The organism is Rhodococcus shunpengi, assembly GCF_048381395.1.
Lineage (GTDB): Bacteria > Actinomycetota > Actinomycetes > Mycobacteriales > Mycobacteriaceae > Rhodococcus.
The window spans coordinates 338-111753 of sequence record NZ_JBLWIU010000005.1; the positions used below are offsets into that span (position 1 = coordinate 338).

General features: G+C 68.4%; 113 protein-coding genes, 1 tRNA gene, 2 pseudogenes and 1 riboswitch (1 of these 117 cut by a window edge). Of the genes and pseudogenes, 71 read left to right on the forward strand and 45 right to left on the reverse strand.

What is annotated here, in order from left to right:
• Window positions 1-31: 31 nt before the first annotated feature.
• Both ACNJ7K_RS00145 and ACNJ7K_RS00150 read right to left on the reverse strand, forming a co-directional pair.
• Window positions 32-190 carry a hypothetical protein gene (locus ACNJ7K_RS00145; RefSeq protein WP_016691299.1) on the reverse strand — a complete coding sequence of 53 codons (159 nt, stop codon included), beginning with the start codon at window positions 188-190 and terminating at the stop codon, window positions 32-34.
• Window positions 191-212: 22 nt separating this feature from the next.
• Window positions 213-380, reverse strand: a complete 168-nt coding sequence (locus ACNJ7K_RS00150) for a hypothetical protein (protein ID WP_019289942.1) — start codon at window positions 378-380, stop codon at window positions 213-215.
• Window positions 381-1022: 642 nt separating this feature from the next.
• Here ACNJ7K_RS00150 and ACNJ7K_RS00155 point away from each other — a divergent pair.
• The 5 genes from ACNJ7K_RS00155 to ACNJ7K_RS00175 are packed head-to-tail and all read left to right on the forward strand — an operon-like array spanning window position 1023 to window position 5032.
• Window positions 1023-2087, forward strand: coding sequence for an ABC transporter substrate-binding protein (locus ACNJ7K_RS00155; RefSeq protein ID WP_085469251.1), 1065 nt, complete (start codon window positions 1023-1025; stop codon window positions 2085-2087).
• A complete protein-coding gene (locus tag ACNJ7K_RS00160; RefSeq protein ID WP_487040955.1) occupies window positions 2084-2350 on the forward strand; it encodes a hypothetical protein in 267 nt (88 codons plus the stop codon). Before ACNJ7K_RS00155 ends, ACNJ7K_RS00160 begins: the two co-directional genes overlap by 4 nt.
• A gap of 27 nt (window positions 2351-2377) precedes the next feature.
• Window positions 2378-2947, forward strand: coding sequence for an ABC transporter permease (locus ACNJ7K_RS00165; RefSeq protein ID WP_487040956.1), 570 nt, complete (start codon window positions 2378-2380; stop codon window positions 2945-2947).
• Entirely contained in the window at window positions 2923-3648 is a 726-nt protein-coding gene (locus ACNJ7K_RS00170) for an ABC transporter ATP-binding protein (protein ID WP_085469337.1), read from the forward strand. The genes ACNJ7K_RS00165 and ACNJ7K_RS00170 overlap by 25 nt, the downstream gene beginning before the upstream one ends.
• A 28-nt stretch (window positions 3649-3676) precedes the next feature.
• A complete protein-coding gene (locus ACNJ7K_RS00175; protein WP_487040957.1) occupies window positions 3677-5032 on the forward strand; it encodes an LLM class flavin-dependent oxidoreductase in 1356 nt (451 codons plus the stop codon).
• A gap of 71 nt (window positions 5033-5103) precedes the next feature.
• Here ACNJ7K_RS00175 and ACNJ7K_RS00180 read toward each other — a convergent pair whose 3' ends face one another.
• Window positions 5104-7383, reverse strand: coding sequence for a helicase-associated domain-containing protein (locus tag ACNJ7K_RS00180; RefSeq protein WP_487040958.1), 2280 nt, complete (start codon window positions 7381-7383; stop codon window positions 5104-5106).
• 59 nt (window positions 7384-7442) lie between these two features.
• On the opposite strand from ACNJ7K_RS00180, the gene ACNJ7K_RS00185 reads away from it, so the two are divergent.
• The gene (locus ACNJ7K_RS00185; protein ID WP_006551681.1) at window positions 7443-7631 is read left to right on the forward strand and encodes a hypothetical protein; all 189 of its coding nucleotides are present in this window, start codon (window positions 7443-7445) and stop codon (window positions 7629-7631) included.
• 158 nt (window positions 7632-7789) lie between these two features.
• Here ACNJ7K_RS00185 and ACNJ7K_RS00190 read toward each other — a convergent pair whose 3' ends face one another.
• The 3 genes from ACNJ7K_RS00190 to ACNJ7K_RS00200 all read right to left on the reverse strand — a co-directional run bounded on the left by ACNJ7K_RS00190 (window position 7790) and on the right by ACNJ7K_RS00200 (window position 9484).
• A complete protein-coding gene (locus tag ACNJ7K_RS00190; RefSeq protein ID WP_120281540.1) occupies window positions 7790-8380 on the reverse strand; it encodes a resuscitation-promoting factor Rpf1 domain-containing protein in 591 nt (196 codons plus the stop codon).
• Between the two features lie 10 nt (window positions 8381-8390).
• A riboswitch (cyclic di-AMP (ydaO/yuaA leader) is annotated at window positions 8391-8565 on the reverse strand.
• Window positions 8566-8852: 287 nt separating this feature from the next.
• Entirely contained in the window at window positions 8853-9245 is a 393-nt protein-coding gene (locus ACNJ7K_RS00195; protein WP_024103083.1) for a YccF domain-containing protein, read from the reverse strand.
• Window positions 9242-9484: a hypothetical protein gene (locus ACNJ7K_RS00200; RefSeq protein WP_051032935.1), complete on the reverse strand. Its 243-nt coding sequence runs from the start codon at window positions 9482-9484 to the stop codon at window positions 9242-9244. Before ACNJ7K_RS00200 ends, ACNJ7K_RS00195 begins: the two co-directional genes overlap by 4 nt.
• Window positions 9485-9677: 193 nt before the next feature.
• Between ACNJ7K_RS00200 and ACNJ7K_RS00205 the strand changes: the two genes are divergently transcribed.
• On the forward strand, window positions 9678-10085 hold the full coding sequence (locus tag ACNJ7K_RS00205) for a cold-shock protein (RefSeq protein ID WP_006551677.1): 408 nt from the start codon (window positions 9678-9680) through the stop codon (window positions 10083-10085).
• Window positions 10086-10164: 79 nt separating this feature from the next.
• On the opposite strand, the gene ACNJ7K_RS00210 is transcribed toward ACNJ7K_RS00205, so the two are convergent.
• The 3 genes from ACNJ7K_RS00210 to ACNJ7K_RS00220 all read right to left on the reverse strand — a co-directional run bounded on the left by ACNJ7K_RS00210 (window position 10165) and on the right by ACNJ7K_RS00220 (window position 13238).
• Window positions 10165-10653, reverse strand: coding sequence for a DUF2771 domain-containing protein (locus ACNJ7K_RS00210; protein WP_088897816.1), 489 nt, complete (start codon window positions 10651-10653; stop codon window positions 10165-10167).
• A 1-nt stretch (window position 10654) separates the two neighbouring features.
• Window positions 10655-12331: an MFS transporter gene (locus ACNJ7K_RS00215; RefSeq protein WP_487040959.1), complete on the reverse strand. Its 1677-nt coding sequence runs from the start codon at window positions 12329-12331 to the stop codon at window positions 10655-10657.
• Between the two features lie 91 nt (window positions 12332-12422).
• Window positions 12423-13238, reverse strand: coding sequence for a glutaminyl-peptide cyclotransferase (locus ACNJ7K_RS00220; RefSeq protein WP_120283968.1), 816 nt, complete (start codon window positions 13236-13238; stop codon window positions 12423-12425).
• Between the two features lie 84 nt (window positions 13239-13322).
• Here ACNJ7K_RS00220 and ACNJ7K_RS00225 point away from each other — a divergent pair, with 84 nt between their 5' ends.
• The 3 genes from ACNJ7K_RS00225 to ACNJ7K_RS00235 are packed head-to-tail and all read left to right on the forward strand — an operon-like array spanning window position 13323 to window position 17579.
• Window positions 13323-14231, forward strand: coding sequence for a DUF3027 domain-containing protein (locus ACNJ7K_RS00225; RefSeq protein WP_487040960.1), 909 nt, complete (start codon window positions 13323-13325; stop codon window positions 14229-14231).
• 1 nt (window position 14232) lies between these two features.
• The gene (locus ACNJ7K_RS00230; RefSeq protein ID WP_487040961.1) at window positions 14233-17043 is read left to right on the forward strand and encodes a sacsin N-terminal ATP-binding-like domain-containing protein; all 2811 of its coding nucleotides are present in this window, start codon (window positions 14233-14235) and stop codon (window positions 17041-17043) included.
• Complete coding sequence (locus ACNJ7K_RS00235) at window positions 17040-17579, forward strand: phosphatase PAP2 family protein (protein ID WP_258259677.1); 540 nt, start codon at window positions 17040-17042, stop codon at window positions 17577-17579. Before ACNJ7K_RS00230 ends, ACNJ7K_RS00235 begins: the two co-directional genes overlap by 4 nt.
• Window positions 17580-17618: 39 nt before the next feature.
• On the opposite strand, the gene ACNJ7K_RS00240 is transcribed toward ACNJ7K_RS00235, so the two are convergent.
• Window positions 17619-17870, reverse strand: coding sequence for a DUF2530 domain-containing protein (locus tag ACNJ7K_RS00240; protein WP_016691319.1), 252 nt, complete (start codon window positions 17868-17870; stop codon window positions 17619-17621).
• A gap of 80 nt (window positions 17871-17950) precedes the next feature.
• On the opposite strand from ACNJ7K_RS00240, the gene ACNJ7K_RS00245 reads away from it, so the two are divergent.
• From ACNJ7K_RS00245 to ACNJ7K_RS00280, 8 genes are all read left to right on the forward strand, one after another.
• Entirely contained in the window at window positions 17951-19420 is a 1470-nt protein-coding gene (locus tag ACNJ7K_RS00245) for an NCS2 family permease (RefSeq protein ID WP_159416596.1), read from the forward strand.
• A 44-nt stretch (window positions 19421-19464) separates the two neighbouring features.
• Window positions 19465-19896: an Rv0880 family HTH-type transcriptional regulator gene (locus ACNJ7K_RS00250; protein ID WP_026060965.1), complete on the forward strand. Its 432-nt coding sequence runs from the start codon at window positions 19465-19467 to the stop codon at window positions 19894-19896.
• Between the two features lie 125 nt (window positions 19897-20021).
• Window positions 20022-20828: a TrmH family RNA methyltransferase gene (locus tag ACNJ7K_RS00255; RefSeq protein ID WP_120281549.1), complete on the forward strand. Its 807-nt coding sequence runs from the start codon at window positions 20022-20024 to the stop codon at window positions 20826-20828.
• Window positions 20825-21097, forward strand: a complete 273-nt coding sequence (locus ACNJ7K_RS00260; protein ID WP_487040962.1) for a DUF2537 domain-containing protein — start codon at window positions 20825-20827, stop codon at window positions 21095-21097. The genes ACNJ7K_RS00255 and ACNJ7K_RS00260 overlap by 4 nt, the downstream gene beginning before the upstream one ends.
• Window positions 21098-21190: 93 nt before the next feature.
• Window positions 21191-21616 (forward strand): DUF7144 family membrane protein, encoded by a 426-nt coding sequence (locus tag ACNJ7K_RS00265; RefSeq protein WP_230788035.1) that lies wholly within the window; start codon window positions 21191-21193, stop codon window positions 21614-21616.
• A gap of 308 nt (window positions 21617-21924) precedes the next feature.
• The gene (locus ACNJ7K_RS00270; RefSeq protein ID WP_159416592.1) at window positions 21925-22341 is read left to right on the forward strand and encodes an SHOCT domain-containing protein; all 417 of its coding nucleotides are present in this window, start codon (window positions 21925-21927) and stop codon (window positions 22339-22341) included.
• Between the two features lie 212 nt (window positions 22342-22553).
• Window positions 22554-22979 (forward strand): DUF7144 family membrane protein, encoded by a 426-nt coding sequence (locus tag ACNJ7K_RS00275; RefSeq protein WP_268655213.1) that lies wholly within the window; start codon window positions 22554-22556, stop codon window positions 22977-22979.
• 7 nt (window positions 22980-22986) lie between these two features.
• Window positions 22987-24690 (forward strand): alpha/beta hydrolase, encoded by a 1704-nt coding sequence (locus tag ACNJ7K_RS00280; RefSeq protein ID WP_487040963.1) that lies wholly within the window; start codon window positions 22987-22989, stop codon window positions 24688-24690.
• Between the two features lie 33 nt (window positions 24691-24723).
• Here the strand turns inward: ACNJ7K_RS00280 and ACNJ7K_RS00285 are convergent, their stop codons facing one another.
• From ACNJ7K_RS00285 to ACNJ7K_RS00300, 4 genes are all read right to left on the reverse strand, one after another.
• Window positions 24724-25425, reverse strand: a complete 702-nt coding sequence (locus ACNJ7K_RS00285; protein ID WP_487040964.1) for a DUF6928 family protein — start codon at window positions 25423-25425, stop codon at window positions 24724-24726.
• 14 nt (window positions 25426-25439) lie between these two features.
• Window positions 25440-26309: a septation protein SepH gene (gene sepH, locus ACNJ7K_RS00290; RefSeq protein WP_183070646.1), complete on the reverse strand. Its 870-nt coding sequence runs from the start codon at window positions 26307-26309 to the stop codon at window positions 25440-25442.
• 220 nt (window positions 26310-26529) lie between these two features.
• Complete coding sequence (serC, locus tag ACNJ7K_RS00295; protein WP_060651998.1) at window positions 26530-27651, reverse strand: phosphoserine transaminase; 1122 nt, start codon at window positions 27649-27651, stop codon at window positions 26530-26532.
• A gap of 104 nt (window positions 27652-27755) precedes the next feature.
• Window positions 27756-28883 carry a citrate synthase 2 gene (locus tag ACNJ7K_RS00300; RefSeq protein WP_487040965.1) on the reverse strand — a complete coding sequence of 376 codons (1128 nt, stop codon included), beginning with the start codon at window positions 28881-28883 and terminating at the stop codon, window positions 27756-27758.
• Window positions 28884-29067: 184 nt separating this feature from the next.
• Between ACNJ7K_RS00300 and pdxH the strand changes: the two genes are divergently transcribed.
• Window positions 29068-29754, forward strand: coding sequence for a pyridoxamine 5'-phosphate oxidase (gene pdxH, locus ACNJ7K_RS00305; protein WP_487041006.1), 687 nt, complete (start codon window positions 29068-29070; stop codon window positions 29752-29754).
• Window positions 29751-31019 (forward strand): MFS transporter, encoded by a 1269-nt coding sequence (locus tag ACNJ7K_RS00310; protein ID WP_159416588.1) that lies wholly within the window; start codon window positions 29751-29753, stop codon window positions 31017-31019. Before pdxH ends, ACNJ7K_RS00310 begins: the two co-directional genes overlap by 4 nt.
• Here the strand turns inward: ACNJ7K_RS00310 and ACNJ7K_RS00315 are convergent.
• Both ACNJ7K_RS00315 and ACNJ7K_RS00320 read right to left on the reverse strand, forming a co-directional pair.
• Complete coding sequence (locus ACNJ7K_RS00315; protein ID WP_487040966.1) at window positions 31002-31949, reverse strand: serine hydrolase; 948 nt, start codon at window positions 31947-31949, stop codon at window positions 31002-31004. The two genes, ACNJ7K_RS00310 and ACNJ7K_RS00315, sit on opposite strands and share 18 nt — an antisense overlap.
• On the reverse strand, window positions 31946-32821 hold the full coding sequence (locus tag ACNJ7K_RS00320) for a LysR family transcriptional regulator (protein WP_487040967.1): 876 nt from the start codon (window positions 32819-32821) through the stop codon (window positions 31946-31948). Before ACNJ7K_RS00320 ends, ACNJ7K_RS00315 begins: the two co-directional genes overlap by 4 nt.
• Before the next feature lie 167 nt (window positions 32822-32988).
• Here ACNJ7K_RS00320 and bla point away from each other — a divergent pair, with 167 nt between their 5' ends.
• The 4 genes and pseudogenes from bla to ACNJ7K_RS00340 all read left to right on the forward strand — a co-directional run bounded on the left by bla (window position 32989) and on the right by ACNJ7K_RS00340 (window position 36308).
• Window positions 32989-33966 (forward strand): class A beta-lactamase, encoded by a 978-nt coding sequence (gene bla / locus ACNJ7K_RS00325; RefSeq protein ID WP_487040968.1) that lies wholly within the window; start codon window positions 32989-32991, stop codon window positions 33964-33966.
• Between the two features lie 270 nt (window positions 33967-34236).
• A complete protein-coding gene (locus ACNJ7K_RS00330) occupies window positions 34237-35535 on the forward strand; it encodes a citrate synthase (protein WP_016694482.1) in 1299 nt (432 codons plus the stop codon).
• Between the two features lie 50 nt (window positions 35536-35585).
• A pseudogene (locus ACNJ7K_RS00335) lies at window positions 35586-35936 on the forward strand (FKBP-type peptidyl-prolyl cis-trans isomerase); the annotation flags it as partial.
• Window positions 35937-35942: 6 nt separating this feature from the next.
• On the forward strand, window positions 35943-36308 hold the full coding sequence (locus ACNJ7K_RS00340) for an FKBP-type peptidyl-prolyl cis-trans isomerase (RefSeq protein WP_039958015.1): 366 nt from the start codon (window positions 35943-35945) through the stop codon (window positions 36306-36308).
• A 70-nt stretch (window positions 36309-36378) separates the two neighbouring features.
• On the opposite strand, the gene ACNJ7K_RS00345 is transcribed toward ACNJ7K_RS00340, so the two are convergent.
• The gene (locus ACNJ7K_RS00345) at window positions 36379-37059 is read right to left on the reverse strand and encodes a TetR/AcrR family transcriptional regulator (RefSeq protein ID WP_159416586.1); all 681 of its coding nucleotides are present in this window, start codon (window positions 37057-37059) and stop codon (window positions 36379-36381) included.
• 106 nt (window positions 37060-37165) lie between these two features.
• Between ACNJ7K_RS00345 and ACNJ7K_RS00350 the strand changes: the two genes are divergently transcribed.
• Complete coding sequence (locus ACNJ7K_RS00350) at window positions 37166-38965, forward strand: acyl-CoA dehydrogenase (protein WP_487040969.1); 1800 nt, start codon at window positions 37166-37168, stop codon at window positions 38963-38965.
• On the opposite strand, the gene ACNJ7K_RS00355 is transcribed toward ACNJ7K_RS00350, so the two are convergent.
• From ACNJ7K_RS00355 to ACNJ7K_RS00370, 4 genes are read right to left on the reverse strand one after another with little or no spacing between them, the layout of a single operon-like run.
• Window positions 38948-39460, reverse strand: a complete 513-nt coding sequence (locus tag ACNJ7K_RS00355) for a hypothetical protein (RefSeq protein WP_487040970.1) — start codon at window positions 39458-39460, stop codon at window positions 38948-38950. The two genes, ACNJ7K_RS00350 and ACNJ7K_RS00355, sit on opposite strands and share 18 nt — an antisense overlap.
• Window positions 39461-39504: 44 nt before the next feature.
• Window positions 39505-39996: a CinA family protein gene (locus ACNJ7K_RS00360; RefSeq protein WP_120281564.1), complete on the reverse strand. Its 492-nt coding sequence runs from the start codon at window positions 39994-39996 to the stop codon at window positions 39505-39507.
• Window positions 39986-40762 (reverse strand): pyrimidine reductase family protein, encoded by a 777-nt coding sequence (locus ACNJ7K_RS00365; RefSeq protein ID WP_487040971.1) that lies wholly within the window; start codon window positions 40760-40762, stop codon window positions 39986-39988. The genes ACNJ7K_RS00360 and ACNJ7K_RS00365 overlap by 11 nt, the downstream gene beginning before the upstream one ends.
• A gap of 37 nt (window positions 40763-40799) precedes the next feature.
• Window positions 40800-41309: a flavin reductase family protein gene (locus tag ACNJ7K_RS00370; protein ID WP_120281566.1), complete on the reverse strand. Its 510-nt coding sequence runs from the start codon at window positions 41307-41309 to the stop codon at window positions 40800-40802.
• Window positions 41310-41408: 99 nt separating this feature from the next.
• Between ACNJ7K_RS00370 and ACNJ7K_RS00375 the strand changes: the two genes are divergently transcribed.
• From ACNJ7K_RS00375 to ACNJ7K_RS00385, 3 genes are read left to right on the forward strand one after another with little or no spacing between them, the layout of a single operon-like run.
• Window positions 41409-42539: a YihY/virulence factor BrkB family protein gene (locus tag ACNJ7K_RS00375; protein WP_120281567.1), complete on the forward strand. Its 1131-nt coding sequence runs from the start codon at window positions 41409-41411 to the stop codon at window positions 42537-42539.
• Window positions 42536-42961, forward strand: coding sequence for a phage holin family protein (locus tag ACNJ7K_RS00380; RefSeq protein WP_060652009.1), 426 nt, complete (start codon window positions 42536-42538; stop codon window positions 42959-42961). Before ACNJ7K_RS00375 ends, ACNJ7K_RS00380 begins: the two co-directional genes overlap by 4 nt.
• Window positions 42958-43200 (forward strand): DUF3618 domain-containing protein, encoded by a 243-nt coding sequence (locus ACNJ7K_RS00385; protein ID WP_120281568.1) that lies wholly within the window; start codon window positions 42958-42960, stop codon window positions 43198-43200. The genes ACNJ7K_RS00380 and ACNJ7K_RS00385 overlap by 4 nt, the downstream gene beginning before the upstream one ends.
• A 69-nt stretch (window positions 43201-43269) precedes the next feature.
• On the opposite strand, the gene ACNJ7K_RS00390 is transcribed toward ACNJ7K_RS00385, so the two are convergent.
• Window positions 43270-45162 carry a propionyl-CoA synthetase gene (locus tag ACNJ7K_RS00390; protein WP_120281569.1) on the reverse strand — a complete coding sequence of 631 codons (1893 nt, stop codon included), beginning with the start codon at window positions 45160-45162 and terminating at the stop codon, window positions 43270-43272.
• A 131-nt stretch (window positions 45163-45293) separates the two neighbouring features.
• Between ACNJ7K_RS00390 and ACNJ7K_RS00395 the strand changes: the two genes are divergently transcribed.
• Complete coding sequence (locus tag ACNJ7K_RS00395; RefSeq protein ID WP_159416581.1) at window positions 45294-45968, forward strand: GOLPH3/VPS74 family protein; 675 nt, start codon at window positions 45294-45296, stop codon at window positions 45966-45968.
• A 16-nt stretch (window positions 45969-45984) separates the two neighbouring features.
• Here ACNJ7K_RS00395 and ACNJ7K_RS00400 read toward each other — a convergent pair whose 3' ends face one another.
• From ACNJ7K_RS00400 to ACNJ7K_RS00445, 10 genes are all read right to left on the reverse strand, one after another.
• Window positions 45985-47490: a carboxyl transferase domain-containing protein gene (locus ACNJ7K_RS00400; protein WP_159416580.1), complete on the reverse strand. Its 1506-nt coding sequence runs from the start codon at window positions 47488-47490 to the stop codon at window positions 45985-45987.
• A 118-nt stretch (window positions 47491-47608) separates the two neighbouring features.
• A complete protein-coding gene (locus ACNJ7K_RS00405; protein ID WP_159416579.1) occupies window positions 47609-48802 on the reverse strand; it encodes an ABC transporter permease in 1194 nt (397 codons plus the stop codon).
• Window positions 48799-49689 carry an ABC transporter ATP-binding protein gene (locus tag ACNJ7K_RS00410; RefSeq protein WP_159416578.1) on the reverse strand — a complete coding sequence of 297 codons (891 nt, stop codon included), beginning with the start codon at window positions 49687-49689 and terminating at the stop codon, window positions 48799-48801. The genes ACNJ7K_RS00405 and ACNJ7K_RS00410 overlap by 4 nt, the downstream gene beginning before the upstream one ends.
• Complete coding sequence (locus ACNJ7K_RS00415; protein WP_159416577.1) at window positions 49686-50222, reverse strand: hypothetical protein; 537 nt, start codon at window positions 50220-50222, stop codon at window positions 49686-49688. The genes ACNJ7K_RS00410 and ACNJ7K_RS00415 overlap by 4 nt, the downstream gene beginning before the upstream one ends.
• 1 nt (window position 50223) lies before the next feature.
• On the reverse strand, window positions 50224-50496 hold the full coding sequence (locus ACNJ7K_RS00420; protein ID WP_159416576.1) for a helix-turn-helix transcriptional regulator: 273 nt from the start codon (window positions 50494-50496) through the stop codon (window positions 50224-50226).
• A 69-nt stretch (window positions 50497-50565) separates the two neighbouring features.
• Window positions 50566-50943 (reverse strand): RNA-binding S4 domain-containing protein, encoded by a 378-nt coding sequence (locus ACNJ7K_RS00425; RefSeq protein ID WP_159416575.1) that lies wholly within the window; start codon window positions 50941-50943, stop codon window positions 50566-50568.
• A complete protein-coding gene (locus ACNJ7K_RS00430; RefSeq protein ID WP_120281574.1) occupies window positions 50944-52581 on the reverse strand; it encodes an ABC-F family ATP-binding cassette domain-containing protein in 1638 nt (545 codons plus the stop codon).
• 69 nt (window positions 52582-52650) lie between these two features.
• Complete coding sequence (locus ACNJ7K_RS00435) at window positions 52651-54015, reverse strand: MFS transporter (RefSeq protein ID WP_159416574.1); 1365 nt, start codon at window positions 54013-54015, stop codon at window positions 52651-52653.
• Between the two features lie 116 nt (window positions 54016-54131).
• Window positions 54132-55205 carry a S1C family serine protease gene (locus ACNJ7K_RS00440; protein ID WP_192378713.1) on the reverse strand — a complete coding sequence of 358 codons (1074 nt, stop codon included), beginning with the start codon at window positions 55203-55205 and terminating at the stop codon, window positions 54132-54134.
• Complete coding sequence (locus tag ACNJ7K_RS00445) at window positions 55202-56332, reverse strand: NAD(P)-binding domain-containing protein (protein WP_487041007.1); 1131 nt, start codon at window positions 56330-56332, stop codon at window positions 55202-55204. The genes ACNJ7K_RS00440 and ACNJ7K_RS00445 overlap by 4 nt, the downstream gene beginning before the upstream one ends.
• A gap of 131 nt (window positions 56333-56463) precedes the next feature.
• Here ACNJ7K_RS00445 and ACNJ7K_RS00450 point away from each other — a divergent pair, with 131 nt between their 5' ends.
• From ACNJ7K_RS00450 to ACNJ7K_RS00460, 3 genes are read left to right on the forward strand one after another with little or no spacing between them, the layout of a single operon-like run.
• Window positions 56464-57354: an SPFH domain-containing protein gene (locus ACNJ7K_RS00450; protein WP_159416572.1), complete on the forward strand. Its 891-nt coding sequence runs from the start codon at window positions 56464-56466 to the stop codon at window positions 57352-57354.
• 12 nt (window positions 57355-57366) lie between these two features.
• A complete protein-coding gene (locus tag ACNJ7K_RS00455) occupies window positions 57367-57576 on the forward strand; it encodes a type II toxin-antitoxin system antitoxin (protein ID WP_060652022.1) in 210 nt (69 codons plus the stop codon).
• A gap of 6 nt (window positions 57577-57582) precedes the next feature.
• On the forward strand, window positions 57583-58266 hold the full coding sequence (locus ACNJ7K_RS00460) for a DUF2332 family protein (protein ID WP_159416571.1): 684 nt from the start codon (window positions 57583-57585) through the stop codon (window positions 58264-58266).
• Between the two features lie 50 nt (window positions 58267-58316).
• Here ACNJ7K_RS00460 and ACNJ7K_RS00465 read toward each other — a convergent pair whose 3' ends face one another.
• Window positions 58317-58868, reverse strand: a complete 552-nt coding sequence (locus tag ACNJ7K_RS00465; RefSeq protein ID WP_159416570.1) for a TetR/AcrR family transcriptional regulator — start codon at window positions 58866-58868, stop codon at window positions 58317-58319.
• A gap of 118 nt (window positions 58869-58986) precedes the next feature.
• On the opposite strand from ACNJ7K_RS00465, the gene ACNJ7K_RS00470 reads away from it, so the two are divergent.
• The 5 genes from ACNJ7K_RS00470 (at window position 58987) to ACNJ7K_RS00490 (ending at window position 64188) form a co-directional block, all read left to right on the forward strand.
• Window positions 58987-59373 carry an SPW repeat protein gene (locus ACNJ7K_RS00470; RefSeq protein WP_225623728.1) on the forward strand — a complete coding sequence of 129 codons (387 nt, stop codon included), beginning with the start codon at window positions 58987-58989 and terminating at the stop codon, window positions 59371-59373.
• Window positions 59374-59449: 76 nt separating this feature from the next.
• Window positions 59450-60181 carry an enoyl-CoA hydratase gene (locus ACNJ7K_RS00475; protein ID WP_159416569.1) on the forward strand — a complete coding sequence of 244 codons (732 nt, stop codon included), beginning with the start codon at window positions 59450-59452 and terminating at the stop codon, window positions 60179-60181.
• A complete protein-coding gene (locus tag ACNJ7K_RS00480) occupies window positions 60178-61311 on the forward strand; it encodes an MBL fold metallo-hydrolase (protein WP_487040972.1) in 1134 nt (377 codons plus the stop codon). The genes ACNJ7K_RS00475 and ACNJ7K_RS00480 overlap by 4 nt, the downstream gene beginning before the upstream one ends.
• 52 nt (window positions 61312-61363) lie before the next feature.
• On the forward strand, window positions 61364-63841 hold the full coding sequence (locus ACNJ7K_RS00485; RefSeq protein WP_192378716.1) for an HAD-IC family P-type ATPase: 2478 nt from the start codon (window positions 61364-61366) through the stop codon (window positions 63839-63841).
• 62 nt (window positions 63842-63903) lie between these two features.
• A complete protein-coding gene (locus ACNJ7K_RS00490) occupies window positions 63904-64188 on the forward strand; it encodes an antitoxin (protein WP_120281585.1) in 285 nt (94 codons plus the stop codon).
• Between the two features lie 24 nt (window positions 64189-64212).
• On the opposite strand, the gene ACNJ7K_RS00495 is transcribed toward ACNJ7K_RS00490, so the two are convergent.
• On the reverse strand, window positions 64213-65169 hold the full coding sequence (locus ACNJ7K_RS00495) for a TIGR03885 family FMN-dependent LLM class oxidoreductase (protein WP_487040973.1): 957 nt from the start codon (window positions 65167-65169) through the stop codon (window positions 64213-64215).
• Between the two features lie 29 nt (window positions 65170-65198).
• Window positions 65199-66968, reverse strand: a complete 1770-nt coding sequence (locus tag ACNJ7K_RS00500; RefSeq protein WP_254072912.1) for a glycoside hydrolase family 15 protein — start codon at window positions 66966-66968, stop codon at window positions 65199-65201.
• Between the two features lie 151 nt (window positions 66969-67119).
• Between ACNJ7K_RS00500 and ACNJ7K_RS00505 the strand changes: the two genes are divergently transcribed.
• The 9 genes from ACNJ7K_RS00505 (at window position 67120) to ACNJ7K_RS00545 (ending at window position 77268) form a co-directional block, all read left to right on the forward strand.
• On the forward strand, window positions 67120-68766 hold the full coding sequence (locus ACNJ7K_RS00505) for a Na+/H+ antiporter (RefSeq protein ID WP_487040974.1): 1647 nt from the start codon (window positions 67120-67122) through the stop codon (window positions 68764-68766).
• A 53-nt stretch (window positions 68767-68819) separates the two neighbouring features.
• On the forward strand, window positions 68820-70334 hold the full coding sequence (locus ACNJ7K_RS00510; RefSeq protein ID WP_159416564.1) for a SulP family inorganic anion transporter: 1515 nt from the start codon (window positions 68820-68822) through the stop codon (window positions 70332-70334).
• A 75-nt stretch (window positions 70335-70409) separates the two neighbouring features.
• Complete coding sequence (locus ACNJ7K_RS00515) at window positions 70410-71624, forward strand: sensor histidine kinase (RefSeq protein ID WP_120281589.1); 1215 nt, start codon at window positions 70410-70412, stop codon at window positions 71622-71624.
• 31 nt (window positions 71625-71655) lie between these two features.
• On the forward strand, window positions 71656-72438 hold the full coding sequence (locus tag ACNJ7K_RS00520) for a LytR/AlgR family response regulator transcription factor (protein ID WP_120281590.1): 783 nt from the start codon (window positions 71656-71658) through the stop codon (window positions 72436-72438).
• Complete coding sequence (locus tag ACNJ7K_RS00525) at window positions 72435-72809, forward strand: hypothetical protein (protein WP_174246929.1); 375 nt, start codon at window positions 72435-72437, stop codon at window positions 72807-72809. The genes ACNJ7K_RS00520 and ACNJ7K_RS00525 overlap by 4 nt, the downstream gene beginning before the upstream one ends.
• Window positions 72810-72816: 7 nt before the next feature.
• A complete protein-coding gene (locus tag ACNJ7K_RS00530; protein WP_487040975.1) occupies window positions 72817-74613 on the forward strand; it encodes a sodium/solute symporter in 1797 nt (598 codons plus the stop codon).
• A 124-nt stretch (window positions 74614-74737) separates the two neighbouring features.
• Window positions 74738-75103, forward strand: a complete 366-nt coding sequence (locus tag ACNJ7K_RS00535) for a DUF485 domain-containing protein (protein WP_159416562.1) — start codon at window positions 74738-74740, stop codon at window positions 75101-75103.
• Complete coding sequence (locus tag ACNJ7K_RS00540; protein ID WP_159416561.1) at window positions 75100-76734, forward strand: solute symporter family protein; 1635 nt, start codon at window positions 75100-75102, stop codon at window positions 76732-76734. Before ACNJ7K_RS00535 ends, ACNJ7K_RS00540 begins: the two co-directional genes overlap by 4 nt.
• A 96-nt stretch (window positions 76735-76830) precedes the next feature.
• Window positions 76831-77268 (forward strand): type II toxin-antitoxin system Rv0910 family toxin, encoded by a 438-nt coding sequence (locus ACNJ7K_RS00545; protein WP_016695006.1) that lies wholly within the window; start codon window positions 76831-76833, stop codon window positions 77266-77268.
• Window positions 77269-77301: 33 nt separating this feature from the next.
• On the opposite strand, the gene ACNJ7K_RS00550 is transcribed toward ACNJ7K_RS00545, so the two are convergent.
• Window positions 77302-78702 carry an MFS transporter gene (locus ACNJ7K_RS00550; RefSeq protein ID WP_487040976.1) on the reverse strand — a complete coding sequence of 467 codons (1401 nt, stop codon included), beginning with the start codon at window positions 78700-78702 and terminating at the stop codon, window positions 77302-77304.
• Window positions 78703-78885: 183 nt separating this feature from the next.
• Entirely contained in the window at window positions 78886-79896 is a 1011-nt protein-coding gene (locus ACNJ7K_RS00555; protein ID WP_487040977.1) for an AraC family transcriptional regulator, read from the reverse strand.
• A gap of 166 nt (window positions 79897-80062) precedes the next feature.
• On the opposite strand from ACNJ7K_RS00555, the gene ACNJ7K_RS00560 reads away from it, so the two are divergent.
• From ACNJ7K_RS00560 to ACNJ7K_RS00595, 8 genes are all read left to right on the forward strand, one after another.
• Window positions 80063-81037 carry a quinone oxidoreductase family protein gene (locus ACNJ7K_RS00560; protein ID WP_487040978.1) on the forward strand — a complete coding sequence of 325 codons (975 nt, stop codon included), beginning with the start codon at window positions 80063-80065 and terminating at the stop codon, window positions 81035-81037.
• 94 nt (window positions 81038-81131) lie between these two features.
• Window positions 81132-81980: a TauD/TfdA dioxygenase family protein gene (locus ACNJ7K_RS00565; protein ID WP_487041008.1), complete on the forward strand. Its 849-nt coding sequence runs from the start codon at window positions 81132-81134 to the stop codon at window positions 81978-81980.
• Window positions 81981-82033: 53 nt separating this feature from the next.
• Window positions 82034-83086, forward strand: a complete 1053-nt coding sequence (locus tag ACNJ7K_RS00570) for a beta-keto acid cleavage family enzyme (protein WP_487040979.1) — start codon at window positions 82034-82036, stop codon at window positions 83084-83086.
• Window positions 83087-83139: 53 nt separating this feature from the next.
• A complete protein-coding gene (locus ACNJ7K_RS00575; protein ID WP_487040980.1) occupies window positions 83140-83751 on the forward strand; it encodes an RBBP9/YdeN family alpha/beta hydrolase in 612 nt (203 codons plus the stop codon).
• A 13-nt stretch (window positions 83752-83764) separates the two neighbouring features.
• Complete coding sequence (locus tag ACNJ7K_RS00580; protein WP_487040981.1) at window positions 83765-85363, forward strand: long-chain-fatty-acid--CoA ligase; 1599 nt, start codon at window positions 83765-83767, stop codon at window positions 85361-85363.
• Entirely contained in the window at window positions 85353-86417 is a 1065-nt protein-coding gene (locus tag ACNJ7K_RS00585; RefSeq protein WP_487040982.1) for a YeiH family protein, read from the forward strand. The genes ACNJ7K_RS00580 and ACNJ7K_RS00585 overlap by 11 nt, the downstream gene beginning before the upstream one ends.
• Before the next feature lie 190 nt (window positions 86418-86607).
• Window positions 86608-87930, forward strand: coding sequence for a diacylglycerol kinase family protein (locus ACNJ7K_RS00590; protein WP_160873819.1), 1323 nt, complete (start codon window positions 86608-86610; stop codon window positions 87928-87930).
• Between the two features lie 60 nt (window positions 87931-87990).
• A complete protein-coding gene (locus tag ACNJ7K_RS00595; RefSeq protein ID WP_120281602.1) occupies window positions 87991-88821 on the forward strand; it encodes a class II glutamine amidotransferase in 831 nt (276 codons plus the stop codon).
• A 51-nt stretch (window positions 88822-88872) separates the two neighbouring features.
• Here ACNJ7K_RS00595 and ACNJ7K_RS00600 read toward each other — a convergent pair whose 3' ends face one another.
• Window positions 88873-90264, reverse strand: coding sequence for a hypothetical protein (locus tag ACNJ7K_RS00600; protein WP_487040983.1), 1392 nt, complete (start codon window positions 90262-90264; stop codon window positions 88873-88875).
• Between the two features lie 196 nt (window positions 90265-90460).
• Here ACNJ7K_RS00600 and ACNJ7K_RS00605 point away from each other — a divergent pair, with 196 nt between their 5' ends.
• From ACNJ7K_RS00605 to ACNJ7K_RS00615, 3 genes are all read left to right on the forward strand, one after another.
• Window positions 90461-90910, forward strand: coding sequence for a DUF6325 family protein (locus ACNJ7K_RS00605; RefSeq protein WP_487040984.1), 450 nt, complete (start codon window positions 90461-90463; stop codon window positions 90908-90910).
• 32 nt (window positions 90911-90942) lie between these two features.
• Window positions 90943-91230, forward strand: a complete 288-nt coding sequence (locus tag ACNJ7K_RS00610) for an SHOCT domain-containing protein (protein WP_026061819.1) — start codon at window positions 90943-90945, stop codon at window positions 91228-91230.
• Window positions 91231-91304: 74 nt separating this feature from the next.
• Window positions 91305-91511, forward strand: a complete 207-nt coding sequence (locus ACNJ7K_RS00615) for a hypothetical protein (protein WP_487040985.1) — start codon at window positions 91305-91307, stop codon at window positions 91509-91511.
• Window positions 91512-91591: 80 nt separating this feature from the next.
• On the opposite strand, the gene ACNJ7K_RS00620 is transcribed toward ACNJ7K_RS00615, so the two are convergent.
• Entirely contained in the window at window positions 91592-93001 is a 1410-nt protein-coding gene (locus ACNJ7K_RS00620) for an MFS transporter (RefSeq protein ID WP_487040986.1), read from the reverse strand.
• 162 nt (window positions 93002-93163) lie between these two features.
• On the opposite strand from ACNJ7K_RS00620, the gene ACNJ7K_RS00625 reads away from it, so the two are divergent.
• The 3 genes and pseudogenes from ACNJ7K_RS00625 to ACNJ7K_RS00635 all read left to right on the forward strand — a co-directional run.
• Complete coding sequence (locus tag ACNJ7K_RS00625; RefSeq protein ID WP_487040987.1) at window positions 93164-94966, forward strand: glycoside hydrolase family 15 protein; 1803 nt, start codon at window positions 93164-93166, stop codon at window positions 94964-94966.
• 314 nt (window positions 94967-95280) lie between these two features.
• The gene (locus ACNJ7K_RS00630; protein ID WP_019289879.1) at window positions 95281-95481 is read left to right on the forward strand and encodes a cold-shock protein; all 201 of its coding nucleotides are present in this window, start codon (window positions 95281-95283) and stop codon (window positions 95479-95481) included.
• Window positions 95482-95905: 424 nt separating this feature from the next.
• Window positions 95906-96043: pseudogene (locus ACNJ7K_RS00635) on the forward strand (helix-turn-helix domain-containing protein); the annotation flags it as partial.
• A 427-nt stretch (window positions 96044-96470) separates the two neighbouring features.
• On the opposite strand, the gene ACNJ7K_RS00640 reads toward ACNJ7K_RS00635, so the two are convergent.
• Window positions 96471-96800, reverse strand: a complete 330-nt coding sequence (locus ACNJ7K_RS00640; RefSeq protein WP_033096756.1) for a hypothetical protein — start codon at window positions 96798-96800, stop codon at window positions 96471-96473.
• Between the two features lie 124 nt (window positions 96801-96924).
• Between ACNJ7K_RS00640 and ACNJ7K_RS00645 the strand changes: the two genes are divergently transcribed.
• The 8 genes from ACNJ7K_RS00645 to ACNJ7K_RS00680 all read left to right on the forward strand — a co-directional run bounded on the left by ACNJ7K_RS00645 (window position 96925) and on the right by ACNJ7K_RS00680 (window position 105284).
• Window positions 96925-99351 (forward strand): ATP-dependent DNA ligase, encoded by a 2427-nt coding sequence (locus tag ACNJ7K_RS00645; RefSeq protein ID WP_487040988.1) that lies wholly within the window; start codon window positions 96925-96927, stop codon window positions 99349-99351.
• 43 nt (window positions 99352-99394) lie between these two features.
• Window positions 99395-100072: a LuxR C-terminal-related transcriptional regulator gene (locus ACNJ7K_RS00650; RefSeq protein WP_487040989.1), complete on the forward strand. Its 678-nt coding sequence runs from the start codon at window positions 99395-99397 to the stop codon at window positions 100070-100072.
• Complete coding sequence (locus tag ACNJ7K_RS00655) at window positions 100056-101279, forward strand: sensor histidine kinase (protein WP_487040990.1); 1224 nt, start codon at window positions 100056-100058, stop codon at window positions 101277-101279. Before ACNJ7K_RS00650 ends, ACNJ7K_RS00655 begins: the two co-directional genes overlap by 17 nt.
• Window positions 101276-102298 carry a hypothetical protein gene (locus ACNJ7K_RS00660; protein WP_487040991.1) on the forward strand — a complete coding sequence of 341 codons (1023 nt, stop codon included), beginning with the start codon at window positions 101276-101278 and terminating at the stop codon, window positions 102296-102298. Before ACNJ7K_RS00655 ends, ACNJ7K_RS00660 begins: the two co-directional genes overlap by 4 nt.
• A 148-nt stretch (window positions 102299-102446) precedes the next feature.
• Window positions 102447-102719 carry a LuxR C-terminal-related transcriptional regulator gene (locus ACNJ7K_RS00665; protein WP_016692216.1) on the forward strand — a complete coding sequence of 91 codons (273 nt, stop codon included), beginning with the start codon at window positions 102447-102449 and terminating at the stop codon, window positions 102717-102719.
• The gene (locus ACNJ7K_RS00670) at window positions 102716-103930 is read left to right on the forward strand and encodes a sensor histidine kinase (protein ID WP_120281619.1); all 1215 of its coding nucleotides are present in this window, start codon (window positions 102716-102718) and stop codon (window positions 103928-103930) included. The genes ACNJ7K_RS00665 and ACNJ7K_RS00670 overlap by 4 nt, the downstream gene beginning before the upstream one ends.
• Window positions 103927-104943 carry a hypothetical protein gene (locus ACNJ7K_RS00675; RefSeq protein ID WP_306297741.1) on the forward strand — a complete coding sequence of 339 codons (1017 nt, stop codon included), beginning with the start codon at window positions 103927-103929 and terminating at the stop codon, window positions 104941-104943. The genes ACNJ7K_RS00670 and ACNJ7K_RS00675 overlap by 4 nt, the downstream gene beginning before the upstream one ends.
• A gap of 11 nt (window positions 104944-104954) precedes the next feature.
• Complete coding sequence (locus tag ACNJ7K_RS00680) at window positions 104955-105284, forward strand: YnfA family protein (RefSeq protein WP_006551592.1); 330 nt, start codon at window positions 104955-104957, stop codon at window positions 105282-105284.
• A 42-nt stretch (window positions 105285-105326) separates the two neighbouring features.
• On the opposite strand, the gene ACNJ7K_RS00685 is transcribed toward ACNJ7K_RS00680, so the two are convergent.
• The 3 genes from ACNJ7K_RS00685 to ACNJ7K_RS00695 all read right to left on the reverse strand — a co-directional run bounded on the left by ACNJ7K_RS00685 (window position 105327) and on the right by ACNJ7K_RS00695 (window position 107686).
• Window positions 105327-105779, reverse strand: coding sequence for a hypothetical protein (locus ACNJ7K_RS00685; RefSeq protein ID WP_159416534.1), 453 nt, complete (start codon window positions 105777-105779; stop codon window positions 105327-105329).
• Between the two features lie 94 nt (window positions 105780-105873).
• Complete coding sequence (locus ACNJ7K_RS00690) at window positions 105874-106647, reverse strand: amidohydrolase family protein (RefSeq protein WP_229567348.1); 774 nt, start codon at window positions 106645-106647, stop codon at window positions 105874-105876.
• 55 nt (window positions 106648-106702) lie between these two features.
• Window positions 106703-107686, reverse strand: a complete 984-nt coding sequence (locus tag ACNJ7K_RS00695) for a helix-turn-helix transcriptional regulator (RefSeq protein WP_487040992.1) — start codon at window positions 107684-107686, stop codon at window positions 106703-106705.
• A 99-nt stretch (window positions 107687-107785) separates the two neighbouring features.
• Here ACNJ7K_RS00695 and ACNJ7K_RS00700 point away from each other — a divergent pair, with 99 nt between their 5' ends.
• Complete coding sequence (locus ACNJ7K_RS00700) at window positions 107786-108157, forward strand: VOC family protein (protein WP_487040993.1); 372 nt, start codon at window positions 107786-107788, stop codon at window positions 108155-108157.
• A gap of 21 nt (window positions 108158-108178) precedes the next feature.
• Here the strand turns inward: ACNJ7K_RS00700 and ACNJ7K_RS00705 are convergent, their stop codons facing one another.
• Window positions 108179-108994, reverse strand: coding sequence for a DUF5602 domain-containing protein (locus tag ACNJ7K_RS00705; protein WP_487040994.1), 816 nt, complete (start codon window positions 108992-108994; stop codon window positions 108179-108181).
• Between the two features lie 171 nt (window positions 108995-109165).
• Window positions 109166-109238 (reverse strand) — tRNA-Arg (locus ACNJ7K_RS00710).
• Between the two features lie 235 nt (window positions 109239-109473).
• On the opposite strand from ACNJ7K_RS00710, the gene ACNJ7K_RS00715 reads away from it, so the two are divergent.
• Window positions 109474-110295 (forward strand): M23 family metallopeptidase, encoded by an 822-nt coding sequence (locus ACNJ7K_RS00715; protein ID WP_120281624.1) that lies wholly within the window; start codon window positions 109474-109476, stop codon window positions 110293-110295.
• Between the two features lie 111 nt (window positions 110296-110406).
• On the forward strand, window positions 110407-111416 hold the 5' portion of the coding sequence (locus ACNJ7K_RS00720; RefSeq protein ID WP_159416515.1) for a glutamate-cysteine ligase family protein. 499 nt of this gene lie beyond the right edge of the window; the window shows 1010 of its 1509 coding nt (coding positions 1-1010); its start codon is at window positions 110407-110409; the stop codon falls past the right edge of the window.

The window sequence follows — 111416 nt, forward strand, 5'->3', positions numbered from 1 at the left end:
GAACGCACGGCCGACCGGTTTCACGGCGTACTCACCGTGCGAGCGACTGCCGCACCTCCATCACGCACACCAGTGCCTCGGAGATACCGGACCGGTAGCCGGCGTCCTTCTCGGAGGCGGGAGGCCTCGAATCCAGTTCCGATTCGAGTCGTTCCTGGATCTTGTCCAGGGCATGCAGCGTCCGCTTCATTCCAGTACCGATTTCTCTTTTCTCAGGCCGGCTGTTTCATTGCGCCGGCACGCTCGTCGAGAACGAACACCCGTGCACGCGCCAAGGCGGCACGATATCCGTGCCGCTGTGCGTCGGTGCCCGTTTCCCGACCGGACAATCCACTTATCTTGTCGTACAGCGCTTCGAGCGCTGCGATTTCGAGATCCATGGCCTGCAACCGGATTCAGCTCCGCTTCCGCTTACGAATGAACTCGCCGGCTTCGGCGGCCTTCTGCCGCTTCTCCTGGCGACGTTCCTTCAGGGACTTCGCTGGCTTCTTCGGATTCTTGCCCTTGTCGGCCATTGTCACTCCATCTTCGATGAACAACCACTCGACAGGACCACACCATACGTCATTTCCCGGAAAAAGCCAGTCACTCGAATTATTCTGTGCACCATCCGAACACGGCGCCGAGATATTCTGTATTCCGGTGTCCGGAGTTGATTTCACCGTGCGTCGATCCCTGTCGCGGAGTTCCACGCGGCCGATACCGTCACCGGCGATGCTGTGCAGACGGAAGGATGTCCACAGCCCGGGCAGACGGGGGAGAGCGATGGGCCGGACCGTGATCGCAGGCCGCAGTGCCTCGCGTCGCGAACACCGTGCGTGTCGCGTCGTCCACCGATCGCGGTTCCGCGGTTGTCCGCACTGTCGCTGTTCTCCGTACCGCGACCGCTGATTTCGGGACTGCTGTTCCCGGGACTGCTGTTCTCGAGGCCGGGCCCGCACTCGGGTTCCCGTTCGTCTTCCGGTAGCGCGCGTCGGCGCATTCGCGCGACGTCGCGCCCATCACCTTCGCAAGGAGTTCTCATGACCGTGTCCTCACTCGTGCGCTCTCGAAGATCGCGCGCTCCGATCGTCGTTGCGGCCGCACTGAGCGTCGTGCTCACCGGGTGCGCCGGTGGTTCGACCGGGGGATTGTCCGCCGACGCCGAACTCCCCGAGGAGATTCCACCGGGGACGTCGTTGAGCATCGCGGTCAAGCCCACTCGTATCCAGCTCGAGGCGACCGGCCGTATCGACGAGTTGCCGTTCACGGTGTCGGACTGGCCCGATGTCTCGGCCGGTCCCGACGTCATCCAAGCGTTCCGCGGCGATGCCGTCGACCTCGCGGTCAATGCGGCGATTCCTCCCATCCAGGCCCACGCCACCGGGCTCGACGCCAGGATCGTCGCCGTACGCGAGAAGGATTCGCCGCAGTACTCGCTCGCGACGGCACCCGGTACCGACATCGATTCGCTGGCCGACCTGCGCGGCAGGAAAATCGCGTTGTCGCCGGGGCAGGCTCAGGGTGTCGTCGTGCTCCGGACGCTGAAGTCGGCCGGAATCGGCCTCGACGAGGTGGAATTCGTCGAACTGCCGAGCACACAGTTCCTCACGGCGCTCCAGGCGAAACAGGTCGACGTCGCACCGCTGGCGGAACCGACCCTCACGAAGTACCTGAACCAGTACGAAACCGAGGGTGCGCGAGGGGTGTTCACGCCCGAGGTCGACGCGCTGAGTGTTCTGTGGGCTCCGGTGTCCGTGCTCGAGGACCCCGCGAAGGTCGCAGCGATCAAGGAGTTCATCCCGCTGTGGGCGCAGGGCGACGTCTGGGCATGGGAGAACCGGGACGAGTGGATCCGGAAGTACTACGTCGAGAGCGAGGGGGTCTCGTACGAGGACGGCAGGCGGATCGTCGACACCGTCGGCCAGAAACCGGCATATCCCACCGACTGGGACTCCGCGATCGAATGGACGCAGGAGACCTCGGAACTGCTCGACGAGGCCGGATGGTTCGACGAGTTCGACGTCGAGCAGATCTTCGATCGCAGATTCGAAACGATTGCTGCGGAGTCGGTTCCGCAGAAGTACCGGAAGGGGTCGGATTCGTGACCAGCACACTGACACAACCGGTGGAGGTCGGCGCCTGCCCGCCGGACCCCGTCGATCCGCCACCGACGGAGGGGATCAGGCCGCTCCGGCGGCTCGGCCTCCGCAAGGCCGTCCCGTTCTCGCGCATGACCGGCGTGGTTCTGCTGCTCGCCGTGTGGGCGCTCGGGTCGGGTGCCGGATGGATCGACGACCGCAAGCTCTCCGCTCCCTGGACCGTGGTGACCAGCGCGGTCGAGCTCGTCGCGGAAGGAACTCTGCAATAACACATCCTGGCATCGCTGAGCCGTGCCGTGCTGGGCTTCGTGATCGGATGCGTCATCGGCACCGCGCTCGCACTCGCATCCGGTCTGACCCGCACCGGCGAAGCCCTGATCGACGGCCCTGTGCAGTTCAAGCGTGCGATCCCGACGCTGGGTCTCATCCCGCTGCTGATCCTGTGGCTCGGCATCGGCGAGACCTTCAAGATCACGGTGATCGCACTCGGGACGGTCGTGACCATCTACATCCAGACGCACAACGCCCTCACGGCGCTCGAACAGCGCTACGTCGAACTCGCCGAGGTCCTCGGTCTCACGCGCGCACAGTTCGTGTGGAAGGTGGTGCTGCGAGGAGCGCTGCCCGGATTCTTCCTCGGTCTGCGCCTGGCGGTGACCGGTGCGTGGCTCACCCTGATCGTGGTCGAGAGCATCAACGCTGTGAGCGGCCTGGGCAAGATGATGTTCAACGCCCAGAACTACGGTCAGCCGGACGTCATCCTCGTCGGATTGCTCGTCTACGGCGTCTTCGGTCTGGCATCCGACGCCGGTCTCCGGTTGCTCGAGCGTCGGGCGCTCACCTGGCGGAAGACGCTGGGCGGATGAGCGCCGTACGCATCCGCGGCCTGATCCGCGGCTTCGGCGACCGGAACGTGCTCGACGGACTCGACCTCGAGATCCCCGACGGGCAGTTCGTCGCCCTGCTCGGCAGGAGCGGATCCGGGAAGTCCACTCTGCTGCGCGCACTTGCCGGCCTCGACTACGACGTGGAGATCCGCGGCGGCGCACTCGCGGTACCGGAGAAGGTCTCCGTCGCCTTCCAGGACTCCCGTCTGCTGCCCTGGCTGCGCGTGCTCGACAACGTCACGCTCGGTCTCGACAGGCAGGGCAGGAGCCGGGGATCCGAGATGCTGGCCGAGGTCGGCCTGGCCGGGCGCGAGGACGCCTGGCCGCTCGAACTCTCGGGCGGGGAGCAACAGCGTGTCGCGCTGGCCCGAGCCCTGGTACGGGAGCCGCAGTTGCTGCTCGCCGACGAGCCGTTCGGTGCGCTCGACGCCCTGACCCGCATCAGGATGCACGGACTGCTCGACGACCTCGTCCGCGCGCACCGTCCCACCGTGCTGCTCGTGACCCACGACGTCGACGAGGCGATCGTGCTCGCCGACCGGATCGTCGTGCTGGACGAAGGACGCATCGCCGTCGACCGCCACGTGGATCTCGACAAACCCCGTTCCATCACGGATCCCGGCTTCCGGGACATCCGTGAAGACCTCCTCACCGCCCTCGGTGTCATCACACAACCGTGACGAAAGACCTTTCACGACAGGAGAAGACATGACCGATCGTCGATTGCACCTCAACGCCTTCCTCATGCCCATCGGCCACCACGAAGCGGCGTGGCGTCTGCCGGAGAGCGACCCGAACGCGAATCTCGACATTCAGCACTACATCTCGCTCGCCCGCACCGCCGAGCGTGGCAGGTTCGACTCGGTGTTCCTCGCCGACAGCCCCGTACTGTTCGCGAATCCCGAGCGGCGTCCGAGCGGCAAGCTCGAACCCACGATCATCCTCACCGCGATCGCGACGGCCACCGAGCGGATCGGTCTCATCGGGACCGCGTCGACGACCTACAACGAGCCCTACAACCTCGCGCGGCGATTCGCATCGCTGGACTTCGTCAGCGGGGGACGTGCCGGCTGGAACATCGTCACCACCGCCGGGGACGACGCCGCCCGCAATTTCGGTCTCGACGGCGTGCCGGCGCACAAGAGCCGCTATGCGCGGGCCGCCGAGTTCGTCGAGGTGTCGACCAAGCTGTGGGACAGCTGGGAGGACGACGCGATCGTCGCCGACAAGGAGGCGGCGATCCACGCCGACTCCGCGAAGGTCCACACCTTCGAACACGAGGGAGAGTTCTTCTCGGTGGCCGGGCCGCTCAACGTGCCGCGGTCGCCGCAGGGCTACCCGCTGCTCGTGCAGGCGGGCTCGTCGGAGAACGGCAAGGACTTCGCCGCGCTGTACGCCGAGGCGATCTTCACCGCCCAGCCCACCTTCGAGGAGGGCAAGGCGTTCTACGACGACGTCAAGGACCGCGTGGGCAAGGTCGGCCGCGACCCGCGGCAGGTGCTGATCCTCCCTGGCATCGTGCCCGTCATCGGCGATACGGAGAAGGAAGCGCGTGAACTCGACGCCGAACTGGCCCGGCTGATCTCGCCCGAGTACGCCCGCCGCCAGCTCGCCGAACGGTTCGGGCTGCGGCCGGAGCAGCTTCCGCTCGACGAGCCGCTGCCGGAGAACCTGCCGTCCGAGGACGAGATCGAGGGAGCCAAGAGCCGGTACACGCTCATCGTGCAGCTCGCGCGACGGGAGAACCTCACGGTGCGGCAGCTCATCGAACGCCTCGGCGGCGGTCGCGGCCACCGCACTTTCGCGGGCACGGCCGAGCAGGTGACCGACACGATCGAGCACTGGTTCCACGGCGGCGCGGCCGACGGTTTCAACATCATGCCCGCGGTGCTGCCGTCGGGGCTCGAGAAGTTCGTCGACGGTGTGGTGCCGATCCTGCAGGAGCGCGGTCTGTTCCGCACCGAGTACACCGAATCCACCCTGCGTGGGCACTATGGGCTCCCGCGGCCGGAGAACCAGTTCACCGTCGGCAGGGCGTTCGCGCGGTTCGCGACGCAGCGCTGAGCCTCTCCGCCCACGGGCCGGTGGTGGGCGGTTCCGCGCGATGCCTGATCGACCGCACCCGGGGTCCGTCGTCAGTCGACCAGCGCCACCGACGTGACACGGTGCAGGACGAAGCTGCGCACCGAGCCGGTCGCCGGGTCGAAGGCCTGCACCTGCCCGCCGCCCACCGACACCGGGTCGACGATGCGACGCGTCGCCACCCCCTGCGCGTCGACGTAGCCGAGGGTGACGCTGCGCTTGCCGTGCACAGCCAGTTGCAGCAGCGCGAGTGTCGCCGCACCGCCGGATCGGCTGCCGTCACCACATGCCGAGGCCGTCGGTGTCGCGGCCTCCGCACGGTCGCCGGCGCGCAGCGTGCGCACGAGGGTGTCGAGTTGTTCGTCGCTCGGCGCGGTGGGCCCGGCGTAGCGGGCCCGGGCGCGCGGCATCGCGACGCGGGCACCCCGGGGCCGTAGATCCACGATCGCTCCCGAGGCGTCCTCCCCGGCGGGAGCGAAACCAGCGGTGCGCAGCTCGGTGAGCACCTCGGCGAGAGGCGCCTGCGAGATCGCGACGGTGGGGGCGACCGCGCGCAGGGCGAGCGTCGCGGCGACCGGGGCGGACAGCACCTCGGTGAGCAGAGCCGGATCGTCGGCGCGGACGAAGGACGTCGCGACACCGGCCCGCAGGCGTCCGTGGCGACGCGCGACGTCGTCGATCAGGTAGGTGAGCGACTGCGGCACCGGGGTGCGCGAATGCGTCGCGAACAGGCCGTGCAGGTCGCTCGCGCCGAGCCCGGCGTCGAGCGCGCGCCGGATACTGCTGTCGCCGATCCGGTAGACGGTCGCGGCACCGGCCGATTCGACGTCGGCGACGAGCGCGATCCGCTCGCCGAGTTCGGGGACGAGCGGCCCGGGGGCGACGACCGTGAGGTCGGCCTGGACGAGCACGTAGTCGACGGGCTCGGGGAGCACCGCCGCCATCTCGGCCTCGGCGTCGCCGCCGTGCAGCAACGCCTTGCCCGGCGACGCGAGCATGCCGTGCGCGACGAGACCGAGTGTCGTCGCCTCGCGCACGGTCTCCACGACGCTCGTCGTGTCGAAGCGACCCGCCCAGCGTGGACGACGCCACGCCGCAGCGGCACGCAGGTCGGCGACGTCCGTGCCCGCTGCCGGCACGTCGGAGAGGACGTCGAGCAGCAGCCGTCGGTCGCGGGCGGCGGTGGGGGACTTCACCTCGTCGGACAGTGCGGCGACCGGCTTGTCGTTCTGGTCGCGCCGGCCGATCAGCCAGGGCCGGCGCGGCAGGTCGAGCCAGGCACCGGCGAGCACGGCCCAGCGGTAGGCGGGGGAGGACGCGAGCCACGCGTCGGTGGCGGTGGTCGGGGCCCAGTGATCGTCGTCCCCGGGTGTCGGCGGGTCGGGGAGGCCCCGCGCGATCAGACCGGCACCCGCGAGGACCTCGACGACGAGCGCCGTCTCGTCGTCGTCGAGTCCGACCGCCTTCCCGATGCGATGCAGTTCGCGGACACCGAGCCCACCAGCCTTGAGGACGGGGGCGGGTTGCGCACCGAGGATGTCGAGAACGTCTTCGCAGTGCCGCAGCAGTTCGAGGGCGGCGCCGGCGGCGGTCGCATTGACGTCGGCGGTCGAGCGGGTGGGTTTCGGTGCGCGCGGGGGAGCGAGCGCCGCCGGGTCGAAGGGGGCGTCGTCGCGCAGTGCCTGGCCCACCCGGTGAGGGAGTTCGACGGTCTCGTCGTCGATGCGGAAGAGCAGTCCGGCGGCGAGCAGTTTCTGCACGGGCCGGTCGGCGGGGGTGTCCGCTGCGGCGTCGCGGGTCCGACCGATCGGGGACGTACGCGACAGGGTGTCGAGGATGCTGCGCTGCTCGGGCGGAAGAGCCGCGAGGAGGTCGTCGAGTTCCTGCCGGGACGGTCCGGTGACGTCGCCGGTGCGTCCGACGCGCCACGGAACGGCGTCCACGGCGGCGGCGACGAGACGCAGTTCGTCTGTGGACCCCCACACGAGCAGCAGCGAGCGCAGGGTGGACAGGATCCGGTCGACGTTCCTCGCGCTGATACGGCCGGAGACCTCGTCGAGCACGGCGGCGCGGGAGACGGGGGTGTCCACCCCTCCGAGACGGGCCAGCACCTCGATGATCCCGAAGGCGGCGGTGTCGAGTTCGTCGGCCGCACGGAACACCGAGGCGCGTTGCTGCGCTCGGCTCGCGAGCACGTTCATGCTCGCCGGTGGCGGCACCACGAGATCGGGACGGGCGCGCAGCGTGGCGGCCAGATCCGTGTCGCGTCGACCTGCCAGCCAGCGGGCGAGGGAGTCCGAGGCGGTGTCGGGAGCGGGCGTGGTCGGGGACATCCCCTCCAGATTAGAGTCCTGCGGTAGCAGGCCCCGAACTCACCTGCCAAAATGAGCGCATGGCTACCTCTTCGAAAAAGCATTACGTCGACCACGGATGGCCCGAGCTGGCCGACGGTGAGCACGCTGTCACCGAACTGTCGTCCACGCGTTCCGGTCCGCTCTCCCCGTACGGTGAGGACACCGTGTTCCCGTTGCCGGTCGAGGACCTGCCCTACACGCATCCGAAGACGGTGATCAACCGCTGATCCGATCGCGGATCACCGAACAGGCTCTTCCGTACGACGCCCGGTCCCTTCGTGGGGCCGGGCGTCGTCGTGTGTGAGGGATGAACGAAGGTCGTCCGCATATGCGGAAGGGCCCCGCACCGTGAACGGTGCGGGGCCCTTCCGGGATGTTCGGGGTGTTACTGCGGGAGCACCGCGCGAACGGCGTCCAGGATGTTCGGGTCGAGCTCGACACCGGCCTCCTGGAGTGCGGTGACGCCCTGCTCGAAGCCGGCCAGGATGCCCTGGACCTCGGCGGGGACAGCGGGGGTCTCCGGAAGCTGCGGGACAACGTTCTGGATGGCCGGCGCGGGGGTCTCGGCGGGCGCGCTGGGCGCTGCGTCGACGGAGCGCTGCGTGGGCGCGCTCGACAGTCCGAGGCTCGACGAGCAGGAGGGCCATGCGCCCCAGCCCTGGCCGGCGAGAACACGCTCGGCGACGGCGATCTGCTGCTCGCGGCTGGCCTGGCTGGCCGAGGCGGCGTATTCCTGGCCGCCGTAGGCGTTCCAGGTGCTCGGCGAGAACTGCAGGCCACCGTGGTAGCCGTTGCCGGTGTTGATTCCCCAGTTGCCGCCGGACTCGCACTGTGCGAGGCGGTCCCAGTCGGAGTCGGGGGCGGCAGCGGCCGTGCCGCTGAACGCGACACCCGTGACGCCGAGGACTGCGCCCGTCAGCGCGAACTTCGCGACGGTACGACCGGTATTGGTGGGCTTGCGATGGCGTCCGCTCATGTCGGTTCCGTGTTCCTCTCCGTACGCACCTACGAGGTCAGCTGTCGGGTTCGGGCTGAAGAGGTCGCCCGGCCGTGTCGCTCCGTTGGGAGCGCCTTCGGCTTCACCCCGAGGACCGTCGCGGTTGCGTCGGCCCGGGCCTCCTGGACACCGTCCGGCTGTGGGCCGATCGGTTCCTGGGAGACCGGTGGGTCCCCCGTTTCCTGTCCCCTGTGGATCGTTCGTCGGGACTTCCGGAACCACGGGACAGGAATTTGGCGCGGCGGTTCCGGACCGGTCGAGCCAGGCGGTTCGACCGGACATGACGGTAACGGTTCCGAGGGCGAAGTGTCACCAATTGATAACGCGCCGATTCGCGTGGCGACAGACGTGCGCGGCGCGGACCAGGGGATGAAGTCCCAGGTAGTGGGGTCCGGGTACCCGGAATTCCGTTTCGAGTCCCGCTCGTTATCCGCTCGTTATGTGAGAAAGATCACATGTAACTCGGGCGGGCATCCACAGGAACGATCTCCTTCCCCAGGGGCATCAGGGAGATCGGGATCATCTTCAGGTTCGCGACGGCGAGCGGGATGCCGATGATCGTGACGGCCATGGCGAGCGCGGTGGCGATGTGGCCGAGGGCCAGCCAGATACCGGCCACCAGGATCCAGATGACGTTGCCGATCAGCGACATGGTGCCGGCCGTCGGCTTGTCGACCGTCGTCTTGCCGAACGGCCACAGCGCGTAGATACCGATCCGGAACGACGCGATGCCGAACGGGATGGTGATGATGAGGATGCAGCAGATCAGACCCGCCGCGAAGTAGCCGAGCGCGAGCCACAGCCCGCCGAAGATCAACCAGATGATGTTGAGCAGGATCCTCATGTCCGGTCTCCGTTCCGAGCGCGCCGGCCCGAGCGCAGCGCGAAGGCGATGGCGAGGGCGAAGCCCAACGGCCATGCGAGGGTCAACAGATACAGCACGAGCCCGGGCTTGCCGTCGGTGAGCGCCGGAATGAGGAAGATGGCGACGACCGCCACCACACCGACGACGAAGCAGGCGATCGCGGCCTTCAGGAGGCCGTTACGCGGGGCGGCAGACGAATCCGAAGATGAAGTACCCACGTGACCACGGTAGTCGCCGCAAGGACGGACGGTGACGTCCGGGAGCGGGAAGACGATTCGGGGGCGGACCCACCTCTGCGGGTACACTGACAGGTGTCCACGCGTCCCGCTCGACCGAGTCGGGGCGCGTTGTTTTGCATGTTGAACGGTTGCCCCACTGTGGGGCACAGCTGTCGAGGAGCAGGTGAGCGCGGTGCCGACCGGCAAGGTGAAGTGGTACGACGTCGAGAAGGGCTTCGGCTTCCTGTCCCAGGACGAGGGCGAGGACGTCTACGTCCGCGCCTCGGCGCTCCCGGAGGGAGTGGAAGCGCTCAAGCCCGGCCAGCGTGTCGAGTTCGGTATGGCGGTGGGCCGCCGGGGTCCGCAGGCGCTGAAGGTCGAGCTCCTCGAGCAGCCCACGCTGCGGCAGGGTCGCCGCGAGGCTCCCGCCCAGCAGAAGCGTCGCGCGCCGGACGAGCTGCACGGCATGGTCGAGGACATGATCAAGCTGCTCGAAGCAGCGGTCCAGCCCGATCTGCGGCGCGGGCGTTACCCCGACCGCAAGACCGGGCAGCGCATCTCCGAGGTCATGCGGGCGATCGCGCGCGAGCTCGACCACTAGATGTAATCCTGGGACGAACCACGACGGGCCGTCCTCGCCATGTGCGAGGAGGGCCCGTCGTCGTATGCGGGGCCGAAGCTCAGAACGTCTTGACGGCCCACACGGCGTGCGCGATCGGTTCACCGGCCTCGTCGACCACGGCCGACGGCAGCTGGATCTCCACTCCGAGCAGCTGCAGCTCCGGAGAGCTCTCCACGGTGAGGGTGCGGCGCGCACCGGCCTCGAACATCGCGCCGTCGATGTAGGTCTGCCCGGTCTGCGTGTCGCCGTAGACGGTGAGGATGCGCCACGGCGCGTCGGCGATCTCCGACGGAAGCGACAGCTGCAGCGGGTAACCGGCCGGCACGTCGAGCTGACCGATCGGGTTCTCCACACAGTCCTCGAGATAGAGATTGCAGTGCTGCGCGGGGTCGACCGTCACGGTCTCTCCCCGTGCGTACGCGGTGATCGTGGGGAGCGTGGGCTCGGCCGAATCGACCAGTTTCCACACCGTGGCGGCGACTCCCGCTACCACGACCACCAGGGCCACCAGCAGCAGCGCGAGAGTCTTCTTCGTCCGGGCCTGCAACTCAACTGTTCCAATCTTCGGTGGGGGATCCACCGGCGGGCCTTCGCCCGGCAGCCGTCTCGGTGGAGACGCGTTCGGGTCGACGGCCGCCGAATCCCGGCAACAATGTCCCCCCACGGTATGTCAGCACCGTCTGCGCGAATCCGAGAACCAGCGCTACGGAGACCACAGCGAACCCGAGCCACAGTTCGGTCGGCAACAGCACACCCATCGCTCCGCCGAACACCCAGCTGAGCTGGAGGACCGTCTCGGACCTGCCGAATCCGGACGCGATCGACTCCTCGGGAAGGTCCTGCTGGAGCGATGCATCGAGCGAGACCTTGGCCAGCGCGCTGGCGCACGCCGCCACGAGCGCCGCCAGCGCGGCGGCCAGGACGTTGCCGGTCGCGGCGACGACGGCGGCCACGACGACGACGGCGGCGGTGCACCGCACGACGATGAGAGCGGGCCGTCCGAGCGCGAGTCGCGCTCCGGTCGCATTGCCCGCGAAGTTGCCGACCGCGGCGGCGGCACCGACACCACCGAGCATCGCGGCCTGCATCAGCGGATCCTGTCCGGTGGTGTTCTTCGCGACGAATGCCATGAACAAGGTCAGGAAGCCGGTGAGGATGCGGATCGTGCCGTTGCCCCACAGCCCGGTCACCACCGCCCGTCCCAGCGGCTGCTTCCGTTTCCCGGACTTGGTGACGATCACCTCGGTCACCGTGTCGGCGTTCAGCACCTCGGTGCGCGCGTCGGAGCGGTGGTACGACAGCGTCGCCGGCACCTCGCCCTCGGTGACCTCGACCCAGGCGGGGATGCGCATGCTCAGATAGGCGCCGAATGCGGTGATCCCGGCGCACAGCCACAGCGCGCCCGACGAACCGAACGCCCATGCCGCGGCCGCCGCGATCGCGCCGGCACCGATCGTGCCGCCGACCAGGCCGAAGACCGTCAACCGGGAGTTCACCCGCACCAGATCGATCTCCGGTGGCAGGACTCTGGGTGTCACCGCGGATTTGAGTACCGCGAACGATTTGCTCAGCACCATCATGCCGAGCGCCGCCGGATACAACAGCCAGCTGTCGAAGTTGAACACCAGCACCACCGCGAGCACCGTGCGCAGCGCGAAGGACGTCGCCAGCGCGACGCGACGACCGTGCTGCAACCTGTCGAGCAACGGCCCGATGAGCGGGGCGATGATCGCGAACGGCGCGATCGTGATGAGCAGATACAGCGCGACCTTCGTCCTGTCCTCACCGGTGGCCGCCGAGAAGAACAGGGTGTTCGCGAGCGCGACGGCGATGGCCGCGTCGGAGGCGAAGTTCGCCATCGTCGCGTAGGTGAGCGCGGTCAGCCCCGACTTGTCGGCGCCGTCGGCCGTGGCCGCTCGACGGAAGGTCGCGATGCCCTTCGAGGTGAGTTCGCGGCTGCGCAGGGCCGCGACCCGCGTCACCGTCAGCTTCCGCGGCATGCGCGGAGCGCGCGGTGAGTCGGTCTCGGACGAGGACTCCGCCCGACCGCCGGCCGACGCGCCCGGCGGTCGGCGCGGATGGTCGACGGGATGCAGGGGCGGCAGGGGAGTGCGACGGCCCGAGACGCGGCGCGGAGGCGGATAGTTGCTGTACCCCGGATGCTGCGAACCCGGGACACGGCCGTCCGCTCCCTCGGGGGCGGGTCGCTCGTCCGGTTCGGTCACGTCTTCGATTCTTCCCCACGCGATAGAGGCTGTAACACAAGGGCGGCACGTGGCCCGAGTGACGCGTGTCGCGATCGGTATGCCACCCGGATCACTCCACGAAACGCACTTCGAACAGCGTCGGCCAGTACTTGCCCGTCACCAGGAACCGATCGGTCCCGGGGATGTGTGCGATGCCGTTGAGGACGTCCACATCGGCCCCCTCGGGCAGCCGATCGCGCAGCGGAGCCGCGTCGACCCGGGCCTCCACCCGGCCCGAGGCCGGGTCGATCAGCACGATCTCGTCCGTCTGCCACACGTTCGCCCAGACCCTGCCGTCCTCGGTGCACTCGAGTTCGTTGAGCTTCGACACGGCACGTCCGTCCCGGTGGACGGTGACGCGTCCGACTTCGTCGAAGGTGGCGGGGTCGCGGAAGATCAGCTCGGCCGAGCCGTCGCTCATCACCAGACGGTCGGGTTGCGCGCACAGCCCCCAGCCCTCGCCGTCGTAGTCGACCCGGCGCTTCTCGAGCAGGGTGTCGCGATCGCGGACGACGGCCGTGCCGTCCTTCCAGGTCAGTTGCCACAGCTCGTCGCCGACCACGGTGATGCCCTCACCGAAAAGATCGTCGAGGACGGGTTCGCGGGTGCGCTCGGTCTCGGCGAGGGTGACGGTCCCGCTGTCGAGGTCGACCTCCCGGGCCGACACCCACGAGCGCCCGGCCCGGCCGGTGCCTTCGAGCAGTTCGCCTTCGTCGATCTCGAGGCCCTGGGTGAACGCTTCCGGATCGTGGGGGTGCGTGGCGACGACCTCCACACCGAGTTCGGTGGCGGGTGGACCGGGTTCGGCGACGAGATCGTCGCCGCATCCGGCGGTGGTGACGCAGACGACCGTCGCGACCGCGGCCGAGAGGAGAAGACGGGGCACGCGCCCATCCTGCACCTCGCGCGTGAGCGGTGCCTGTACGACCTTCCGCGACCCGCAGGCGCCGGAGCAGACAGGTCAGGCAGAATGGAGGCCGTGAGTGTTGCCTCTGCTTCCACTTCCCGAGGAACGAACCCCGTGGTCGATCCGGCGGTGCGTTCCGTGCTCGCCGACGCCGTCGACCTCGCTCGGGCCGCACTCGACGAACTCGGGGACGGTGGAGTCGGCGCCTATCTGGGCGTGACGCGCGAGGACGAGTGCTCGGCCACCCATCGTTTCGCCTCGGAGCTGCCGGGCTACCGCGGTTGGCAGTGGGCCGTCGTCGTGGCCGCCGCCCCGGATTCGGATCGCGTGACGGTGAGCGAACTCGTGCTCCTGCCCGGTCCCGACGCGCTCGTCGCACCCGAGTGGGTGCCGTGGAGCGAGCGGATCCGTCCCGGCGATCTGGGTCCCGGCGACCTGCTGGCTCCCGCTCCCGACGATGTGCGGCTGGTTCCCGGCTACATGCAGTCCGGCGATCCCGAGGTCGACGAGACCGCCCTGGAGATCGGGCTGGGCCGCAAGCAGGTCATGAGCCTGGAGGGTCGCCTCGAGGCAGCGCAGCGCTGGTTCGACAGCGACTACGGCCCCGACTCGGAGATGGCGAAGGCCGCTCCGTCCTCGTGCCGCCTGTGCGGTTTCTATCTTCCGCTCGCCGGATCGCTGCGTGCGGCCTTCGGCGTCTGCGGCAACGAGTTCGCCGCCGACGGTCACGTCGTGCACGCCGAGTACGGATGCGGCGCGCATTCCGACACGAGCCTGCCCACCGGTGCCGGTTCGCCGATCTACGAGGCGTTCGACGATTCGGCAGTGGAGGTCGTCGAGCTCGGACCGGCCACCCCTGCGCCTGCGGAGTCGGCGCCCGCGGAGTCCGTGACCACCGAGCCCACGCCTGCAGAGTCCACGGACGAGCCTGCTGTCGAGTCGTCCCCGTCCGAGCCGGAACAGACCGACTGACGTGACCCGGCCGGACCCCGCGGATCCGTTCGGGACCGCGGCGTTACGCGAAGGGATCATCGCGGCCTGGTCGTCGTCGCCCACCCGTCTCCGGGAGGACGCGGCCACCGAGGCCGACCACGTCCGCGCGGGGTACCGCGACCGCGTGCTGACCGAGCTCGCCCAGAACGCCGCCGACGCCGCCGCGCGTGCCGGTGTACCGGGTGAGCTGCTGGTCTGGTTCGCCGACGGCCGTCTCCACGTCGCGAACGTCGGTGAGCCGCTCGACGAGGGCGGTGCCCACGCGCTGACCGCACTGCGCTCGTCGAACAAGACCGGCGCCGGATCCACCGTGGGGCGGTTCGGTGTCGGCTTCACGGCGGTGCTGTCGGTCTCCGACGACATCGAGGTGCGTTCGCGCACCGGTTCGCTCCACTTCTCGGCCGAGCGCACCCGCGCGGTGCTCGCCGAGCGGAACCTGCCCGAGCCGGAGTCCGGTGTCCCGGCGCTGCGCCTCGTGTGGCCGACGGAGACACCGCCGGCGACCGGCAGCGACACCGAGGTCGTGCTGACCCTGCGCCCCGGTGTGGACCCGGTCGCACTGCTCGACGCCTTTCGTTCCGAGGCCCACGACATCCTGCTCGAACTCCCCGGCCTCCACACCCTCGTCGTCACCGACGACGAATTCACCCGTCACCGGCGCGAACTCGACAACGGTCTGTGGGAGGTGCGGATCGGCGATCGCACCTGGTGGGAGTTCACCGGAGCATCGGCGCGATGGCTGGTGCCCGTCGTCGACGGGCGGGTCGACCCGATCCGCAGCGATGTCCTGCGTGCCCCCACCCGCTCCGACGAGGAGCTGTCGCTCCCTGCGATCGTCGTCGCCGACGTCGCCATGCAACCCGATCGGCGGCGCGTGCTTCCCGGCGCCCACGTCGAGAACGTCGCCCGCGGATACGCGCGGTTCGTCGCGGCTCTGCCCGCCGAGCAGCGACTCGACCTCGTGCCCCTGCCGAGTTTCGCGCGCAGCGAGGTCGACGGACGCATCCGCGAAGCGATCCTCGACGAGTTGGCCGCCGGCGCGTGGCTTCCCGCCGCCGACCGCAGCGCCGATCTGGTGCCCGACCGGGCCGTCGCACTTCCCGGGCTCACCGACGAGCTCGCCGACGTCCTCGGCGAGGTCGTCCCGGGGCTCGTGATCCCCGAGCTGTGCGGGCCGCGACATGCGTCCGCGCTGTCCGCCGCCGGCGTGCATCGGCTCGGTCTCGCGCGACTGGCCGAACTGCTCTCCGGGCACGAACGCGAGCCGAAGTGGTGGAACCGCTTGTACGAGGCGCTCACTCCGCTCGTCGTCGACGCGGTCGCGGCCGAGGAACTCGCATCCCTGCCGGTTCCGCTGTCGGACGGACGGACCGTCACCGGCCCGCGCACGGCCGTTCTCGCAACGCAACTGCAGGATCTCGGTCCGCTGTCGATGCCGTGGGTGCGTCTCGTCCATCCCGACGCCGCGCATCCGCTGCTCGCCCGGCTCGGAGCCGGCACCGTGACGGTCGAGGACCTGCTCGCCGACCCGGCGCTCGTCGCGGCCGTCGAGGACACCGATCCCGACGACCTCGACCCGGACGGCGACCTCCCGGCCGGTGAGCTCGCCGACGTCGTGCTGCGATTGGTGCCGCTCGTGTCGCCCGCGGCCGTGCCCCGTGAACTCGGGGCGCTGCTGCTGCCCGACACCCACGGCGATCTCGTCCCAGCCGACGAGCTCCTGCTTCCCGGTGCATCGCTCGCGGAAGTGCTGGTCGAGGACGCGCCCTTCGGCACCGTCGACCCGTCCATCGTCGACCGGTACGGGGCCGAAGCCCTGCGGGCGATCGGTGTGGGCTGGGGTTTCACGGTCCTGCGTGCGGAACTGCCGACCGGACCCGACCACGACCTGCCCGACGAGCACCTGTGGTGGGAGCGGCTCGACGACGATCCCGAGGTGCTCGTCGCCGTGCGCGACCTCGATCTCGTCGACGATCGCCGCTGGTCGCGGGCGTTGACCCTGCTGGCTGCCGAACCCGCGACGGCCGAAGCGATCACCGACCCCGCCGGATACACGGCGTGGTACCTGCGCACCCGCGCGTCGCTCGACGGCCGGCCTTTGGGGCACTACCGGTTCGCCGACGACACCCTCTTCGAAGGGCTGCTCGATCCCTGCACCCATCCCGACGCGTCGGTCTTCCGCAGCGCCCTCGCCGGAACGCGGATCGACGACATCGAACTGGCACAGACACTGCTCGACCGGCTCGCGGACGACAGCAGGTCGCCGGGACCGGCCGCGATCGTCGCCGCGCACGACGCGCTCGCCGCGGCCTTCTCGTCGGGTGGTCTCGACCCCGAGTCGGTGACCCTGCCCGACGGGGTGCGCAGCCTGTCGGGTGTCGTCGTCGACGCAGCCGACGCTCTCGTACCCGACCGTCCGTGGTTCGCGGCCGCGATCCCGCACGACCGCCTCGTCACGGGTGGCCGGAGAACCGCCCACGCGCTCGCGGACGTGCTCGACATCGCCGTGGCGTCCGCGGTGGTCGACGCCGAACCCGTCGAGCAGGGGAGGAGTTCGACGTGGGAGCGCGAACCGGCCGCGGTCCTGGCCGGAATCGTCGCCGGGGTGCCGCTTCCGCGCGGGGTGCTCGCGCTGCACGACCGACTCGTCGTCCGCTGCTCAGGAGCCCTGACCGGTGAGGTCGAGGTCCCGTGGTGGGTCGACGCGGCCGGCACCGTCCACAGCACACCGATCGGCCTGGCCGCGGCACTCACCGCGCTCACGGCTCCGGACGTGAGAACCGAACCGTGACGCTCGATGCCGCGGTGCTCGACTGGATGGTGTCGCTCCGCGAGCCCGGGCTGACCACCGCGGTGACCGCACTCACCCACACGGGCGGGGGAGTCGCGACGAGCCTGATCGCCGCGGTGACGACGCTGCTGCTGGTGCGGGCCGATCGTCTGTCCGACGCCGTCCTCGTCGCCGGAGCGGTCCTCACGGGCTGGCCGGTGATGGTGTTGCTCAAGAATCTGTTCGGCCGCGTCCGGCCACCGGAACCCGAACGGCTCCTGGCCCTGCACACCGAATCGTTCCCGTCCGGACATGCGATGACCAGCGCCGTTCTGGCCACGGTGCTCGTCGCGGTCGTCGTGCGCACGTGGCCGCGGGGCGATCGCCGCCGGACCGCCGCGACGATCGCGCTCGCCGCCTACACCGTCGTGATCGGGCTCTCCCGCGTCTACCTCGCGGCGCACTGGTTCACCGATGTCGTCGCGGGCTGGATCTTCGGGATCACATGGGCCCTGCTGTGGGTGTGGTTGATCACTCGGGTGCGGATCCGTCGCTGACATCGCTGCGGGCGTGTCGCGGACGGCCGTGGACGAGGGTCAGTCCAGCCCCACCTGGGCACCCCGGTCGCCCCGTCGAGCGGCACGACGCTGCAGCAGGAAGAGCGCAGTTCCCAGCAGCCCCACCACGATTCCCGCCACGCAGACCGGGAGCACATCGTCCCGGAGTTCGCCGCCCACCACCGCCACGACGACGGTCGCCACCACCCACAGACCGGTCCCCACGGCGAGCGCGGGGCGAGGGTCGGCGAGGCGTCGGATGCGGGCTGCGACGAGCTGGGCGGGTTCCACGGTTTGCAGATTAGTTCCTTCGCGCTGCAATAATCGGTTCCCGTTGCGACGCCCCGTACTCGACGAGCGGATTTGTGGACATGGCCGTAGGCACCGACTCCAAGCGAACGTCCTTTCTGGACACCTATTTCAAGATCACCGAACGCGGTTCCACCGTGTCCCGGGAGGTGCGTGGCGGCATCGTCACGTTCTTCGCGATGTCGTACATCGTGGTCCTCAACCCGCTGATCCTCGGTAGCTTCTCCGCCGACGACGCGAGCGCGAAGATCGACGTGATGGGCAACATCCTGCCCATCAACCAGGTCGCCGCCGTCACCGCACTGGTCGCCGGCTTCATGAGCATCGTCTTCGGTGTGGTCGCCAACTATCCGTTCGCCATCGCCGCCGGCCTCGGCATCAACAGCCTGCTCGCTGTGACCATCGCGCCGCAGGTCACCTGGCCCGAAGCGATGGGTCTGGTGGTCATCGACGGCATCATCATCGTCGTGCTGGCCCTGACCGGCTTCCGCACCGCGGTCTTCAACGCGATCCCGGCAGAACTCAAGGCCGCCATCGCCGCCGGTATCGGCGCTTTCATCGCCATGATCGGCCTCGTCGACGCCGGCTTCGTCCGTCGCATCCCCGACGCCGCCGGCACCACCGTGCCCGTCGGACTGGGCATCGACGGCTCCATCGCGTCGTGGCCGACCTTCGTCTTCGTCGTCGGTGTGCTGCTCATGGGTGTGCTCGTCGCACGCAAGGTGCGCGGCGGCCTGTTGATCGGCATCGTCGCCACGACGATCCTGTCGATGATCATCGAGGCCATCGCCGACGTCGGCCCGTCGCTGGGCACCAACCCCAAGGGCTGGAACCTCAGCACCCCCGAGGCCCCCGACTCCTTCTTCGGCATCCCGAACCTGAGCCTCGTCGGCAACGTCGACCTGTTCGGCGCGTTCACCCGCATCGGCGTGATCGCCGCGACCCTGCTCGTGTTCACGCTCGTCCTCGCGAACTTCTTCGACGCCATGGGCACCATGACCGGCCTCGGCAAGGAAGCCGGCCTGGCCGACAAGAACGGCACCCTCCCCGGCATCGGCAAGGCCCTCGTCGTCGAGGGCACCGGCGCCATCGTCGGTGGTGGCGCTTCCGCCTCGTCCAACACGGTGTTCGTCGAATCGGCCTCGGGTATCGCGGAAGGAGCCCGCACCGGCCTGGCCAACGTGGTCACCGGCGTGATGTTCCTGCTCGCGATGTTCCTGACCCCGCTGTACGAGGTGGTCCCCATCGAGGCGGCCTCCCCGGCACTCGTGGTGGTCGGTGCCCTGATGATCGGTCAGGTTCGCGACATCGACTTCTCGGTGTTCGCCGTGGCGCTGCCGGCCTTCCTGACCATCATGGTCATGCCGTTCACCTACTCGATCGCCAACGGCATCGGCGTCGGCTTCATCACCTGGGTGATCCTGCACGCCGCGAGCGGCAAGATCCGGACCATCCATCCGCTGATGTGGATCGTCGCAGTGCTGTTCGCCCTGTACTTCTCGGTCGATCCGCTCACGGAACTGCTCACCTAGACGGCCGGCGCGTGTTTCGGGCGATGTGACGTATTCTGCACGCCATGATCTCGGATACACGCGCACTCGCCGGTGACCTCTCACTCGCCGTTGTGCGTCTGACGCGTCATTTGCGGGGGAGACGCAGCGATTCCCGAGTTTCCCTGACCCAGATCTCGGCGATGGCCACCCTCGCGCAGGAGGGTGCGATGACCCCGGGGGCACTGGCAGCGCGTGAACGCGTCCAACCACCCTCGATGACCAGGGTCATCGCCTCTCTGCACGAACTCGGTCTCGTCGAGCGGACACCGCACCCGACGGACGGACGACAGATCATCGTGACGCTGTCCGAAGCCGGGAGCGAGCTGCTCGCCGACGAGGCGCAGGCACGCGAAGTGTGGCTGACCGAACGGCTCGACAAGCTCGATCCGGACTCGCTCGCCACGCTGCGCGACGCCGTCGGAATCCTCACGGCGCTCGTCGCGGAAGACGACTGACCGCACCGCGGTCGATGACGACTGACCGCGCTGCACTGCGGTCGATGACGACTGACCGCGCTGCACCGCGGTCGCGACGACCGACCCGGTGCGGGAGGGTGCGGGGCCGCTGGGAGAATGACCCGGTGGTTCACGTCATCGACATCGACGATCCTTCCGACCCCCGGGTGGACGACTTCCGCGATCTCAACTCCGCGGACCGTCGGCCCGACCTTCCCGGTGGCAAGGGCCTGGTGATCGCGGAGGGTGTGTTGGTGGTCCAGCGCATGCTCGACTCCCGGTTCGCTGCGACGAGCCTGCTCGGGGTGGGTCGGCGGCTGGACGAACTCGCCGACGACCTGCGCGACGTCGATGTGCCGTTCTACCGCACCGATGCGGCGACCATGGCGGAGGTCGTCGGCTTCCACCTCAACCGCGGGGTGCTCGCCGTCGCGCACCGGCCCGAACCGCTGTCGCTCGACGACGTCCTCGACAAGGCGACCACGGTCGCGGTGCTCGAAGGGGTCAACGACCACGAGAACATCGGCTCGATGTTCCGCAACGCCGCCGGGCTCGGTGTCGACGGTGTGCTCTTCGGGAAGGGATGCGCCGACCCTCTGTACCGGCGTGCGGTGCGCGTGTCGATGGGGCACGTCCTCCGTGTCCCCTTCGCGCACGTCGACCGGTGGCCGTACGACCTGGATCTGTTGCGCAGCAGAGGATTCCAGCTGATCTCGCTGACCCCGGACCCGCGGGCGATCCCGCTCGCCGAAGCAATGACGGGGGAGAAGGTCGCACTGTTGCTCGGCGCCGAGGGACCGGGCCTGACCGAGCATGCGATGCGGGCGACCGACGTCCGTGCCCGGATTCCCATGGCTCCCGGCACGGATTCGCTGAACGTGGCCACCGCTGCGGCGATGGCGTTCTACGAGCGGGTGCGGCTCCCGCGATGAGCCAGGCTCGCGGCCCCGCGCCCACCCCCTGGGCGACGGGGCTCACGCTGACGGCATTCTCCTTCGTCGCCACCGTCATCACCGTCGTCGCCTGCGGGCAGGTGCTCGGCCGGATCCATCCGGCCCTCGCCGTCGTCGTCAATGTCGTGACGGTCGCGGGAGTCGCGCCGACCGTGTGGTCGTGGCTTCGGGTGCAGGTACTGCGCTGGCTCGCCGCCGGTTTCGTGGCCGGTGTGCCGTTCGGCTGGCTTGCGCTGATCGTGTCCTGACCGTCCCTCCGGAGAGCTCCTTCATGGGAGCCATTCCGCAGAACGCCTCCGAAGCGCACACTCGGAAATGTCGGGTGGGCCGGAAGGAGCATCATGTCCCACGGTGCGCATGTCGAGCGGGAGCACATGTCGATCGGTCAAGGTCTGGCGGCCGGAATGTCGGTGGGAGCTGCGATCATCCTGACCTTGATCGGCGCGCTGCAGATCCTCCAGGGGATCGCTGCTGTCGCCGACGACGAGTTGCTCGTCGCCGGGCCGGAATACATGTTCGCGTTCGACCTCACGACCTGGGGGTGGATCCACATGGTCGTGGGTGTCGCGATGGCGGTGGTGGGAATCGCGTTGATCGCCGGTGCGACCTGGGCGCGGGTGGTGGCAATCGTCATCGCCGCACTGTCGATCGTGGTGAATTTCCTGTGGCTTCCGAACTATCCGGGTTGGGCGATCCTGATCATCGCGCTCGACGTGATGGTGATCTGGGCGATCTCGGCCTGGAATCCCCGAGCGACCTACTCCTGAATCCCCGCTGTGCGCCGGGGCCGAGTGATCAGCAGAAACAGGTGCCCTTCACCCGTGATGGGCGTATGGTTTATGCGTCCCTCCGGAGGGGAGGGACGGAGGTCGTCATGGCTGGTGAACAGGCCCGCCGGCGCCGGAATCGGACAGATGCCACGATCCGATCCGGTGTCGACGAGCGGATGGAGCCGTGACTGGTGGTGGTGCCGGAAACGGCACGCCGCAAGGGGAAACAGGATACGAGATCTTCAATTTCCGGGCGGCTTCACGGGCATCGTCCCGGCCGCCGAATCGGCCGAGGAGGTTCGGCTATGGATTCCTTCTGGGACTACGTGTGGTACACAGTCGTCGTATTCGCATTCGTGGCATACCTGATCGTCCTGTTCCAAATCATCGTCGATCTCTTCCGTGACCACTCGGTCTCCGGCTGGGTGAAGGCCGTGTGGGTCATCGGACTGGTGATCCTCCCGTACCTCACGGCACTGGTCTACCTGATCGCTCGTGGCCGCGGCATGGCGCTGCGGGCACAACAGGCCCAGGCCGAGGCGAAGCAAGCCACCGACGATTACATCCGAACCGTGGCGGTCGGGAAATCCCCGGCTCAGCAGATCGCCGACGCCAAGGCCCTGCTCGACTCCGGGGCGATCACGTCCGCGGAGTTCGAACACCTCAAGGCACAGGCACTCGGCACCGTCGCGCCCGGACGTGACGGCGTGCCCATCGCGTGAACGATCTTGCGGGGAGGGCATCCGAGGCCGGTGCCCTCCCGGGGTCGGCTCCTGCGTTCGACGCATCGCATCGCGTCGAGTAGCCGGCGATTGAAAGTGCAAGGGTGGCGGCGTAACCCGGTGGCACCCTTGTTCCTCCGAATCGGGTCGCGGCCGTTCCTCGCGAGGACCGGCGCACGACCGATGTCTCCTTCGTACACGAGAGGATCGTCATGTCTCATGACGTACGTCCCGACAGGGACGGGATGAGTGTGAAACAGGGCATCGCCGCAGGCACCTCGATCGGGGCCGCGATCATCCTGGCAACGGTCGGCGTCGTCCAGCTCCTCCAGGGCATCGCGGCGGTGGCCGAGGACGAAGTCTTCGTGCGGGGCGTGGAATACACGTTCAAGTTCGACTTCACCACGTGGGGATGGATCCACATCGTCCTCGGTGTCGTGATGCTGGTCGCCGGTCTCGCGTTGATGAGCGGCGCCACCTGGGCCCGTGTCACGGCGATCGTCCTCGCTGCGTTGTCGATCATCGCGAACTTCCTGTGGTTGCCGTACTACCCGTGGTGGTCGATCCTGATCATCGCGCTGGATGCGGTCGTGATCTGGGCGATCTCGACCTGGCAGCCGCGCGCCGACTACTACTGACGCGACCGTGCAGGACGACGGCCGCAGCGTCCGGGGCGATCCGGTCGCGAACGTCGCGACCGATGACCCCCGGTCGCGGACACGACGGAAGGCGCTGCACCTCACACTTCCCGGGTGTTGGGGTGCAGTGCTTTTCGCGTGCCTGTCGTTCACTCCGTCGCTGCTCCCACGCGGCGGGCTCCTACAGGGGATGATCTGCGGGATCACTGCCGCGATCGGATACGGTCTCGGTGTGCTCGTCGCGTTCGTGTGGCGTGCGTTCGCCGACCGTCCTCCTCGACCTCCGAAGGCGACGTCGTGGTGGATCTTCGGTGTCAGTGCGGTGGTCCTTCTCGCGGTCTTCTTCGGACTCGGTCAGTACTGGCAGCACGAGATCCGCACTCTGATGGGGGTTTCCGAGTACAACCTGGCACTCACGGTTCTCTCTCCGGTCGTCGCGATCGTGATGTTCGCCGTGCTGCTGGCGATCGGACGTGGAATTCGTGCCCTGTATCGCTGGGCGGCAAGGACTCTCGACCGGTGGATCGGGCAGCGGGCCGCGAACGTCGTGGGGTGGGTCCTCGTCGCGGGATTCGTGTACGCGCTCGTCTCCGGAGTGCTCCTCGCCGGCTTCATCGACGCGGCCAACGCGGCGTTCTCGGCGAGGGACGCGAGAACCGAGGAAGGTGTGCAGCAGCCGACGACCCTTCTCCGCTCGGGTGGGCCGGATTCGGTCGTTCCGTGGGATTCCCTCGGGTGGCAGGGGCGAATCTTCGTCGGACAGGGGCCGACCACCGAACAACTCGGGGAATTCACCGAAGGTCCTGTCCTCGAACCGATCCGGATCTACGCCGGGCTGGCGTCGTCCGAGGACACCGAGGGTCGCGCGGCACTGGCGGTCGAGGACCTGACGCGGGCGGGTGGGTTCGAGCGCAGCAACCTGGTCGTCGTGACGACGACGGGGAGTGGCTGGGTGGACCCGGCCCTGGTGGACTCCGTCGAGTACCTCACCGGCGGCGACGTCGCGACGGTCGCGATCCAGTACTCCTATCTGCCCTCGTGGATCTCGTATCTCGTCGACCAATCGAAGGCCCGGGAGGCCGGACGCGATCTGTTCGACGCGGTCTACGACGTCTGGTCGAAACTCTCTCCCGGTGCCCGCCCCCGACTGCTCGTGGCGGGGGAGAGCCTCGGTTCGTTCGGTGGTGAGACGGCGTTCAGCGGCGAGTACGATCTGCGCAACCGCACGTCGGGCACGGTCTTCGCCGGACCTCCGAACTTCAACGTCCTCTTCCGGGAGTTCAGCGATCGCCGGGAGGCCGGCAGCCCCGAGATCGAACCCGTCTTCCGGAACGGTCGCACGGTGCGGTTCACGAACGACCCGCAGGCGGAGATCCCGCCGGCGGACGGGCCGTGGGAGGGGAGCCGGGTGCTGTATCTGATGCATCCGTCGGACCCGATCGTCTGGTGGAGTCCACGCCTGATCACGAGCGAACCGGACTGGATCGGCGAAGCCCCCGGCCGCGACGTGCTCGAGGACATGGTGTGGATCCCGTTCGTGACCTTCTGGCAGGTCACGGCCGACCTGCCCTTCTCCACGGGCGTTCCGGCCGGCCACGGCCACAAGTACAGCACCGAGTACGTCGACGCCTGGGCCGTCGTCCTGCAATCCCCGGAGATCACACCCGACGATATCGACGAGCTGAAAGCAATTGTCGGAGAGAAGGAATGACTGCTCCGGTCGGAATCGGTGTCCGGTGCCGGGTCAGTGCGCCGCGAGTCGCCGCCACCAGGAGGTCTTCGGTGCGGGGACGGAGATCTGCGGGACGGGGGTGCGCAGCGTGAAACTCCACGTCTCGATGTCTCGCGGGTCGAGTTCGTCGTCGCGGCGCCCGACGTAACGGAACCCGAGCCAGGCCCCGTGGGCCTCCTCGACGAGCTTGCGGGGGTGGAAGGGCAGGGACTCCGGGGGAGGGGGCACGTTCGGCGGCCAGCGGAGCGGATGCTCACCCGCCCAGAACGGGCGCTCCCACACGAACGGGAGTCCCTGGTCCTCGAAGAACTCGACGGTGTTCGCCCCGAAGCTGCGGCGCAGCGTGCCGCACTCCCACACGGCGAACGATCCCCACGCGCCGGCCGGATCGGAGGCCAGCAGGCACGTGCGTTCGGCGGCGGGCGTGCGCAACCACATCGCGGGTAGCTCCGAGGGGTGGCGCAGCGCGAACCGGCGATTCGACACCACCGTCACGCCGGGATAGCTACCGATCCAGAATCGTTCGACGCTGTCGTCCTCGCCGGTATCCCCGGCTTCGGTCAGCGGTACCCGTCCGCCTGGATCGACCTGGAGATCCGGGAACAGTCGTGACAGAAGTGCTTGTGCCGCATCGCGATCCGGGGAGAACTCGTGGAGGACCGCTGCGGGATCGGGTGCGTCGACGTACCAGAGCGTCGACACCGTCGCCGACATCGTCGACGACTTCCTCAGACGCGCCCGTTACTGCGCACACCGAGCAGCACGTCGTCCCACGAGGGCAGCGCGGGCTTACCGCGCTTGTCCTTCGCGGGAGCCTGTGCCGCACGTGATGCGTCGGTGTCGTCGGGCACCGTGACGGCGACGGCGGTCTCCTCGTCGGCGACCGGCTCGGGCGCCGGTTCGTCGGCGGCGGGAGCCTCCAGCGCGATCGGGGCGTGCCGCTCGGCGTTCTCCGCCTCGGTGGAATCGTCGACGTCGCGCGCCGAGTAGACCGGGGTCAGGTAGCGCAGGGGACGACCGCAGTCGGGATCGACGAGATCGGCGGCGATGTCGTCGAGCGCGGTGATCGTGCCGCCGTGAGCATCGGGCTGGTAGCGCCAGTGGGCGCGGTTCGTGGAGCGACCGGCGTGCCATCGCAGCTGTGCGACCCAGAAGCCCTCGTCGTCGCGCCAGGCGTCCCACTCGGCCTCGTCGAGGCTGTGTCCGCGAGCGCGGAAGGCCTGCGTGACGATCTCGTGGAGGGTCTCGACGGCGGGGCCGTCGGGGCGGACGGGATGCCCCTTCTTGGCCATGTCGGCCGCCCGGGACCGCTCGAGCAGGACGGGATAGGCGAACCGTTCGACCTTGGCGACCGGGATCCCGGCCTCGTCGGCCACCTGCTCGACCGAGGCGCCGCCGCGGATGCGGGCCTGGATCTCGCGAGGACGGAGCTGGCTGGTCGTCTCGATCTGGATCTGGCCGAGACGGGCCAGATCACCGCGAGCGGCCGCGCGCAGGGTGTCGTCGACGGGAATGCGGAACTTGTCCCCCGTCGTGGGATCGGCGAGCACCACATGCTTAGCATCGGGCTCGAGACCGACCACTCGAAGCTCTCGCACCTTGACCTCCTCGCGCCGATCGCGATTGACCCGCCCGACTGTAACCGACCTGGATATTTTTCGTGGCCGGACACGCCGCGCCACGCCGAGCGACATCGCAAGAAATCCGACGCGGCGCGTTATCGTCCAGGGTTCGCCGAAATGTCTCGATGCGAGGTCGAGACTATGACGACAACGGGGCCGGATCCGACATCGGACCCGGCCCCGCTGTGCGGCGTGCTCAGAGCTGGGAGACGACCCAGTCGATGCTCTTGGTCAGCTGCGTGACGTCCTCGGGGTCGATGGCCGGGAACATGCCGATGCGCAGCTGGTTGCGGCCGAGCTTGCGGTACGGCTCGGTGTCGACGATGCCGTTGGCCCGCAGGATCTTCGCGACCTGCGCCGCATCGACGGAGTCGGCGAAGTCGACGGTGCCGACGACCTGCGAACGCAGCGACGGATCGGCGACGAACGGCGTCGCGTACTCGGAGGCCTCGGCCCACTCGTACAGGCGCGAGGACGAATCCTTCGTGCGCGCGACGGCCCAGTCGAGGCCGCCGTTGCCGTTGAGCCACTCGATCTGGTTGGCGAACATCAGCAGGGTGGCCAGCGCCGGGGTGTTGTAGGTCTGGTCCTTGCTGCTGTTGTCGACGGCGATCGGCAACGACAGGAACTCGGGGGTGAAGCGACCCGACTCCTTGATCTCGGCGACACGCTCGAGCGCGGCCGGGCTCATCAGCGCGATCCACAGGCCGCCGTCGGCGGCGAAGCTCTTCTGCGGGGCGAAGTAGTACACGTCGACATCGGAAATGTTCACCGGCAGGCCACCGGCACCCGAGGTCGCGTCGATCGCGATCAGGGCGTTGTCGGAACCGGCAGGACGCTGCACGGGGACCGCGACACCCGTCGACGTCTCGTTGTGCGCCCAGCCGATGAGGTCGGCCGACGCATCGGCGACGATCTCCGGAGCCGAGCCCGGCTCCGAACCCACGACGATCGGGTCGCCGATGAACGGGTTCTTCTTCGCGACCGTCGCGAACTTCGACGAGAACTCGCCGTAGGTGAAGTGCTGCGAACGCTCCCGGATCAGACCGAAGGCCGCGGCGTCCCAGAAAGCGGTGGTGCCACCGTTGCCGAGGACGACCTCGTAGCCCTCGGGCAGGGAGAACAGGTCGCGCAGACCCGAGCGGACACGGGCGACGACGTCCTTGACCGGCTTCTGCCGGTGGCTGGTGCCGAACACCGAAGCGCCGACGTCGACCAGCGACTGCAGCTGCTCGGGACGAACCTTGGACGGGCCGCAGCCGAAGCGGCCGTCTGCGGGCTTGAGGTCGGCGGGAATGATCGGTGACGCGTCTGCCATCGGAATGCGTGTCCTAAGAGTCGAGGGACATGGTGCACAGGTAGTCTAGACCGCCCCCTCGGAGCCCCGGCCGGGCGCTGGTCGGCCCGGCCGAGGAAGAGGCATCAGCGATGCGTGATCGAATCCCAGCCCGTGACCTCGGAGGCAGGGCGCGGATCGGGGCCGGTGTAGATCGCCGCGGGACGCACGAGCTTGCCCAGACGCTTCTGCTCGAGGATGTGGGCGCACCAGCCGGCGGTCCGACCGCAGGTGAACATCGCGGGCATCATCGCTGCGGGGACCTCGGCGAAATCGAGGATCACCGCGGCCCAGAACTCGACGTTGGTCTCGATCGCCCGGTCGGGACGACGCTCGCGCAGCTCGGCCAGGGCAGCTTGCTCGAGCGCGGCCGCCGCCTCGAAACGGGGAGCGTCGAGCCGCTTCGCGGTGCTGCGCAGCACCCGGGCGCGGGGGTCCTCGGCACGGTAGACGCGGTGACCGAAGCCCATGAGCTTCTCCTTGCGGTCGAGGATGCCCTTGACCAGGCCGCGCGGATCGCCGGTGCGTTCGGTCTCCTCGATCATCGGCAGCACGCGCGCGGGAGCACCGCCGTGCAGCGGGCCGGACATCGCGCCGACCGCGCCGGAGAGCGAGGCGGCCGCGTCCGCGCCGGTCGAGGCGATGACCCGGGCGGTGAACGTCGAGGCGTTCATGCCGTGCTCGGCCGCCGAGACCCAGTAGGCGTCGATCGCCTCGACGTGCTTGGGATCCGGGTCGCCCTTCCACCGCACCATGAAGCGCTCGGTGACGGTGCTCGCCTCGTCGACGCGCTGCTGCGGCACGGCGGGCTGGTAGATGCCGCGGGCGGACTGGGCGACATAGGACAGGGCCATCACCGCGGCGCGGGCGAGATTGTCGCGGGCGGTCGCATCGTCGATGTCGAGCAGCGGACGGAAGCCCCAGATGGGTGCGAGCATCGCCAGACCGGCCTGGACGTCGACGCGCACGTCGCCGGTGTGGATCGGCAGGGGGAACGGCTCGGCCGGGTGCAGACCGCGACCGAACTCGCCGTCGACGAGCAGGGCCCACACGTCGCCGAAGGTGATTCCCTTCTCGACGAGCTCTTCGATGTCGACCCCGCGATAGCGCAGCGCGCCACCGTCCTTGTCGGGCTCGGCGATGTCGCTCGTGAAGGCGACCACGCCTTCGAGTCCTGCGACGAAATCCTCGGGAACTGACGCGCGCGCTGCCATGACGGTTGGGCTCTCCTCGTTCGAGCACGGCCCGGTCCGAGCCGCGCTGCCGGTGGAATGAGGTCACCGTCAGGTGTGATCGGCGCCCCACTCGGGTCGTCGTGAAAACTGTAGCGCCCGTGGTCCGAGCGTCGCCGCCCGGATGCCGGGAGTACCGTCGTCGTTCGTGCCGTCCGATTTCCCGTTGCCGCGCCCCGAGGGTGACGACCTCGCGCGTATGCGTGTCGACTACAGCCCGGCCGGGCCGACCGACGAGTCCCCGGCCGACCGCGATCTCACCCCCGGCGATGTCGCCGAGGGCTGGCTTCCGCTGGTGCGTACGTGGTTTGCGAACGCGGTCGCCACCGCGGTGCCCGAGCCGAACGCGATGGTGCTCGCGACCGTCGACGAGCACGGACACCCGGCGACCCGCACCGTGCTGTGCAAGAAGATCGACGCCGACGGCCTGACCTTCTTCACCAACTTCGAGTCCGACAAGGGCCGCCATCTGGCCGGGCACCCCTATGCCTCGGCGACCTTCCTCTGGTTGCCCGTCTACCGGCAGGTGACCGTCCGCGGACCGGTCGTCCGCGTGTCCGACGAGGAGACCCTCGCGTACTGGCAGACGCGGCCGCGCGGATCCCGCCTGGGCGCATGGGCGTCGAAGCAGTCGCGTCCCGTGGCCGAACGCGCCGATCTCGAGCACGCCCTCGTCGAGGCCGCCGAGCGCTACGAGGTCGACGACGACATCCCGGTGCCGCCGTTCTGGGGCGGATTCCGCATCGTCCCCGAGTCGGTCGAGTTCTGGCAGGGCCGGCCCAACCGGTTGCACAACCGGATCCGGACCCGGCTGGTGGACGGTCGCTGGATCACCGAGCGTCTGCAACCGTGAGGCGGCTGCTCGCCGACACCACACCGCTGCGCAACAAGGACTACGCCCGGCTGTGGTGGGCCGGGATCGTCACCGTCATCGGTGCGCAGATGGCGGTCGTCGCCGTTCCCCAGCAGATCTACGAGATCACCCGGAACTCCGCCTATGTGGGGCTGACCGGTGTGTTCGGGCTCGTGCCGCTCGTGGTCTTCGGACTGTGGGGAGGGGCGCTCGCCGACGCGATGGACCGCCGCAAGTTGCTGCTCATCACCTCCACCGGTCTCGGCGTCACGTCCGTGTTGTTGTGGGTGCAGGCGGCGAGCGGGCTGAACAACGTGTGGGTGCTGTTGTGCCTGTTCTCGCTGCAACAGGCGTTCTTCGCGGTGAACCAGCCGACCCGCGCGGCGATCATCCCTCGGCTGCTGCCGGTAGGGCAGATCGCAGCCGCCACCTCGCTGAACATGACCGTCGTGCAATTCGGCGCCATCGCGGGCCCGCTGTTCGCCGGGGCCCTCATACCCGTCGTGGGACTGTCCACCCTCTACCTGCTGGACGCGATCTTCCTGCTGGCAACGCTGTGGGCGGTGGTGCGACTCCCGGCGATTCCGCCGCTCGGCGAGGTCACCAAGGCCGGGCTGCGCGCGGTCTTCGACGGCTTCCGGTACCTGTCCGGCCAGAAGATCCTGCTGGCGTCGTTCGTCGTCGACATCGTCGCCATGGTGTTCGGGATGCCGCGTGCCCTGTTCCCGCAGATCGCCCACGAGTCGTTCGGCGATCCGGCGCAGGGCGGCTTCGCCCTCGGTCTGCTGTTCGCGGCGATGTCGGTCGGCGCGGTGGTCGGCGGCGTCTTCTCCGGATGGCTGCCGCGGGTGCAGCGCCAGGGTCTCGCCGTGATCGTGTGCATCGTCCTGTGGGGCGTGGCGATGGTCGGCTTCGGCGCCGCGGTGTGGTGGGCCGAGCCCGACGGCAGCGGTCTGCTGCTGTGGGTCGCCCTGTTCTTCCTGGCGTTCGGCGGGGCGGTCGACATGGTGTCCGCGGCCTTCCGCTCGACGATGCTGCAGACCGTCGCCACCGACGAGATGCGCGGCCGGTTGCAGGGCGTGTTCATCGTCGTCGTCGCGGGAGGACCGCGCATCGGCGACGTGCTCCACGGCGCCGCCGCGGCCGCGGCAGGAACCGCGGTCGCCGCGGCCGGCGGCGGCGTCCTCGTGATCGTCGGCACGCTCGTGTGCGTCGTCGCCTTCCCGGCCTTCGTCCGGTACCGGGTCTCACGCACTCTCGGATGACGGACCTGCGGAGTCGCCCGGCAGGGGAGCACGCAGCTCGGTGACGGCGATGCGCGCGGCCTCACCGATCGCAGCGTCGACGACCGGCAGTACGGGATCCGCGCGGGCGGCGCGGGTGAACACCGCGACGGCGATCGGATACTCGCCGGGGAACTCGACGACCGCCACCTCGTTGCGGATGATGCCGATCGTGCCGGTCTTGCCGGCGATCGCGACCCCGCGATGCGGGAAGCCCGACGCGATGCGGTGCGGCCAGACCTGGGCGCGCATCACCTGCTGCGCGAAGGCGGTGCTCTCGGGCGAGAGCACCGAGCCCGACCACACGGCCTCGAGCAGCCGGGTCATCTCCTCCGGGGTGGTCGCGCTCGTGTAGGCCGGGTCGTACGCCGAGACGGTCCAGGCGGCATCGATGTCGGTGAGCGCCCGGAACGCCTCGACGGTGGTGCGGGTGTCCGTCTCCTCGACGAGACGCTGATAGACGTCCGCCGTGCCACCGATGATCCGGGTCCGTGTGAGTCCGAGGCGCGCGAGCAGTTCCTCGACAGCGGTCGTGCCGATCTCGCCGAGCAGCACGTCGGCCGCCGCGTTGTCGGACACCGTCATCATCGATGCGGCCACGTCGCGTCGGCTCATCGTCACCGGATCCCGGAAGCTCGCGATCCCGGTCGGGCCGGGGGTGCAGTCCGACGGCACGATCCGCAGCTGCCCGGATGCGTCGAGCCGGCCTGCGTCCACCTCCGCGCAGAACGCGAGGAACAACGGAAGCTTGTACACCGACGCGAGCACCACGCGTTCGTCCCCGCGCACCGACAGCATCGCCGCACGCGGATCCGAACACCGGCGGGCGTGCAGCCATCCCGTGCACCCGGCATCCGCGAACACCGCCCGGATCCGGTCGACCGCACTGTCTCGCCGTTCCTCGCCGTTCACCGGACCCGTTCCTTGAACAGCACGCGGTCGAGGGTGTCGACGTGCGCACCGACGTCGGCGTCGGCACGGCGGACGATGCGCACCCGCAGGGCCAGTGCGGACGGAGCCCAGTCCAGCCAGGCCACGCCGGGCACCGAGCCGGGTGGTGAGGTCGACATCCCGAAGTGGGTACCGGCGGCCACGGCGGCGAGCACCGCGCGGTCGTCCGCCGCCGGGGTGGTCTCGACATCGAGTCCTCGTTCGCGCAGCAGATCCTGCACCGCGTCGAAGGCCGCGGGGTTCCCCGTCCGCGGCGGCGCGGCGAACGTCAGGTCGGAGAGCATCGGCAACCGGGGCCGGTCGGAGCGGGCGCTGCGGTGGTCGTCCGGCACGACCAGCCATCGCCGGAGTTTGACCACCGGTCCGGCGTCGAGTCCTTCGGTCAGGGCCGGATGTTCGACGACGGCGAGATCGCACATGCCCGAGCGGACGGCGTCGACGAGTTCGACGGTGCTCGCGGAACGCGTCGACACCGTCGCCTCACCGCGTCTGCTCAGAGCGGTGACGCACAGAGTGACCAGACGGTCGGGTAGTGCGCGGGTGGCACCCCAGTGCAGAAGACCCCGGGCGCGGGCGACGCGTCCGGCCTCGGCGAGGAAACGATCGGCGTCGTCGACGAGGAGACGAGCGCGGGGGAGCAACTCGGCTCCGGCGGGCGTGAGGACCGCTCCCTGCCTGGTGCGATGCACGAGTTCGGAACCGAGATGCTGCTCGAGTTTCCGAAGTCCTTGTGACAGAGGAGGTTGCGTCATGTCGAGCACCGCTGCGGCCCGGCCGAAGTGTCCTTCCTCCGCGACGGTGACGAAGAACCGGAGGTGGCGGATCAGGTCCATGGCAGGGGATTCAATCAGTACGGGCGGACGATTCGCCGACCCGGCGTGTCGCGCGGCCGGATCCCGTCCGTCGTTCCCGTCTCCAACAGCGGCGATAGTTTTTCCGACTCGTGCGGACGGCGGGTGGGTATTGGCGGGACGATTCCCGTCGGTGGTGTCCTGTCGGCATGACACCCACCGATTCACTCCTCCGGAACAGATTGTCGCGCAGGGGTTTTCTCCAATCCGCCCTTGCCCTGTCCTCCGTCGCCGCAGTGGCGGCCTGCGGGTCGCAGGACGGTCCGGTCGACACGATCCCGTCGACGACGGCCGATTCGGTGCCCGACACACAATTGCTCGCCGCCGGTGTCGACGAGCGTCTCCGGGAGATCGAGGACCGCTACGCCGTACGACTCGGTGTGGTCGCGCAGTCGCCGGTGACCGGGCGCGTCCACACCTACCGGGCCGACGAACGGTTCGCGATCTGTTCTCCGTTCAAGGTCTACGCCGCCGCCGCGATCCTGCGACTCGAGGCGGAAGGATCCCTCCGTCTCGACGAGACCCTCCCGATCGACCCGGAGGACATCGTCGTCAATTCGCCGGTGACCTCGGAACATCAGGGGCGCGTACTGCCGATCGACCGGCTGTGCGAGGCCGCACTCACCCGCAGCGACAACACCGCCGGAAACCTGATGCTCCAACGGATCGGCGGACCCGAGGCCGTCACCGCCTTCGCCCGTTCCGTCGGGGACGAGACCACCCGGCTCGATCGCTGGGAACCCGAACTCAACGAGGCGGCACGGGGCGACGAGCGCGACACCACCACCGCTGCCGGACTCGCCCGCGGCTTCCGGGAGGTGCTCCTCGGCCCGGGGCTGCCCGCTCCGCAACAGCGGACTCTGCTCGGCTGGATGCGCGCGACCACCACCTCGGACACCCGGATCCGCGGGGGATTGCCGCCGGGATGGACGTCGGCGGACAAGACGGGCGGGGGCAATCACGGGACGGTGAACGACGCCGGGGTGGTGTGGTCGCCGGACGGGCAACCGCTGCTGCTGGCGATCCTGTCGGACTCGACCACCGGTGACCCCGACGCGCCCCTCGAGGGCGCGCCCGTCGCGGAGACCACCGCCGTGCTGGTCGACGCACTCTTCGCCGTGCCGTGAGTACAGGGGCCGGCGTGGGGCACCGATACGCGCAGATCCCCGCGTAACGACCTTGGTGAGACCCGGGTAGTATTGCCGCAGGTTATCGGCGTGTGCCGGCCTTGCGGCGCAGTCGCGGAGGGTGCGGGCGAGCGTTCGGAACCCACATGGACGACATACCGATCGGGGACTTTCGGCGGACCCTGCCTCAGCGCATACCCCGCGCTACGGCTAGGTTCTACGTGAATGTCCGGAAGTTTCTCGTAGGTCTGAGCTTGAGAGGGATCCTTCGTGCCCGCTGAGAATGACACCAACCCCACCCTCAGCTACCCCGGTGGCGAACACACGATGTCGATCGCCAAGGCGACGGAAGGCAATGACGGTATCGAGCTGGGCAAGCTCCTCGCGGCGACCGGGTACACCACCCTCGACCCGGGTTTCGTCAACACCGCCTCCACGAAGTCGGCGATCACGTACATCGACGGCGAGAAGGGCATTCTGCGGTACCGCGGATACCCGATCGAGCAGCTCGCCGAGAAGTCGACGTTCATCGAGGTCAGCTACCTGCTGATCTACGGTGAGCTGCCGACTGCGGAGCAGCTCGAGGTCTTCACCGACAAGATCCGCCGCCACACCCTCCTGCACGAGGATCTCAAGCGGTTCTTCGACGGCTTCCCGCGCAACGCGCACCCGATGCCCGTCGTGTCGAGCGCGGTCAACGCCCTGTCGGCGTACTACCCCGACTCCCTCGATCCGGACGACTCCGAGCAGGTCGAGCTGTCGACGATCCGTCTGCTCGCCAAGCTGCCGACCATCGCGGCCTACGCCTACAAGAAGTCGGTCGGTCAGCCCTTCCTCTACCCCGACAACTCGCTGTCGCTGGTCGAGAACTTCCTGCGCATGACCTTCGGCTTCCCGGCCGAGCCCTACGAGATCGATCCCGAGATCGCTCAGGCGCTCGACATGCTGCTCATCCTGCACGCCGATCACGAGCAGAACTGCTCGACGTCGACGGTGCGCCTCGTCGGTTCCTCCGACGCCAACCTCTTCACGTCCATCTCGGGCGGCATCAACGCACTGTGGGGCCCGCTGCACGGCGGCGCCAACCAGGCCGTGCTCGAGATGCTCGACGGCATCCAGAAGTCCGACGGCGACGTCAAGGACTTCGTCCGCAAGGTCAAGAACAAGGAAGACGGCGTGAAGCTCATGGGCTTCGGGCATCGCGTCTACCGCAACTACGACCCGCGGGCCGCGATCGTCAAGAAGACCGCCGACCGCATCCTCAAGAAGCTCGGTGCGGGCGACGAACTGCTCGAGATCGCCATGAAGCTCGAAGAGGCCGCCCTCACGGACGACTACTTCATCGAGCGCAAGCTGTACCCGAACGTCGACTTCTACACGGGCCTGATCTACCGTGCGATGGGCTTCCCGGACCGCATGTTCACCGTGCTGTTCGCCCTGGGTCGCCTGCCCGGCTGGATCGCGCACTGGCGTGAGATGCACTCGGACCCGACCCTGAAGATCGGCCGTCCGCGTCAGATCTACACCGGTTACACCGAGCGCCCGTACACGTCCCTCGAGGAGCGCTGAACCCTCGTAGCGACCGGAAAGATCGACCGAATCCCGACGAGGAGACACGCATGACAAAGCCCGAAATCGAGTTCCAGGAGGGTCCCGCCCCCACCCAGTTGGTCATCAAGGACCTGGTGGTCGGCGAAGGTGCCGAAGCGGAGCCCGGATCGAAGGTCGAAGTCCACTACGTCGGGGTCGAGTTCGATACCGGTGAAGAGTTCGACTCGTCGTGGAGCCGTGGTGAGTCCATCACCTTCCCGCTGTCCGGTCTGATCGCCGGCTGGCAGGAGGGCATCCCGGGCATGAAGGTCGGCGGCCGTCGTCAGCTGACCATCCCGCCGGAGCTCGCCTACGGTCCCGCCGGATCGGGCCACCGCTTGTCGGGCAAGACGCTCGTGTTCATCATCGACCTGCTCGCCGTGCAGGTGCCGCCGGAGGTTCCGACGGTCGAACCGGCCACCGGCCCGGCGCCCGCCGATCTCGTCATCGAGGACATCACCATCGGTGACGGCGACGAAGCGCAGCCCGGCGGTGTGGTCGACGTGCACTACCACGGCGTGGAGTACGACACCAACGATGTGTTCGACTCGTCGTTCGCTCGTGGCGACTCCGTCCGCTTCCCGCTCGGACGTCTGATCCCGGGCTGGCAGGAAGGCATTCCGGGCATGCGCGTCGGTGGACGCCGCAAGCTCACGGTGCCCCCGCAGCTCGCGTACGGACCGGCCGGTTCCGGGCATCCGCTCGGAGGCAAGACGCTGGTCTTCGTGATCGATCTGCTCGGCGTCGGATAACCGGACCCGCAACGACATCCGAGGCCCGCAATACCGGTGAGACCACCGGTGTTGCGGGCCTCGTCGTCGTTCAGTTCCGGGGCGCCCCGAGCATCGACAACGCGAGGTCGACATAGTTGCGGGCCAGATCGTCGACGTCCACGCGGCCGGGCCGGTACCAGCGGGCGACGTCGATCCCCAGCGACAGGATCGCCAGCGCTGCGGTGGGCACGTCGCCGACCCGGAACGCGCCACTGTCGACACCCGAGGAGATGACCTCCCGGACCACGGCGTCGGTGCGCCTGCGGATCTCCGCGATCTCGCGGTAGTGCTCCTCCGAGAGCGCGTGCAGTTCGTACTGCGCGACCCGGCAGGTGGTGTGGTGCACGGCGTGGATCCGCACGAAACGGTCGACGATGGCGCGGATCCGCTCGATCGGGTCGGTGGAACTCGCGGCGGCGCTCTCGACCTCCTCGAGGACGTGGTGGTGCCCGTTGCGGCCGGCCTCGAAGAGTACGGCCTCCTTGGACGGGAAGTGCACGTAGAGCGCCGCGGGGCTCAACCCTGCGCCGACGGAGATGTCGCGGGTGGTGGTCGCGTGGTAGCCGCGGCGTGCGAAGGACTCCACCGCGGAGGCGACCAGCCGGCGCGCGACCTCGGATCCACCGCCTGGCAGCGCTGTGACAAGAGAGGCGTCGGGGGTCTGCTCGGGTGTGTCGGTCACGGGGTCCGTCCTGCGGGTCGCGGAGAAGGCGTCGTTGACATCATGCACCGTCGTTGGTCTACTGAGTGAGCGCTTAGTTCGCTCTTGCTCAGTTCGTTCCTGCTGAGTTCGTTCCTGCTACGGCCGATATCCGAGTCGCCCGAAAGGATCCTCGATGCCCTCTCCCGTACTGTCCCGCCGCGACCTGGACTTCCTCCTGTACGACTGGCTCGACATCGAGTCCCTCACCGCTCGGGACCGCTTCGCCGAGCACTCCCGGGAGACCTTCGACGCCGTGCTCGACCTGAGTGCCGACATCGCCACCAAGCACTTCGCGACCCACAACAAGAAGGGCGACGCCCAGGAACCCCGCATCGGTGAGGACGGTCGCGTCGAGATCATCCCCGAGGTCAAGGACGCGCTCGACCTGTTCTGCAAGGCAGGACTCCTCGCCGGCGGGTTCGACGAGGAGCACGGCGGCATGCAACTGCCGGTCACCGTGCAGCGCGCATCGATGGCGTGGTTCCAGGCCGCGAACGCCGGCACCTCGGCCTATCCCTTCCTCACCGCCGCCAACGCGAGCCTGCTGGTCACCCACGGCAGCGACGAGCAGATCGAGACCTTCGTGCCGCCGATGCTCGAAGGCCGCTTCTTCGGCACCATGTGCCTGTCCGAACCGCAGGCCGGTTCGTCGCTCGCCGACATCACCACCAGGGCCGTGCCCGCCGCCGACGGCACCTACCGGCTGACCGGCACCAAGATGTGGATCTCCGGCGGTGACCACGAACTCACCGAGAACATCGTCCACCTCGTCCTCGCCAAGATCCCCGGCGGACCGGACGGCGTGAAGGGCATCTCGCTGTTCATCGTCCCGAAGTTCCTCGTCGAGGCCGACGGCACGCTCGGCGAACGCAACGACGTTGCGCTCGTCGGCCTCAACCACAAGATGGGCAACCGCGGCACCACCAACACCCTGCTCAACTTCGGCGAGGGCGTCCACACCCCGGGCGGTGAGGCCGGCGCGGTCGGCTATCTGCTCGGTGAGGCGCACAAGGGCCTGTCGTACATGTTCCACATGATGAACGAGGCCCGGATCGGCGTCGGCTTCCTCGCCACCTCCCTCGGCTACGCCGGGTACCTGCAGTCGCTCGACTACGCCCGTACCCGCACGCAGGGTCGGCCGCTCGGCGCCAAGGATCCGGCCTCGCCGCAGGTGCCGCTCGTCGAACACGCCGATGTGCGACGAATGTTGTTGGCGCAGAAGTCCTATGTCGAGGGAGCGCTCGCGCTGGGGCTGTACTGCTCGAAGCTCGTCGACGTGCAGCGCACCGCCGAGAGCGACGACGAGAGCACCCGCGCCGGTCTGCTGCTGGACCTGCTCACTCCCATCGCGAAGTCCTGGCCGTCGCAGTGGTGCCTCGAGGCCAACAGCCTCGCGATCCAGGTGCTCGGCGGCTACGGCTACACCCGCGAGTTCGACGTCGAGCAGTTCTACCGCGACAACCGCCTCAACCCCATTCACGAAGGCACGCACGGCATCCAGGGTCTCGACCTGCTCGGCCGCAAGGTGATCATGCAGGGCGGTGCCGCTCTCGCGCTGCTCGGCGAAGCGGTGGGAGAGACCATCACCCGGGCGACGCAGGCCGGGGGTGACGCCGCCGCCTACGCGGAGCAACTGGGCTCGGCCGTGGCGCGCGTCGCGGAAACGACCGCGACGTTGTGGTCCACCGGCGATTCCGCTGTGGCCCTGGCCAACTCGTCGGTCTACCTCGAAGCTGTCGGGCACGTGGTGGTGGCGTGGATGTGGCTCGAGCAGCTCCTCGCGGTGGGCGACCGCGAGGGCGACTTCTTCGATGGGAAGCGCGCCGCCGCGCGGTATTTCTTCCGCTTCGAACTGCCCAGGACCGGTCCGCAGTTCGATCTGCTCGCGAGTCTCGACCGCACGACCCTCGACGTGTCACCGTCGGTTCTGTAGCGACACCTTCCAGGCGACCGTCAACGACCCGCCGACCGGTAGCGCATGCCACCGGTCGGCGTGGTCGTCGAAGGTGTCCACGATCCGGTCGACCACCGGGGTGACGTCGTGCGCGGACACATATGCCGGAAGGCTCCGCGCCAGACCGCGCCGCACCTCCCAGACGGGAACGGCGATGCGCGCCAGTGTCTCCGACCTGACCGTGTCGGCCTCCGCGCGCGGCGACATCGTCTGCTTCTTCGACCGGCGACGCCGTCCCGCGCGGGTCCGCTCCGCGTTGTCGACGGGCCAGAACATGCCGTTGCCGCCCGCGGCCAACTGCCCGAAGACTCCGAGTTCGATACCCGCCTCCCTCTCGACCAGCAGGTGCACGAGGTCGTGGGGGAGATAGGGGTGACCGCCCGGGCCGTTGCGCGGAGCGAGCTCCGGACCGGTGCCGCGGTGCACCGCGATCTCGTACCCGATGCCGGGACCCTTCGTGAAGACGACGCGCATGCTCGTCACGTTAGGCCCCGGGGGTAGGAGATCGCATCCGATTTTCAGGCGGACGCACGCTCGACGAGCAACGACAAGGCGTGACGCACCGTCTTCGCGAGCACATCCTGGGGATCACCGTCGAAGCGCTGCTCCTCGCTGCGGGTGCCGTCCGGACCGGTCGTGGCGAAGCAGACCGTGCCGGGCGGCCGGCCGTCCTGTGGGTCGGGTCCACCGGCGCCGCTCACGGCGACGACGATGTCCGCGCCCAGGAGGCGGGAGGTGCTCTCCGCCATCGTGCGCGCCGCGCTCTCGCACACGACCGGGCCTTCCGCAACCTCGAGCAGGCCGTACTTGACCTCGCGCGAGTACGCGACGATGCCGCCGCGGAACCAGTCGGAGCTGCCCTTCGCGGCACCCAGGCGGGCTGCGAGCGTGCCCGCGGTGAGCGACTCCGCGCAGCCGAGTGTCAGCTCCTTGTCGGAGGCGAGCCGTGCCAGCTGCTCGATCAACTCGTCGGAGGTGTCCGTCCCCTCCACCACGTCGTCATCGGCCATGCGTGTCTCCTTCCAGAGCATCGGGTCGCACCCAGCGGGTGAGCAGGGTGCCGTCGTCGTCGCACACCAGGTGCGCACGTCGCAGGGGTGTCAGAGCGGCGGTCGGCGAGTGCGCGATACGCGCGGCGTTACCGGCGGCCAGGACCGGAGCGCAGGTCAGGCACAGCTCGTCGACGACGCCGTCCTCGATCAAGCGGCCGAACAGATTCGGTCCGCCCTCGCACAGCACCCGGAGCCAACCCGCCTCGCCGATCGCCGCGAGCAGGGAGGGCCCGTCGATCACCGCGTCGGCGATGACGCGGACGTCGCCTCCGGCGGCCTCCACCGCGCGCCGGGCGGTCTCGGGGGCTCGTGCGGTCGTGAAGACCACCGGTGGGATCGTCGTGTCGGTGAACAGGCGCAGGTCGGACGGCAGGTCGCACGAGGCGGTCACCACCGCGACCGGCGGTATCGGAGAAAGTCCGGCCTCCTCGCGGCGCGCGCGCAGGGCCTCGCTGGTCCTCGCGCCGCCGTAGTTCTCGGCCCGCACGGTGCCCGCGCCCACAAGGATCACATCGGCGAGTTCGCGCAACAGCCCGAAGACCTTCTTGTCGGCGGGCGAGCCGAGGGCACCGGATCGTCCCTCGACCGCCACGGCTCCGTCGAGGGAGGACACGAAGTTGATCCGCATCCACGGCCGGGGCAGGTCGTCGGGGTAGGCGTAGAGAGCGCGCAGCGCCGTGTCGTCCACGTGCTGCGCCGCATCGGTGTCGTCGAGTCGTCGCATGTCGCCGATCAGACCACTCCCGCCCGCCGGATGCACGTCACGCGCCGTGCCCGGCGTCGAGATCGCCCACGGACTTGAAGGTCATGAGGCGGTCCAGGTCGCCGCGGAGCTCACCGCGCTCGGGTTCGAGGAGGAAGCCTCCGTGGTCGCCGGTCGTGAAGGTCTCGAGGATCCGGCCGACGAACCACGCGCGCGGACCGTCCAGCACAGGCAGTCCGTGGGGTCCCTCGCGCCATGAGCAGCGCTCGAACTTGTCGATGTCGTCGCCGGTGTGCTCGCCGAACAGGGCCGCCAGTTCGCGGTCGGCCGGGGTCAGGACGTGCACGGCGAGGTGCTTCGCCTTCGACGCCACCCGGTAGGTCCGGTTCTTGTTCGACAGCGCCACCAGGAAGCGGGCCGGATCGATCGCGGACTGGGTCGCGAAGCCGATCAGGCAACCGCTGCGTTCCTCACCGTCGAATGCGGTGACGATGAACATCGGGTAGTCGAGCTGCGAGGCGATGTCCGCGAAACCGTCGGCGGATCCTTCGAGTGGGGTGTCGGCCATGAGCGGAATCGTACGGCCGCTGCACTGCTCCGGCGGTGGGTTCGGCCGCGGCGCGGCTGTGAGTTTGGTCGGTGTGTGACATGGGGTACCCGCCGCAGTATGGACGCCGAGCACAAAGGTGACGGATCATCGGGTGCCACCCTCGCCCCCGATGACCCGCGCAAACCCGACTCTCCGACCGATCTGTCCACGCCGTCGTGGAAATATGTGCTGCGCAGGACGATTCGAGAGTTCAGTCGAGACCAGTGCACCGATCTCGCCGCCGCACTGACGTACTACGCCGTCCTGTCGTTGTTCCCCGCCCTGCTCGTCGTGGTCTCGTTGCTCGGCGTGTTCGGTCAGGGGCAGACGACGGTCGATACGGTGCTCGGCATGGTCGAGGACCTCGGACCGTCCTCCGCCGTCGACACCCTGCGAGGGCCGATCGAACAGCTCGTGTCTGCACCGACAGCCGGATTCGCCCTGGTCGTCGGTATTCTCGGCGCGTTGTGGTCCGCATCGGGATATGTCGGCGCGTTCGGCCGCGCTATGAACCGGATCTACGAGATCGAAGAGGGCCGGCCCGTCTGGAAGCTGCGCCCGTTGATGCTGCTGATCACTGCTGTGGCCCTGGTGGCCGCCGGTGCGACCGCCCTGATGCTCGTGATCAGCGGTCCGGTCGCACGCACGATCGGCGACGTCATCGGTCTCGGCGACACCGCCGTGACGGTGTGGAACATCGTCAAGTGGCCCGTGATGCTCGCACTGGTGGTCATGATCGTCGCGGTGCTGTACTACGCGACGCCCAACGTGTCCCAGCCGAAGTTCCGCTGGGTCAGTCTGGGATCGCTCATCGCGATCGTCGTGTGGATCGTGGCCTCGGTGGTATTCGCCTTCTACGTCTCGAATTTCGGCAGCTACAACAAGACCTACGGTTCACTCGCCGGCGCGGTGATCTTCCTGCTGTGGTTGTGGATCACCAATCTGGCCCTGTTGTTCGGTGCCGAGTTCGACGCCGAGATGGAGCGTGGCCGTCAGCTGCAGGCCGGTATGCCTGCCGAGAAGACACTGCAACTGCCCGAACGTGATTCGCGCGTCAGCGAGAAGAACGCTGCCAAGCTGGAAGAACTCGTCGAGCACGGGCGCAGGCTGCGTGAAGCCCACAGCACCGACAACCCCGACGGCTCCTCCGGAGAGGCGGCCGACCCCGTGGGCCCTACCGTGCCCACGACGGAAAGGAATCCGCGATGACGACACCCACCGGTAATGCACGCCCCGTGGCCGAACAACCGAAGAACCTGTCCACGGTCGAGCTCACCGAGCGACTCACCGAACAGGTCTCGACCCTGGTGCGGACCGAGGTCTCGCACGCGCTCGAGGAGGTCAAGTCCAAGGGCACCCGCATCGGTGTGGGCGTGGGGATCTCGGGTGCGGGAGCGATCCTGCTGTTCCTCGGTCTGGCGACGCTGATCGCGACGGCCGTGCTCGGCCTCGCCACCGCCGTCGAACCGTGGCTCGCGGCTCTGATCGTCGCGCTCGTGGTGCTCGCCGTCGGTGGCATCCTCGCCGCGGTCGGGGCCTCGAAGGCGAAGAACGCCGCACCGCCCGTGCCGGAACGCACGGTCGCCAGTGTCCGCGCCGACATCGACGCCGCGAAGGGAGCAACGAAGTGACCGCATCCGACAACGGTGGTCGTCCGGACGAGGTGGCCGACATCGAACGTCAACGGGCCGAACTCGCCGCGACCGTCGGCGAACTCACCGACAGACTCGACGTGCCCACCCGGGTCAAGCAGTCCGCGGCCGAACGCGCCGAAGAGGTCCGCAACCGGCCCGATCTGATCGCGGTGGCCGGAGGAGTCGTCGCGGCCGTGCTCGTGCTGGTGCTCGTGAGGCGCCGACGACGGAAGTGACCTGAATGCAATGCACTCGGCGGACGGAGACGAGGTCTCCGTCCGCCGATCCGTGCGGGTCGGGGTCGGTCAGCCGCCGAGCTGTTCCTTCAGCGCGTCGAGCACGGCGGGGTCCTCGATCGTCGACGGCACGGTGTACTCCTCGTGGTCGGCGATCTGCCGCATGGTCTTGCGGAGGATCTTGCCGGAGCGCGTCTTCGGCAGGGCCTGGACCACCGTCACGTCGCGGAAGGTCGCGACCGCACCGATCTGGTCGCGGACCATCGTGACGAGTTCCTGACGCAGGGTCTCGGGATCGATCTCCACACCGGCCTTGAGCACCACGTAACCCGACGGACGCTGGCCCTTCAGTTCGTCGCGGATGCCCACCACGGCGCATTCGGCGACGGCGGGATGCGACGCCACCACGGCCTCCATGCTGCCGGTCGAGAGCCGGTGCCCGGCAACGTTGATCACGTCGTCGGACCGGCCGAGGACGAAGACGTAGCCGTCCTCGTCGACGTAGCCCGAGTCGCCGGTGAGGTAGTAGCCGGGGAAGGTGTCGAGGTACGAGCGGCGATACCGGTCGTCGTCCTGCCACAGGCCGGCGAGCGTGCCCGGCGGCAACGGCAGGCGGATGACGATGTTGCCCTCGGTGTTCGGATCGACGGGCTTGCCTTCTCCGTCGACGATCTCGACCCGGTATCCCGGCACGGGGACGGTGGGGGAGCCGGCCTTGAGCGGCATCGCCTCGAGGCCGCGCAGGTTGGCGGCGATCGCCCAGCCCGTCTCGGTCTGCCACCAGTGGTCGACGACCGGGCGGTCGAGCACCTTCGTCGCCCAGTGGTAGGTGTCGGGGTCGAGGCGCTCACCGGCGGCGAAGAGCGTCTGCAGCGAGTCGATGGGGTACTTCTTCAATTCCTCGGCGTTCGGATCCGCCTTGCGCACAGCGCGAATCGCCGTGGGAGCGGTGAACAGGGCCTTGACGCCGTTCTCGGCGATGATCCGCCAGAACGCACCCGCATCGGGGGTGCCGACGGGCTTGCCCTCGTACATCACCGTCGTCGCACCGACCAGCAGCGGGCCGTAGACGATGTAGGAGTGGCCGACGACCCAGCCCACATCGGAGGCGGTCCACCACACGTCGCCCGGGTCGATGTCGTAGATGTTGCGCATCGACCACGTCAGGGCCACGGCGTGCCCACCGTTGTCGCGGACCACGCCCTTGGGTTTTCCGGTGGTGCCGGAGGTGTAGAGGATGTAGAGCGGATCGGTCGCCGCGACCGTCACGGGCTCGGCAGGGGCTGCGTCGGCGCACAGCTCGTCCCAGTCGAACCACGCCGCCGAGGACGTCTGGTAATCGGCCGCCGAGCCGGGGATCTGCTCGCGGTTCTTCACGATCACGGTGTGCGGCGGGGTCGGAGACAGACCGATCGCCTGCTCGACGATCGGGAGGTACTCGACGGTGCGGCCGGGTTCGAGGCCACCGGAGGCCGTGACCAGCACGACCGGCGTGGCGTCGTCGATGCGGGTCGCGAGTTCCTTCGCGGCGAACCCGCCGAACACCACCGAGTGCACCGCCCCGATACGGGCGCAGGCGAGCATCGCGATCGCGGCCTCGGGGATCATCGGCATGTAGACGATCACGCGATCGCCGGCCGCCACACCCTGGTCGCGCAGCACACCGGCGAACTTCGCGACCTCGTCGAGCAGTTCGGCGTAGGTGTAGGTGCGCTTGGCCGGGACCATCGCCGAATCCCAGATCAGGGCCGGACGGTCGCCGTTCCCGGCGGCCACGTGCCGATCGAGTGCGTTGACGCTGGTGTTCAGGGTGCCGTCCGGGAACCACTTGTACGACGGTGCCGCCGAGTCGTCGAGGGCTCGCGTCGGCGCGCTCTCCCACTCGACCGCGCGGGCGGCCTCGAGCCAGAATCCCTCCGGATCCTCGGTGCTCCGGCGGAACGCCTCCTCGTACGAGCCCATCGTTCGTGTCCTTCCTCGACGGCGGTTGTGGCCCGAACCACTCTATGTGACCTGCAAGGGGGGTGGCTGCAGGTCTGCGTCGGACGGACACAACCACGCGACGAACGGACGAAGTGCCTACCCTGAGCCGCATGACCTCGATCGCGGAAGACCTGCTGCTCCTGCTTCTCGACGACGAATCGGGAAAGCCTCTCGTCGACGGAGTGAAGTTGCCCCGCGTCCTCGCGGGTGCGGTGCTCCTCGAACTCGCCCTCGACGACGTGGTGGCCGTCGACACGGAGGGCAAGCAGGTGAGGAAGGGGCGGATCGCGATACGCACCGCGGCGCGCCCCGCCGATCCGATCCTCGCCGAGGCGGTCGAGCGGCTCGGCTCGGGTAGGCCGCTGAAGCCGACGTCGGCCATCGAGAAACTGCAGAAGGGCCTGCGGGAGAAGTTTCTCGCGCGGGTCGTCGAGCAGGGTTGGGTCTCGGAGGAGCGCGGGAGGATCCTCGGTGTGTTCCCGACGAAGAAGTGGCTCGCGATCGATTCCACCCACGAGCAGCGCGTCCGAGAGCTGATCCGCGCGGCATTGATCGACGGCCTGACCCCGGAGCCACGCACCGCGGCGCTGATCGCGCTGCTGTCGGCGGCGGATGCGGCGCCGAAGGTGTTCCCGGACGCCGACAAGCGGGCGGTGAAGAAGCGGGCGAAGGAGATCGCGCAGGGCGAGTGGGCTGCCAAGGCGGTGCGCGACGCCGTCGCGTCCGTCAACGCGGCGATGACGACGGCCCTCATAGCCGGCGGAGCGGTCGCGGGTTCGAGCTGATCCGGATCGCGCCGGGTCAGCAGTGCACGCCGAGCTTCCGGTACCGCTCGATCCGTCGCCGGTAGCGGTCCTCGGCGGGTTCGTCGGTGAGGATCGCGAGTTCGCGGGCGACCGCGGCACCGATCCGCTTGACGAACGAGACGGGTTCCTCGGTGGCATCGGGATGCTCGGGGACGACCGCGTCGACGACACCGTTGCGCAGCAGGTCACGGGAGCGGATCCCCTGCTCCTGCGCCATGGCGGGTGCGTGAGTGGTATCGCGGTGCACGATCGCACTCGCGCCTTCGGGCGGGAGCGGCGCGAGCCAGCCGTGCTGCGCGCACAACACGCGGTCGGCGGGCAGCAGGGCGAGCGCGCCGCCGCCGGTGCCCTGACCGAGCAACACCGACACCGTCGGGGTGGGCAGGGTGACGAGATCGGCGAGGCAGCGGGCGATCTCGGGTGCGAGCCCGCGCTCCTCGGCCTCCTTCGACAACGAGGCACCGAGGGTGTCGATGACGAGCACGAGCGGCAGGCGCAGTTCGTCGGCGAGACGCATCGCGCGGCGGGCCTCGCGCAGTGCTCCCGGCCCCATCGTGCGTTCGGGTGACTGTCCCGCGCGGTCCTGACCGAACATCACGCACGAGACGCCGCGGAACCGGGCGAGCGAGAGCAGGACGGTGCGATCGGACTCGCCCTCACCGGTCCCGGACAGAGGGACCTGCGCGGAGGCGGCGTGGCGCAGCAACTGCCGGATCCCGGGCCGTTCGGGGCGTCGGCTGAGCATCACCGACTGCCAGGCCGGGATGTCGGGCACGTCGTCGACGGCGGTGATCGCCGGACTCGACGTCACCTCCGGCCGGTTGCCCTCGACCAGCACGCGCAGCAACCGGTGCACGACCTGCCGCACACCGCCGAGGGGCACGACCCCGTCGATCACGCCCTTGCGGTACAGGTTCTCCGCCGTCTGGACGTCCTCGGGGAAGTTCTCCTGGTAGAGCGCCTTGTAGACGCGCGGGCCGAGGAAGCCCACGAGCGCACCCGGTTCGGCGGCGGTGACGTGCCCGAGCGACCCCCACGACGCGAACACCCCGCCCGTCGTCGGATTGCGCAGGTACACGAGATAACCGAGATGGGCGGCCTTGTGTGCAGCGACGGCGGCGGCGATCTTCACCATCTGCACGAAGGCGAGGGTGCCTTCCTGCATGCGGGTGCCACCCGAGGTGGGCGACGCGAGCAGGGGCAGTCCCTCGGCGGTCGCGCGTTCGACGGCGGTGACGATGCGTTCGGCGGCGGCGACGCCGATCGAGCCTGCGAGGAAGGAGAATTCGCACACGATCAGAGCGACCCGGCGGCCGTGGACGGTGCCCGAACCGGTGAGCACGGATTCGTCGACCCCGGACTTCTCGGCGGCCCTGTCCAGATCGGCGAGGTATTTCTCGCCCGCACCGACATCGATCGGCGGAACGTCCCAGGAGACGAAGCTTCCGGGGTCGAGCACCTTGTCGATGAACTCCTGCGCCGAGATCCTGCCACCGGCCACGTCGCCTCCACCTGTCTTCGTCCGTCGAGGTCAACCTATAACGGCGCGAACGAGGGGGAGGACATGTGCGTGTTCTTGCGACACACCGCACATATCCTCCCCCTCGTTGTGGGATCGGCTATCGGCCGAGCGCTTCCTTCCACGTGACCGTCCGGCCGATCCGCAGGATCGACCGCTGGTAGATGCGCGCGGCGATCACACTGAGCACCGCGATGGCGGCGACCATCAGCACGATGGTGCCGACGATCTGCACCGGGGTGGCCACGCCCGCGGCGATGCGCAGCGGCATGAGGATCGCCGAGAACGGCGGGATCCAGCTCAGCGTGGTGCTCCATCCGGCCTCGGGGTCGTCGACCGACGAGAACGCCGCGAAGAACATCGCGAGGATCAGCATCACCAGCGGACCCGAGGTGGAGTTGACGTCCTCCTGCCGCGACACCATCGACCCCGCCGCCGCGTAGAGGACGGCGAAGAACGCGAAGCCGAGCACGAACCAGCCGAGGGTGCCGGCGAGCACGCCGAGGGCGGTGCCGGTGATCGTGAGGGTGTCGGTGGCGAGCGCCGTGCCGACGCCGACCGCACCGTAGGCCGTGAGCTGCAGGAGCCCGACCGCACCGATGCCGAGGATCTTGCCCCACAGCAGCTGCAGCGGACGCAGCGTGGACAGCAGCAGTTCGACGACGCGCGAGGACTTCTCCTCGACGACACCCATCGCCACGTACATGCCGAACATCAGGATCTGCATGTACAGCAGGATCACCGCGATGATCGAGAGGATGATGCGTTGTCCCTGTTCGGGATCCGGCGGGTCGAGGGCGTCGACCGTCACGGTCGCCGCGGACACGTCGGCCGCGACCGCGGCGGGATCGACGCCGCGGTCGGTCAGCGCGGCGATCTGGGCCTGCTGCACGACAGCTGCCTCGACGACCGCGCGGACGTCGGTGTCGAGCTCCGATTCGGTGATCGCCGTGACGGATGCTCCGTCGCCGGGGACGAGCGCGACGTCGAGATCGCCGGAGGACACCTGCTCGCGGGCGGTGGCGGCGTCGGGAACGTCGGAGACCTCGAGCGGAGTGCCGACGGTCTCGCCGAGCGACTCGATCGTCGTCTGCAGCGCGGGTGCGCCCACGACCCCGACGGTGGGCCGGTCGTCGTCGCCACCGGACAGGACCGAGGTGGCGACGATGCCGACGACGATCGCGACGAGGATGATCGCGTTGCTGATCAGGAAGCTCTTCTTCTGGACCTGCGTGACGAACTCGCGCGACGCGACGAGACCGACCGCGCGGGCGTTGCTCAACGGGGCGCTCATGCGGAAACCACCTCTCGGAACAGCTCGGTCAGGGACGGGCGTCGGAGCGAGAACTCGTGGACCGGGCCGGTCGCCAGGGCCGCCTTGAGGATCAGCTGGTCGTCGGCGCCGGGGGTGACGGTGAGCACGGTGCGCTCGTCCTCGTACTCGGCGTGCGTGACGCCCGGCAGACCGTGCGCCCAGCCTCGGGGTGCCTGCGGCGCGTGGACGACGAGGAGCGCATCGCCCTTGGATCGCAGGTCGTCGACGGTGCCGACGGCGCGCATCCGACCCGCGCCGATGATGCCCACGCGGTCGCACAGGCGCTGGACCAGGTCGAGCTGGTGGCTCGAGAAGACCACCGGCACACCCTCTTTCGCTTTCTCGAGCAGGACGTCGCTCATGACGTCGACGGCCACCGGGTCGAGGCCGGAGAACGGCTCGTCGAGGACGAGGACCTTCGGGTCGTGCACGAGAGCCGCGGCGAGCTGTACGCGCTGCTGGTTGCCGAGCGACAGGGCGTCGACGGTGTCGCCGAGACGTTCGGCGATGCCGAGCCGCTCGGTCCACTGCTGCACCGCCTCCGACGCCTCCGACTTCGAAAGACCGTGCAGCCGAGCGAGATAGGACAGCTGCTTACCGACCTTCATCTTCGGATACAGGCCGCGTTCCTCGGGCATGTACCCGATGTTGCGGCGCATCTCGAGGTCGACCGGCTTCCCGTCGATGCGGACCTCGCCGGAGTCGGCGGCCAGGACGCCGAGGGTGATCCGCATGGTGGTGGTCTTGCCGGCGCCGTTGCTGCCGACGAAACCGAACAGCTCGCCGGGGCGGACCTCGAAACTCACGCCGTCGAGAGCGACCGTGTCGCCGTAGCGCTTCGAGAGATTGTCGATCGTCAGTGTCACAGCAGGTCCTCCGGATCGTCGTCGGGGCGGGTCCAGGCGAGCAGAACGGCGGGCAGGCAACCGCTGAACAGGATCGAGGCGAGAACGAATCCACCTGCGGAATAGGCGAGTGCCCGATGGTCGATCGAGTCGATCGCCGGGCTCCACAGCAACGCGAAGATCGGGATCATCAGCAGCCCCTGCGCCACGGACAGGCCGATCGAACGGGCGCTGTTGCGTTCGGCTATCTCGCGTTCGTCGAGGGCGTGGCGGGGCGCGTCGGACTGTCTCCCCGACACGATCTGCAGGCAGGTCCACGCGGGAAGGAACGCGAGAACGACCGGCAGCCACACCAGGGAGACCATGATCGTGAAGTACGACGCGACGGCGGTGACGAACATGGCGCCGATGAGTGCGACCACTGTGCCGGCGAGGATGCGACGACGATGTTGCGTGCGCCAGTTCGGCAGCCACCCGGAGGTGAGCTTCTCGTTCTCGAGGAACCGGCGAGTGCGGTAGTGCTCGTAACGGTCGATCAGTGAGGCGGTGGACACGTCAGGCCTCCTTTCGAGGCTTGTACAGCTCGGTCGACAACGGCGTGAACTCGGTACGGGAGAAGACGGCTTCGACCGGCAGTCCGAAGACATCGCAGATACGGAAGGCCAGATCGAGGCTCGGGTAGTGGTCGCCTCGTTCCAGGGCGCCGACGGTCTGTGGGTTCACCTCGACGAGTTCGGCCAGTTGCGCGCGGCTCAGTCCGCGTTCCGCGCGCAGGACGCGGATGCGGTTGTAGATGGGGAGTGTTTCCCCACGGCGTACCGGACTCATGGAACAAAGTGTTGTGAAAACACAACATTTTGTCAATAGATGAGGACGGATCGATATGTCGTGGTGTTGTCAGTCGTCGTCGGTGAAACCGCGGAGACGGTCGAGTTCGCGGCGTTCCTTCTTCGTCGGACGGCCCGCCCCGCGGTCGCGACGGGGGAGCGCCGCGAGGATCTCCTTCGGCGGAGGCGGGGGACTGTGATCGATGTAGGCGGTCGCGGCGATCGGTGCACCCACGCGCTTGTTCACGAGCTGGGTGACCTCGACGATCTTCTCCGTACCGTGCGCGCGTACGCGGACCTCGGCTCCGATCGTCACCGGCGTCGACGGCTTGGCCGTCACACCGTCGACGCGGACGTGCCCGGCGCGGCACGCGCTCGCCGCGGCGGACCGGGTCTTGAACAACCGGACCGACCACGTCCAGCTGTCCACGCGCACGCTTCCACCCATCTACAGCAACTCCTCGCTCAGCTTCCCGTCGTCGAGCATCCATCGACGTGTCGTCCGTGTGGTCTCCAGCATGCGGCGATCGTGCGTGATCAGCAGCAGGGTTCCCTCGAAACTGTCGACGGCCTGCTCGAGTTGTTCGATCGCCGGCAGATCCAGGTGGTTGGTGGGTTCGTCGAGCACCAGCAGATTGACGCCGCGTGCCTGCAGCAGCGCGAGGCCCGCGCGGGTGCGTTCGCCCGGCGACAACGACGACGCCGTCCGCAGGACGTGGTGACCCTTGAGGGCGAACTTCGCCAGCAGGGTCCGCACGTCGGCGTCCGGCCAGTCGGGCACGTTGCGCCCGAACGCCTCGACCAGCGGTTCGTCCCCCTCGAACAGGCTGCGGGCCTGATCGATCTCGCCGACGAGCACACCCGACCCCAGCGACGCGCGACCGGAATCCGGTTCGATCGTGCCGAGCAGCAACCGCAGCAGCGTGGACTTCCCGGCGCCGTTCGGGCCGGTGACAACGATGCGGTCGCCCCACTCGACCTGCGTGGTGATCGGCCCGAGGACGAAGTCGCCCCGCCGGACGACGGCCTCGCCGAGGGTCGCGACCACCGTGCCGCTGCGCGGGGCGGCGGCGATGGACATGCGCAGTTCCCATTCCTTGCGCGGCTCCTCGACGACGTCGAGCCGCTCGATGCGCCGCTGCGTCTGACGCGCCTTCGCGGCCTGCTTCTCGGTGGCCTCCGCGCGATGCTTGCGTCCGATCTTGTCGTTGTCCTTGGATTTGCGGCGCGCGTTGCGGACGCCGTGTTCGAGCCAGTTGCGTTGCATCCGGGCGCGTTCCTCGAGCTGCGACTTGGTGTCGGCGAACTCCTCGTACTGTTCACGCGCGTGCCGGCGAGCCACCTCGCGCTCGACGAGATACGCCTCGTACCCGCCCTCGTAGACCGAGATCTGCTGTTGCACGGGATCGAGTTCGACGATGCCCGTCACGGTGCGCGCGAGGAACTCGCGGTCGTGGCTGACGACCACCAGTGCCGTGCGCGTCTCGTCGACGAACCGTTCGAGCCGTTCGAGGCCGGCCAGATCCAGGTCGTTCGTCGGTTCGTCGAGCAGGAGCACGTCGTAGCGCGAGAGCAGCAGCGCCGCCAACCCGGCGCGCGCGGCCTGACCACCGGAGAGCGACGTCATCGGCGCGTCGAGTCCGACGTCCAGACCGAGGTCGTCGACCACCTTCTCGGCACGCTCGGCCAGGTCGGCGCCGCCGAGCGCCAGCCACCGTTCGAGGGCCGGGGTGTAGTCGTCCTCACCGGAGTCGCCGAGCCGCTCGGCGGCGGCGTTCATGACGCGTTCGGCCTCGGCGACACCGGTGCGCCGGGAGAGGAAGCCGAGGATCGTCTCGCCCGGCACCCGCTCGGGTTCCTGCGCAAGATAGCCGATCGTGGCGTCGGGTGGGCTGAGGATCACCGAGCCGGTGACATCGGCGTCGCCGACCCCCGCGAGGGTCGTGAGCAGCGTCGATTTCCCGGCGCCGTTGGCGCCCACGAGGCCGATCACGTCGCCCGGTGCGACGGTGAGATCGAGTCCGTCGAACAGGACACGTTCCCCGCGGGAGGCCGACAGGCCGTCGATACGAAGTGTTGCGCTCACGCTCCGAGTATCCCGGTCGAGGTGGACCCGGGTTCGGGCGCGGGTCCTCCGTACCACGGAACCACCTCGTCAACTCCGGCACTCCGCGGGGACGACCTCCTCGTCCACCGGGTCGACCTCCTCTGTATCCACCGGGACGAGATCGAGCGGATCGGCGATCTCGTCGCGCGGCGTCCGGGCCGCGACGATCACGATCACGGCCGCGACGGCCGGCACGATCCCCGCCACCGCGAAGGTCGGCGCGAGCCCGACCGTGAGAGCCAGCGGCCCGGCCGCGGCCATCGACAGCGGCATGAACACGATCGAGACGAAGAAATCGAGACTCGACACCCGGCCCAGCAGGTGCGCGGGTACCCGCCGCTGCAGCAGGGTGCCCCACACGACGGATCCGGCATTGAACAGGGCGCCGACGACGAACACCGCCACGACCATGATCGGTACCGACCCGGAGACGCCGATGACGACGAGGGGGATGCAGCCCAGCCCCCACATCAGGAGCGGGACGGTGAGATAGCGCCTCGGCAGTCGCAGCGACGCCACGAGCATCGATCCGACGGCCCCACCGACACCGAATCCGGCCATCACCATCGCGTGCTGCGACGGCCCGCCCCCGGTCGCCTCGCGGATCGCGAACGGGATCAGCACCTCGATCGGTCCGAGCACGCAGAAGACCACGACGGACCCGAACAGGAGCGTTCCGAGCAACCACGGCGTGCGCACGGTGAACCGCACGCCCTCCGCGAGATCGTCGAAGACGGAACGGAATCCGCTCGATCCACCGGGCTGCGTGTCGTCGCGGCGGACCGCGGTCGGGTGCATCGCGAGGATGCACAGCGCCCCGACCACCTCGAGGAGCGCGACCGTGCACATGGCGACCGCGGGGGACGAGGCCGCGACGACGGCGCTCGCCGCCGCCGGACCGGCCGCCTGCATGAGCGTCGGCCGGAGCACGCCCTCGACACCGTTGGCGGCGAGCAGGTCCTGTGGCGGGACGATGGACGGCAACAGTGCCGAATAGGCCGGGAACTGGACGCCGTTGGCGAGCCCGAGTGCGAAACCCACGACGGTGAGATGCCAGAAGGCGATCGATCCGTTCACGGCGAGCGCAGCCGTCACCGCGACCAGCACCGCCCGGGCGATGTACGTCGCGAGGAGCAGGGTGCGCTGCGGGATCCGATCGGCAAGCACGCCCCCGAGAAGTGCGACGAGGAGCATGCCCACGGCCGGTCCCACTGCGACCGAGGACAGTTCGGCCGGACCGCCACCCATCTCGACGACCTGCCACACCACCGCGATGAGCCAGGTGCCCACGGACAGCAGTCCCGCCGCGAGCGCCAGGATCAGCAGGCGGTACTGCGGATGGGCGAACGGCCGCACGGGCCCGCGCGCCAGGCGCGGACGCCGGTGCGTCGGTGATGCGGTGTGGTTGCTCATCGCGTTCCCCCGGTCGTCGGACGGTCCGATGAGATCTTGCGACCTCGAGGCGACTCGAGGTCAAGTGTCTTCGCCCCTCGGGCGACCGATCAACCGATTTTCCGTGGGCGTCGCCGTCAGCGTGCGGGTCCTGATTCGAGAACGATGTCAGCGGAACGTCTTTCGCCGTTCTCGATGGTCCACTCGATCGACACGACGTCGCCGGGGCGGTGACGGAGCAGACGTTCCTCGAGTTCCCCGGTCGACGAGACGCGCTCACCGTCGAACGACACCACGACGTCGCCGGCGTCGAGACCGGCGTGATAGGCGGGACTGTCGTAGGACACCCACAGCACCTCGGCCCCGAGATCCTGCCCGTCCCTGCGGGCGGTGGTGACGCTCGCGCCCAGCCGAGGTGTGGGGCCCACGTGCACCGACCCGTCGCTCACTCCCGTCCGAACCTGTTCGACGACCGTGATCGCCTCGGTGATGGGCACGGCGTACGCCTCGGGGGTCGTATCGGGCGAGGTGTCGGTGTTCCGCTGCACTGCACCCGCGGTGTTGATCCCCACGACCGTTCCGTACTCGTCGACGAGCGGCCCGCCGGAATCGCCCGGCCGGATCGGGGCGTCGGTGCGGATCATCCCCGTGAGGCGGTGACGCGAACCGTCCGTGGCGTCGCGGACCACCACATTGCGGTCGAACTCGACGATGGTGCCGGGGGTCGCCACGACGACCCCACCACCCTCGGAATTACCGAAGGCCGTCACCCGGCTGCCCACCGGCGGCAGGTCCTCGGCGATCGCGGCGGCCGGAAGATCGCTCGCGGTGCCGAGTCGCAGGACGGCGAGATCGCGTTCGCGGTCGTAGCCGAGGACCTCCGCGTCGTAGATCAGTCCGTTCGCACCGCTCACCGCGCTGATGTCGGTGGCTCCGCTCACCACATGATGATTCGTGACGACCGTGCCGTCGGGAGTGATCACGATCCCGGTGCCCGTCATGCCCGTCCATCCCGCGCTCGCGTCGATCGTCACGACGACCGGCAGGGTGCGGGCGGTGAGTTCGTCGGCGGTCAGCGGCGTCGGGGGAGGGGCGACCGGCGCCGGTGGTGGGGGAGGGAGCGCCACGTCGACCAGGGCCGGTGCCGATGCGACGAGGCTGGCGGTGGTCGCGAGCGCGACCAGCAGCACCGATCCGCCCCGCCCACTCACTGCTGCGGCACCTCGCCGGTGAGATGGTCGAGCAGTTCACGCGCCGCGGCGCGACCGGCGCGGTTCGCCCCGATCGTGGACGCCGACGGGCCGTAGCCGACGAGATGGACGCGCGGATCCTTCGCGACGCGGGTCGCGAGCCGGCCGTCCATCGTGATGCCGCCACCGGCGTTGCGCAACGACAACGGTGCGAGATGGTCGAGGGAACTCCGGAATCCGGTGCACCACAGGATGACGTCGACGTCGAGTGTCCGGCCGTCGCTCCATCGGACGCCGGTCTCGGTGATCTCGGAGAACATCGGGGACCGCTCCAGCGCGCCGCGTTCGCGCGCGGCCCGCAGCGCCGGGGTGAGCGGGAGCCCGGTGACGGAGACGACCGATCCGGGTGGCAGTCCGCGTCGTACCCGATCCTCGACGAGCGCGACGGCAGCGTGGCCACGCTCGGCCGTGAGAGGTTCCTCGCTCCACGCGGGTTCGCGTCGCGTCACCCAGGTGGTCTCGGTGACGCGGGAGATCTCGTCGAGGAGCTGGACCGCGGAGATGCCACCACCGACGACGAGCACGTGCTGCCCGGTGAACTCCTCGGCCGTTCGGTAGTCCTTGGTGTGCAGCTGCCGTCCGGTGAATCGCGCGGCGCCGGGATACCACGGGACGAAGGGCCGCTCCCAGGTGCCGGTCGCGTTGATGATGCCGCGTGCCGCGTAGACGGCCGACTCGGTCTCGACGCGCAGTCGCTCGCCGCGGTCGCACACGACCCGCACGGTGGTGGGGCGGTGGACGGGAAGGTCGAACTCCTTCTCGTAGGCGGCGTAGTACTGCGGTACCGCCGAGGCGGCCGGAACCTCTCCCGCGGAGGTGTCGACGACGTCCGCGAACGCGAGGCCGGGCAGGTCGTGGACGCCGTTGACGGTGCTCAGTGTCAGCGACGGCCAACGGTCCTGCCATGCCCCGCCGGGACCGAACGAGCGGTCGAGGACGACGAATCCGGTCTCGGGTGCGACTCCGAAGCGGGTGAGGAAGTAGGCGGTCGACAGGCCGGCCTGCCCGGCGCCGATCACGACGATGTCGACCGGCGTCGCATCGGCGGTCTGTACCTCGGCCGCATCGAGTGCCTCGTCGGCGAGCATCGCGAGCCTCCCTCTCGGATCGTTGTCCTTCATCATGCCGCGATCGCGGCCGGTGCGCGGAGGGAACGCTGTCCGGGTCCCGAGAAATGTGATATCACTTTAATATCGCTTTGACTCTGGGAGGTAGGAACATGGATGTCGTGCAGTCGCCCGTGACCGTCGAGCGGCCGGGCCCCTCGTCCAACGGCTGGTCGGTGCTGATCGCCGCTCTGGTCGCAATCGCCGTCGGCGCCGGACTGATCGGCTGGGGAGCGGTGGACGTCACCGTCCCGCTGATCGTCGCCGGTGGCGTCATCGTCGTGCTCGCCCTCGTGGCACTCGCCGGACTCGTCCTCGTCGAACCGAACGAGGCCCGCGTCCTCCAGCTCCTCGGCAGCTCGTACACCGGCACCCTGCGCGAACCCGGTCTGCGCTGGATGAACCCGCTCAACACCCGCCGCAAGATCTCCACCCGCATCCGCAACCACGAGACGGGCAGAGCCAAGGTCAACGATGCCGACGGCAACCCCATCGAGATCTCGGCGGTCATCGTGTGGCAGGTCGAGGACACCGCGCGCGCCGTCTTCGACGTCGACGACTTCGAGGAGTTCGTCGCCGTCCAGACCGAGGCCGCGGTCCGCCACATCGCCGGTTCGTACCCGTACGACGCTGCGCCGGAGGTGATGTCGCTGCGTCAGAACGCCGACGAGATCACCACCAAGCTCTCGGCCGAGGTCCACGACCGCGTGCAGTCCGCCGGTATCCGCGTCATCGAGACCCGCATCAACCAGCTCGCCTACGCACCCGAGATCGCCCAGGCGATGCTGCGACGTCAGCAGGCCGGTGCCGTCATCGCCGCCCGCGAGCAGATCGTCAAAGGTGCCGTCTCGATGGTCGGCACCGCCCTGGCCCGCCTCGAAGCCGAGCACACCGTCGAACTCGACGAGGAACGCAAGGCCGCGATGGTCTCGAATCTCCTCGTCGTGTTGTGTGGAGACCAGAGCGCTCAGCCCGTCCTCAACACGGGATCGCTGTACCAGTAGGGATCATGCGGCATGGCCGAACGTAAGAAGGTGCTGCTGCGCCTCGACCCGGCAGTCCACGACGCGCTCGCGCGGTGGGCTGCCGACGAGTTACGCAGCACCAACGCCCAGATCGAGTTCCTTCTCCGGCGGGCCCTCACCGAGGCCGGCCGGATGCCGCGCGAGGTGGGGCGCATACGCGGACCGGGCCGTCCGCGAGCCGATGCCGACGACGAGGAGTGAACAGAGATGGCCGGCACGGCACGACGGGGAGGCGCCATCGACGAGACGGGTCGCTACGCGGTGCTCTATCCCGCGATTGCCGAGGCGGCCCATCGCGTAGGCGCGACCGCGATCGGTCTGATCGACGTGGGACGCCCCGCGGCGCTGAACCTGTGCGTCGACCGCGTGGGCATCACCTACAGCGACGGGGTGTTCCTGGGCGACCCGGATTCTCTTGTGCAGGAGAGCTGTTCGATCGTCCACGGCGGGTCGGTTCCCGACCGGGCGATGCCTCCGGTGGTCGCACGCGTCGCCGTGACGCGCCACCGCCCCGACGTCGAGGACGCCCTGCTCGCCGAGGACGCACCCGTCCGGTTCTGCGGCGACGTCGTGGAGCTGCTGCCCGAGGCGATCGCGGCGGTACCCGAGGATGCCCTGCCGGTCGTGACGACCACCTGGGCGCTGTCGCGTCTGGCGATTCCGCGGCGCCCGTCGTTCGTCGACCGCCTTCGCGAGGCTGCCGGGAAGCGGACGGTCGCGTGGGTGTCGGCCGAGGGTGTCGGTGTCGCGCCGTCGGTCCCGACGCTCGGTGATCGTCCGGCCTCCGGCCACAGCATCGTCGGCATCGCGCTGTACGAGGGTGCCGAGCAACGGGTGGATGCGGTGGCGCGTTGCTGGTCGCGGGGCCGAATTCTCGACTGGTTTCACTGATTTCGGTGGTTCCACCCCAGCTCGGCGGGGTCGGATCCACCTGAACCCGATCAGGCGGCGAAGGTCGGTAGCAGGGTCCGCGTGATGCGAGCGGGCCAGTCCTCGTCCACCTCGCCGCGGCGCGCCTGCTCGGCGAAGTAGGCCCCGACCACGCAGTCCAGGAAGGTCTCCACATCGAGATCGGCGCAGACGGTTCCGTCGTCGCAGTGGCGTCGGATCGTCTCGGCGAGCACCTGCCGGTGGCGCATCAACAGTGACCGCATCAGCTCGGTGAACCACGGTTCCTGTTCGGTGACGAGCGCCGCGAGCCCCCCGAGCCCGATGCCCTCGTCGACGGAGAGGCGGGACTGCTCCACCACCCACCGCAGGAGCTCTTCGGCCGTGGCCTCCGGTGCCGGTGCCGTCGGCCGGGTGAGGGGTTCCATCACCGCCTTCAGCATTTCACTGCGGTCCCGGTACCGGCGGTAGATCGTGGTCCGAGCCATGCCCGCGAGGTTCGCGACGGCCTCGATCGTGACGGCCTTGGGGCCCTTCGTGCGCAGCAGGGCGAGCACGGCGTCGGCGATCCGCTGTTCGGGTGGGGATGTCGTCGCGGGTTCCATCGTCTCCGGCCTTCTGTGTGGTGAGTCGAGTCTCCATCGAAGCATGCCCACCGACATGCCGCTACACTGGATGTAGCTACACAACATGTAGCGTATCGATGAATCAGGAGGCTCGGAATTGTCTGCTCGCACGTCGTGGCCGGGAGGAATCGCGCTGTTCCTCGGCCTGCTCACCATGTCGTCCTCGTTCTGGACCGAGACCACCGCACTCGGCCGCGGAGCGACCCTGGGATTCGGTGCGCTGGCAAGCATCTATGCGCTGTGGTCGCTGATCGCGCGCGATCCCACGAAGGATCACTGGGCCCTGTCGGTGGTGGGTCTGGCCATGCTGGTCTCGCCGTGGGTCGGGCAGTTCGCGGGCGACGGCGCCGCATGGACCGCGTGGATCTCCGGTGCGTTGATCATGGCCCTCGGTGCCACCGCCTACCTTGCGGACGATTCGGCCGACCTCACGCGACGAGTCGAGCACGAGGAGCGGGCGAACTACGAGGCCGCCCTGCGCTGATCCCGTCTTCGGGACATGCCGCCCGTCGCTGATGGAATGATGCGGTGTGTCCGGTGACGAAGGGATGGGGCGACACATGATCGGGATCAGCCGCGACGGCGACGTCGTGACCGTGGAACTGCAACGCGAGGAGCGTCGTAACGCGCTCAACACGCAGCTGTGCGTGGAGATCCGCGAAGCGGTGGACAAGGCCGTGGCGGACGACGCGCGTGTCGTGGTGATCACCGGGCGGGGCACGAGCTTCTGCGCCGGGGCCGATCTCTCCGGCGACGTCTACGCCGAAGGGTTCACCGACAGCCTCGCCGAGATGCTGCGCACCATCGTCGAGGCCCCGATCCCGGTGGTCGCGGCCGTCAACGGTCCGGCCATCGGTGCCGGCACCCAGCTGACGCTCGCGGCGGATCTGAGGGTCGTGGCGCCCACTGCACGTTTCTCGGTTCCTGCTGCGCGCCTGGGAATCTCGGTAGATCGGTGGACGGTCCGGCGACTCGCCTCGCTCATCGGCGGCGGTCCGGCACGCGCGGTCTTCCTCGCCGCCGAACCCGTCCACGCCGAGGAAGCTCTCGCGCGTGGGCTCGCCAATCGTGTCGGCGACCTCGCCGACGCGCAGGCATGGGCGCACGAGATCGCGAAGCTCGCGCCGCTGTCGCTGAACGCGATGAAGTTGTTCCTCAACGACGACGGCACGCGCGACGAGGCCACGCCCGAGCAGACCGCCGCACTCGCCGCGGCGTGGCTCAGCGAGGACGCCCAGGAGGCCAGGCTCGCTCGTGCCGAGCGCCGCGACCCGATCTTCCGCGGACGATGAACATCCGGTCCGCCGTCTCGGCCGCGCTCGCCGGAGCGGGCACGCTGTGGGTCGCGCGCGCCGTGAACGGCCTGCCCGGTTCCATCGGCGCCTCGGTCTCCGACATCCGTCCCTACGCCGCCGCGTCGCCCCGCTACCGCGACGGTCGTTTCCACAACACCGACCCGGCGTCCGTGCTCGGCCCCGAGGCGGCGGGCGGTTTCGCGAAGGACCTGCTCACCCGCGGATCGCGGGGGAGACCTCGCACCGAGGTGCCGTTGTCGACCTATCTCGCGCCGGTCGACGCGGCGGAACTCGCCGTGACGTGGTTCGGGCACTCGACCGCCCTCGTCGAGGTCGACGGCTACCGGGTGCTGTGCGACCCGGTGTGGAGCGAACGCGTGTCACCCTCACCGACCGTCGGCCCGGCACGTCTGCATCCGGCGCCTGTCGAACTGCAGACCCTGCCGCGTCTCGACGCGGTGGTGATCTCGCACGACCACTACGACCATCTCGACCGGTTCACGGTCGAGAGCCTCGCCGTGCTGCAACCGACCGTCCGGTTCGTCGTGCCGCTCGGGGTGGGCGCGCACCTGCGCCGCTGGCGGATCGCCGAGGAACGCGTCGTCGAACTCGACTGGGACGAACACGTCGAGGTGGACGGCCTGCGCATCACGTGCACCGAGGCCCGGCATTTCTCCGGGCGCGGCCTGCAGCGCAACATCACGTTGTGGTCGTCGTGGGTGTTCACCGGGCCGACGCGCCGGGTGTTCTTCGGCGGTGACAGCGGCTACACCCCGCGGTTCGCCGACGTCGGCGAGGCCTACGGTCCGTTCGACCTGACATTGCTGCCCGTGGGTGCCTACGACAAGCGATGGCCCGACGTGCACATGAACCCCGAGGAAGCGGTGCGCACGCATCTCGACCTCGGTGGCGTCGACCGTCGCGACAGTCTGCTGGTCCCCGTGCACTGGGGAACCTTCGACCTCGCCTTCCACGCCTGGTCGGAGCCCATCACCCGGTTGCTGCCCGCCGCGCGGGAGTCGGAGGTGACCACCGCGGTGCCGATGCCGGGTCAGCGGATCGACGTGTCGAAGTCCGATGCGTCGAAGCCCGTCGCGGTCGATCCGTGGTGGCTCACGTCGAGCTGATCCACCTGCCGCGGCACCGGCTGTTCGCTTTCGTGCCCTAATCTGGTTCGTCATGGCAGTAGAAGAGCCCACGACGGTGGTGGGAACGGACGAGGCGCCGGTCCTCGCATCCGACCATGCAGCCACCGGGCTGTCCACCGAGCAGGTCGCCGAGCGTGTGGCACGTGGCCTCACCAACGATGTCCCCGACCGCGCGTCCCGATCGGTCAAGGACATCGTCCGGGCCAACGTGTTCACCCGGATCAACGCGATCCTCGGGGTGCTGCTGCTGATCGTGCTGGCCACCGGCTCGATCATCGACGGCATGTTCGGTCTGCTGATCATCGCGAACAGCGGCATCGGCATCATCCAGGAGGTGCGCGCCAAGCGCACCCTCGACAAGCTGGCCATCGTCAGCCAGACGAAACCCGTCGTGCGCCGGGACGGCGTCGCCGCACCGATCGCTCCGCGCGAGGTGGTGCTCGACGACATCATCGAGCTCGGCCCCGGCGACCAGCTGGTCGTCGACGGCGAGGTGGTCGAGGCCCAGGGTCTCGAACTGGACGAGTCGCTGCTGACGGGCGAGTCGGATCCCGTGCACAAGGTGCCCGGTTCGACGGTGATGTCGGGCAGCTTCGTCGCCTCCGGCTCCGGCTCCTACCGTGCGACGAAGGTCGGTCGCGACGCCTACGCGGCGCGACTCGCGGAAGAAGCGAGCAAGTTCACACTCGTGAAGTCGGAGCTGAACGCGGGCATCAACAAGATCCTGCGTTTCATCACCTACCTGATGATCCCCGCGGGTCTGCTCATCATCTACAACCAGCTCTTCTCCAGCGGCGAGTCGCTCGGCCCCGCGCTGAGCGGCATGGTCGCCGCCCTCGTACCGATGGTGCCCGAGGGTCTCGTGCTCATGACGTCCATCGCGTTCGCGGTCGGTGTCGTCCGCCTCGGACGTCGTCAGTGCCTCGTTCAGGAGCTGCCGGCGATCGAAGGCCTCGCGCGCGTCGACGTGGTGTGTGCCGACAAGACCGGCACGCTCACCGAGAACGGCATGCGCCTGTCCGATCTCGAGCCCCTCGACGGCAGCAACCTCGACGAGGCCCGCGCCGCCCTGGCCGCGCTCGCGGCCGACGACCCGCGTCCGAACGCCAGCGTCCTCGCGATCGCCGAGGCGTTCCCCACCGCCCCCGGCTGGGGCGAGCCCACCGCGGTCGCGCCGTTCTCGTCGGCGAAGAAGTGGAGCGGCCAGTCGTACGGCACCCACGGCAACTGGCTGCTCGGCGCACCCGACGTGCTGCTCGACCCCGGCACCGAGGCGGCGCGACGCGCCGAGGAACTCGGCTCGAGCGGGCTGCGGGTGCTGCTCCTCGCATGCAGCGACCGCCCGGTCGACGACGAACTCGCCCCCGGCACGGTCACGCCCGTCGCGCTCGTCGTCCTCGAACAGCGGGTGCGCCCGGACGCGAAGCCGACCCTCGAGTACTTCGCCGGCCAGCAGGTCGACGTCAAGGTCATCTCCGGCGACAACGCGATCGCCGTCGGTGCGGTCGCCTCGTCGCTCGGCCTGCCGGGTAGCGCGTCTCCCATCGACGCGCGTTCCCTGCCGGAGGGCGAGAACGAACTCGCCGACGTCGTCGAAGGCTCGACGACCTTCGGCCGGGTCCGTCCCGATCAGAAGCGCTCGATGGTCGGCGCGCTGCAGTCGCGCGGCCACACCGTCGCGATGACCGGCGACGGCGTCAACGACGTGCTCGCCCTCAAGGACGCCGACATCGGAGTCGCGATGGGGTCGGGCAGTCCCGCGACCCGCGCGGTCGCACAGATCGTCCTTCTCGACAACAAGTTCGCGACGCTGCCCTATGTGGTGGCCGAGGGTCGCCGGGTCATCGGCAACATCGAACGCGTCTCCAACCTGTTCCTCACCAAGACGGTGTATTCGGTGCTGCTCGCCTTCCTGGTGGGCATGTCGGGTGTGCTGTCGCAGGTGTTCGACTTCGAGCCGTTGCCCTATCCGTTCCTGCCGCGGCACGTGACGATCGCGGCGTGGTTCACCATCGGCATCCCCGCTTTCCTGCTGTCGCTGGCACCGAACAACGAGCGGGCACGCTCGGGCTTCGTCTCCCGCGTGATGCGGCTGGCGATCCCGTCGGGCGTGGTCGTCGGTGTGGCGACCTTCGTCTGTTACGTGCTCGTCTACGGCGGCCCGGAGCAGACCGAGCAGCAGAAGATCCAGGCCGGCACCTCGGCCCTGATCACCTTGCTGATCATCGCGCTGTGGGTGCTCGCCGTGGTCGCCCGCCCGTACCAGTGGTGGAAGATCGCGCTGCTCGCCGGTTCGGTGCTCGGCTACGTGATCCTGTTCTCGGTGCCGTTCACCCGGGAGTTCTTCGCACTCGATCCGTCGAACGTCGCGTACTCGACGATCGCGGTGACGTGCGGGCTGATCGGAGTCGTTCTCGTCGAGGCACTGTGGTGGGTGTCGGGACGTCTCCACGGGGAGCGCCGCCGCCTGTTCGCCGCCCCCGACGATCTGCTGCCGGGCGTACACTGACCCGCAGCGCACGGATCGGTGCGCCCGAACCTCACGGCGATCCGACGAGGGAAGGACGAACGATGGGTTTCATGGATTCGGTGAAGGGCCTTGTGAACAAGGGCAAGGACTACGCCTCGAAGAACCCCGACAAGGCCGATCAGTTCATCGAGAAGGCCGGCGACCAGGTGGACGGACGTACCGGCGGGAAGTACGCGCAGCACGTCGACAAGGCGCAGGATGCGGCCCGTCGACATCTGGGTACCACCGACAATCCCGCACCGGGCGCGCAGCCCGGACCTGGCGGGGAGCCCGGTCCGGAAGGTGGTCCCGGCCCCGAAGCGCAACCGGGTCCGCGTCAACCCTGATCGAGGCAGGGGCGGCAGCCCCGTTCACGGCAGGTATGGCAGTACGGTGTCGCCGAAGGCGTCGATGAACGGGCGCTGATCCGGCCCCACATGGTGCAGATAGATCTCGTCGAAACCGAGTTCGGCGAATTCGCACAAGCGGTCGACGTGTTCGGCGGGATCGTCGGACACGATCACCGCGCCCTCGAGGTCGCCGTCGTCGAGTTCGGCGGCGCGGGCCTCGAATTCCTCGGGCGTGGCGAGTTCTGCCATGAGGTCCGGCGGTAGGGCGTTCGTCGCCCACTGTTCCCGCGCGATCTCCCGAGCGCGCTCCCGCGTGGGCGCCCAACTCAGATGGACCTGCAGCACGGTGCGTCCGCGTCCGCCCCCGTCGCGGTAGGCGCCGAGGATCCGCCGCAGGTCCTCGAGCGGGGCGTTCACGGTGACGAGCCCGTCGACCCGGTCGGCGAAACGACCGGCCGTCTCGGGAGTCAGTGCGGGAAGCAGAATGTCGGGAGGAGTCTCCGGCCGGTCCCAGACCCGTCCGCGGTCGACCTTCACCGCGCCGTCGTGGTCGACGACTTCGCCCGCGTGCAGGCGTCGCACGACGTCGAGGTTCTCGCCGAGGAGTTGCTGCCGTTCCTCCTTGGGTGGCCAGGCGACTCCGGACATGCGTTCGTTGCAGTGCTCGCCGCTGCCGAGTGCGAACCAGAAGCGCTGCGGGAACATCGATGCCAGAGTGGCGGTGGCCTGGGCGGTGACGACGGGGTGGTAGCGGAAGCCGGTCGCGGTGACGACACCGAAACGTAGGTCCGTGGTGGCCAGGGCCGCTCCGAGCCACGACCACGCGAACCCCGAGTGTCCCTGGCGGTGCGACCACGGTTCGATGTGGTCCGAGCACATGGCCGCCCCGAAACCGGCCGCTTCCGCGAGCCGGACGTCCTCGAGCAGGCGGGATGGGGACGCCTGTTCGTGCGAGGCGTGAAAACCTATCAGCGTCATACCTGTCCGCTCCTCCGGTCGATCGGCGATCAGTACTTCTCGATGAGGGTCAGTGCAGCCGTCATGAGTGCGAGGTGGCTCAGTCCCTGGGGGAGATTGCCGAGGAAGGTGCCGTCCTCGGCGATCATCTCCGAGTACAGGCCCACGTCGTTGGCGAGCGGTACGAGTTCGCCCATCAGTTCGGCGGCCTCGTCGGCCCGTCCCGTCTCGGCCAGTGCCGCGACCATCCAGAACGCACAGGCGACGAACGTCCCTTCCTCCTTGTCGGCGCCGCTGAACCGGTAGAGCAGCGGCCCGCGACCGAGTTCCCGTCGCAGGGCGTCGCAGGTGGCCTGCATGCGCGGACCCCGGTCGTATCCGCCGACGGCTCCGAGCAGGACGGACGCGTCCAGCCGATCGGTGCCGGGATAGGCGGTGTAGCAACCCAGTTCGTCCGACCAGCAGTTCTCTTCGATCCAGTCGCGGATGAGATCGCGTTCGCGGCGCCAGCGATCCGCCGTTCCCGGGATCTGCCCGACCTCGGCGAGATGGACGGCGCGGTCGAGCGCGTGCCAGCAGCTCATCTTCGAGTTCGTGTAGTGCTGGCGGTCGAGCAGCTCCCAGATGCCGTGATCGGCCTGTTGCCAGACATCGCAGGTGTGGTCGGCGATGCGGGCGAGCAGACGCGCGGTCGCGATGTCGAGCACGTAACCCTCACTGCTGTAGAGGGTCACGATCTCGAACAGGTCGCCGTAGATCCCGAGCTGCACTTGGCCTGCGGCCCTGTTCCCCTCGACCACCGGTCCGATACCGCGCCAACCCGGAACATCCAGTCGCCGTTCGTCGTCGGGAGTTCCGCCGTCGAGCCGGGTGAACACCTCCGCGTCGGCGCCCTGATCGCGCACCACGCGGAGCAACCAGCTCATCGCGGCGTGCACCTCCTCGCGATCGCCGAGACGGATCAGCGCGTGCAGGGTGTAGGCGGCGTCGCGCACCCACGCGAAACGGTAGTCCCAGTTCTTCTCGCCGTCCGGGCTTTCCGGAACGGACGTCGTCGCCGCTGCGGCGATCGCGCCCGATCGGTTCTGCAACAGTTTCAGTGCGAGCGCGCTCCGGATCACCGCGTCGGCCCACGGTCCGTCGTAGTGCAGGAGCGACGACCATTGCTTCCACCGGTCGACGGTACGGTCGATGTTGGCGTCGATCGCGTCGGCGTCGGGCAACGGCAGGGGTTCGTTCTCCGTCGACAGCACAGCGATCAGGTGCCGGGATCCGGCCGAGGTGACGAAACCGCCGCCGATCGAGCGGTGCTCGATCACCGGTTCACCGGTGCCGGACGTGCGGACCCCGATGCTCACGGTCCCCACCCGCAGGACGGGTCCGTGTTCGGTTCGGTCGCACCAGGGCTGGTATCGGCCCAGTCCGGTGCCGGGGGCGACCGTCCAGCGCATCGCGACCTCGCCGTCCAGGCCTTCGACGCGGCGGGCGAGCTCACCCCAGGGCAACCGCCCGGCGACACCCGTATCGATCGAGTCGGTCACCCGGACCCGGCCCTGTGCGGTGGTGAAGACGGTGCTCAGCACGTTCGTGCCCGGCACGTATGCGCGTTCGACGGTGAACTCGTCGACAGGCTGCAACTCGACGGAACCGCCCGCCGGTGCGTCGAGCAGTCGTGCGAAGACCGGGTGCGAATCGAGGAGCGGTACCGGATACCAGTCCACCGAACCGTCCTCGGCGACGAGAGCGACGGTGTCGCCGTCGCCCAGCGCGGCGTAGGTGCGCAGGTCCGCATAGCCGTCGTCGTCGCGGGCTGGGATCACACGCACTCCTCGCTGGGGCCGGGTACACGGCGGTCGATCGGTTGCATACCCCGGCCGGGTCGGGGCAAACGACCTGCACGTTCGCGACGGCCGACCGTCGGCTGTGTCACCATCACACCGTGAACCGGACGCCTGGCACGGTGCCGTCGCGATGAACGGCGCGTGGATCCTGCTGGTCGTCATCGCCGGGATCGCGGTGACCGCCCTCGCGTCGCGACGCGACCTGCAGGCCCCGCTCGTGCTCGTCGCCGTCGGAGCACTGGTGTCGTTCGTGCCGGGTCTGCCGAGGCTCGAACTGGATCCGGAGATCATTCTCGGGGTCGTCCTGCCGCCGCTGTTGTATTCGTCGGCCCTGAGGTTCTCGGTTCCCACCTTCCGGCAGTATCTGCCGTCGATCCTGCGGCTCGGGATCTACACGGTGCTCGTCACGGCGTTCGTCGTGGCGTGGACGGCGTCCGCGATGATGACGGCGCTGTCCTTCGGTGCGGCGCTCGCTCTCGGCGCGGTCGTCGCACCGACCGACGCGGTCAGTGCCGTCGCCGTAGGGCAACGGCTCGGACTGCCGAAACGGGTCATCGCGGTGCTGACCGGGGAGGGTCTGGTCAACGACGCCACCGCCCTGACCCTGTTCACCGTGGCGATTTCGGCCGTCACGGGAACACACATCCTCGCTGATTCGCCGCTCCTGTTCTTCCTCTACGAGGTCGCGGGTGGGGTCGCTGTCGGTCTGGCACTCGCATACATCGTCCACCTGATCCGCGTCCGGATGTACGACTCGCCGCTCGAGACCGTGCTGGGGCTGGTGCTGCCGTTCGCGGCGTATCTCGCCGCCGAGGAGCTCCACGCCTCGGGAGTGCTCGCCGTCGTCGCTGCCGGACTGTTCATCGGGCACCGTGCCACCGAGGTCTCGGTGAGCACGCGACTGCAGGAACGCGCGGTGTGGAAGAGCATCGACGTGGTGCTCGAGACGTTCGTCTTCGCCTACATGGGCCTGCAACTGCGGTTCGTCCTCGACGAGGTCCGCGACAGCGGCGCCGACCTACGCCTCGCGTTGCTCGGTGCGGTGGTGATCCTGCTCGTCGTCATGATCGTGCGACCCGCGTGGGGTCTGCTGCACTGGGGCCGGCGCGCGCTCGTGCGGCGCGCCGGATCCGAACGCCTCGGCCGCGACCAGCTGAACTTCCGGGAACACGTCGTGGTGTCGTGGGCGGGCATGCGCGGGGTCGTCACCCTCGCCGCGGCCGGTGGGGTGCCCGTGGTGATCGCATCGGGTGCTCCCTTCCCCGGCCGCGAGATGATCCAGATCTCCGCGCTGGTCGTCGCCATCGGCACACTCCTCATCCAGGGCGCGACGATGCCGTGGCTCATCCGCCGACTCGAGGTCACCGACCCCTACGAGCGGCTGCGGACCGAGGAACAGGTGACCGTGGCCCGCAGGATCTCGGCAGAGTCCAGCGACCGTGTGCTTGCCGAACTCGCCGCGCAGCCACCCGACGGCGTGGACCCGGAGATCTACGACAGACTCCTGGCCAAAGCACGCACGTCGCTCCGATCCCGGCAGGAGGCGGAGACCGTCGAGGACACCGCGGAGGACGCCGGAACGCGACTGGCCGCGCTGTTCGACGACATCCGGCGGGCATCCCTGCGGGCGCGACGCCAGGCCCTCATCGACGCCCGCGATCGTGGTGAACTCGACGACGAGATCCTCCGCGACGTGCTGGAAAGTCTCGATGTCGACGAGGCGGCGGTGGAGGAGCGCATCCGCCGCCGGCGCCGGGAAGACGGTCCGCAGCGGTAGCGCGACGGTGCACAACGGTCGGGCGACAGGGCGCAACGGTAGACTTTCCGCAAGTGAACACCCCGCACGGCCCGGAACAGGTGCCGCACGATCCCCGCACCGACGTCTCCGTGCGATTCGCTCTCCGGTCGACTGCTCGTCTGAAGACCGAACTCCTGGCCGGCCTGGTCGTTGCGCTCGCCCTGATCCCCGAAGCCATCGCCTTCTCCGTGATCGCCGGTGTCGACCCCCGGGTCGGGCTGTTCGCCTCGGTGACCATGGCGATCACCATCGCGATCGTCGGCGGACGGCCCGCGATGATCTCGGCGGCGACCGCAGCGGTGGCGCTCGTGATCGCTCCGGTGTCCGAGCAGTACGGTGTGGACCATCTCATCGCGACCGTGATCCTCGGCGGCATCTTCCAGGTGCTGCTCAGCTTCCTCGGCGTGGCCAAGCTCATGCGGTTCGTGCCGCGCAGCGTCATGGTCGGCTTCGTCAACTCGCTCGCAATCCTCGTCTTCGTCGCCCAGATTCCGCATCTCGTGGACGTGCCGTGGATGGTCTATCCGCTGGTGGCGGCAGGTCTGCTGGTGCTGGTGTTCCTCCCGAAGATCACCGAGGCCGTACCGGCTCCGCTCGTCACGATCGTGCTCCTCACCGTCGTGACGGTGGCCTTCTCTCTGAACGTGCCGGATGTCGCGGACCAGGGTGAACTGCCCGAGAGTCTGCCCTCGCTCTTCTTCCCGGACGTGCCGCTGACCTTCGAAACCCTCCGGATCCTCGCGCCGTACGCGCTCGCGATGGCCCTCGTCGGCCTCATGGAATCGCTGATGACGGCCAAGCTCGTCGACGACATCACCGACACCCGGTCGGACAAGACCCGCGAGGGCTGGGGGCAGGGCATCGCCAACATCGTGACCGGATTCTTCGGCGGCATGGGCGGCTGCGCCGTCGTCGGCCAGACCATGATGAACGTGAAGGTCTCCGGGGCACGGACCCGTCTGTCCACCCTGGCGGCCGGCGTGTTCCTGCTGATCCTCGTGGTCGCGCTCGGCGACATCGTCGGGTTGGTCCCGATGGCCGCCCTCGTCGCCGTGATGATCATGGTGTCGATCGCGACGGTCGACTGGCACAGCGTGCACCCGCGGACGCTGCGGTTGATGCCGCTCAGCGAGACCGTCGTCATGGTCGTCACGGTCGTCGCCACGGTGAGCACCGGCAATCTCGCGATCGGAGTGTCGCTCGGAGTGCTCACCGCGATGGTGCTGTTCGCCCGCCGCGTCGCGCACATGACCACCGTCGAGAGAACGCTCACGAGCGACGACACGTGCACCTACCGGGTGACCGGTGAACTGTTCTGGGCGTCGAGCAACGATCTCGTCTTCCAGTTCGACTACGTCGGCGACCCGGAGAACGTCGTCGTCGACCTCACCGCCGCCGACATCTGGGACGCGTCCACTGTCGCGACCTTCGATGCGATCCAGCAGAAGTACGCGGCCAAGGGCAAGACGGTCACCATCGTCGGACTGGACGGCGCGAGCCTCGAACGCCTCCGCCGGTTGTCCGGCCGGCTCGGCGGGGAGAACTGACCGCGCATCCCCGGAGCAGGCCGCCGTTGTCGAGGCGCAACTCGACGTCGGATCGATTCGACGTAACGTGAGCGCATGATCGCGATCGAGCTCGCCGCGGTGGTACTGCTCCTGGTGCTGGTCGTGGTCTCGGTGGTGCTGTGGACCCGCCGGGTGGTCACCACACCCGCCGAACGCGCAGTCCACGCGACCCTGCACACGGCGTCCCTCGCGGCGCGCCCCTTGCGCGCCGGGCTCGACGCGTCGTCCGCGAAGGAGGCCGCCCCGCACCTGCGGATGCTGCTCGCCGAAGCGCGCGCGGTGGCGCTGCTGGACGAGAACGGTGCCCTGCTCGCCTGGGACGGCCCGTTCGAGGAACTGACGGACGCGATGATCACCGCCGCGGGCCGGGCCGTCGCCGACAAGCGTCGCGTGCTCGTCGGGCACCACGACCTGCGGCGGGACCACGGCGACCTCGCGGCCCGCGCACTGATCGCCCAGCCGCTCGCCGTGGAGGACATGGGTGTGGCAGGGGTGCTCGGCGTCGTGACGACCGTCGAACCCGGCCCGGCGCTGCTCGGCGCGATCACCGAGGTGGCGCGGTACGCGTGCAGTCAGATCGAGCTGGCCGAGCTCGATGCCTCCCGCGCCCGGCTCGACCGCGCGGAGGTCCGTGCGCTGCGCGCCCAGATCAGTCCGCACTTCATCTACAACGCGCTCAACACGGTGGCGTCGTTCGTCCGGACCGACCCCGACCGGGCCCGCGAACTGCTGCTGGATTTCGCCGACTTCACCCGCTACTCGTTCCGCGCGGCCGGTGAGTACACCCTGCTCGCCGACGAACTGCGCAACATCGACCGGTACCTGACGCTCGAGCGTGCCCGCTTCGGCAACGCCCTCGAGGTGCGCCTGCAGGTCGCACCCGAGGTGCTCAACGTGACGCTGCCCTTCCTCGCTCTGCAGCCGCTCGTCGAGAACGCCGTGCGACACGGGATCGCGGGCAAGGAAACCCGCACGGGCACGATCACCATCACCGCGGCGGACGAGGGCACCGACTGCGTCATCAGCGTCGAGGACGACGGCATCGGCATGGACCCGGAACTGCTGCGATCGGGCACGCTCGACGCGATCGCCGAGAGCGAGCACGGCAGCGGTGTCCGCGAGTCTGCGCACGTGGGCCTCGCCAACGTCGACGACCGGCTGCGTGCGGCCTTCGGCAACGACTACGGCCTCGTCGTCGAGACCGCGCCGGGGGCCGGCACCCGGGTGAGCATGCGCGTGCCGAAGTTCAGGGCGGGTATCCGGCCGTGAGGAACACCCGGCATGGCACGATGGATTCGCCGTGAACGAGATCACAGACAACCTGACCGTGCTGGCGGTCGACGACGAACCGCCCGCCCTCGACGAGCTGACCTACCTGCTGCGCGCGCAGGAGGAGATCGGCGTCGTACACACCGCGGGAGACGCGACGACCGCTCTGCGCGTGCTGCGCGACGGAGGCATCGACGCGGTCTTCCTCGACATCAACATGCCCGGACTCGACGGGCTGGAACTCGCGGGCATCCTGCGCAATTTCGCGGTGTCCCCGGCCGTGGTGTTCGTGACCGCGCACGACGATCGTGCGGTCTCCGCGTTCGACCTCGGCGCCGTCGACTACGTCCTCAAGCCGCTGCGGGAGGAACGACTCGCCGAAGCGGTCCGGCGGATCGCCGAGCGCCGCCGGCCTGCCGCGCAGGCGACATCCGACACCGGTCAGAGCGACGACGTGATCCCGGTCGAGCTCGGCGGTGTCACCACGCTCGTGCCGCGCTCGTCGGTCCACTGGGTCGAAGCCGAGGGCGACTACGCGCGACTGCACACCGCGACCGGTTCGCACCTGGTGCGTATCCCGATATCGACGCTCGAGAACCGCTGGGCCGATGCCGGCTTCCTGCGCGTGCACCGCTCCTATCTCGTGGCGCTGCCGCTCGTCACCGGTATCCGCAGTGTGGGTTCGGGTCTCGTCGTGTGCCTGCGCAGCGACAGCAACTCCCCGCCCGTCGAACTGCCCGTCAGCCGTCGGCACACGCGGGAACTCAAGGACCGGCTCATCCGCGGTCCGATGCAGTCGTGGACGTCGCGATGAGCACCACCGGCGGGTCACCCCCGCAGCGGCAGCGTGTCGTCCTCGCCGAACGGCGTGGGGCGCGCATGGTCCGCACCCGGGTCGAGGTGCAGCAGCAGACCGAGGTGGGCGACGCGATGGTTCGCGGGCTGGTCCGGGCACAGCTCGGGCTCGCCCTGCGGGTCGCGCTGTTCACCGTGTGTCTGCTGGGCGCCATTCCGGTGCTGTTCCACGTCGCTCCCGGTCTCGCCGCGGTGACGGTCCTCGGGATCCGCCTGCCGTGGGTGTTGCTCGGTGTGGTCGGTTATCCGATCCTGCTCGGTATCGCGTGGGTGTATCTGCGTCTCGCCGAACGCAACGAGCAGGATTTCACCGACCTCACCGACGATTGACGACCCCATGAGCGGATCGATTCCCGTCGTCACCGTCGTCGGTCTCGTCGCCGCGGCGATCGCCACCGTCGCGATCGGTGTGTACGGCGTGCGGATGGCGCGCACCACCTCGGATTTCCTCGTCGCTTCCCGCAGCGTCGGCCCACGCTGGAACGCCGCAGCCATCTCCGGGGAATACCTCTCGGCGGCATCCTTTCTCGGGGTGGCCGGGCTCGTCGCGAAGTTCGGTGCCGATGCCCTGTGGTATCCCGTCGGTTTCACGGCCGGCTATCTGGGTCTGCTGTTGTTCGTCGCTGCGCCGCTGCGACGTTCGGGCGCCTACACCGTCCCGGACTTCGCGGAGTTCCGGCTGGGGGAGAAGTGGCTGCGCACGCTGTCGATGATGGTCGTGGCGATCATCTGCATCCTGTATCTGGTGCCGCAGTTCCAGGGCGCGGGACTCACGCTCAACATCCTTCTGGGAGTGCCCGACTGGGTGGGCGTCGCCGTGGTCGGGGTGATCGTCGTGGCCAACGTGGTCGGTGGCGGGATGCGGTCGATCACCTTCGTGCAGGCCTTCCAGTACTGGCTCAAACTCACCGCGGTCGCCCTGCCCGCCCTGGTCCTCACGTTGCACTTCGTCGGCGACCACCGGGGTGTCGACGAACCCGTGCCGCCCACCGTCACCGAGACCACCACCGTCGACGTGACGATCGATGTGGTCGTGCAGGTCGCCGAGACGCTCCCCGTCGTGGCGACCGGGGAGATCGACGGCCGGCCGGTCGCGGGTGTCTTCGAACTCGAACCGGGGGAGCACGTCCTCGGGGCCGGAACCGAACTGGTCCTCGACGCGGGGTCACCGGTGCCGGTGGTCGCCGGTGCACCGACCGACAACGACACCTGGTCGTCGCCGGGGGCGGGGCTGGGGGCGAGCAGCGAACATCCGCTGTTCCAGGTGTATTCGCTGATGCTCGCGACCTTCCTGGGCACGATGGGTCTGCCCCACGTGCTCGTGCGCTTCTACACCAACCCCGACGGACGGGCGGCGCGCATGACGTCGTTCGCCGTCATCGGCCTGCTCGGGCTGTTCTATCTGTTCCCCACGCTGCTCGGGGTGTTCGCGCGCCTGTACGTCCCGCAGCTGCTCATCACCGGACGCTCCGATGCGGCAGTGCTGTTGCTGCCGGGGTCGGTGCTGTCGGGCTGGGGTGGGCAGTTGCTCGCGGCGCTGGTCGCCTCGGGTGCGATCGCGGCTTTCCTGTCGACGTCCTCCGGACTGCTGGTGAGTGTCGCCGGCGTGTTGTCCACGGACGTGCTGCGCGGCCGGGTGCGCGACTTCCGGGTGGCCGCGGTGCTCGCCGGTGTGGTGCCGCTCGTGCTCGCTCTGTCGGTGACCTCTCTCGACCTGTCGCGTTCGGTCGGGCAGGTCTTCGCGATCGCCGCGTCGACGCTGTGTCCGCTGCTGGTGCTGGGGATCTGGTGGCGCGGCCTCACCGCGATCGGCGCGGCGGCGGGGATGGTGGTCGGTGGTCTCGTCGCGGGCGGTGCAGCCCTGGCGACCGTGCTGCTGCCGATCGATCCGTCGGTGGCGGCCGGGTGGCCGACGGTGCTCTCCGCCTATCCGGCGGCGTTGAGCGTGCCGTTGGCGTTTCTCACGATGATCACGGTGAGTCTGCTGACGCGTCGGCGGATCCCGCGCGACGTCGGCAGGACCTTCTCCCGCATGCACGTGCCCGAGCGGCTCGGGATGGGCCGCGACCGCGAACTCGGCGCGTTCGGTGAACGGGGCCGTGACGCCGGGAAGAGTCGCCGTTCGTCGCGGTGACGCGACCGTTCGTCGCACGAGGGCACCCCTCGTCGTTCCACCTCTTGTCTCCTCTGTTCGTGTGACAGCCGTCTCATTAGCGTTGTGATCATCCTCACCTCACACGACGACCAAGGAGTCGGCAGTGACCACAGCACCACTCAGCGAGAGTGGCGTACCCCAGCAGCGACGGATACCGACGCCGCAGGAGTTCGTCACGATGCAGGAGAGCCCGGAGTTCCAGGAACTGCGCAGCCGTCTGCGCCGTTTCGTGTTCCCGGTGACGGCGTTCTTCCTGGCCTGGTACGCCCTGTACGTCCTGCTCGCCACCTACGCGGACGAGTTCATGGCGACGAAGGTCATCGGCAACATCAACGTCGGGCTGATCCTGGGTCTCGGCCAGTTCGTCACGACCTTCGTGATCACCGCTGTCTACGTGAAGTTCGCCGGCCGTGAGCTGGATCCGCGTTCCGCCGCGATCCGCGAGGAACTGGAAGGACCCCTGCAGTGACCGTTCTCGCGCAGAGTGGGGCCGACGTCGGCAACCCGATCCTCAACATCGCCATCTTCGTCGCGTTCGTCGTCGTGACGATGGGCCTGGTCATCAAGGCCAGCCGCACGACGAAGAAGGCCTCCGACTTCTACACCGGCGGCGGCCAGTTCTCCGGCCCGCAGAACGGCTTCGCCATCGCCGGCGACTACCTGTCGGCCGCCTCGTTCCTCGGTATCGCCGGTGCGATCGCCGTCTACGGATACGACGGCTTCCTGTACTCGATCGGCTTCCTCGTCGCATGGCTCGTCGCCCTGCTGCTCGTCGCCGAACTGCTCCGCAACACCGGCCGGTTCACGATGGCCGACGTGCTGAGCTTCCGGCTCAAGGAACGTCCCGTCCGCATGGCGGCGGCGCTCTCGACCCTCGCGGTGTCGCTGTTCTACCTGCTCGCACAGATGGCCGGCGCCGGCGGACTCGTCGCGCTGCTGCTCGACATCGAGGGCAAGGCCGGCCAGGCCATCGTCGTCGCGGTCGTCGGTGTGCTCATGATCGTGTACGTACTGATCGGTGGCATGAAGGGCACGACCTACGTGCAGATGGTCAAGGCCGTGCTGCTCATCGCCGGTGCCGGCCTGATGTTCGTGCTCGTCCTGTTCGCGGTACGGGGCAACTTCTCGCAGCTGCTCGCCGACGCCCAGGCGATGGTGTCGAGCTCGTCGAACGAGGCCGTCGCCCAGCGTGACGTGCTCGCCCCCGGTGCCAAGTACGGCATCAGCAACATGTCGCAGATCGACTTCCTCTCGCTCGGCATCGCATTGGTCCTCGGCACCGCCGGTCTGCCGCACGTGCTGATGCGCTTCTACACCGTGCCCACCGCCAAGGAAGCACGTCGCTCGGTCACCTGGGCCATCGCCCTCATCGGCGCCTTCTACCTGTTCACCCTGGTGCTCGGTTACGGTGCCGCGAAGATGGTCGGCCCCGACGCGATCCTCGGCGCTCCCGGCAAGGAGAACGCGGCGGCTCCGTTGCTGGCCTTCGAACTCGGTGGCACGCTGTTCCTCGCGATCATCTCGGCCGTCGCCTTCGCCACGATCCTCGCGGTCGTCGCCGGTCTGGCCATCACCGCCTCGGCGTCCTTCGCCCACGACATCTACGCCAGTGTCATCAAGCGTGGCAACGCCACCGAGGACGAGCAGGTGCGGGTCTCGCGGATCACGGTCGTCGTGATCGGTCTGGTGGCGATCGTCCTCGGCATCCTCGCCATGGGACAGAACATCGCCTTCCTGGTGGCCCTGGCCTTCGCGGTCGCCGCCTCGGCGAACCTGCCCACCCTGCTGTACTCGCTGTTCTGGCGGAAGTTCAACACGACCGGCGCCCTGTTCAGCATCTACGGTGGTCTGATCAGCTGCCTCGTGCTCATCGTGTTCTCCCCGGCGGTGTCCGGTGCACCCTCGGCGATGTTCCCGAACGTGGACTTCTCCTGGTTCCCGTTGTCGAACCCGGGCATCGTGTCCATCCCGCTCGCGTTCGCGCTCGGCGTCGTCGGCACCTACGTCGGACGCCGCAAGCAGGAGGACCGGTACAAGCAAGCGGAGATGGAGGTCCGCTCGCTCACCGGCGTCGGTGTGGAGAAGGCCGTCTCCCACTGATCCTCTGCGCCGCGTGGCCCGCTCCCGATCCGGGGGCGGGCCACCGTCGTGTCGGGGTGCCCCGCCGGCGGAACGGACCGTCTACTGTTGCGGACCATGGCGAAACTCGAAGTGTCCACCGACCTTCCGCTCGACCCGCACGCAGCGTGGGAACACGCCTCCCGCCTCGAATCGTTCGGGGAGTGGCTGAGCATCCACGACGGGTGGCGCAGCGACCTGCCGGACACCCTCGCCGAGGGCACCACCCTGCAGTCGGTGGTATCCGTCAAGGGCATGCGCAACCGCGTCACGTGGACCATCGTCGAACTGGACGCGCCGCACCACGTGGTGCTGAAGGGAACCGGCAAGGGCGGCACGAAGTTCTCGATGCGGCTCGCCGTCGCCGCCCGCGGGGACGGTTCGACGCTGTCGATGAAGATCGACCTCGGCGGTGCACCCCTGTTCGGTCCGATCGGGTCGGGGGTGGCGCGTGCCCTGCACGGCGACCTGCAGTCGTCGCTCGACACCTTCGCGCGCCGCTACGGCGGGAACTGACACCCCGGCGCAGCGTGACATGACGCCCCGGTCTCATCGAACAGGTAGGTGAGAATCCGATGCGGCCGCGCTCCGACGGTGCAGCCGTTCCACGCCGCTTGCATACCATCGCTTACCGAAGAGCAGCGCCACGATCGCGAGTGCGTACACGAGCGGGGTCAGTTGTAGTGCGGCGAGCAGGCCGAGACGGTCGGCGAGGATCCCGACGACGAACGGTCCGGTCGCCAGCCCCAGGACATTGTTGGCGACGGTGAGAGTGCCCAGCGCGGAGGCCCGCACCGACTCGTGGGTCAGTCGTGCCACCATGGCCGCCGTGGGACCTGAGGACCCGGCGGCGAAGAAGGCGCCGATCCCGATGAGGGTCAATTGCGCCGGGCCGGGTGCCAGCTGGAATCCGATTCCGAGGGACACGAGCGAGACGATGCAGAACGCGACGGCGCTGGTCCACTTCGCCGACGGGTTCCTGCGGCTGACCCGGTCGGTGATCATCCCGCACACCACCATGCCTGTGCCGATCAGCAATACGAAGATCGACGCGACCATCCCGGCCTTGTCGGGGGCGAGGCCGTACTCGCGGTTGAAGAAGCTGGGCGTCCAGGCCAGCAACACGGCAGCGGTGAACATCTGCAGGCCGCCCCCGAGGTAGGCGCACCAGACGGCGGGGCTGGTGAACAGTGTGGAGATCGGGACCCGGATCGGGGGTGACGAATCCGGACGAGGAGACGATCCGGTCGGTACCGTGTCCTGACCGGCCTTGTGCGCTGCCAACCTGCCTTCGGTGACGAGGGCGCGGAACAGGGCGACGAGGATCAGGCCCAGCACCGCCATGGCTGCGAACGACCACCGCCAGCTCAGGTGCACCGCGATGACGCCACCGAGCGCGACGCCGATGACCGAACCGAACGAGCCGCCGGCCATGAAGGCGCCGCTGAGTGCGGAATGGACCCGCGGGACGAAGACACTCAGGATCACGGCGATTCCGACGCTGCCGTAGGCGGCCTCGCCGACCCCGACCAGGAAGCGGGCGACGAGAAGCTGTTCGTAGTTGGCTGCCACGGCGCAGAACAGCGTCGCGATACTCCAGATCACCGCCATCAGGGTGAGGCTCCGTACCCGGCCCCACCGATCGGCGAGGAGCGACAGTGGGAAGGTCAGCAGGCCGACCATCAGGGCGACGATGCTGGTGAGCGACGCGAGTTGCGAATCCGACAGTGCCCAGTCCGCTTTCAGGAACGGGAAGACCGCGCTGAGTACCTGGCGCGACATGTAGTCCGAGAGCAGCAGTGCGAAGGTCAGCGCGAAGACCAACCAGGGGTATGCGATCCGACGGCGTGGACGCTTCTCGTGTGCCGGATCGACGAAATTCGTTGTATCGTCCGGAGATTCGAGGGAGGGTGCGGCGGAGGTGTCGATCGGGGTGGGGAGAATTCCCATAGGAGCTCCTCGGAGGAAAGGGGGGGTGGGGCGGGACCCGAGCAGTTCCACGACTCTCACGCGGAGAAGGGGGCGGCGGGGCGTGCACGCCGGTTCGCCATCGTCGTGGTGCACATCACAGTAGTGGGTGTGCGAGGTGTTCACTTATCCCGACGGGACACGGCTCTGTCCAATTCGGGACATTCAGGCTTCGGAGCGTTTGCGCCACTCTCGGGGAGTCATGCCGAAACGGCGGGTGAACCAACGCGAGAACCCGCTCGGGGCCGAGAACGACAACATTTCCGAGATCTCGGCGAAGGTGTGGCGCCCGCTCGTCACCAGCCGCTGGGCGAGTTCGGCCCGGGTGTCGTCGACGACCCGGGTGAAGGTCTGTCCCGATCCGGCCAGGTGCCGGTGAACGGTGCGTCGATCCACACCGAGACTCGCTGCCACCTGGTCGACCGAACAGCGCCCGGTCGGTAACAACAGTTCGACGAGCTCCCGGACCCGCCGCTCGAGCGTGGGGGTCTCGGATGCGGAGAGGTCGTCGAGGACCTGTTGCGAATAACTGCGGAGGACGGGATCGGAGAGGCGATTGGGTAGATCCAGATCGCCGGTGTACACAACGATTCCGGAATAGTTGCCGTCGAAGACGAGGGGAGTGTCGAAGACGCGACGGTGCGTGCTGTCGTCGCCGGGCCGGCCGTGTTCGAAACACACCGACACGGGCCGCCAGCGGTCGCCGAGCAGGTACTGCAGAAGTTGGTGGATGACGGCGACCGCAAGTTCCGTGGCCTGGCGCACGGGCATGGGTTCGCCCGGTTCGACGCGAAGCACGATCGTCGACAGTCCGTCACGCTCGGTGATGTCGATGAACAGCGCCTCGTTGTACGTGTGCTGGAAACGGATCAACATGCGCAGGGCGCTGCGGGCGTTCGGTTCGTCGCGGATGGCCACGCTCAAGGGGCCGAGGGTCGAGAGGCGTCGTCGTTCGGCGAGTCTCAGTGCGAAATCCTGATGGGCGGTGACGGCGGCGGACAGTTCCAGCAAGCGGACGATCGACGCTGCCGGTACCCACCGGTCCTGCAGGTCGAGTCCGGACGGGTCCAGTTCGACGCTGCGCAACAGTTCGATCGGATCGGCCGAGAGCGAGCGGGCCAGTTCGACGAATCCCGTCAGTGTTGCGTAGCGCGCCAAGGGTTTCGGCAGCGTCATCGCGCGTCTCCTGGATCTCTCGGTGATCGGGGAACGGTTGTCCCCGAATGGCAACAAATATGTCCCGTAGGGATAAGTATTTCGGATGCTCGCTCATTAGTGTCGTGTTATCGGCGTCACACCCCCTCCGCGGTAGCAGAACGCCCGACATCCAAGGAGAACACAGATGGCACACGCGATCCGCTTCCACGAGACGGGCGGCCCCGACGTCCTCGAATGGGAAACCGTCGAGGTCGGCGACCCCGGCCCCGACGAAGTGCGGATCCGGCACGAAGCCGTCGGCCTGAACTTCGCGGACACCTACTTCCGTACGGGGTTGTACCCGGCGCCACTGCCGGCGGGAATGGGCGTCGAGGCCGCCGGTGTGATCGAGGCGGTCGGCCCCGGCGTCACCGACTTCCGTGTAGGCGACCGTGTCACCTACACGGGAAGCCCGCTCGGTGCATACAGCACCGAACGAGTGATGGACGCGGCACACCTCATCACACTGCCGGACGCGATTCCCTTCGACACCGCGGCCGCGATGACCATGCGCGGCCTGACCGCGGCGTACCTCCTGCGCCGCATCCACCCACTCGAAGCCGGCGACACGGTCCTACTGCACGCCGCAGCCGGGGGCGTCGGCCTGATCTTCTGCCAATGGGCGAAACGGTTGGGAATCAACGTCATCGGAACCACGTCCACTGACGAGAAGGCGGAGGTCGCTCGGTCCTACGGTTGTGCCGAGGTCATCGTCCACACCCGTGAGGACATCGCAGAACGAGTGCGCGAGCTGACCGACGGAGCGGGTGTGCCGGTCGTGTTCGACAGCGTCGGGGCCTCGACCCATCGTTCCTCGCTCGATTCCCTCGCCCGCCGAGGCCTGCTCGTCGCGTTCGGAACGGCCTCCGGCCCGATCCCACCGATCAGCGCCATGGACCTCGCGGTCAAGGGCTCGCTGTTCGTCACCCGGCCCGCGCTTGCGGACTACATCGCCGATCCGGTCGAGCGAGCCGAACTGGCGAACGAGCTGTTCGCGCAGGTCGCGGCCGGAGACATCGATATCGAGATCAACCAGAGATACGCCCTCGCCGACGCCGAACGAGCACACCGCGACCTCGAAGCCGGCATCAGCGTCGGCTCGTCGGTGTTCTCGCTCTGACCTTCGGCCCGATCCACCCCCTCACGCCCAGGAGACCGTCATGACCACCACCGACCACGCTCATGTCCGGGACGAGGCACGTCGCCGATTCCCAATGGACGCACGACCGCTTACGGGCAGTATCGGCGCAGAACTGCACGGTGTAGACCTCGCCGAGGTGACTCGCGACGACGAACGATTCGCAGAACTGAAGGCGCTGCTGCTCGAACACAAGGTGTTGTTCTTCCGGAACCAGGAGATGAGCAGGGCCGAGCACGTCGCCCTCGCCGAGCGTTTCGGCTCGCTCGAGGACCATCCGGTACTCGGCAGCGATCCGGAACATCCCGGCCTGGTCCGCATCTACAAGGACCTCGACAGCCCACCCGAGGCGTTCGAGAACTCCTACCACTGCGATGCCACCTGGCGGGAGAACCCGCCCATGGGATCGGTGCTCCGATGCGTCGAAGGTCCCGCCGTCGGTGGCGACACGATCTGGGTGAACATGGCACTCGCCTACGAGCAGCTCCCGGGGCACGTGAAGGAACAGATCGCCGGGCTGCGCGCGCGCCACAGCATCGAGGCATCGTTCGGTGCGCGACTGCCGATCGACAAGCGACTCGCGCTGAAGGACCGGTTCCCGGACGCGGAGCACCCCGTCGTGCGCACCCATCCCGAAACGGGCGAGAAGGTCCTGTTCGTCAACAGCTTCACCACACACTTCACGAATTTCCATACGGCCGACAACGTCCGTTGCGGTATCGACTATGCACCCGGGGCGGGCGAGCTGCTCCGGTTCCTGCAGAGCCGGGCGACGATCCCCGAGTACCAGGTCCGGTGGCGATGGACGCCGAACAGCGTGGCGATCTGGGACAACCGGTCCACCCAGCACTACGCGGTCCAGGACTACTGGCCTGCCGTCCGGAGGATGGAGCGCGCCGGAATCGCCGGCGATCGTCCCTTCTGACTCCGAGAACTTCCTTCCCTCATCACGCACGACCCGATCCACAGGAGACCACGATGCACTTCCACGACGATGCCTTGTTCCCCGAATGCCAGGAGAAGCTGGTCATCACCGCCGCCCCGTACGGACCCGAATGGGAACCGGAGGATTTCCCGGAAGACCTGCCGCTGACGATGGACGAGCACGTCCAGCAGGCGGTGGACTGCTACGAGGCCGGAGCCACGGTGCTGCACATCCACGTTCGCGAACTCGACGGCAAGGGCAGCAAGCGACTGTCGAAGTTCAACGAACTGCTCTCCCGCCTGCGCGAAGCGGTGCCGGACATGATCCTGCAGGTCGGAGGATCGATCTCCTTCGCGCCGGAAGGTGAAGGTGCCGAAGCGAAGTGGCTCTCGGATGATGTTCGGCACATGCTCGCCGAACTGGATCCCAAGCCGGACCAGGTGACCATCGCCATCAACACGAGCCAGATGAACATCATGGAGCTCATGACCGCGGACGACATCGCCGGCACCTCGATGGAGCGTCCGGAACTCGCGGTGACCTACCGGGAGATGACCGTGCCCGCCGGGCCGGAATGGGTCGAGGAGCACCTGCGACGCCTGCAGGCCGCCGGCATCCAGCCGCACTTCCAGCTGTCGTCGATCCCGCAGCTCGAGACCGTCGAACGCCTGATTCGACGCGGCATCTACACCGGTCCGCTGAACCTGACCTGGGTGGGGATCGGCGGCGGTTTCGACGGCCCGAACCCGTACAACATCATGAACTTCATCCAGCGTGTCCCGGACGGTGCCTGCCTGACACTCGAAACCCTCATGCGTTCGGTGCTGCCGGTCAACACCATGGCCATCGCCATGGGGCTGCACACCCGCTGCGGCAACGAGGACACTCTCTGGGGGCGCAAGGGCCAGAGGATGACCTCGGTCGAGCAGATCCGGCAACTGGTTCGGCTCGTCGGCGAACTCGGCCGGGAAGTCGCCACCGGTAAGGAAGCCCGCGAGATCTACCGGATCGGCGAAACCTACCGCGACGCCGACGAGACGCTCGCCAAACTCGGCTACGCCCCCAACCGCCGCCCCGGTCAGGTCGGCTTCACCCACCACAGCTGACACCCAGTGGCCCCCCGCTCGGAAATGCACCGCGCCAAGAAAGTTTCGGAGAGATGAACGACGACACCGAACCGACCGTGATCATCGTGCCCGGTCTGCGCGACCACGTCGCCGACCACTGGCAGACACTGCTCGCCGATCGGCTCGACCGGGTCCGCACCGTACCCCCGCTCGACCACGACCGACTGAGCCTGGACGCACGGATCGCCGCGCTCGACGCGGTCGTCGGCGACGTCGACGGTCCGATCGTGCTGGTCGCGCACAGTGCCGGCGTCCTGATCGCCGTGCACTGGGCCCACGCATCGACCAGACCGGTTCTCGGTGCGCTGCTCGCAACACCGGTCGATATCGAAAAGCCGCTCCCCGAAGGGTATCCGACCACGGCCGACCTCGATCGAGGCGGTTGGCTCCCGATACCGCGTCGCCGCCTTCCCTTCCCGAGCATCCTTGCGGCGAGCAGCAACGATCCACTCGCGGACCGGCGCCGGGTCGCAGGATTGGCGGAGGCGTGGGGGAGTCGATTCGTCGACCTCGGTGAGGTCGGGCATCTGAATCCCGCGTCCGGCTTCGGCGACTGGCCCGCCGCCGATCTGTTCCTGCAGGAACTGCTCCAGCGGTCCGGAGCGACAACGCACGAGACCGCCCCCGTCCCGTCCGAATCCTGAAAGCGAACCAACGATGCTCAACCTGTCCGTTCTCCTGGAGGATTCCGCCCGCCGGTATCCCGACCGGGACGCCTTGGTGCTGGGGAACACCCGGATCGGCTACGGCGAACTCGACGCCCGAGCGAACCGGGTGGCCAACCTGTTGATCGCGCGTGGAATCGCGCCGGGCGACACCGTGGCGATGTCGATCCCCAACGTGCCGGAGTTCGTGATCGTCTACTACGGCATCCTCAAGGCCGGCGCCGTCGTGGTGCCGTTGAACATCATGCTCAAGGGACCTGAAATCACCTACCATCTGCAGGATTCCGGCGCCCGGGCGTTCTTCTGCTCCGAAGGTGGACCCGACCTGCCCATCGGTGAATACGGTCGTGCCGGTTTCGCCGCAGCACCGAAGTGTCGCGACATGTTCGTCGTCGGCGGACTCGATGGTGCGGACAGTCTCGATACTGCGCTGGGGGAAGTATCGGATGTCCGCTCGTCGGTGGTACGTGATCCGCAGGACACGGCGGTGATCCTCTACACCAGCGGAACCACAGGAAAACCGAAGGGAGCCTGCCTTTCCCACTCCAACATGGTGACCAACGCACTCACCGCGAACCGCCTGTTCGACAGCACTCCGATGTGCCCCGACACGTACCTGGTGACCCTGCCGCTCTTCCACTCCTTCGGCCAGACCGTGACCATGAACGCGGGACTGTCGGTAGGGGCCACGCTGGTTCTCCTGCCACGTTTCGATGCCCGCACCGCACTGACACTGATGATCGAGGAGGACGTCACCGTCTTCGCCGGGGTCCCGACGATGTACTGGGCTCTGCTCGATGCGGTGGACGAGGCGGTCGACGTGCAACGGATCGCCGCCACGATGCGCCGGGCGATCTCCGGTGGCGCCGCCCTGCCCGTCGAGATCCTCACCCGGTTCTCCGAGCGCTTCGGCGTCCGGATCCTCGAGGGCTACGGGCTGTCCGAGACGTCTCCGCTCGCGTTGTTCAGCGATCCGGAACGCGACCCGCGGCCCGGATCGATCGGAGTCCCGGTGTGGGGAGTCGAGGCCCGCCTCGTCGACGCCGACTGGAACACCGTCACAGCTACCGACACGATCGGGGAACTCGCCCTGCGCGGACACAACGTCATGTCCGGATATCTCGGCCGGCCGGATGCCACCGCCGAAGTGATGCGGGACGGCTGGCTGCGTACCGGCGACCTCGCTCGCAGGGACGCGGACGGTTTCTACTACATCGTCGATCGCGCGAAGGATCTGATCGTGCGCGGAGGCTTCAACGTCTACCCCCGCGAGATCGAGGAAGTACTGATCACCCACGAGGCAGTGTCGCTCGCAGCGGTCGTCGGCGTTCCCCACGAGGTGTACGGCGAGGAGGTCGGCGCCTTCGTCGTCCTCAAGGCAGGGGATCAGATCACGGAAGAGGAATTGATCTCCTGGTGCCGCGATCGGATGGCGGGATACAAGTATCCGCGCTCGATCGAGATCGTCACGACGCTTCCGACGACCGCGACGGGAAAGATCCTGAAGCGCGAACTCGTCACCACGGTACGGACAGGCGCGGTATCGACGGGTACGGTGTCGACGAGTCAGGGTTCGCCGGATGTCGGGTGAGGTTACGTCGGCGCCGCAGGACGTCGTGCGGCCGGAGTCGACGCCGAGGGGTGCGCGTCCCCGCGCGGCTGCCCTCGTCGCGGGTATCGGGGTGTGCGCGGCCGGCGCTGCAATCGCGATCGTGCTCGGCCGACTGCTCCCCGCCGTGAACCCGATGCTGATCTCGATCGTGCTCGGAGCGCTGGTGGCCAATCTGATCCCCGTCCCGGCGTGGATCGGCCCCGGCGTGGACTTCTCGACCAAGCGGCTGCTGCGCCTCGGCATCGCCGTGCTCGGCCTCCAACTGGTCTTCCACGACATCCTCACCCTCGGGTGGGGTGTCATCGCGCTCGTCGTGGTCATCGTCGCGGCCGGGATCACCGGGACGATGTACCTGGGGCGGGTCCTCGAACTTTCGTGGACTCAGCGGGTCCTCATCTCGTGCGGATTCTCGATCTGCGGCGCCGCGGCGGTGGCTGCCGCCGACGGAGTCGTCGACGCAAGGCGCAACGAGGTGATCACCTCGATCGCGTTGGTCGTCGTCTTCGGCACACTGATGATCCCCGGTGTTCCGCTGCTGGTAGGAGTGCTGGGGATGGACGACCGGCAGTCCGGCATCCTCGCCGGCGGGGCGATCCACGAGGTCGCGCAGGTCGTCGCCGCCGGCGGCATGATGGGTGGCGGAGCCCTCGCCGTCGCCACCGTGGTCAAGCTCGCCCGCGTCCTGATGCTGGCCCCGGTGATGGCATATCTGGGCGTGGTCCGTCGACGGCGCGGTCGCGAGGAGGGCGCCCACAAGGACACGATCGGGCGGCAGCCGCCGCTGGTGCCGGTGTTCGTGATCGGATTCCTGGTAGCTGTGGCGGTGCGGTCCTCCGGCGTGCTGCCCGACGTCGTGCTCGAACAGGCCGCGCTCGTGCAGTCGGCGTTGTTGACCACGGCCATGTTCGGCTTGGGCCTCGGGGTTCGTGTGGGACTGCTGCGCTCGATCGGACTACGACCGTTCGTAGTCGCTGCTGCCTCCACGCTGTGGGTGATGCTGATCGCCCTCGTCGGCGCCCTCCTGCTGAGCTGAACGGTCCGCGCCCGGCTTGCCGGCACAGCGGAACGTTCGGTGTCGCAGAGTTCTCTACCGGCAAAACACCTCTCGCCCGCGCACGATCGTGCCAAGCTCGGAAGTGGTGGTCGGTCCTCGACCCGAGAAGTTCGTCCGGCCCGCAAGGTCGGCTGTCCGGGCGCGCAGGAACGATTGCGAGGTCGAGTCGATGGCCGAGGAACACGAATCGCACCGGGGCCCGGTATCCGCCGACTCCCGCTGGTGGGCGTGGACCGCTGTCGTGGTGCTGATCGTCGCGATCGTGCTTCCGGTCGCCGAAGCCGGTCTGCGTGGTGTCCTCGCGCTGCTGCTGGTCGCGGTGGCCGGTGCAGCCCTGGCCGTTGCCGGGGCCTACTGGTTCCTCACCCACCGGGGGGTGGTCCGCGCGGTGGCTCTGACCGTGACCGTCCTCGTGCCGGTGGTCGTGGTGGTCGTCTTCGCACTGTCGGGTCACCTGTGGGTCGCTGTTGTGTCGGTGCTGCTCGTCGCCGTGGCGGTCGCATGCGGACGCCGCGCCCTACGAGGCGATCGCGTGAATCCGCAGCCGGAATTCCCGGCCGTTTCCGTGCACCATCCGTTCTTCGTGATGAATCCACGCTCGGGCGGGGGCAAGGTCGTCCGTTACGACCTGCAGCGCAAGGCCGAGGAACTCGGCGCCGAAGTGGTGTTGCTGAGCGGACCGCAGCAACTCGACGTCACCGAACTGGCGGAGAAGGCCGTCGAACGAGGGGCGGACCTGCTCGGCGTCGCGGGTGGCGACGGAACACAGGCCCTCGTCGCGGCGGTCGCAGCGGAACACCGACTTCCGTTCGTGGTGATCAGCGCCGGAACCCGGAATCATTTCGCTCTCGACCTCGGGCTCGACCGGGAGGATCCCGCTGCGGGTCTGGACGCCCTCCGTGACGGGGTCGAGCTGCGCGTCGATCTCGGCCGGATCAACGAGCGGCCGTTCGTCAACAATGCGTCCTTCGGGGTCTACGCAGAGGTGGTGCGGAGCCCTCAGTACCGTGCCGACAAGACAGCGACGGTGCTGCAGATGCTGCCCGATCTGCTCGGTGAGCAGGGCAGGCCGGGCCTGCGGGCGCACATCGACACCGAGACCGTCGAGGGACCTCAGGCGGTGTTGGTCAGCAACGGTCCGTACGCCTTCGACGACCTGGCAGGAATGGGCCGACGGCCCCGCCTGGACAGCGGCCGGCTCGGTGTCGTCGCGATCTCGGTCTCGAACGCACGCCAGGCGGTCGGCCTGTTCCGTCGCACCCACAACCGAGGCCTGTTGCAGCGCACCGCCACAGAAGTGGTCGTCGATGCGGACGTACCGGAGATTCCGGTCGGAGTCGACGGTGAGTCGGTGATGCTGTCGACACCCGTCCGATGCACGATCTCCACCGGAGCGCTACGAGTTCGTGTTCCCCGCAACCGTCCGGGAGCGCGTGTGCCGCCCCCGCACCTCGATTCCGTTCGGTTGCGGAAGATATTGTGGCCGAATTGAACTCTTCGGATCTCACATTCCGGCGCATCCTACGACTTCAATGGAGGGATGTGCAGATGGATGGCGTACACCGGTGATCCCGTCCTGATGGACGACCTCCTGTTCCGGCCGGTGCACTCCCTGATCGACCAGAGCCTGCATTCCAAGATGGGCGCAACTACCACGAACGGGGACGGCTTCGGCATCGGCTGGTACGGAGAGGGCCCGAGGCCCGCATTGTTCAAGTGCATCGAACCCGCCTGGAACGAGAGCAACCTCCGCGAGCTCGCCACGCAGATCCGTACGCCGTTGATGTTCGCGCATGTCCGCGCCTCGACGGGAACTCCGGTGCAGCGCACCAATTGCCATCCCTTCCGCTACGAGAACAGGTTGTGGATGCACAACGGGGCGGTGCACGGATTCCACCTCATGAAACGGGACCTGGCGATGGCCGTCGATGCGAGCCTCTACGACGCGATCCGGGGGTCGACGGATTCCGAGATGCTGTTCTACCTCGCGCTCACCTTCGGCCTCGCCGACGACCCGTTCACCGGCGTGGCGAAGGCCGTCGGTTTCGTGGAGGATATCGGAGCACGCATGGGCATCGAGAATCCCATGCAGGGAACGATCGCCACCACCGACGGCAGCAGCGTCTGGGTGTTCCGGTATTCGACGGAGCGGAAGACACGCTCGTTGTTCTACTCGGCCGACATCAAGGCGATACGGGCGCAGCATCCCGAAGTGGAAGTGCTGTACCAGCTGGGGGACGACACCCGTTTCGTTGTATCCGAACCCCTCCGCGATCTCGAAGGGGCCTGGCTGGAGGTTCCCGAGTCGAGCGCGGGTGTCGTTCGGGGGAGCGACCAGGAATTCCGGCCGTTCGCGCCGATCTCACCCGTGCGCTCGATGTGATCACGACGAATTCCCCGCTACAGGAGTCACTCCCGCCGAGGGCGGCAACGATCAGGTCGTCGGTTGGTTCCCAGGGTTGCGGGCGGGCCTGATCACCAGTTCCAGAGCGAGCAGTGCCAGTACCGCACCCAGCACGATGAGCGTGACCACGAGTCCGGTGGGATAACGCCAGAACATCACGAGCAGTGCGGCCGCTCCGATGACGACCGATCGGATGGCGATGCGGGCGCGGAAAGCGTTTTCCTCGAAGGGATTCGGAGAACGTGGCTGTCGCAGTCGCTGAACGGCATCGAGGCTGCGGCCGAACCCACGCCGAACGGTCCGGGCGGAGGGCGAGCCACCGGTGAGGTAGGCACCGAGAGCGATCACCAGTCCGAGCACCGCGACCGCCCGAAGGCTGGTCCGCAGCGGCATCAGCACGGCATCGATGATGGCTGCTGCCGCCTCCGGCGAGAGGACGTCGGGCGGGACATCGTCGAGATACAACGACCGGACGATGATGAGCGCGACCGCCAGAACGAACATTCCTACGACCAGTGCGAGGCCGACCAAGGCGAGTGCGCGTAGGCGACGGCCCGGCGGCGCGACGGCGACTGCGCCGGCAGCAGTGGCGAGGGTGATCCAGGGCAGCACATCCGACATGTTGTCGAGAGTGTTCACGGCTCGCTGCGCCCGGACCAGTTCCGGTGATCGGAACAGGACCAACTGCTTGTCGACACTCGGGATCTTCTCCGCGAACGTGAAACCGCGGTCGAGGAGACGGCCCTTCACGTTGTCGATCACCGTGCCGAGCGAAATGCTCACCGTGCCCGAATCGTCGACCGTCACCGACGACGGTCCGACGTTGCCGGTCACCACCGCGACCAATGCGTCGTGGGCGGCGCGGTGGGCCTGGATCCACAGATCCTCGAACTGCTCGCTCTGCACCAGTGACAACACTGTCTCGTTGACGAAGTTCCGCGCCTGTCCGGTGATCACCGGTGCCAGTCCCTCGACGGCGCGGTCGACGCGCGGCGCGTTCTCCGTGGCCGGAACGGCGTCGGTGAGAGCGACCAGAGCGTCGGTCGTCAGACCTTCGACGTCGACGCGTGTGAAGATCTCGTCGGTGACGGAATTCGCGATCTGCGTCTGGATGGCGGGGTTCGAGCCCAGCGGGGCGACGGTTGTCACGTACCGGTCGGTGTCGAGGATCTCGCTGCGCACGAACCGTGCGGTGACCGAGAGGACGGCCAGGACCGCGACCAGCACGGCGAGCAGTGCAACGGCAGCCCAGCGCCAGCCGTGTCTCGCGGGCCGCGGCTCGGGAACGGGCTCCACCCCGACAGCGGCTCGTTCCCGAAGCGCAGCGACTTCTGCACGCAACCGATCGAGTTCGGCGCGCTCGTCGTCGTCCAGTCGGTCGGGTCGGGGACCTTCACCGCCCGTGCCGATGTTTGTGGTCATCCCTGCATCGCCCCCTTTCGGGGCCGGACCCATTATGCGCTGTTGCCGACAACTCCGGTTGGAATTTGGATCCTGTTCCCTTCAGAAGTGGACCTCGAGTGGTCATACTCGACAGCAGGGGATCTGTTGTCGACGACACCGACGGAAGTCCGCTCCCGGCTTCCGCCAACGATCTTTCATCGAAAAGAGGCTTCAGGTGACCGATTCGGATATCGACGAGATGGGCCCGGTCGACTATCTCGTCATCGAATTCCCCGCCGACCGACCACCGAACGGTTCTGCTCTACCGCTGCTGCTCGACCTCGTCGAGCGAGACATCATCCGGGTGCTCGATCTCGCGTTCGTCCGCAAGGACACCGACGGTTCGGTCGCCGGGATCGACATCTCCGAGGTCGGGCTCGAAGGAGAAGTCGACGTGACGTTGTTCGCGGAGGCGTCGTCGGGCCTGCTCGGCGACACCGATTTCGACGAAGCGGGGGCTGCGCTCGAACCCGGCTGCTCGGCGGCCGTGCTCGTCTACGAGAACACCTGGGCTGCTCCGCTGGCGCGGGCACTGCGTCGCAACGGCGCCGAACTCGTCGCGTCCGGGCGTATCCCGGTCCAGAGCATCCTGGCTTCGCTGGAGAAGCTCGACGTCGAAATGTGACTCGAGCGAACGAAATACACGAGGAGATCGACATGCCAGGACTACTCCGCGGGGTGGCTCGCACCGCAGTCGTAGCCGGGACGGCGACGGCCGTCTCCAACCGCGTCTCCCGTCGGCAGGGAGAACGATGGGCATCGCAGGGCCAGGCCGTCTACGGGCGCCCCGCACAGTACGCACCCGAACCCGAACCCATGCCCGCGCCGCCTCCGGGTGGAACGGACCGCATCGCCGCGCTGAAGGATCTCGCAGAATTGAAGGCCCAGGGTGTGCTCACCGAGGCCGAGTTCGAGAGGGAGAAGGCGCGAATTCTCGCATCCTGAGCCCGAGTCCGGTCTCTGCGTCGAGCGGACACGACCGCTCCCACACGGCGGCGACGGGTCGAGGAACGAGCTTCATGAGCGACTGGAGGTGCACGGTACACCGGATCGACGAGCCGACCGACTGCGTGGCGAGGCTGTCGCTGGTACTGGCGGACGACCTCACCTCGACGGAGGTGCAGGACCGCGCTCGTGTGCTGGCCCGTCAGCTCTTCGGGCACGACGTCGACGTCGGGGAGGTCGAGCCGGAATACTGGTCGACCCGTCGGCCGCCGTCGACCTGAGATCGTAACGGTGAAGCACTGTATCTGTTGAGAGAGAGCGTATTCCGGGTGTCTCCGGCCCTATCCTCGCGACATGGTCGTCACTGGGCTCCGGAGGCGGAAGGCGTGGCACTCGAGGTCGCGGGAAGGAACGCGGACGCGACGAGTCCGACGAGCCCGATGCACGCCAGTACGATCATCGCGGCCGCATACGACCGGTCCGGCGTGGCGAGGCCGACGACGAGGACGGTGCCTGCCACGGCGGTGCCCAGGGACGAACCCAGATTGGACACGCACCGCGACAAGCCGGAGATCTCACCCTGCTGTTCCTCCGGGAACGCCGACTGCACGACGTTCACGGACGGAGTGAGCATCGCACCCAGTCCGACGCCGATGAGCAACAGGCCCGGGGCGAACGCCCATGCGCTGGTCCATGCACGGACCAGCAGGAGCAGAACCACGATGCCGCCGAGGGTGACGACGAAGCCGCTCATGATGAGGGCACGCTGTGAATGCCGGGCGGCCAATCGTTCCGCCAGCAATGAGGAACCGAGAATGCCGGCGGTAGCGGCGGTGAAGATGATGCCCGTCTCGATTGCGTTGTAGCCGCGGACCACCTGCAGGAATGCCGAAACGACGAACGCGACGCCCATCAGCAGCAGCCACTGGATGTTCTGGGTGACGAGCGCGAGATTCGATGTGCGATTACGGAACAGGTCGGTCGAGAGGAGTGGCACTCTGCCGGCCCGTTCGAAGCGTCGTACGTGCAGGAAGAATCCGACGACGAGCAGGATTCCGATGCCGATGAGGCCGGCGGACACCGAGAGTGCGTTGTCCGCCTGGAGAATCCCCATGACGATGCAGACGAGACCTGCGGCGGACAGGACGGCGCCGATCCCGTCGAAGGGTGTGGTCGGATCCGGGGGCAGGGGATCCTCGAGTCCTTTGCTCAGAACGACGATGGCGGCGACGATCAGTGCCTGGAAGACGAAGGCGGCCCGCCAGTCGATCGCAGTAGTGATCAATCCACCGATCAGCGGCCCGGCTGCGGCGCCTATCCCACCCATGCCGGTGATCACGCCGAAGGCCCGTGCCCGGGACTTCATATCGGTGAAGAGCATCGTCGTGAGGATGTATACGGGCGGGATGAGCAGTGCGGTGCCGATTCCCTCGAAGATCGAGTTGCCCAGGATCAGGATTCCCAGACCCGGTGCTGCCGCGCTCAGGAGGGCGCCCACGCCGTACAGTACGAGTCCGGCGACGAAACACCGCTTGCGACCCCATCGGTCCGTCAGTTTCCCACCCGGAATCATGAAAGCTGCCATGACCAGAAGGAACACGGTGATCGCGGTCTGCACACCCTGCACCGTGGTGTCCAGGTCGACGCTGATGTCGTTGATCATCACGTTCATGTTCGAACCTGCGAAACTGCAGATGAACTGAGCGAGGGCGAGTGGGAGCAACATTCGCCGAATAGGGGCGGAAGGTTTCGCCACCGGATTCTCGGTCATCTCGTACTTCCCGTCGCGAAGGACGTCGCCGAAACTCTGAACGTCATGATCCACCGCGGTGGTGGACGGTGGCGCAGACGAGTCGAAACCGTGACCTTGACCTGATATCCGAGACCGGAGGAAGATCGAAGAACTCGACTCCTCTTCTCGCGAGGTAACGTCATGCTTCTCGAGGACTACGGCTTCATCGGTGACCTGCAGACCTCCGCGCTCGTCGGCCGGAACGGCTCGATCGACTGGCTGTGCATGCCCGCGTTCGACTCCGGGTCGTGTTTCGCGGCCCTGCTCGGCGGCCCGGAGCACGGACGCTGGCTCGTCGCGCCTGCGGCGGAACCCGTGGCGGTCACCCGTCGCTATGTCGACGACACCCTGGTGCTCGAGACCGACTTCGAGACTGCAGAGGGCGCCGTCCGTCTGATCGACTTCATGCCTCGTCGGGGATCGGGTCCACCTCGGCTGATCCGTATCGTCGAGGGGTTGCGGGGCCGTGTGCCGATGCGAATGCACTTGGCGATACGCCCCGATTATGCGGCGGTCACACCGTGGGTCGAGGCGGTGGCCGACGGTGCTGTCGCGACGGCCGGCCCGGACGCCTTCCACCTGTGCACGACGGTGCCGTTGGAGATCCGTGCCGGGACCGTCGAATCCGAGTTCGTCGCCGTGGAGAGCGGCCGATACCGATTCGCTCTGGACCGGTACCCATCCTTCGAACCGGCCCCCGTCGTCGAGGATGCCGAATCCGCGCTTGCACGCACCGTGGAGTGGTGGCGCGACTGGACCGGCCGGTGCACCTACAAAGGGGCGTATCGCGACGAGGTGATCCGCTCTCTGATCGTCCTCGAGGGGATGACCGACGAGACGACCGGTGCGATCGTGGCGGCCCCGACCACCTCCCTGCCCGAAGCGCTCGGCGGGGTACGCAATTGGGACTACCGCTACTGCTGGTTGCGCGACTCGGTGTTGGCACTCGAAGCGCTGCTCGCCGGGGGATACACCGGCGAGGCTCTGGCCTTCCGTGACTTCCTGCTCCGGGTGGGAACGGGTGATCCGGCCGATGTGCAGATCATGTACGGGATCAGGGGAGAGCGTCGACTGACCGAGTTCGAGGTGGAACATCTGCCCGGTTACGAAGGGTCGGCGCCCGTCCGGGTCGGAAACGCCGCAGCCGAACAGTTCCAGCTCGACGTGTACGGCGAGGTCCTCAGCGTGGCGTACAAGGGAGCCGAAGCGCTCGGTAGGATCGAGCCGCACATGTGGCCCCGCTGGCAGGCCGTGATCGAATACGTCGAAGGAATCTGGCAGGAACCCGACGACGGGATCTGGGAAACACGCGGCCCCCGGCGCCATTTCACGCAGTCCAAGGTCATGTCCTGGGTCGTCTTCGACCGCGCGGTCCGGCTCGCCGAGGGATTCGGGCTCGACGCACCTCTCGACCGGTGGAGGCGGACCCGCGACGAGATCCACGACGAGATCTGCGAACGTGGATACGACCCGGTCCGTGGCACGTTCACCCAGTACTACGGCTCCACGGAACTCGACGCCAGCGTTCTGCTGATTCCGCTCGTCGGCTTCCTGCCCCCGACCGACGGCCGGGTCACCTCCACCATCGACGCGATCCGGAACGAACTCGGTCGCGACGGCTTCGTGTCCCGATATTCCACGACGGATACCGACGACGGGCTTCCCGGGGACGAAGGACAGTTCCTGGCCTGCTCGTTCTGGCTGGTGAGCGCGTTGGCGCTCAACGGCCGGGTCGACGAGGCCCGCACGTTGTTCGAGCGGTTGCTCGGGCTCACCAACGACCTCGGACTGCTCGCCGAGGAGTACGACGTGCCGGCGGGGAGGCAGGTCGGCAACTTTCCCCAGGCGTTCAGTCACCTCACTCTCGTCGGCGCGGCTTGCGCGATCACCGTCGCCGAACGGGCACGGGCAGTGGATCCGGCCGACGGAGCACCGGCCGTCTGATCCGACATCATCAGAACACCATGTGTCCGTGGGGTATTCACCCACACCGTGCGTGCTGTATGTATCCTGTGGGTACATGCTGTCCCGCATACGCGCCCGTGTTCGTCGGTGTCTGTCCATCGAACGAACCACATTGATGCACTGGGAAATCGGTAGAAATCGTACGAATGTCGCCGATTCGGCGCGGACGCTTCCCCGGACCCGCCGAGCACGTTTCAATGACAGGTGCAGAGGGGCTGTCGGGAGCGCAGGGGATACGCTTCCGCGTCGCTTGCTCCGTCGGGGAAGTTTGCGAACGGTGGCAGGGGAACAAGATGGAACACGGTGTTGTGTTGTGGTTCGACGCCGGTCTGGGTCACGGCTTCATCCGTGACGACGACGGTACGGAGATCCTGGTGCACTACTCACAGATCGATGGGAGCGGCTACCGCTTCCTGACAGGTGGCCAACAGGTCCGATTCGAGATCGGTTACGGGATCTTCGGTCGACAGGCGGTCAACGTGCAGGTGTGCTGACATGCGGAACGTTCGGATGGTGTGATCGTGTAATGGACACACGGGCGAACGAGTGGGCGGAGGAGGCCCACATTCCGGCTGCAACTCCGACCGAGGAGCAGGTGTGGGCCTCGCGGGCCGCGATCGAGCGGGCCACGGGCGTGCTGATGGAGCGGTACGGACTCGATGCCGAGCAGGCGAAAGAGACGTTGCTCCAGGCGTCCCGTCACGCTGCCGTGTCGATGGTGCAGTTCGCGGGGGACGTGCTCACTTCGGGTCGAGCAGGTGAACACCCCGAGATCCGAGTGGTGCTGGACGCCGCGTCCGCGCCTTCCGGTCTACGGAAGGCCGTCGCCTTCATCGAGTCCGAAGCGGCTCGTCCCATCAGGTTGGCGGACATCGTGGCTGCTGCGGGGTCGGAGCCCGAGCTCTGCAGTACGACTTCGTGCGCCACCTCCATACGACGCCCACGCGATACCTTCGGTCGGTGCGGCTCGAGCGGGCTCATCGGGAGTTGCAGACCGCCGACCCGCAGCGTGAGACGGTCGCGTCGATCGCGGCGCGGTGGGGTTTCTCGTCGCCCGGGCGGTTCGCGATGCAGTACCGGTCCGTCTACGGAAGATCCCCTCGCGTGACCCGGTCGGACGCGCTGTGGTCCGATCGAACTACTGCCGATCCTGCAAAAACGAATAGACTGCACCGGAAGCGAACGATGTGTTCGCTGTGGACGCTGCCGGCGGGGCGCGAGACTTCCGACGCAGGGGTCGGATCTGTCGACCTGCCCCGTCGGCGGTACTCCGAGTGCTCACAATCGGTCCCGGTGAGGATAATTCGGCGTATGCTCGGGACATCGGTGATCGCCTGTCACCCCCTGCACGGACGGTCACCGCCGCCGGGTGGATCAGAGGTAGGCCACTCAGGCGATGCCGGACCCTGTCGCCCATTTCCCCCTGCTCGGGCGGCAGGGTTTCGGCGCGCCGCAGGTCGTTCGGCGCGCGGGCGTCATCACTTCAGCGGTCGGAATCCGGCCCCGTTCCTCGTGATTCGCCGGGATCGTCGTCGCCGTCGTCCACTTCGGGGAGGGACGCGGGGAGTTCGGCTGCATAGGGTGCACGGGGTGGGGCGATCTCGTCGAGGCGTTCGTTGATCGCATGGGTGATCAGATCGTGTTGCACACGGGAGAGGGGAAGCAGGCCGTCGAGATACGCCTCGATCTCCATCTTCCCCACCTCGCCGCCGAGCGCGAAGTGGCGGAGCCACAACTCCTCGACACCGGGTTCGGAAGCGCGGAGCGCAGCGAGGAGTTGCCGGCGATGCTCGCCGTCGGGGAAATAGTTCATCGCCGCGTCAGACCGACTCTCCGAACCTACCTCCTTTCGAAGCTCGGCGTTCCCGGACGTGCAGTCCCGATCGTCACCCTTCGACACCGCACCCGAACGCGTCCGAATTGGCAGAATTCGAGATATGCCGACCCGGACGATCGACGGTCACCGCATCACCCTGACCAACCTCGACAAGGTGCTGTATCCGAGCACCGGGACGACGAAGGGTGAGGTGGTCGAGTACTACGAAGCCGTCGCCGAGGCGATGCTTCCGCACATCGCCGGCCGGGCCGCGACCCGCAACCGGTGGCCGAACGGTGTCGGCGAACAGTCCTTCTTCGAGAAGAACCTCCCCGACCACGCACCGGCCTGGATCGACCGTCGCACCCTGCACCACAAGGACCGCCGGGTCACCTACCCGCTGTTCGATTCCGCCGCCGGGCTCGTCTGGCTCGGGCAACAGGCCGCCCTCGAACTCCACGTGCACCAGTGGCGTTTCGACGGAGAGAAGGCCGGGCCCGCGACCCGCATCGTCTTCGACCTCGACCCGGGCCCCGGCGTGGGCCTGGCCGAGTGCGCGGAGGTCGCCCGCCACGTCCGCGACACGGTCGCCGAACTCGGATGGACGGCCTATCCGGTCACCAGCGGCAGCAAGGGCATCCACCTGTACGTCCCGCTCGATCGGATGCTGTCGTCGTCGGGGGCGTCGAAGGTCGCGAAGCAGGTCGCACGCAATCTCGAGACCATCCTTCCCGACCTGGTGACCGCAACGATGGCGAAGTCGGCGCGCGAGGGCAAGGTCTTCGTCGACTGGAGCCAGAACAACAGTTCCAAGACGACGGTCGCGCCGTACTCGCTGCGCGGTCGCGACGAGCCGTGGGTGGCGGCGCCGCGCAGCTGGGACGAGCTCGACGACCCCGACCTCGCGCAACTGCAGTTCCGGGAGGTCCTCGCCCGCATCGACGAGTTCGGGGACCTGCTCGCCGGTCTCGACCCGCCCCTCGGCAAGGCTGTGTCCGGAGACAAGACCGGGTCCGGAGACAAGACCGGGTCCGGAGACAAGACCGGGTCCGGAGACAAGACCGGGTCCGGAGACAAGACCGGGTCCGGCGGAGATGCTCTGGACACCTACCGCGGCAAGCGCGACGCGTCGCGCACCCCGGAACCGGTACCCGACCGCGTCCCCGAGGACGGTCCCGGCAACAGGTTCGTCATCCAGGAGCACCACGCACGTCGCCTGCACTACGACCTGCGGCTCGAACGCGACGGTGTGCTGGCCTCGTGGGCCGTACCGAAGAACCTGCCGGACACCTCGGGGCGCAACAATCTCGCGGTACGGACCGAGGACCACCCGATCGAGTACCTGACCTTCCACGGGACGATCCCGAAGGGCGAATACGGCGCCGGCAGCATGACCGTGTGGGACACCGGCACCTACGAGACCGAGAAGTGGCGGGACGACGAGGTGATCGTGCGGTTCCACGGCGACAGGGTCGAGGGACGGTACGCGCTGATCCGCACCGAGAAGAACCAGTGGCTGGCGCACCGCATGAAGGACCAGTCGTCGCCGAGCACCGAGTCGTCCGATGCCGATCCGGCCTCCCTCGTCGGATCGTCGGGGTCCAAGGCCCTCCCGCGCGATCTCGCGCCCATGCTCGCAACCCCCGGTGACGTCTCGGGTCTCGACGCCGAAGACTGGGCGTTCGAAGGCAAATGGGACGGATACCGCGCCATCGCGGAGATCGAGGACGGCACCGTCAGGCTCCGCAGCCGATCCGGTCGCGATGTCACCGGCGACTACCGGAAGCTCGTCGAACTCGCGACGATCCTCGACGGTCACCGGGCGGTGCTCGACGGGGAGATCGTCGCCGTCGACCGCTCCGGGGTGACGAGCTTCTCGATGCTGCAGCGCGGCGTGAACTACGAGTACCGCGTGTTCGACGTGCTGTATCTCGACGGGGTGTCGCTGCTGCGCAAGACCTACGACGATCGCCGACGGGTCCTCGAGGCGCTCGCCGCTGCCACGGACGGACTGATCGTCCCGGATCTGCTCCCGGGTGACGGCTCGAAGGCTCTCGAGCGCAGCCGCGCGAAGAACTGGGAGGGCGTGGTCGCCAAGCGCCGGGACTCCGTGTATCTGCCGGGCAAGCGCGGCGCCGGATGGATCAAGTCGAAGAACTGGCTCACCCAGACCGTCGTGCTCGGCGGATACCGCCGTGGCAACGGCAACCGTGCCTCGACCTTCGGCTCCCTGCTGCTCGGCGTCTACGACGACGACGGTGAGTTCGTGTACGTCGGCAAGGTCGGCACCGGTTTCGACGACGAGACGCTCCTGTCGGTGGCGAAGGCTGTGAAAGGGCACACGAGCCGCACGAACCCGTTCGCGAACGAGGTGCCGGCCGCCGAACGCCGCGATGCGGTGTGGTTGCGGCCCGAACTCGTGGGGGAGGTGCGGTTCGGGGGATGGACGGAAGGAGACCGGGTGCGGCACGCGAGCTGGCGTGGTCTGCGCGACGACATGGACGCGTCGAGCGTGGTGCGAGAAGAGGAAACAGGCACTGACTGCTAACGTTCGTCCGAAGTCGGGTGATCGGGCATTAGGGGAGGCATCAATGGCCGAGGGCTCGCGTGGCGTCGTCCGTCGGGTCGGTTTGGTCGAGGATCACGAGTCGGTCGCGCTCGGGTTCGCAGCGATGCTCGCCGATCAACCCGATCTCGAGCTCGTGGGTACCGCCCCCACCGTCTCGGGTCTGCTCGAGCAGGTCACCGACCTCGACCTCGCCGTTCTCGACCTGCGCCTGTCCGACGGATCCTCCCCGAAGAGCAACGTCGAGCAGCTGCGCGCGGCGGGCCTCGAGACCCTGGTCTTCACCGGCGCCGAGAATCCGTATCTGCTGCGTTCGGCCGCCCGCGCCGGTGTGCTCGGGGTGGTGCGGAAATCCGAGCCCGCGGCCGTGGTGATCGAGGCGATCCGCGTGGCCGCCGCGGGAGGGCAGGTCGCCAGCACCGAATGGGCCGCGGCGATCGACGGTGATCCCGAACTCGACGACGTCGGTCTGAGTCCACGGCAGCTCGAAGTGCTCGAACTGTATGCGTCGGGGGAGAAGCTCGACCGGGTCGCCCGGCTGACAGGCCTCGCTCCGCAGACCGTCAACGACTACCTGCAGCGAATCCGCCAGAAGTACGCGGAGGCAGGTCGTCCCGCGCCCACGAAGACGGATCTGTACAAACGTGCCGTCGAGGACGGATGGCTGCCGATGCCCGAACGGTCGGATGTCCGCCGTCGCTGACGAGCCGGCCGCGGGCGCCGGGGAGAAGTCGCACGATCGCAGCACGGCGGCTGCCGACCGACTTCTCCGGATGTTCGCGCGATTCGTCGCGATCGGATATCTCTGCTACTTCGCGTTGCTCGTGCCGGAGATCCTCGAGGCGTCGGCACTCGTCGAGTGGTGGTGGACTCCCACCGCGGCCGTCCTCATGTTCGGATCCGGGGTCGCGCTCGGCTTCGCCTCGTTCCGCGGCACGGTGTGGATGCAGCGGACCGCAACCGTCAATGCGCTCGCCTACGCCGTGATGGTCGCATTGTGGTTCGTGGCGTGGAACGGGACGCAGATCCCGCAGGACCAGTCGTTGTGGTTCACCGCCTTTCCCGGCCTCGCGTCGCTCGCGGCGGCGGTCGCGTGGAGACCCCGGCGGGCGTTCGTCCACATGATCCTCGCGGTTCTGCTCGCGCAGTGCGCGAATCACCTCGTCCGCGACGCCCCATTCGGATACTTCCTGGCACCCGACCTGGCGTTCGCGTTCGTCTTCTGCACGGTCTTCCTCGCGGCTGCGGTGGTGGGCCTCGGCACCGGCCGCACCCTCGACGAGACCATCGCTGCCACCCAGGCCACGGCGGCCGCCGCGGCCGCAGCGGAGGCACGGAACGCCGAGCGCGCACGGTTCGATGCCCTGGTCCACGACCGCGTGATGTCGACCCTGCTGGCGGCGTCACGCAACGCACCCCGGGAGTCGCTCGTCGAGCAGGCCGAACGAGCGGTCGCCGAACTCGACGAGTTGCGGCGCGGCACCGATCGGGAGTCGGCGCTCGACGCCGCCGCGGTCGTGGCGCGGCTCCGATCGGCGGCGACCGAGGCCGACGAGGACGTCGTCTTCACCGGCCGTGTCGCCCCGGGATCCGGCGACGTTGCGTTCCCACCCGAACCCGCGCGCGCGACCGCCGCTGCCCTCGCCGAGGCGGTACGCAACAGCGTGCGGCACGCGGGTGAGGACGTGTCCCGCACGGTCGAGGTCGACGTGGCACCGAGATGGATCTCCGTGCAGGTCGTGGACGACGGCAGAGGTTTCGAACCCGACGCCGTCGACCCGCACCGGCTCGGTCTCGAAGTGAGCATCCGCGGACGTATGCGCCGACTGTCCGGTGGACGGGCGGTCGTGCAGTCCGCGCCGGGGGCCGGGACCCGGGTGTTGTTGTACTGGCGGGATCCGGCCGTATGAACACTGCGAACTCGACCGTCTCCGATCTGCTGCGGATGCACAGCCGGCCCGCGCGGGCCTTCGCCGTCATGTACGCGGTGACCTGCGTGGTGCTCGCCCTGAACACCGCGCCCCGTGCCGAGGTCCGCTGGCCCGTTGCGATCGCCGTGATCGTGTGTGTGGCCGCCGCCTACGCGCTCGTCGTGGTCGAGGGGGACCCACTACCGGTGCGACCCGCACTGGCGATGACGTTCTCGGGCGCGATCGCGTCGGCGTCGGTGCTGTGGGTGGTGCCCGCCGATCCGGCACCGCACCCCATCGAGCTGTGGCCGTTCGGGATGTCCACGACGATCCTCGTGTTCATGTGCGTGCGGGGACGCACGGCGTTCGCCTGGTGCGGGATGCTCCTCATGCTCGTCGTCGCCGCGCTGTGGTCGCATCTCACGGGCCCCGGGATGGGCTACGGGCTCGGCCTGACGATCACGAGTGCCGGACCGGTGCTCATGGGCACCGTCTGCGCCTACACGATCCGCCCCCTCGCGCGGTCGATCTACCTGCTGCGCGCCCGGTCGATGCAGCGGATCGCAGCGGAGTCCGCAGCTGCCGCGGCCCTGGAGGAACGCGACGCTCGTCTCGGCAGCCTCGATGCGTCGGCGCGGCCGTTGCTCAAGCGGATCGTCTCGGGCGAACCCCTCGACGAGAACGAACGGATCGAGTGCGGACTCGTCGAGGCACGACTGCGCGACGGTCTGCGTGCGCCCGTACTCCAGGTACCCGAGGTCGACCGGGCCGCCGCTGCGGCCCGCCGGCGCGGCGTCGAGATCGTCATGCTCGACGACCACGCCATGGACTCGGCATCTCCCGAGGTCCGGCGCGCCGTCTACCGGGAGGTGGTGGACGCGCTCGATTCGGTGAGCGAAGGGTCGGTGACCGTGCGTGTGTTGCCGCCGGCCCGCGTGGCGATGGTGACGATGCTTGTGAAGGGCGAGGATGTGCGCCGAATCGAGATCGGGCACGACGGCCGGCGCACCGGTAATTAGGCGAAACACCGATGCCCATATTTTCTTGGGCAGAGAAAAATCTGTCTGGGTAGTTGTCGGTTTCAACCGTTACGTTGTAGGCACTCGAAACGGAGTTCGTCGGGGGACTCGGTTCGATCCCATGTATTCATCTCGGTAGGGACGCGCTATGACGACGATGCTCGAACATTCCCCGGCACAGAAGCCTGCGCCTCAGAAGCCCGCACTCTCGGCTCGCGAGATCGAGATCCTGCGGGCCTGGCTGCTCTGCGAGTCCAAGTCCGAGGCGGCTGCGAGCCTGTTCGTCACTGCAGCAACGGTCAGCACCCACATCGTCCGCATCCGCGAGAAGTACGCCCGCGTCGGGCGTACGGCGACCACGAAGACGGCACTGCTCGCCCGCGCTCTGCAGGACGGTGTGGTCTCCATCGACGAGCTGTGACCCGTCGGCCTGCCACCACACAGGGTGGACACACGACGGATCCGACGAGCGCGGCCGACCGGATCCACCGGGTCTTCGGCCGGTTCATCAGCGCGGGCTATGTGTTCTACCTGCTGTTCGTCGTCCCCACAGCGGTGTCGCAGGCCCACCTCACGGCATGGTGGTGGTTGCCGACGGCACTGCTCGCGATCTTCGGCACCGGGATTGCGCTCGGGGTGGCGACCTTCCTGAGCGATGTCCGGTGGGTCGGACGACTCGCAGCCGCCAACGCCGTCTCCTTCCTGGTCGCGGCGGTCCTGTGGTTCCCGGCCTGGACGGGTGAGGTCTCCACGAACACGGCCTGGCAGGCGCTCTTCCCCGGAGTGGCAGGACTGTCCGCGGCGGCAGCGTGGCGGCCGCGGACGGCGCTCGCCTACCTCACGGTGGTGGTGTTCGTCGTGCAGGCCACCAACTATCTGCTGGTGAACACCACGACGGGGTACCGCTTCGTCCCGGAACTCGCGTTCGCACTCATGTTCTGCGGGGTCTTCGCCGCTGCGGCGATCGTCGCCTTCCGCACGGGCGACGTCCTCGATTCCACCGTCGCGGCCACCGAGCGATCCGTTGTCGCGGCGGCCGCGGCCGCGGCCAGGACGGTCGAACGCGAGCGGTTCGACGCGCTCGTCCACGACCAGGTGATGTCCACCCTGCTCGCCTCGGGTCGCGGCGCATCCGACGGCCCCGTCGCAGCCCAGGCCCGTCGTGCGCTGGAGATGTTCGACTCCCTGCGGCGCGGCGACGACACCGAGAGCAGCTTCGACGCCGACCGGGTGGCGGCCCAGTTCCGTTCGGCGGCCTCCGAGGTGGACGAGGACGTCGAGTTCACGACCGCGACGAGTGCCGATGCCGGGCCGCACTACCCGGCCGACGTGATCAGGGCGGTCGGAGCCGCACTGGCCGAGGCCGTGCGGAACAGTGTCCGCCACGCCGGCCCGGGCACACAGCGGGCCGTGCACGTCGACCTCGGGCCCGGATCGGTCCGGGTGGTCGTCCGCGACGACGGCCACGGATTCGACCCCGCCCAGGTCGATCCCTACCGGATGGGCATCCGCGCGAGCATCCACGGACGCATGCGCGGCCTGCCCGGAGGCGACTCGCAGATCACCTCCGGCCCCGGAGGTACGACGGTGACGTTGTTCTGGTGCGATCCGGCCGAGCGTCGCGCACCGTGACGACCACCGAATCGACCCGCGACGTGCGCGACCTGCTGGGGATGCGCACCACGGCCGCACGTGTACTCGTGAGCCTCTACGCCCTGGTCTGCCTCGTGCTGGCGGCATTCGGCGCGGAGCACACGTCCGCGAGCTGGCCTCCCGCCCTCGCCGTGCTCGTGTGCACGTTCGCGGCGTTCACCCTCATCACCGTCCCAGGCGACCCGCTGCCGATGCCGGCGACGATCCCGCTCGCCGCCACCGGGACGGTCTCGTCGGCGCTCGTCTTCTCGGTGCTGCCGGTGCCCTCCCCGGGAGGCATCGCGACCTGGCCGCTCGGGATGTCCACGGTCGTCTTCACCTTCATGTGCGTGCGCGGACGCACCCTCGCGGCGTGGATCGGGTTGGCCTGCATGATCGCGACCGCGACCTTCTGGACCTACGCCACCGGACAGGGGATCGGCCCCGGCCTGTCGCTGTCGCTCGTCAACGCCGCCCCGGTCCTCATGTCCACCTTCTTCGCCTTCACCCTGCGACCACTCGCCGGATCCATCTACCTGCTGCGTGCGATGTCGTTGCAGCGCAGCGCCGAACAGGCTGCCTCGGCTGCAGCGCTCGAGGAACGCGACGCGCAACTCGACCGGCTCGACTCCCTGGCCCGGCCCCTCCTCGAACGCATCGCGACCGGGGAGGTACTCGAGGCGGGGGAGCGACGCGCCGGTGTGCTGCTCGAAGCACGTCTGCGGGACGGGCTTCGAGCACCGGCCCTGCAGGATCCCCAGGTCGTCGAGGCGGCCGACGCTGCGCGCCGACGAGGCGTGGACGTGGTGATGCTCGACGATCACGGCCTGGACGGGGTGCCCCCGGACGAACAGGCCCGCCTCCGACGTGCGGTCGCCGACGAACTCGACTCGGTGTCACACGGTTCCGTCACGGTACGGGTCCTCCCCCCGGGACGCCGGGCCCTCGTGACGATCCTCGTGCGGGGGGACTCCGTGCGCCGCATCGAACTGGGCAAGGCGCCGCAGGGCTAGAGTCACCTTCCGTGACCGTGCTGAAGTCGTTGCTGCTGTTCGCCGTTGCCGCCCTGTTCGAGATCGGTGGTGCGTGGCTGGTGTGGCAGGGCGTGCGCGAACACCGCGGCTGGATCTGGATGGGGCTGGGCGTGATCGCTCTCGGCGCTTACGGTTTCGTCGCCACACTCCAGCCCGACGCGAACTTCGGTCGCATCCTCGCCGCGTACGGCGGTGTGTTCGTGGCGGGTTCCCTGGTGTGGGGCATGGTGATGGACGGCTTCCGGCCGGACCGGTGGGATGTCGCGGGCGCGCTCGTGTGCCTCGCCGGCGTCGCCATCATCATGTATTCGCCTCGGTGACGGGGCATCCGGCACAGAGGTGCCGGATGTCTCGTCCGGACATCACGGAACCACGACACCGCCGACTGCGGGGGTCGAGTTGCACAGCGGTCCACTGCCGAGATTCACCGAACCGAACACCGTCGCCACGACCTCACCCGGACCGGTGTCGACCAGTGTCGACAGGTTCGGGTACGCACCGCCCAGATCGACGATGCCGGTGCGGCCGTTGTTGCGGTTGAGCCATGCGACGCTGACCTGTCCGGCTGCCGGGACCGGCCACAGGGCCTCCCGCGTGGAGAACAGGACGTGGCCGCCGGGGATGCCCTCGTCCGGTCCGGGTTGCGCCGTGACCGAGGTGAACGACGCCAGGCTGCCCTGGTTGATGCAGCCGATGGTGATCGCCGTGCCCAGGGGCTGAGGGGGTGCAGCGGTGGCCACACCGGTGAATGCGATTGCGGCGGCGACGGGTGCCGCCAGGGCGAGAACTCGACGTGGAATTCGCAGTGCAGGCATGGTGCTGCTCCTCGGAAAGGGAAGGTCACGTCCGGGAGCCGACCGCAGCGAAGAACACCGCGGCGCGTCCCGCGCACCGATGACGAGCGTGAGTCTATCGAGACACCGAAGTCCCAGGAGCGGTTTCGGTCTCGATCCGATACAGCTCGGAAGCATTGCGGCGCAGCACCGCGTCGGCGAGCTCGTCGCCGAGGACGTCCTCGACGAGGGTGATGTCGCTGTCCCGGAACGGTCGCGGTGCCCGTGTCGACGGCAGGTCGGTGCCGAACACGAGTGCACCGGGATTCACGTCGGAAACGGCGCGCAGCGTGTCGGCCACGGGCAGGTCGACGCGTCCGAACCCCGTGGCCTTCACGTGGATACCGCCCTCCACCAGCCGCAACAGAGACGGCAGACCCTCCTGCGACAGGCCCAGGTGGTCGACGGAGACAGCGGGTAGTCCGGAGATCGTCGTGTGCAGTTCGGCCAGATCGCGCGAATCGATGTACAACTCGGCGTGCCAGCCGACGAGATCGTGGACCCGCCGGGCGAGGCGGTCGAGGTCGGACAGCGTCGCCGATCCGCCACGTCTGACGTTGAACCGCACGGCGCGCACTCCCGCCGCGTCGAGTCGCACGATCTCGTCGTCCGAGGCGGTGGCCGGAAGTTGTACGACGCCGACGAAAGTGGGCCCGAGCCGGTCGAGCGCGTCGAGGAGATAACTGTGGTCGAAGGCCTGGAACGAGCCCGACACCACCGCGCCGCCGGTGACACCCAAATGTGCGACCCGCGCGAGATAGTCGTCGACGGTGAACGGTTCGGGCAGATAGCCGTCGTTCTCGACGAGAGGGAAACGCGGATCGATGATGTGCAGGTGGGCGTCGAACATCTCCCCACGATAGGAAGCCCGGTCCGGTCGGGACAGGGTTCGGCTCGACGGGAGTTCACTCGCCGCGGCGATGCGCGGTATGGCGGCGGAGGAGCGACTCGGCCAGTCCCGCCACGAGGTCCCGTGCCTCGGGTGGCCCGACGATCTCGATGTGCTCGCCGAACTGCAGCAGTTGCCGCACACCGTCGATCGAGTCGTAGGCCACCGTGATCCGCGAGACGTCCGGTCGCGGCCCCGCGCTGCTCCCGCGCAGGCGGGCACCGAGGATGCGCCGGGCGAGGTCGAGGCGGTTCGTCGCGAGATCGGCGGTGACGACGACGTCCTCGCGTCGTTCGAGCGCGTCGCCGAGTTCGCGTGCCAGGGCGGGCAGGGTCCGGCCGGGGGACAGGTGTCGAGGCCGGTCGAGCACTGTCCACGCACTCAGGCGGGTCAGCGCGAACAGTCGTGGTCGTCCCTGATCGTCGGCCACGAGATACCAACGGCCCGCGCGGGAGAGCACACCGTAGGGATCGACGACGATCTCGCGTTCGTCGCGGTGCCCGCTCGAGCGGTACGTGATGGCGAGTTGCCGGCCGCGCCGCAGGTCACGAGTGAGCGCCGCTACGTCGGCCCGGTCCTCGGTGGCGAACCATCCCCGGTTGTCGACGGTGACCACCTCGGTCAGCGGCAGCAGGTCGTTCTCGCGTGCGGTGGAGGGCGTGCGCCGGGCGCGTGCGGTGAGCTTGTGGACGGCGTCCCGCGCGGCGGCGTCGACACCGAGTTGCCGGGCCCGGCCCATGTCGACCCCCAGGGCGCGCAGGACGTCCACCTCGGACGCGTTGAGCCGGTTCAGGTCGGTCTGCCGGCCGGGGAGCATCACGATGCCGCCGTACCTGCCGCGTTCGGCGACCACCGGAAGATCCGAGGCAGCAAGCGTTTCCACATCGCGCAGCACGGTGCGCTCGGAGACGCCGAATTCCTCCGCGAGTTCGGCGGCCGTGACCCGTCTGCGGGCCTGCAGGACGACCAGCATGCTCAGCAACCGCTGCGGCCGGTTCATCGACTGTCCGATCTCCTTCCGAAAACACGACAGGAACTGTCGGGTTTCGGTGTCACGGTAGTCCTCGAAGCCTTCACCGCCTACCGGAAGGAGATGTCGATGACCGTGTCGTCGCCCAATCTGTTCCTGATCTACGTGACCGACGTCGACCGCGCGACCCGCTTCTACAGCGAGCTGTTCGGCATGATCCCGCAACTGGCGACCCCGCGCTACGTGTCCTTCGAAGTGACGCCGGGAGTGCTGTTCGCACTGTGGTCGGGTCACGCGGAGACGATGGATGCGAACGCGCCGCGGTTCTCGGAGGTGGGCCTGATGGTGCCGGGATCGGCCGCCGCAGTCGATGCGATCCACGACGAGTGGGTAGGAAAGGGGGCGACGGTCGTGGAGGCGCCGCACGACGAGGTGTTCGGGCGGACGTTCGTGGTGTCGGACCCGGACGGGAACCTCATCCGTGTCTCCCCGCTGGACTGAGTCCCCGTTCGGCCGACCGGTCTACGACGCCTCGCGCATCGTGAGCCCGCCGAGTTCGACCGTGTACGTCCGCGACGCCTCGTCCCACCACACGGAGTAGGTGGTGGGGTAGAGGCCTCCGCGCTGGTACGCCTCGGGCAGGCGGAGTTCCTCGTGGTGCGCGGGCCGCGTCGCGAGCCACTCGCGGCTCAGCATGGGTTCGATGAACGCCTGCCGTCCGTCCCACGTGCCGTAGAGCACGGTCTCGGTGAGGTGGTGTCCCGCCGCCGGATCGTGCTCCGCCTCGGTGGTGTCCACCCAGTGCAGTCCCATGCCCGCGACGGTCGACGTCAGCGGATCCCCGGACGGTGCGTACCCCTCCGGTATGTAACGCGGGTCGGGCACGCGGGCCGCGGCCGGGATGTAGCCGGGGGCGAAGGGATGGATCGACTCCACCGTGGGCCGATCCAGGAGATAGAAGTGGACGTCGAAGTGCGGGACGTCGAAGCCGTGCTGGGGATCGTGGCCGTGCGAGTTCCAGTCGACCGTGACGTGGTCGAACGCGGTGGCGGCCGCCTCCTCGGGCAACTCGAGCACGTAGGCCTCGGTGACCGGCATCAGGGCACTGGGTAGGTCGTCGAGGGCGGCCGCATCGAGTCGCACCCCGATGGTGGCCGGCGTGCCCTCCTCGTCGACGGTGACGTACGTGCGGGCGTTGCCCGCCCCGACGGGATGAGCGGGTCCTTCGACGAGGCCCGAGACGCCCCCGGCGACCGCGGGGGCGGGAGGGACGAACAATCCGAGGACCGCCGCCGAGACGATCACGGCGAGATGTCGGGCACGAGGCCGAATGTTCATGTGGGGTCCTCGATTTCCGTCGTCGTCGAGCGGCATCGTTGTGGATGCTAACTGTCGCGCGGACGGTGGATGGCCGACTAGATCGAACCGTGATGCGTGGGCGGGAAGATGCCCGTGATGTTCGAGGAAGTGGGTCCGCCAGTGCTCCCGGATGCGGCGGAACCCGATCTGTGCCCCCGGCAGGATTCGAACCTGCGACACCCGCTTTAGGAGAGCGGTGCTCTATCCCCTGAGCTACGGAGGCGTCCGGCCGGGCGGAGCCGACCTTGGCGCGTTGTGAGTGTAGCCGCCGGGCACGTGCCGTAACCAAGCGCCCGCTCTCGAGACTCTCGAGGCGATGCGTACGACCTGCAGGTTCCCGCCGATTGAGATCAAGGAAAGGTAACACTGGCCTTTCCCTATACCGTTTTGTTACCTTGGGTCGCCAGGAGCGGCCGGGGGATACCCGGTCGAAGTCGGGACGAAACAAGGGACACACTGTGGGACGCCATCAGCGCACACGCGAAGACGCAGCATTCGACCTCGAGACGATTCGCGTGCCGTCCCCCGGCAAGGGCCGTCACCGCGTCGAGCCCACCGGTACGTCCGCTCCGGTCAAGGCCGCCACCGTCGCCGCTGCCACGGGTGCCTTCTTCGCCGTCGGCTCGCAGATCGGCGCCGGCACCGCTGCCGCGCATCCCGGCCACGACCACGTCCAGGCCGAGGCTCCCACGCCCAGCCTGCCCTTCGAGCTTCCCGCGGGCCTGCTGCCCGAGGGTGTCGAGATCCCGGCCATCCCCGGCATCACCACCCCGGCCGAGCAGGGCGCGCCCGAGCTTCCGGCCGAGGTCACCGGCTTCCTCGATCAGTTCTCGGGTCCCAACTGGCTCGATCAGCTCAACCCGGCTTCTCCCTCCGCCGTCCAGCCCGTCTCCGGCACCCTCACCTCCGACTGGGGTCCGCGCTGGGGCGCCCACCACGGCGGCATCGATATCGCAGCCCCGATCGGAACGCCCATCAAGTCCGCGGCCAACGGCACGGTCCTCGACGCCGGACCGGCTTCCGGCTTCGGCCAGTGGGTCCGCGTCCTCAACGACGACGGCACCACCGCCGTCTACGGTCACGTGAGCACCTACCAGGTCTCGGCCGGTCAGCGTGTCAACGCCGGCCAGCAGATCGCCACCGTCGGCAACGAGGGCTGGTCCACCGGACCGCACCTGCACTTCGAGGTGTGGGACACCGACGGCACCAAGATCAATCCCAACGCGTGGCTGAGCGATCGCGGCGTCGTCACCGACTGGGGCGGCTACCGCGCCGTCTGATCCCACCCGCAGTATTCGATCCCACCCCACGGCACGCCGTCTGATCCCACCCCCGGCGTGAGCGCGCGCTAGGCTTGGCTCGACAGACCGCGCGCCGACCCGGGGGTTCCATTGGGAGCTGAGATATCCGCTCGTTCGTTCACCGGGGAAGACCGGCGGATGTTCCGGAGCAAGGTTCGCGACTGCATGAAGGCTCTCGAGCGGATGCTTCGAGAGGACGTCTTCGTCGACGTGCACTCGTCACCCGAACCACATCTCGGCATGGAGATCGAGTTCAATCTCGTCCGCGACGACATGTCGCCCGCGATGTCGAACCTCGAGGTGCTCCAGGCGATCGACGATCACGCGGTCTTCCAGACCGAACTCGGCCAGTTCAACGTCGAGATGAACGTCGAGCCGCGACGTCTCACCGGCGACGAACCCTTCGAACTCGAAGAGTCGCTGCGGTCGTCACTGCGGCGCGCCGACGAGCGGATGCACCTGCACGACGCGCAGCTGGTCATGATCGGCATGCTGCCCACACTCGAACTCGACGATCTCGAACGGGGCCGGATCACCGCCAATCCCCGCTACGAAGCGCTCAACGAGCAGATCTTCGCGGCGCGCGGCGAGGACATCGAACTCGATCTCGACGGTGTTCCGCTTCCTGGCAGGGATGCCGTGGAAACCCTTCGGGCAGATATGAATTCGGTGGTCCCCGAGGCGGCTTGCACGTCCCTGCAGCTGCATCTGCGGATCGCTCCCGAGGATTTCGCGACGCATTGGAACGCCGCCCAGTGCCTGGCCGGAGCGCAGGTCGCGCTCGCGGCGAACTCGCCCTTCCTCGCCGGCAAGGCGCTGTGGCACGAGAGCCGGATCCCGTTGTTCGCGCAGGCAACCGACACGCGTCCGCTCGAACTGCGGAACCAGGGTGTCCGTCCCCGCGTATGGTTCGGTGAGCGGTGGATCGACTCCGTCCTCGACCTGTTCGAGGAGAACTCCCGCTACTTCACGGCTCTCCTGCCGGAGGTCTCGGACGTCGATCCGATGGCCGAACTCGACGCCGGCCGGATTCCCGAACTGCGCGAACTGCAGATGCACAACGGCACCATCTACCGGTGGAACCGGCCCGTCTACGACAT

What these genes read in the sequence shown, in the direction of transcription:
- ACNJ7K_RS00570 (WP_487040979.1), top strand. Translation starts at nt 82,034, where the DNA reads ATGCACTTCCACGACGATGCCTTGTTCCCCGAATGCCAGGAGAAGCTG.
- ACNJ7K_RS00465 (WP_159416570.1), bottom strand. Translation starts at nt 58,868, where the DNA reads ATGGAACCCGCGACGACATCCCCACCCGAACAGCGGATCGCCGACGCC.
- ACNJ7K_RS00665 (WP_016692216.1), top strand. Translation starts at nt 102,447, where the DNA reads ATGACGACGATGCTCGAACATTCCCCGGCACAGAAGCCTGCGCCTCAG.
- ACNJ7K_RS00285 (WP_487040964.1), bottom strand. Translation starts at nt 25,425, where the DNA reads ATGTCGGCGACGGTGTCGACGCTCTGGTACGTCGACGCACCCGATCCC.
- ACNJ7K_RS00395 (WP_159416581.1), top strand. Translation starts at nt 45,294, where the DNA reads ATGACCTCGATCGCGGAAGACCTGCTGCTCCTGCTTCTCGACGACGAA.
- ACNJ7K_RS00425 (WP_159416575.1), bottom strand. Translation starts at nt 50,943, where the DNA reads ATGGGTGGAAGCGTGCGCGTGGACAGCTGGACGTGGTCGGTCCGGTTG.
- ACNJ7K_RS00620 (WP_487040986.1), bottom strand. Translation starts at nt 93,001, where the DNA reads ATGACCGAGAATCCGGTGGCGAAACCTTCCGCCCCTATTCGGCGAATG.
- ACNJ7K_RS00690 (WP_229567348.1), bottom strand. Translation starts at nt 106,647, where the DNA reads ATGTTCGACGCCCACCTGCACATCATCGATCCGCGTTTCCCTCTCGTC.
- ACNJ7K_RS00260 (WP_487040962.1), top strand. Translation starts at nt 20,825, where the DNA reads ATGAGCCAGGCTCGCGGCCCCGCGCCCACCCCCTGGGCGACGGGGCTC.
- ACNJ7K_RS00270 (WP_159416592.1), top strand. Translation starts at nt 21,925, where the DNA reads ATGGATTCCTTCTGGGACTACGTGTGGTACACAGTCGTCGTATTCGCA.
- ACNJ7K_RS00360 (WP_120281564.1), bottom strand. Translation starts at nt 39,996, where the DNA reads ATGGCCGATGACGACGTGGTGGAGGGGACGGACACCTCCGACGAGTTG.
- ACNJ7K_RS00155 (WP_085469251.1), top strand. Translation starts at nt 1,023, where the DNA reads ATGACCGTGTCCTCACTCGTGCGCTCTCGAAGATCGCGCGCTCCGATC.
- ACNJ7K_RS00640 (WP_033096756.1), bottom strand. Translation starts at nt 96,800, where the DNA reads ATGAACTATTTCCCCGACGGCGAGCATCGCCGGCAACTCCTCGCTGCG.
- ACNJ7K_RS00660 (WP_487040991.1), top strand. Translation starts at nt 101,276, where the DNA reads ATGAACACTGCGAACTCGACCGTCTCCGATCTGCTGCGGATGCACAGC.
- ACNJ7K_RS00590 (WP_160873819.1), top strand. Translation starts at nt 86,608, where the DNA reads ATGGCCGAGGAACACGAATCGCACCGGGGCCCGGTATCCGCCGACTCC.
- ACNJ7K_RS00530 (WP_487040975.1), top strand. Translation starts at nt 72,817, where the DNA reads ATGAGCGGATCGATTCCCGTCGTCACCGTCGTCGGTCTCGTCGCCGCG.
- ACNJ7K_RS00610 (WP_026061819.1), top strand. Translation starts at nt 90,943, where the DNA reads ATGCCAGGACTACTCCGCGGGGTGGCTCGCACCGCAGTCGTAGCCGGG.
- ACNJ7K_RS00555 (WP_487040977.1), bottom strand. Translation starts at nt 79,896, where the DNA reads ATGACGCTGCCGAAACCCTTGGCGCGCTACGCAACACTGACGGGATTC.
- ACNJ7K_RS00575 (WP_487040980.1), top strand. Translation starts at nt 83,140, where the DNA reads ATGAACGACGACACCGAACCGACCGTGATCATCGTGCCCGGTCTGCGC.
- ACNJ7K_RS00495 (WP_487040973.1), bottom strand. Translation starts at nt 65,169, where the DNA reads ATGACGCTGATAGGTTTTCACGCCTCGCACGAACAGGCGTCCCCATCC.
- ACNJ7K_RS00195 (WP_024103083.1), bottom strand. Translation starts at nt 9,245, where the DNA reads ATGAGGATCCTGCTCAACATCATCTGGTTGATCTTCGGCGGGCTGTGG.
- ACNJ7K_RS00695 (WP_487040992.1), bottom strand. Translation starts at nt 107,686, where the DNA reads ATGAACCGGCCGCAGCGGTTGCTGAGCATGCTGGTCGTCCTGCAGGCC.
- ACNJ7K_RS00420 (WP_159416576.1), bottom strand. Translation starts at nt 50,496, where the DNA reads ATGAGTCCGGTACGCCGTGGGGAAACACTCCCCATCTACAACCGCATC.
- ACNJ7K_RS00275 (WP_268655213.1), top strand. Translation starts at nt 22,554, where the DNA reads ATGTCTCATGACGTACGTCCCGACAGGGACGGGATGAGTGTGAAACAG.
- ACNJ7K_RS00650 (WP_487040989.1), top strand. Translation starts at nt 99,395, where the DNA reads ATGGCCGAGGGCTCGCGTGGCGTCGTCCGTCGGGTCGGTTTGGTCGAG.
- ACNJ7K_RS00455 (WP_060652022.1), top strand. Translation starts at nt 57,367, where the DNA reads ATGGCCGAACGTAAGAAGGTGCTGCTGCGCCTCGACCCGGCAGTCCAC.
- ACNJ7K_RS00370 (WP_120281566.1), bottom strand. Translation starts at nt 41,309, where the DNA reads ATGGCCGACACCCCACTCGAAGGATCCGCCGACGGTTTCGCGGACATC.
- ACNJ7K_RS00645 (WP_487040988.1), top strand. Translation starts at nt 96,925, where the DNA reads ATGCCGACCCGGACGATCGACGGTCACCGCATCACCCTGACCAACCTC.
- ACNJ7K_RS00265 (WP_230788035.1), top strand. Translation starts at nt 21,191, where the DNA reads ATGTCCCACGGTGCGCATGTCGAGCGGGAGCACATGTCGATCGGTCAA.
- ACNJ7K_RS00550 (WP_487040976.1), bottom strand. Translation starts at nt 78,702, where the DNA reads ATGGGAATTCTCCCCACCCCGATCGACACCTCCGCCGCACCCTCCCTC.
- ACNJ7K_RS00585 (WP_487040982.1), top strand. Translation starts at nt 85,353, where the DNA reads ATGTCGGGTGAGGTTACGTCGGCGCCGCAGGACGTCGTGCGGCCGGAG.
- ACNJ7K_RS00480 (WP_487040972.1), top strand. Translation starts at nt 60,178, where the DNA reads ATGAACATCCGGTCCGCCGTCTCGGCCGCGCTCGCCGGAGCGGGCACG.
- ACNJ7K_RS00545 (WP_016695006.1), top strand. Translation starts at nt 76,831, where the DNA reads ATGGCGAAACTCGAAGTGTCCACCGACCTTCCGCTCGACCCGCACGCA.
- ACNJ7K_RS00450 (WP_159416572.1), top strand. Translation starts at nt 56,464, where the DNA reads ATGGATGTCGTGCAGTCGCCCGTGACCGTCGAGCGGCCGGGCCCCTCG.
- ACNJ7K_RS00190 (WP_120281540.1), bottom strand. Translation starts at nt 8,380, where the DNA reads ATGAGCGGACGCCATCGCAAGCCCACCAATACCGGTCGTACCGTCGCG.
- ACNJ7K_RS00505 (WP_487040974.1), top strand. Translation starts at nt 67,120, where the DNA reads ATGAACGGCGCGTGGATCCTGCTGGTCGTCATCGCCGGGATCGCGGTG.
- ACNJ7K_RS00485 (WP_192378716.1), top strand. Translation starts at nt 61,364, where the DNA reads ATGGCAGTAGAAGAGCCCACGACGGTGGTGGGAACGGACGAGGCGCCG.
- ACNJ7K_RS00380 (WP_060652009.1), top strand. Translation starts at nt 42,536, where the DNA reads ATGACGACACCCACCGGTAATGCACGCCCCGTGGCCGAACAACCGAAG.
- ACNJ7K_RS00175 (WP_487040957.1), top strand. Translation starts at nt 3,677, where the DNA reads ATGACCGATCGTCGATTGCACCTCAACGCCTTCCTCATGCCCATCGGC.
- ACNJ7K_RS00320 (WP_487040967.1), bottom strand. Translation starts at nt 32,821, where the DNA reads ATGGACCTGATCCGCCACCTCCGGTTCTTCGTCACCGTCGCGGAGGAA.
- ACNJ7K_RS00565 (WP_487041008.1), top strand. Translation starts at nt 81,132, where the DNA reads ATGGACGCACGACCGCTTACGGGCAGTATCGGCGCAGAACTGCACGGT.
- ACNJ7K_RS00350 (WP_487040969.1), top strand. Translation starts at nt 37,166, where the DNA reads ATGCCCTCTCCCGTACTGTCCCGCCGCGACCTGGACTTCCTCCTGTAC.
- ACNJ7K_RS00705 (WP_487040994.1), bottom strand. Translation starts at nt 108,994, where the DNA reads ATGAACATTCGGCCTCGTGCCCGACATCTCGCCGTGATCGTCTCGGCG.
- bla (WP_487040968.1), top strand. Translation starts at nt 32,989, where the DNA reads ATGACACCCACCGATTCACTCCTCCGGAACAGATTGTCGCGCAGGGGT.
- ACNJ7K_RS00145 (WP_016691299.1), bottom strand. Translation starts at nt 190, where the DNA reads ATGAAGCGGACGCTGCATGCCCTGGACAAGATCCAGGAACGACTCGAA.
- ACNJ7K_RS00655 (WP_487040990.1), top strand. Translation starts at nt 100,056, where the DNA reads ATGTCCGCCGTCGCTGACGAGCCGGCCGCGGGCGCCGGGGAGAAGTCG.
- ACNJ7K_RS00560 (WP_487040978.1), top strand. Translation starts at nt 80,063, where the DNA reads ATGGCACACGCGATCCGCTTCCACGAGACGGGCGGCCCCGACGTCCTC.
- ACNJ7K_RS00225 (WP_487040960.1), top strand. Translation starts at nt 13,323, where the DNA reads ATGGAGGCCGTGAGTGTTGCCTCTGCTTCCACTTCCCGAGGAACGAAC.
- ACNJ7K_RS00460 (WP_159416571.1), top strand. Translation starts at nt 57,583, where the DNA reads ATGGCCGGCACGGCACGACGGGGAGGCGCCATCGACGAGACGGGTCGC.
- ACNJ7K_RS00630 (WP_019289879.1), top strand. Translation starts at nt 95,281, where the DNA reads ATGGAACACGGTGTTGTGTTGTGGTTCGACGCCGGTCTGGGTCACGGC.
- ACNJ7K_RS00600 (WP_487040983.1), bottom strand. Translation starts at nt 90,264, where the DNA reads ATGACCACAAACATCGGCACGGGCGGTGAAGGTCCCCGACCCGACCGA.
- ACNJ7K_RS00475 (WP_159416569.1), top strand. Translation starts at nt 59,450, where the DNA reads ATGATCGGGATCAGCCGCGACGGCGACGTCGTGACCGTGGAACTGCAA.
- ACNJ7K_RS00525 (WP_174246929.1), top strand. Translation starts at nt 72,435, where the DNA reads ATGAGCACCACCGGCGGGTCACCCCCGCAGCGGCAGCGTGTCGTCCTC.
- ACNJ7K_RS00445 (WP_487041007.1), bottom strand. Translation starts at nt 56,332, where the DNA reads ATGCTCGCCGACGAGGCACTCGATGCGGCCGAGGTACAGACCGCCGAT.
- ACNJ7K_RS00580 (WP_487040981.1), top strand. Translation starts at nt 83,765, where the DNA reads ATGCTCAACCTGTCCGTTCTCCTGGAGGATTCCGCCCGCCGGTATCCC.
- ACNJ7K_RS00435 (WP_159416574.1), bottom strand. Translation starts at nt 54,015, where the DNA reads ATGAGCAACCACACCGCATCACCGACGCACCGGCGTCCGCGCCTGGCG.
- ACNJ7K_RS00355 (WP_487040970.1), bottom strand. Translation starts at nt 39,460, where the DNA reads ATGCGCGTCGTCTTCACGAAGGGTCCCGGCATCGGGTACGAGATCGCG.
- ACNJ7K_RS00615 (WP_487040985.1), top strand. Translation starts at nt 91,305, where the DNA reads ATGAGCGACTGGAGGTGCACGGTACACCGGATCGACGAGCCGACCGAC.
- ACNJ7K_RS00185 (WP_006551681.1), top strand. Translation starts at nt 7,443, where the DNA reads ATGGCTACCTCTTCGAAAAAGCATTACGTCGACCACGGATGGCCCGAG.
- ACNJ7K_RS00390 (WP_120281569.1), bottom strand. Translation starts at nt 45,162, where the DNA reads ATGGGCTCGTACGAGGAGGCGTTCCGCCGGAGCACCGAGGATCCGGAG.
- ACNJ7K_RS00685 (WP_159416534.1), bottom strand. Translation starts at nt 105,779, where the DNA reads ATGCCTGCACTGCGAATTCCACGTCGAGTTCTCGCCCTGGCGGCACCC.
- ACNJ7K_RS00300 (WP_487040965.1), bottom strand. Translation starts at nt 28,883, where the DNA reads ATGGCAGCGCGCGCGTCAGTTCCCGAGGATTTCGTCGCAGGACTCGAA.
- ACNJ7K_RS00365 (WP_487040971.1), bottom strand. Translation starts at nt 40,762, where the DNA reads ATGCGACGACTCGACGACACCGATGCGGCGCAGCACGTGGACGACACG.
- ACNJ7K_RS00625 (WP_487040987.1), top strand. Translation starts at nt 93,164, where the DNA reads ATGCTTCTCGAGGACTACGGCTTCATCGGTGACCTGCAGACCTCCGCG.
- ACNJ7K_RS00700 (WP_487040993.1), top strand. Translation starts at nt 107,786, where the DNA reads ATGACCGTGTCGTCGCCCAATCTGTTCCTGATCTACGTGACCGACGTC.
- ACNJ7K_RS00490 (WP_120281585.1), top strand. Translation starts at nt 63,904, where the DNA reads ATGGGTTTCATGGATTCGGTGAAGGGCCTTGTGAACAAGGGCAAGGAC.
- ACNJ7K_RS00375 (WP_120281567.1), top strand. Translation starts at nt 41,409, where the DNA reads ATGGACGCCGAGCACAAAGGTGACGGATCATCGGGTGCCACCCTCGCC.
- ACNJ7K_RS00595 (WP_120281602.1), top strand. Translation starts at nt 87,991, where the DNA reads ATGGCGTACACCGGTGATCCCGTCCTGATGGACGACCTCCTGTTCCGG.
- ACNJ7K_RS00150 (WP_019289942.1), bottom strand. Translation starts at nt 380, where the DNA reads ATGGATCTCGAAATCGCAGCGCTCGAAGCGCTGTACGACAAGATAAGT.
- ACNJ7K_RS00515 (WP_120281589.1), top strand. Translation starts at nt 70,410, where the DNA reads ATGATCGCGATCGAGCTCGCCGCGGTGGTACTGCTCCTGGTGCTGGTC.
- ACNJ7K_RS00250 (WP_026060965.1), top strand. Translation starts at nt 19,465, where the DNA reads ATGATCTCGGATACACGCGCACTCGCCGGTGACCTCTCACTCGCCGTT.
- ACNJ7K_RS00180 (WP_487040958.1), bottom strand. Translation starts at nt 7,383, where the DNA reads ATGTCCCCGACCACGCCCGCTCCCGACACCGCCTCGGACTCCCTCGCC.
- ACNJ7K_RS00245 (WP_159416596.1), top strand. Translation starts at nt 17,951, where the DNA reads ATGGCCGTAGGCACCGACTCCAAGCGAACGTCCTTTCTGGACACCTAT.
- serC (WP_060651998.1), bottom strand. Translation starts at nt 27,651, where the DNA reads ATGGCAGACGCGTCACCGATCATTCCCGCCGACCTCAAGCCCGCAGAC.
- ACNJ7K_RS00405 (WP_159416579.1), bottom strand. Translation starts at nt 48,802, where the DNA reads ATGAGCGCCCCGTTGAGCAACGCCCGCGCGGTCGGTCTCGTCGCGTCG.